This window comes from Gordonia sp. IEGM753 (assembly GCF_050321825.1).
In the GTDB taxonomy this organism is placed as follows: Bacteria; Pseudomonadota; Gammaproteobacteria; order Pseudomonadales; family Pseudomonadaceae; genus Aquipseudomonas.
Genome location: NZ_JBNQGB010000001.1, coordinates 686,621 through 800,073 on the forward strand (window position 1 = coordinate 686,621; position 113,453 = coordinate 800,073).

Below are 113,453 nucleotides of genomic sequence, written 5' to 3' on the forward strand. Positions count from 1 at the left end.
TCGGTTTGACCGCGAACAGCTTTTCCTCCGTGTCACTCGACCCACCGATGGTGCTCTGGAGCCTGGCGCGGAGCTCCTTGAATATGGACGCTTTTCGCAACAGCGGGCATTTCGCGGTGCATATCCTGTCTGCCGATCAGGAGGCGCTGTCGTCGCGCTTTGCGAGCAAGGGCATTGACCGGTTCGAGGGGCTTGCGCTGGATCGCGGTCCGGACGGCGTGCCGTTGTTGCCAGACTGCATGGCCCGTTTCGCCTGCAAACTGGCTTATCAATACGAAGGCGGAGATCACGTCATCTTCGTCGGCGAGATTGTCGATTTCAGCCATTCTGCGCGCAAGCCACTGGTGTTCCACGGTGGGCGATATGGCATGTTGCTGCCCAGGCAAACCGTTAGCTCGGATGATGAATTCAGTAATTTGTCATCCGATGATTTGCTGTACCAGGTCTCGAATGCCTACTTCCAGACCCGGCAATCGGTGATTGAAAAGCTTGAATCCAATCGCTGGACCGCAGAAGAATATGCGGTGTTGAGCATCATTGGCCGTGAGGACGGGTTGTGTGTGCCCGAGATCGTTGCCCGCAGCGAAAAAGTTCGCGGCAAGGGGATTTCCGCTGCCATCGTTCAGAAACTCATCGTGCGTGGGCTGCTGCACGAGGTCGATTCAGGCGATGGACAAGTGACTGTCAGGTTGACGCCCGAAGGTCGTCTTGCAGTTCTTGAGCTTATCGCGATACGCAAGTCGAGCGAGGCTGATGTTCAAGGCAGTCTGGACCCGAGCGAAGTGCAATTGTTGAAACACCTGCTGGCCAGGCTCGACGCATGAAAATCGCACGCTACCAATCTGCTACAGGGCACGAGCGGCTCGGCATTGTCACTTCCGTGTCGGGCGTGGAACGACTGGTTGATGTCGCCAAGGCTGCCGTTGACCGGAGTGGCTCGGGCACGCCGACCTCGGTGATGGAGCTGATCGAGGGCGGCTTGTCGGCGATGGACGCTACTCGCGAATTGCTCATGTGGGCAGCGGATCGCCAGGATCCCGCCTGGATGGATGATCCGAACTGCGTGAAGTGGCTGACGCCTGTGCCAGAGAAATCCATGTTCTGTGCTGGCCGTAACTTTGGGCGGCACAAGATGGAGTCGATGAAGGGCGATGCAACCAACGCCAGCAAACTGCACAGCGACTTTCCAACCGGTTTCGTCAAGCTCGGGCGCACGCTGGTGCCGCACAAAAGTCAGGTGAAGCGGCCGGACGACGTGCTCGATTTCGACTACGAGGTCGAGATCGCACTGGTGCTGGGCAAGCCTATCGATGCGCGCAGCGACATCGATCCCGCCAGCGCCATTTTCGGTTACACCATCTTCAATGACCTGTCAGCGCGTGAATGGCAGCTTCGCGAAATGCACAACGGCATGATCATGCTGGGGAAGAACTTCCCTGGCTTTGGACCGATCGGCCCTTACATCCTTACCGCAGACGAGGTGCCGGATCCCAATGGCCTGGTGCTCTGGCTCAAGGTCAATGGCCAATTACGCCAGCATTCCGATTGCCGCGACCTGATCTTTGGCTTTGCAGAGATGGTTGCGTTCTGGTCGCGGTTCGGCCTGGTGCCCGGCGACCTGATCAGTACGGGGACGCCCGAAGGCGTGGCGTTGCACCACAAGCCAGATCCACGCGAATGGTACCTCAAGCCCGGCGACCGGGTAGAGGCGGGCGTGGACGGTATTGGCGTCCTGGAAACGTTCATCGTGTAGCACTCGCTGTCGCCGTTCCCCTCATCACTCACGGAGTGTTTTATGAAATTGTATTTTTTACCCGGTGCCTGCCAGATCGGAATACATGCCTTGCTCGCTGAAATTGGCAAGCCGTTCGAGATCGAGAAAGCGGCGCGTCCCGGCACGCCAGAATTCGAGGCTTACACGCACATCAATCCCAAAGGTAAAGTCCCGGCACTGATCCGCGATGACGGATCGCTCCTTACTGAATTTCCGGTCATTGCGCTGTATCTGGCCCGCACGAATCCCGAACGCGAGTTGATCCCGACGGATATCGAGGGTGAGATTCGTGTGTTGGAAATGCTCGAATATTTGGTGTCTACCGTGCACATGCAAGGCTACACTCGCGCTCGCCGACCCGAGAAATTCGCGCCGAGCGAATCAGACCACGCGGCTGTAAAAGCGCAAGGCCTGAAGATATTCCAGGCCGGGCTCGACCGGGCAGAACGACAGATCAACGGCAAAGACTGGCTATTCGAGAAAATGACCATCGCTGATTTTGCGCTTTTTTATCTTGAGCACTGGTGTGTGCTCAACGGTATCGGATCGTTAGGTCAAAGTTGTCAGGCGCACCATGATCGCCTGTGGTCGAAAATCGATATTCGTCGCGCCGTCGAGTCTGAACTCATTTCCTAAGACTGAGCGCTCCAAAATGGACATGCTGTTGAAGCTGAAGGCTTTCGTCGTCACCGCCGACAGCGGTAATTTCTCAGCTGCCGCGCGCACTTTGTATACCTCGCCTTCAGTCATCATGAAGCGGGTTGACGAGCTCGAATGGGATTTCAAAATAACCTTGTTCGACCGCTCAACCCGGCGCTTGACGCTGACAGACACAGGCCATAGCTACCTTACGCATGCACGCCAACTGCTGCGCGCATACAGCGACATGGCCAGCGGTGCGATTTTGAGCCCCGGCAGCATCGAAGGCCCAATCAGGATCAAGGCCCCAGCCGTTCTTATTCGGCAAGGCCTTGGTGATCTGTTCACTCATTACCGCGCTCAGAATCCGCGGGTGCAGCTGGAAGTCATCGCGTCCGACCGGGGCGGTAATCCAGCGGAGGAGGGCTTTGATATCTCGGTCGGTATGGATCAAATGGCCTATTCCGATGTTGTGGAACAGGTCATTCGGCCCTTTCCCCGGCTGCTGTGCGCGGCCCCGGCGTATCTTTCCCGGTGTGACGTGCCGCTGCACCCGCGTGATCTGATCCAGCACCCCTGTCTCACGTTCTCCATAGCCGGTTCGATCTGGGGGTTCAACTCGCCAGAGGGGCGCATAGAAGTGGACGTGCGCCCTGTGCTTATCACCAATGATGAAGGCTATTTGTGCGCCGCCGCCCGCGATGGCCATGGGATTGTTCAGCTGGCACTGCCGGTTGTTGCCGATGCCCTGCAGGCCGGGCAACTTGTGCCTGTGCTTGAGCAATTCTCGTTGGTAGAACGCTGGGTAAAAATCATGGTGCCGACTGCACGCCTGGAGCTGACGCGGGTAAAGCTGCTATTCGACAAAATGGCCATGCACCTGGCGTCCGACCACACCCGATAACGTGAAATAGATCTATGACGAGGGCGCTCGCTCCCGTTCGGCTGCGAAGCAGTCGTAAAGTCAGCTAACGCGGTTTTTCTGGAATATCGCGCCTGCAGGTTTAGGGTCTGCTGCGCAGACCGGCGGGAGCGAGTACCTCGCCACGTTGCATTTTCCCATCAGTTTCCCAGTGCCTTTTCCCCTGATCTGCGCGCCTTTGCGGTGTTCGCGGCCGTGGGCGTTTGCGCGTTCCCCTGAAGAACCTGCGCCCTGACTGAACCATCAGATTTCTGGCTGCGGTGCAGCGGGTTTTATCATTGTTCATGCCGAAAAGGGGCTGCATATACTCGGGCCAACACTGATGCGCAGCAGCAATCGGAGTTAATACCTAACACCATCTCTTTAGGTAATAGTGATGCAAATAATAAAAATAAGATTTGCAGATTCGCCAAACGTTTTATACCGCCAAAGCCTTCGATCCGTAGTAGTAGCCACCAGTCTGATGACTGCGGGTTACTCGTTGGCCGCGCCGATCGATGTCGGAAATCCAGACATCAAACTGCGCTGGGATAATACGTTCAAGTACTCAGCCGGCATGCGTGTCAAAGGCCAGGACGACACGCTCACCAAGAACGTGCCTGCCACTGCGGGTAGCGGATCCGGCCCCTCGGCGCTTAACGGCGATGACGGCGACCGTAACTTCAAGAGCGGCAGACTCATCTCCAATCGTCTCGATTTACTGTCCGAAATGGACCTGGTTTTTCGTGACGATTTCGGCCTGCGTGTGAGCGGCGCAGCCTGGTATGACGATGTCTACAACCAGAAAAATGAAAACGACTCTCGTGCGACCAACAACTCGTTGTCGGTGCCGTACAACGAATTCACCCATGACACTCGCGATCTGCACGGTCGTCAGGCCGAGATTCTCGACGCCTTCGTTTTTGGTGGCGCGGACGTCGGCACCGCCCGCGTAAGCGGTCGTCTCGGTCGGCACACGGTGCTCTGGGGCGAGAGTCTGTTCTTCGGCGCCAACGCCATTGCTGGGACTCAGTCTCCGGTGGACGCGGTCAAGGCGTCTTCGGTACCAGGATCGACCACCAAGGAAATCATCAGGCCGGTGGGCCAGTTCTCGGGCCAAATCCAGTTTTCACCAGCGCTGACCCTGATGGGTTACTACCAATACGATTGGGAGTCGACCCGCCTGCCCGCAGCCGGGAGCTACTTCTCGGTCAACGACTTCATCGGCGACGGTGGCGAGCGCATCCGCTTCGCGCCCGGTGTGCCAGGTGTTGGTTTGTCGCGCAAGCAGGATCTTAAAGCCAGCGATCAAGGGCAGTTTGGTCTTGGCTTGCGCACTCAACTGGGCGACTGGGAGTTTGGCGTCTACGGGATCCGTTACCACGCCAAGACACCTGTGCTTTATTCGCGAGCACAGCTTACCGGCATCACTGGTGCGGGGTTCGGAACGTACCAATGGGTTTATCCAGAGGACATCAAGGCGTTTGGCGTCAGCGCCACCACGACCGTGGACACGGTCAACTTCGCCGGCGAACTCTCTGTGCGTCGCGACACGCCGCTGACCAGCCTGCCGCAAGCGGTTGGAACTGCCGAGGCGGACAACAACAATCATGCGTTCTATGCCATCGGCAACTCGGCCCACGCCAACGTGTCGATGATCTGGAGCATGCCGCGTAACTTCCTGTCCGACGAGCCTGCGCTCAGCATGGAAGTGGCCTACAACCAGCTGACCAGTTGCACCAGTAACTGCGGTGCGATGGACCCAGGACTGGATCGACGTGCCACAGCGGTGCGCGCCTTGTATGCCCTACCGCAGCGCAACGTGATGGACGGTTTGGACCTTACGCCATCCTTCACCGTGGGCTACAACCACGGCAAGTCGCCTGTGGTGATCATGGGGCCGAACAATGGCGGGGACATGACCTTCACCCTGGCAGGCAACTACCTGACCGTGTGGGATTTCTCGATGGCTTATACCCACTACTACGGCGGCGAAAACACGGCCACGTATGCGTCCCTCGATCCCAGCGTCAACGGCACGTACACCTTCGCTCAGACCTTGAAAGATCGTGATTTCGTCTCAGTGTCGCTGCGTCGCACCTTCTAAGGGAAAATGACATGACCATATTCAATCGCATGACCTTGCTGGCCTTGGCGTGCGCCGCCTTCGCGGCGCCGATGGTGCAGGCCGCTGTTACGGCTGATGAAGCGGCCAAACTCAAGACCACACTGACCCCGATGGGTGCAGAGCGTGCCGGCAACAAGGACGGCTCCATTCCGCCCTGGGAGGGCGGCTACCCGGTCGATGCCTCGAAAACTTCGGCGGCGATTCCCGACCTGTTTGGCAAGGACAAGCCTCTGCTGACCATCACGGGACAGAATGCAGAACAGTACAAAGATCAACTGACTGAAGGCACGATGGGCCTGTTGAAGCGGTTCCCGAGCTTTAACGTTCAGGTATTCCAGACCCGACGCACTGCCGCGGCGCCGCAATGGGTGTATGACAACACCTTCGCCAATGCCACCCGTGCGACGTTGGACCCAAGTGGCAAGCTCGGCCCTTTTCCCAAGGACGCCTTTGGCGGCGCCCCGTTCCCCATCCCGAAGAGCGGCGAGGAGGCGATCTGGAACCACCTGTTGAGATGGACAACCCCTAGCTACCAAACGACGCCCAGCCTGGCGCGCGTGACCCCTGAGGGCAAGGTAATCCCGGTGTCGCAGAACGTGGCCAAGAGCTCGTTCCCGTACTACGACCCGAACAGCAACCTTGCAAAATGGCAAGCCGCCGGTTCCAACATAAAGCTCGTGCGGGTTGACACATCCGGCCCACCCATCCGTGCCGGTGAGATTCTCCTGCAGCGAGTCAACATTAATGACATCGAATCCAAAACCTGGACGTACCTGACCGGCCAGCGACGTGTTCGCCGTCTGCCGCTGACCTGCTGCGATGTTCCCAGCCCGGTGTCTGGCGGCATTCTGAACTTCGACGAGGTCGAGGTTTACGCGTCCTCCATCGGCCGTTACGACTGGAAGGTGGTGGGCAAGCGTGAAATGTACGTGCCGTACAACACCAACAGCTATCACCAGGCGACGTCGATCGACCAGCTCATGTCGCCACAGACCGTGAACCCTGACTTCATGCGGTTTGAGAAACACCGGGTATGGGTGGTGGAAGCCACGCTGAAACCGGGCCAGCGCCACGTCATTCCACGTCTGCGTGTGTACCTTGATGAAGACACGTGGATCGCTGTCGCCGGTGAGCGTTGGGACGCTCAAGGGCAACTCTGGAAGGTGACCTATAACCTGCCGACAGTGTTCCCCGCAGCGCCGGGGACCATCGTGGAAGGCTATATGTCCTACGACCTGATTGGCGGTGGCTACTTCGCGTCTGCTTACTTCCCTCGTGAAACTCAAGTCGACCTCAAGGCCGTGTTGCCTGACCGGATCTTCACCCCTGAATCGCTTTCTGGAGAAGGCGTACGTTAAACACTGTATCTCGCTTGAACACTGAATCTGATGAGATAACCGGTATGAATAACAATAACAATGAAGGCTTCGACGGTTCGCGTCGGCGGCTGATGCTGGTGGGGGTTGGCCTGGGTTTGCAGGTGTTGTTGGCCCCCACTTTGGCATCCACCACCGTGGCGTTCGCTTCGGCCGCCATGACCGGGCCGCTGCACCAGCCTGCCACCCTGACTGATCGGGCAGCGCACGCAACGCTGACGCGAGTGGTTGTGGCTGGCGATCGGCTGGTGGCGGTGGGCGAGCGTGGTTTGGTCGTGCTGTCCGACGACGGTGGACGGCATTGGCGTCAGGCCAGCGTGCCGGTCAGCGTGACCCTGACATCGGCGAGCTTCGCCGATGCCCGTCAGGGTTGGATAGCTGGCCACAGCGGTGTGGTACTGCACACCTCTGACGGTGGCGAGAATTGGTCGGTACAGATGGATGGGGTGGCGCTCGCCAAGGCTACGCTGGCCCAGGCGCTGGGCTTGCCCAACACCGACGCCGACCGCGAACGTCGTCTCCAAGATGCCCGGCGTCTGGTGGACGATGGCGCCGACAAACCCTTGCTATCGATTTGTTTTGCCGATGCCCGGCACGGGATGGTGGTGGGCGCATTCGGCCTGGCCGCCACCACTGACGACGGCGGCAAGACATGGACGCCTTGCCGTAATCGCCTGCCCAACTCCATGAGCATGCACCTCTACGCGGTTGCCCACCATGACAAGACCTGGGTGATCGCTGGGGAGCAGGGCGTATTGATGCGCAGCCAAGACAATGGCGAAAGCTTCGAAGCATTGTCTTCGCCTTCCGGACGCACCTTGTTCACCGCCACGGCCACGCGCAATGGCAGTTTTGTGCTCGCCGGCCTGTTGGGGGCTGCTTGCCGCATTGATCCTGGCAGCACAGCCGTTACCTCGATCGAGTTGTCGGCGCCATTGACGATCCTGTCCAGCGTCGAACTTCGCGATGGCCAGGTGATGCTGCTGGCGCAGGGCGGACGACTTCTTTCAAGCCGCGACGGTGGTGCTCACTTTGCCGAGCAGCAGCTGCCGCGTCGCGATCCGCTGACCTCACTGGTCGAAGCCGCAGACGGTGGTCTTGTGGCCACCAGCCTGGGCGGAGTGGCCAGGCTTGGTTGACGACATGCAATTGATTGATTCCGCGACACGCCATAACAAGAGTCCAACGACATGACCACTATGACACCCACCTCGACCGCGGCTTGCCGGCTCGAAGACTTTGATCCGCGCTCGGGCTCGCGCCTCGAACGCGCCGTTTTCAACCACCGCATCCTGGTGCTGTTGTTGTGCGTGCTGGTCACGATCATGCTTGGCGTCAGTGCATTGAGCCTGAAGCTCAATGCCAGCTTCGAAAAGACCATTCCGACCAACCACCCGTACATCACCAACTACCTGGAGCACAAGAAAGAGCTCACCGGCCTGGGTAACTCGCTACGGATCGCGGTGGAAGCACGCAAGGGCGATATCTACAACGCGAGCTATATCGAGACGCTGCGCCAGATCAACGACGCCGTGTTCATGTTGCCGGGGGTGGACCGTGCGTTCATGAAGTCGTTGTGGACGCCCAATGTGCGCTGGACGGCGGTAACCGAAGATGGCCTGGACGGTGGCCAGGTGATCCCTGATTACTACGACGGCTCAGCCGCCAAGCTCGAAGAGCTGCGCATGAATGTGCAACGCTCCGGTGAGATTGGGCAATTGGTAGCGGTCAACGGCGGCTCCACCGTCATTCAGGTACCGCTGCTGGAGCACGATGCTTCCGGCAAGCCGCTGGACTATGCGGCCCTGTCCGATCAGTTGGAGCAGCTGCGCGCCAAGTACAGCGGTGACGTGGTAGCCCTTCATATCACCGGTTTTGCCAAGCTGTCCGGCGACCTAATGGATGGCATGCAAGAGGTGATCGGGTTCTTTTTCATCGCGCTGGTCATCTGTGCCGCGATGGTGTTCCTGTACAACCGCGACGTGATCAGCACCGCGCTGGTGGTGATGACGTCGTTGACCGGCGTGCTGTGGCAACTGGGCCTGCTGCCGCTACTGGGGTACTCGCTGAACCCCTACACCATGCTGGTTCCCTTTCTGATTTTCGCCATCGGTATCAGCCATGGCGCACAGAAAATGAACGGCATCCTGCAGGACATCGGGCGCGGCACGCACCGCTATGTGGCCGCGCGCTACACCTTCAGGCGTCTGTTTTTGGCCGGCCTGACTGCACTGTTGGCTGACGCCGTAGGCTTCGCGGTGCTGCTGATGATCGACATCCCGGTCATCCGCGAGCTGGCCATCGCCGCCAGCCTGGGCGTACTGGTACTGGTGATTTCCAATCTGATTCTGCTGCCCGTGCTCTTGAGCTACGTCGGCGTGAGCCGTAAAGCCGCCGAGCGGGCAGTTCGCCGGGAATCGGCCACCGCAGCGGGGGATAACAGTGCCTTCTTTATCTGGCTGGTACGCTTTACCGAAGGGCGCCGCGCCACGTTGGCGATCGCCACGGCGGTAGTTTTGGCGGTGGTGGGCATTGCCGTCGGCACTCAGTTGAAGGTCGGTGATCTCGACCCTGGGGCGCCGGAACTGCAGGCCGATTCGCGTTACAACCGCGACGTTACCTACCTGACAAAAAACTACGGTGCCAGCAACGACCTGTTCGCCATCATGGTCAAGACCTCCGAAGGCAACTGCAGCCAATACGATGTGTTGCGCCGGGTCGATCAACTCGAATGGGAGCTGATGGACCTGCCCGGCGTGGAGTCCACTCAGTCGATTGCGCGGTTACAACGGCGCCTGATGGTGGGAATGAACGAGGGCAGCCCTTTGTGGTACGACTTGTCGAGCAACCAGAGCATGCTCAACACCATCACCGCTCGGGCGCCGCGTGAACTGTACAACGAAGAATGCAACCTGCTGACGGTGTACGCCTACTTACGTGACCACCGCGCCGAGACCCTGCAGCAAGTAGTCGACCTGGTCGAGCGCTTCGCCGCGAAAAACAATGACAAGGATGCGACCTTCCTGCTGGCGGCCGGCTCGGCGGGGATCGACGCTACCACCAATATCGTGGTGCACAAGGCCTGGTACCAGATGTTGTTCATGGTCTACGGAGCTGTGGCGTTGCTGTGCTTCATCACCTTCCGCTCGTGGCGGGCAGTGCTGGTGGCGATGCTGCCGCTGATGCTCACGTCGATTTTGGCCGAAGCCTTGATGGTGGCCTTGGGAATGGGGGTGAAGGTGGCAACGCTGCCGGTGATTGCGCTGGGCGTGGGGATCGGGGTGGATTACGCGCTGTACGTGCTGAGCGTGACCCTTGGGCGTATGCGTGCAGGCGCCACGTTGAAACAGGCCTACGCCACCGCTTTGCAGTTCACCGGCCGCGTGGTGTTGCTGACGGGCGTGACCCTGGCGGCAGCGGTCGCGACCTGGCATTTCTCCAGCATCAAGTTCCAGGCTGACATGGGCCTGCTGCTGGCGTTCATGTTCTTGTGGAATATGCTCGGTGCGTTGGTATTGATACCGGCACTGGCGCATTTTCTGCTGCCCGGTGCACGCGAAGGATCAATTGCCGAAACGACCGAAACCACCGTCATTGCCACAGCCAAGGCTGAAGAATCAGCGCCTATCACCCCTGTTCATACTGAGAAATCGGTGTACGAGAGATGCATGCCATGACTGATTTAACCAGCGTTTCAGCAGCGGGCAGGCGTGAAGTCAACGTCACGCAAGTGATTGAAAGTGGCCAATTCAGTTCGTTCAGTGTGCAAGTGGCGGTGATCTGCTTTCTTGCGATTGTGTTCGACGGCATCGACAGCGCGCTCTTCGGCACGCTACTTCCAGCCATCATGGCCGATATGAAAATGGGTCCTGCCGAGGCCGGGATCCTTGCCAGCGTTGGGCACATCGGGGCTGTGGGCGGGGCCATTATCTTTGGCGTGGCCGCTGATGCCATTGGCCGCAAGCGGATGATGCTCATCGGCATGACGGTCTTCATCCTGTTCACGGCAGCTTGTGGCCTGGCTCAGGGACTCGTCGATTTCGCGGTCTACCGTTTCATCGCGGGTTTTGGCCTGGCCGGCATCGTGCCGATTGCCGTGGCACTGGTCTTCGAATACACGCCGGGCAAGTGGAAAGCGATGGTCTCCAGTGTGTCCTATACCGGCATCTCGGTGGGCGTTCTGTTATCTGCGGTGCTATCGATCGCACTGCTGTCCACGTTGGGGTGGAGGGCGATATTACTTGGCACCATTGTTTGCATCGTACTGGTGCCTATCGCTCAGGTGTGGTTGCCTGAGTCGATGTCGATTTTGGTGAAAAAGGGCAAAAGTGAAAGCATTCGCAAGGTACTGGTCAAGGCCGATCCGCAGTTTGTTCCCGCCGTCAACGATGCCTACAGCCTGAATGAGCCGCCGGCTGCAAAGGTGCCTCTGAAGCGCCTGTTTCAGGGCGGGTATGCGCGTAACACGCTGTTCCTGGGCACAGGCATGCTCTGCATCATGATGGTTTCCGTCACCCTGACCACGTGGATCGCGCAGTTGATGGTTCAACGGGGGTATTCGCTAACAACCGGTGTCACGTTCATCCTTGTATTTACTTGCAGCAACTTTATATCCACACCGTTGGCCGGATGGATGTCCGGCCGGATGGGCTACAAGAAAGTGTTCGCCATCTACATGCCCATTCTGTTCATTTCGATTTCACTGATTGGTGTTATTCAGGACCCGGTCGCTGCGTTGATCTGCATGTTCTTTGCCGGGTTCACGGCAATGGGCGCCACCTGCATTTTATTACCCTATGTCGGGTCGCTCTATCCCATGAGCTTTCGTTCATCCGCGATGGGCGTGATTTACGCCATCGGCCGGGTCGGACCCATCATCGGCCCTGCTATTGCCGGTTTCATGCTTGCGGCAGGCGTAACCGTGCCAATCATCCTGGCGTGCATGGCCGCGCCGAGCCTGGTAGCGATGCTCGCTTTTCTAATGGTGAAAGAGCGCCCCTTGCAGAGTCACTAACAGCAACTAGTTCCGTAGATTAAATACTGATTTGCCTGCCTGTTTTTAGTGGGCATCCATTTGATTTGTCACCCAACCTGAAATAAAGGAAAAACCATGGATCGCTACATCAACCGTTTGTTTCACGTGTGCATTACTGTCGCCGATATCGAGGCAGCACTTGAGTTTTACTGTGGTGTTCTCGGGCTTGAATCTATCGGCAAACTGAGGGGCGAAAGGGCGCCCGGCGAAATACTTGGTTTTCCTAATCAAATTATTGAAATTCATGCCGACCACCTCGTTGGCAAAGACAAGGAAAACGCGACCGTTATCGATCTGATCGAGTTCGTCTCGCCAAAAACCGTTGTCAGCAAAAACCCATCCGCGCCGCTGAACCATGCCGGCATCAACCGTATGGCTTTCGGTGTCGACAACACGGATGCCATTTATGAGAAGCTCAAGGCACGTGGTGATATCGTTTTTCTGTGTGAGCCACAAACGGTGATCGCTCCAACCGGCGGGAAATTCAAAATCCTGACGTTCAAAGACCCCTTTGACAACGTGCTCGAAGTCATTGAAAGCTGCAAGTAACGGGTCACTTGTTTCAAAAAGCCAGTTGGATGTGATTTTTCTTACTCTGGCAAATTGGAGAGTTTTAAATGAGCGTGACACAAGACAGATCTGAAATTATCGAAGTCATCAATCTCTATGGCGTGGCGCTGGACGGTCACGCCTGGGACTTGCTGGATGACGTGTTTACCGAAGATGCCCACGCTGATTTCGGGCCTGCCGGCGCTGTCTGGAAGTCGGTGGGGGCGCTCAAATTCGCCTTCAAGGACTTCCACGAAACCCTGACCAATCACATGCACACGATGACGGGTTCATGTGTTCACGTCGACGGCGACACGGCGTATGCACTGACTTACGGCGATTGGCTGCTCTCTCGCGACTCGGCAGTGGGCGGTCCTGACTGGGTGGGCCGTGGCTGGTACGACGATGTACTGGTGCGTACTGACAAGGGCTGGCGTATCAGTAGCCGCGTTTGCAGGCTGATTTCGTGGACTGGCAACCCGAATGTTCCGGAGCCGGCTTATGAACAGCACCCGGTGATGACTACCCACACGCTGCGTAGCCATCGCGAGCAAGGGAAAATCAAATACTTCGAAGCCATCGCCAAAAAGTAAAGAATCAAAAGTAACGCTGCGACCACTTCCAGTTTTCGGACGGCAGTGGTCTGCGGGTTCTTTTGCCTGAAATTCCAGTGTTCTCGTAATTAACAAGAACAACATTACATATCGGAAACTGAATAATGAGCGATCAGGCGGTTATCTGGATTGTTGGCATTAATTGCCCGGCTGAAGATGAGGTTAAATTCAATACATGGTACGACGATGTTCACGTGCCCATGTTGCTGAAGGGAGACTTTGTCAAGAAAGTCACTCGCTTCAAATTAGCTGAAGAAACCTATCACGTCGGTACGGCGACTCAACCTTGCCCAACGTATCTGACGATTTATGAGTTTGAGAATAAGACCCAGTTTGAAGGGTGGATGAATAGCCCTGTACGCATTGAAGCGGGCGATGACAAAACCAAGACCTGGGGCGAAAAGGTCTATGACGTTCAATGGGCTACTCGTTACAACCTCACCAACGCCTGGAATGTTTAATTAACCAAGGTACACCGCTATGAGCGCATTAGTTAAGAAACTCCTGCATGTTTGCATCACCGTGCCAAACGTAGATCAGGCCCTCACGTTTTACCGTGATGTGCTTGGCTTTGTTTCTACATTTGAAACAAGGACTGACGAAGCCGACGGTCCGCTGTTGGGCTTTGATCAAGAAGAAATCAGTATTTATGCGCACCACATTTTGACGGCAGGCGCAGACCCCAAGCACGCCACTGAAATCAACCTGATTGAGTACACCCATCCTTCCACCATTGTCGGTGATGGTCCTTATGAATTGATGAACCAGGTGGGGATTACCCGCTTGGCCTTGCTGGTTGAAAGCACCCAAGAGGCCTTTGAAAAGATTCGCGTGTTTGAAGGTGTAGAAGTCGTTTGTGAGCCCAAGGACATCATTATCCGCAAGCTTGGTGGAAACCTGACGATGACCTGGTTCAGCTTCAAAGATCCCTACGGCGTTTTTATCACCATTGCCGAACCGCCAAAAGCCTGAGCAACGTTTTTTCGAGACTGCGGTTCAGCGTCGGATCGCCCACATCCAGTTCAATGGAATCCAGGAGATAACATGCAGATCGATGTTCTGGTTGATGTAAAGACGACCCTCGGTGAGGGTCCTCTATGGGACGTGCAAGAGCAGCGCTTGTACTGGATCGACGTTGTCGGCTGTCGCGTCTTTCGCTGCACCGCTGACGGTCGTGAGGTTCGCTCGTGGGACATGCCCGACACGATCGGCTCCATGGCGTTGCGTCGCGATGGAGGTGCAATCGTTGCGTTGGGGTCGGGGTTTCACTTCCTCGACCTCAACACGGGCGATACGCAACTGATCGTTAACCCGGAGCCGGACAAACCTCACAACCGGCTGAACGATGGCAAGGTGGATGCGCGCGGGCGGTTTATCGTTGGCAGCATGGACACCCGAGAGGGCTTTGCCGACGGCACGCTGTTTCGCGTCGATCCCGACCTGTCGGTGCACACGCTTGATGCAGGGTTCGCGATCTCCAACGGGCCGTGCTGGAGTCCGGACGGGTCGACGTTCTACTTCTCGGACACCTTCTCCGGTGAAATCTGGGCCTACGATTACGACCTCGAAACCGGAACCATCGCCAACCGTCGCACCTTCACCAAGGCTGGTTTCACGCCAACGACAGCGACCGACGGCTCCACCGTCGATGCCGAAGGATTTCTTTGGAACGCCCAAGTCTATGCGGGCAAGCTGTGCCGCTTCGCGCCTGACGGCAGCCTGGATCGAGTCATCGACATGCCGGTGAAGAAGGTCACGAGCGTCAACTTTGGCGGGCCAGACATGGACACCCTTTTTGTCACGTCCATGACCAGGCCTCCGTTGCCTCGCTATCCCGGCGACAACGTGATGCGCGGCAGTCTTTTCGCCATTCGTGGCCTTGGCGTGAAAGGTCTGCCCGAACCTCGCTTTGGTGGCTGACCCTGGCCTCGCCGCACTTCGGTATGTCGGAGCGTGCGGTGGGGCAATCACAACCTTGAACTCGATGGGTGCAAGCCGTGCAAACACATGAAAACCGCGTCGCAGTTGTTTCAGGTGCTGCCAAAGGCATCGGGCAGGAACTGGCGATTCAGCTCGCACAGCGTGGCGCGTCGCTGGCGTTGCTGGACATCGCAGACCTGTCGCAAACGTGCAGCCTGGTTGAGAACGCTGGCGGCAAGGCGATCGCAATCCACTGTGATGTCAGTAAAGAAGAAGACTGGAATACGGCCGGTGAGGTCGTGAGGAAGGCATATGGCCGCTGCGATATTCTGGTCAATAACGCTGGAATCTATCCCAATGTGCACATCGACGATATGGACTTCAAAACCTGGCGGCGGACGTTTGAAATCAACCTGGATAGCTTGTTTTTAAGCGCAAAAGTGTTCGTGCCGATGATGCGTGAACATCACTGGGGGCGCATCGTGAATGTCTCGTCGACATCAATCGTCACCAACGCCGTGGGCGTCAGCCATTACATGGCAACCAAGATGGGCATCATCGGATTTACCCGTGGGCTGGCCAACGACCTGGGCAAGGATTTCATTACTGTTAATGCCATCGCTCCCGCACTGACCGCTACACCTGGCACAAGCCATATACCCGATGCGGTACGCGATGGAATCGTGAACCTGCAAGCTTTCAAAAGAATGGCCGTGCCGCGCGATATCGTCGGGCCGGTTTTATTCCTGACGAGCGACGATGCGCAGTTCGTTACGGGTCAATTACTGGCCGTCGACGGCGGCATGATGAAAGTCAGTTGAATACAAGAACACCATCCCCCTGTAGGCGAGAGCTTGCTCACGAGGGATTCCAGAGCACCGTGTTCACCAGAATGAACGCGTCATGTTTGACGTCCATCACCGGCATTCCGGTCTCTTACAGGAAGCAATGCGAACTCAGTAAATAATCTCCCCCGGTCTGCTGGACGCATTCAGCATGTCGCGCCATCTCGGCCCTGTTATCAGGGCATACTTCTGCGCCTTGTCAGCGGAACGCTGGTGAGCGCTGCACTGGCAAGCCTTTCACGATATGGATACAGTACGGGCTTCCTGCGGTGTTCTGATTCCGTTTATCAAAAAAGAATAAGAGACGATCCAGCGCATGATCACCTGTGAAACCTGTCGGCCGGAGCAATAATTAACTCATGCTCCCGAAGTTGATGCACATCCGCATGTTCGTTGCCGTGTACGAGGAAGGCTCTTTCACCGTCGCGGCCAGCCGCGAAGGGCTAGGGCAGTCCGGCGTTTCCGCGCACGTGCGGCAGTTGGAAACCCAATTGGGCGTGCGGCTTTTCTCCCGAGACCACGCGATTGTTCCCACGCCAGCCGGCCATGCCTATTACCAGCAGTGCGTGCAACTGCTGCGCATGCACGAGAACGCATGCAATGCGGTCGGTCCCCGCGCGGAGCCCTCCGGCGGTGCGCTGCGTATCGGCATGATCCCAACCATGACCCGTTCGGTATTCAGCCGGGCGCTCCGGGCTTTCGAAGCGGCCTATCCCAATGTCTCGGTGCATCTGACGGAAGGTGCCGGCAGCGTGATAGCGACGGCGGTACGACGCGGAATGCTGGATTTCGCCATCACACAGCGTATGTCCTACGACTCCGGCGGCGGCTGCGGGCTGACCACCTCTTTGTTCACCAGAACGCCGGCATTCCTGGTTTCTTCACCCGATTCAGGCTTGCCACATTGCGAGCCGGTGCGCCTGAGCGGCATCAAGGACCTGCACCTGGTACTGCCTGTGCGACGACGGCCACTGCTGGAACAATACCTGATCGACCACAAGGTTCAGGTCGTGCAGCGGCTCAACTGGTTCGAGTCCATGCTCGGCGCCATGGACCTGGTGCGCTCCAGCCACTGGGCGGCCATTATCTCGGGACTGTTCATCGCCGACGATTTGCGGCGCCGGCGCTTCACGCTCAATCCGCTGGCCGATCCTATTCTCTGGGACGATATGCTGCTGGTGGAGCCTGCGCGTAAACCCTTGTCGACGGTTGCCCAGAACTTCATCGAGTTGTTGAAACAGGCCACCGAAGATATCAACGCGATCCCGATCCGCATCGCTCATGGCGAGCAGTTTTCAAGCGTTAGCCAGCCTTCAACTTTCAATGAGCGAATCACCCATGAATGACGCGCTACCCGGTCTGCGGGAAATGCAAATGTTTGTGGCGGTGTATGAGACCCGGTCTTTCACTGCCGCGGCGGCCCGCGAATTCGCGACTCAGTCGGGCATATCCCAGCATATAAAGCAGATCGAAGAGATGTTGGGCGTGCAATTGTTCGACCGACAAAAAAGCGTGGAGCCTACGGCGGCGGGCACCTTGTTTTACCAGCATTGCCTGGAAGTGCTGGCTGTCAATTCGAAGGGTTTGCTGGCGCTGGACACTTTTGAGCCCGGCCTGTCCGGCGAAGTTCGATTCGGGGTGACGCCGACACTGGCGAGCCATCAGCTTGCGCCGGCCTATCTGCAACTGATGGCGCAGAACCCCAACGCCTCGATTGCTGTGATCGACGCCCCCAGCAACATGTTGATCGACATGGTGCGGGCCAATGAACTCGACTTCGCAATCATTCCTTCGATTTCGCAGCTCCCTCCGGATCTGGTCACGACGTTGTTTGCCGCCACGCCGGCGTTCCTGGTCTCCTCAATTACCCATGACAGTGGTTTCGAGCATGGGCAGGTCATTGATCTCGACACGCTGGCAGGTCTCAAGCTCTTGGCACCTGATAGTCGCGAGCACGCGCAGTGGATGGGTTCACAGTTGGATGCGCCTTCGGGGGCGGGCCCTTGTTACCAGCTCGATGCGGTGTTGGCGACGCTCGACCTGATTCGGCAAAGCGAGTGGATGGCGATTCTTCCCGGCCTGCTGTTCGTTCACGACTTCAGCGCAGATCCTTCGGAACGGGACTTCAGGCTCAACCCTTTTTCCGGCTCCGGCCTGATGCTGGAACTGCTGCTGGTGCAACCGTCCCGGGCAACGACATCACCGCTGATGCTGGAAGCCATCAGTGCTGTCCAACGGGTCACCCAGGAACACATTGAGCTTTTGAGTACTTTCCAGTCGGGCAATTAGCCGGGTGCGCGCCAGATGTCTAGCGCGACAGCGCTGATTGCCCTTGTGGCGATTGAAGGTCAGGCGTCTGTCAGTGATTTTTCAGCAATCGGTGTGCCGGAAAAACCTGCCACTTTTCGCAATACGCGATCAGTTCCGTCACGCGGACTTCCCGAAGCGTCTGGATGATCGTCGAACCAGTTTCCCTGAGGATAGCGATACATCATGTCGACCATGAGCCGGCGTTCTGCGATCAGCCAGACTCCGTTGCGGCGTTCAAATCTGTCGAAATAGCGCGCCCATAACTTGACCGTGTCGCCTTTCCAGTGATGGCGCTCCGACGCTGCGTGATCGGCCTGCAGATAAGTTTCGACATAAGCAATCTCGGGGCCGTCAAACTCGATCAGGCTATTACCGAGGAAATGCTGAGTGCGATTGAATCGCGGCATTTCGTCAGTCAGGAACTGGAAAAAACCCTCAGCACCGCCGACATGAAGACTCTCGGGAAAATGGATGTAGGCATCTTTGTGAAAGGCGCCACGGACCAGTGACATATCGATGCGGTCCAGGCCACGGCAATAACGCAGCAGGACATCGTGAATTTCGGTGCGCGCGGCAAGTTCTTCGAGTGTCATAGCTATCTCCAGTACTTGTTGTTATTGAATCTTCGGTGTGACAACCCTGTTTACAAACCCTTGGCCGGAACGATGGGCAGTTGAATGAAGCCTGGGCGATCCGGCCCGGTGTAGATCGTGTTCCGTGCGCCGTCGTGGTAAGCCGCGTCGTAGCCGTGACGCGGGCCGTGATCGACACCGTCGAAAGGCTGAATGTCCACGCGCAGGCGGTAGCCTTTGCGAATCAGCGCCGTATTGGGAATGATCTCGATTTCGACCGGTACCACTTCGTTATTTTCAAGCGGTGCGTAATCGGCTTTACGGTGCGTGTGCTTGACCGTGTAGTGGGTCGAACGCGCTGCATCAATCTTGCGGTGAGACACCTTTAACCAGCCCTTGGCGAGAGGGTAATTGGGCACGTTCATGCCCATGGTGGTCGGGCCGGCGTAGTCGACCTCCACGCCATTCTCGTCAAGCACGCGCAGGCTTACGTAGATGTCCATGTCCACGCTGGTGGACGACACCCACAGCTTGGCCTTGCCGTAACCGGCGAACACCATGTCCTCTTTCACCGGCTCACTGATGAACGAAATGCCTGTCCTCCAGATTTCCAGTACCGATGGCGGTTTGACCGGTAGAAAGCAGGGCGGTATTCCGGTACGCAGCTCCAGCGCGATTTGTGCGCAATAATCGGCTTGAGCATCGATGGCCGGCGGTGTCAGCGACAGGCGCAGGAAGTCATCGCGATACTCGTCGCCATGCCAATCCGATGGCGTTGCGTCGAAGAACCATTGGGGATAGGTCGTCCTCGCGATTGGCCATTCATTTTCTTCCTGGATATAGGAAGCGCCATTGCCGCTGCGAATTTCCAGGCGCACGGGCGGCTTGTCCATGACGCCGTTATCGATGCCTTTCAACCAATGGTCGAAAAACGCTCTGTGGTCGGCGATAGCGGTCCGCGAATAGGCTTTGGTGAACCAGTCTTCCCAGAAGTCGATTTTTCTCGACGCCGTGTTCGTGGCGAGATACGCCTCGCTGCTGCCGAGTTGATGGAAGTGCGCCATGTGCGTTGTGCAAGCGATGGCCCAAAGCGGTACCTGCACCTTGCTCATGTCTGGGCTCATCAAAATCGTGGACCTGGGGCCGAACGCCTTGGTGATGTCGGAATCCCGGAAGGTGGCTTCTTTGAGCATGCCGGTAAAATCGACTGCATTGGGTTCGCCGCACACGGCAGCCAGCACGCCAGCCTTGTACCAGTGAGAGAAAAACTCTTGATTGAGGATGCCGCCGGTATAGGCCACCTCATCGTACAGATCAACATCGGTGCCGATTGCAATCATGGCTTTCAGGTGCCGCGGTTCAAGGCTCGCGGCTGCGTGTTGGCTCATTGCGTAATACGACATGCCCCAGAGCCCGACGTTGCCGTTGCACCAGCGCTGCTCGCCGGCCCAATCAATCGCATCGCGAAATGCCTCGGCCGTCTCGATGCCAAATGGCGCGAGTGTGCCTGGGTTTTTGCCCGAACCGGGGCCATCGACCCGCACCAGCACATAGTCGTGCGGAACCCAATCCACGGTGTTGGCTGTTTCGTGATTCTCAAACACCTGGCCTTCAGGATTGCCGTGGAAATAGCGTTCTTCCATCTCTTCGTGGGCTACAAAATCAGCATCGTCTGCGATCGAGTGGTGATAGAACGCCCGTCCATAGGGACCGCAGTTCATGATGACCGGAAACGTGCCTTCCTTCGCCGGGCGGAAGACATCGGCGTACACGTACAGACCGTTTTGCAGCGGGATCTTCACGTCTTTAAAACGCAGAATGCCCAAGATGTTGCGGCGCACTTCATTGCGGGCAGTCGCCGCGTTACATAGCTGGCGCGGCGTGCGATCGGTAAAGACGCCTGCGTCTGAAAGCTCCGCGAGCAGCGTTGCGATCAAGGGGTCTTGCTCAAACTCAAGCGCGGGGTTCAGGGCAAGTCCGGCGAAGGAAATGTCGTGACGAAAATTGATGCGGTATTTGCCGATAATTTCATGTGCTTCGGGGTCGATGGTGATGCCACCGTCCAGGTTTCCATCGCGGTCTAACGAGCACAAAAACCGTGCAATGTTTGTCAGGCCCGCATCGAGCAACTTGCTGATATTGCCGTCTACGCGGCTGATTATTTCAGCCAGATTGATCTGTGGTTTGCCGATGGCGGATCCCAGCGGGGTGTTTCCAACCAGAAACGCGATCCGTTCGCCCTCACGGTACTGGAACTCACCCTTTTCGTTGGTCATCCCGCTGAGGGTAGGGGTCTGATATTTGAGGCCGGCAACCGGCCCGGAAAAAACGCCTGTGTGCAGCACGCTGAGATCCTTCTCTGCCGACAGCGGGTGGGCGGGAGTAATAGTCTGCGGGGTATCGCTCATGAAGAGGTCCTCTTGTTATGCAGATCCTGGTCGTACTTGGGCCAGCCAGCCGAGTGTAGGTCTTTTGATTTTTTAACTCAACACGCGTTGAGAAAAAGGCTTAACCTCTTCGTCACAACACGCTAAAATCAACGGGTTGCATAAGACGGCGGGGTGCTGGAGTGTTATGTTTTGCGATTGCCAACCTGTGTCCCCATTGTTAATCCTTCCTTTTTCGCGATGCTGCGAAGAACCTGAAATATCGGCGCCATGACCCATAAAAAAGAACCAACGTTAGCTGGAAATAAAGAGCGCAAGCCTGGGCGACGCCCGGGCTCGGGTAGTAGCCGGCAGACAGTGCTTGATGCCGCACGCGCCCGTTTTGCCAGTGATGGATTTGCAGCGACGACCATGCGGCGCGTGGCAGCCGATGCCTCGGTAGACGTGTCCATGGTGATGCAGTTTTTTCGCTCGAAAGACGAGCTTTTTGCCGCGGTCATGAATATTCCAGAGTCGGCTCTGGAAAAGTTGAGCAAGGTTTTCGAGGGCGCGGACGACCAACTCGGGGAGCGCGTGGTTCGCGCTTTTCTCGAGGCGTGGGAAGGGGCGCCCGAGGAGTCGGAACCCCTGATGGCGATGCTCAGGAATGCAATGGTGAATGAGCAGGCGCGTCTTCATCTGCGGGACTACATCGAGTCCAGGTTGATGACCGGGGGTGGCGAATCTGCAGGGCCGGATGCCCGGCTCCGTGCGGGTGTAGCGTTATCGATGCTGGTGGGGGTGGTCACCGGACGGCAGATAATCGGTGTGCCGATACTGGTCGCGGCCGATCGGGAAGCACTGGTGGCAATGATCGCCCCGGCCATTCAGCTGACGCTGTTGCCGGCCAACACACGTACGATTGCGGCTGGCTGATCTCGAATCGCGGTGCCCACCTGATTGCCAGGTGGACACCGCACTCAACGCCTGCGCCCGCTTAGGGGACGATAGGCAGTTGCAGGTAGCTAGGGTAATCCGGGCCGGTGTAGATCCGGTTCAACGCATCAAGGTGATAGCTCTTGTCATACGCACGAACCGGCACCCCTGCCGGCGCGTAGGGCTGAATATCAACCAGCAGGCGGCAACCTTTGCGGATTAGCGCTGTACTGGGGTTGAGCCCGACTTCGATGGGCACAATTTCGCCACGCTGCAGTGGCGCGCAGTCCTTCTCCAAATGGGTATGCACGGGCCAGTATTCGGTCGAGCGCTCGACATCGAGTTGGCGTCGAGACACTTTCAACAAGCCATGTCCAACGGGGTGAATGTGAACCGGGTCCACCGGCAGGACCACCGATTCGTAGCGAATCTCCCTGTCTTGTTCATCGAGAACGCGCAGGGACACAAACACGTCCATGTCTGCGCTGCTCGATTCCACCCACAGCCCGACCTTCATGTACCCGGCGAGCACTATGTCTTCGCTCATGGGTTCGCTGACAAAAGAGATGCCCGTGGACCAGCGCGCAGTGCCATCATTGGAGCCTGCCGGCGCAAGGGTGGGAGTGCCCAGATCGAGGTGCGCGTCATACTCGGCGCTACTGTGTTCGGGCGGCAGGGTGTCGTTGATGCGCAGCACATTGGGGCGTCGACCATCGTTTTGCCAGGCAGATGGCCGGGCATCGAAGTACCAGCGACGGTATTGGGTTCGTGCTATCGGCCATTCGTTTTCGTGCAGGACTACGTGGGCGCCATTGCCGGTTCGAACCTGCACCCGTACCGGCGCTTCGTCCATCACACCGTTATCGACACCTTTGAGCCAGTAGTCGAAGTACCGCATGTGTTCGGCAATCGATTTGTTGCTGTAAGAACCCGGAAACCAGGCATCGGTGAAATCAAACTTCCTCGCCTTGGCTGCGGTGGAGCGGATGTAGGTTTCGCTGCTGCCCAGCTGATGAATGATGGCGCCGACTTGCGGGCCAACGATCCAGACCGGTGCGGTCGCCTTGCTCATGTCAGGGCGCATGAAGATGCTGCCGCGTGGGCCATAAGCGTCGATGTCGTTGAACGGCGTGGCCAGTACGCGAGCCATCCAGTCGGTTTCGGGACGCTCACCGCAGTGGTTGTTGCCGGACCAGATCTTCCACCACCAGTTCCAGAAACCGGAGCCGAAGATGCCACCGCCATACAGGGCCTCGTTGTAGATGTCGGCATCAGTGCCTTGCGCAATCATCGCCTTGAGGTGCGACGGCTGCAGGCTGGCGACGCTGTGTTGAGCCATGGCCAGGTAAGACATGCCCCACAAACCGACATTCCCGTTTGACCACGGCTGAGCGCCTGCCCATTCGATGGCGTCGTAATAGTCTTCGGCTTCCTGGACACTGAATGGGGCCTGCAGGCCAGGGCTCTTGCAAACGCCACGCGCGTCTACCCGGATGCACACGTAGCCCTCTGGCACCCATACCGAAGTGTCGACGGTCTCGTGGTTTTCATACTGGGCGCCGTCCGGGTTGCCGGAGAAATAGCGGTCCTCCATCTCTTCCTTGCGAATGACGTCGGCTTCGTTGCAAATGCAGTCGTGATAAAAGCTTTTGCCGTAGAAGCCCTTGCTCATGACGATGGGGTGACGTCCCTCAGCGGCCGGGCGGAAGACGTCGGCACACACGTAAGAGCCGTCGCGCAGCGGAATGCGCACGTCCGTCATCTTGATGATGCCGCGAATATTGCGCCGCAATTCGTTACGGCTGGTGGCGGCATCGCACAGCGTGCGTGGCGTTTTGGCGGTGAAAACACCAGGTGTGGCGTTGAGCGTTTCAAGGATCAGGAGCAAGGTGGGATCATCGGCAAAGCCGACCACGCCGCCCTGGCCCATGGGCATTATTGGCGGGCTGAAGTTGATCGGTGTAGCGCCAATCAGCTCATGCACGATGGGTGCAATTTTGACGCCCGACTCGATGTTGCCTTCCTGATCCAGTGTATGAACGAATCGGGCCAGGTTGGTCACCGACGGGTCGAGCAACTTGTCGATCTTGCCGTCCACACGGTTGGCGAGCTGCGCCAGGTTCAAGCGTGGCGCCGCCTCTATAGCGCCCAAAACGATCCCTCCGACCAAAAAGGTAATGGCCTCTTCGGCGCGGTACTGGAATTCACCTTTGTCCGTGGTAACCCCCGACAGTGTGGGCGTCTGGTATTTCAAACCGGCGATGGGGCCGGCAAAGACACCGGTAAGAACCGGGCTCAAAGCGGGGGTAGAAGAATGACTCATCGTTCACACCCCCATGATCGGAAGTTGCAGGTATGAGGCGTACTGCCCGCCGGTGTGAATCACGTGCTGACCTTTGTTGGCGCCGGTGTATTGGGCGATGCCAGGCATGATCGTACCCAGCAGATTTCGCGAGCTGATGATCAAGCGCAGCTGTTCACCTGGCTGGAACGCCCAGCCGATTGGCAAGAGGTCGATTTCGATCTCAACGATTTCGCCTGGCGAGAGTTTTTCGATGCGGTCGAAGCTGTGGGCCGGGACGTCGTCGGTTGAAAGCGTGTCATCAAGATGGCGAGTCGAAACCCGCAAGCGGCCATCCGATCCTTTGTAGCGCAAAACGGTGGCGCCGTGGTCGGTGACGTCATGCACCCTGGCGCTCTGGTTGGGCGCGGTGAATTGCTGTAGTGGGGTGCCGTATTTATCGAGCTTCTGGATCAGCACGAACAGGTCCATGTCGTCGGCCCCGCGTGTTTCCACCCACAGATGCGCCTTGGGGTAGCCGACCATCACGGTCTCTTTGTCGAAGCGCGTGATGAAGGAAACCGCATCGGGGTTGACCCCAACGTCGTAAGCCGCAGGCACCTCGTTGGTGGGTGCAGTTGCGCTCAAAATGCGCGCGCCACCGTCGAGGTACAGTTGGGTCGATACCGCTTGCGCAGGCGGGAATGCGTCGGCGGGCAGATTGACCTGGTCGCCGCCCTGGAAGTCATGCACCGCATAGCGCACGCGTGGTGTGGTTTCCCAGCCGTTGTCCAGGTCCTTCAGGTAGCGGTCGAAGAAGCGGCGCAGATCTTCCACGTTCGCTTCGTCGTAGTAGTCCGGCCATTCCTGGCTATTGTGGATGCGCAGCCATTTGTCTGCTGATGCCATGCGTCGCCAGGCGCGAAAGGTGCCTGCGGTGTGCAGCGTGTTGGAGTAGCTGGCCACCACGAAGGCAGGCACGGTGATGCGTTCAAAATCGGGGATCTTGTTGGCCCACAGTTCATTCATGAGCGGGTAGCGCTGCGCCTCGGACAGAACGTCTTCTTTCTGGTTCTTGCCGAAAAAGCTGCCGTGCTGCAGCAGGCCGGCGAAACCGGTGTCAGGCATGCCGCCGCGCATTACCAGATCGCGATAGACGTCGCTTACACCTTCCCAAGGATTGATCGCCGCCAGGTGTTTGGGCTGTTCAGCTGCGGTGAACCACTGCGAAACCGCGAGGTACGACGTCCCGCTCATGCCGACCTTGCCGGTGCACCAAGCCTGTTCGGCCAGCCACTCGATCAGGTCGTGGCAGTCACGACCTTCCTGGCGATCCCACAGTACGCTGTCGCCTTCGGAGTCCACTATTCCGCGAATATCGGGGTTGCAAATGGCATAGCCGTGGGCACACCAGTAAGCCGGGTCCGGCGCCTCGAACTTGGCCAGGCCCGAAACGACGGAATTGCTCAGCCCCACTAAACCGAAAACACCCATCACGCTTGCGGACGTGCCTTGGCCTTTGCCGTAAGGGCTCCACGCGACGATCACGGGTACTTTCTCGGTGCCTGCCGGGCGGAAGACGTCGACGTAAATGGTCACGCCGTCGCGAAGTTGGACGGCTACATCCTTCTCGAACACGATATCAACGGGCAGTGGCCGGAAGGGCGGCGCTACTTGAAAGCCTGCCTTCAGCGTTCGGGTACCGGGCTCAAATGCGGTGAAAACTCCGGTTCTAGCCGCCGGTAGCGGGTGAGACGGCACGAAAATCTTCTGGCAGTCGTTCATGCTAACTCCTTATTGTTTTTGATTATGGGACCGATTGCAGTAAGGTACGGCGGCCGACAAAATAATTCAACACGTGTTGATATGTGTGATGTGTCGAAATAATTAAGGTGTAAACATGATTAAAGAATCCACTCCCACCGCGCGCCGTGGGCGCCGACCAGGACCCAATAGCACGCGCCAAGTAGTGCTGGATGTTGCGCGAGCGCGTTTTGCCAGCGACGGGTTTGCCGGCACCACGATCCGGCTTGTGGCGGCTGACGCTGGAGTCGATGTGGCGCAAGTGATGCAGTTTTTCCGTTCCAAGGACGAACTCTTTGCGGCGGTAATGGCTATCCCGGGTTCCGCGTTGCAGCGGTTCGATGCACTGTATGAAGGGCCGGACGAGCACCTCGGCGAGCGGGTAGTGCGCGCCTTTCTCGACGCGTGGGAGGGCATAGCCGAGGAGTCTGAACCGTTGATGGCCACGCTTCGCGGTGCGTTCGTCAATGACCAGGCTCGCGATCAATTGCGTGCCTTCATTCAATCGCGGTTGCTGGCAGGCACCAGCGAACGGGGCGATTCTGATGCAACGCTGCGGTCTGGCCTGGCGGCATCCTTGCTCATCGGCCTGGTGGTCGGCCGGCGCATCATCGGAGTACCCGTTTTGGTCGGCGCGGATCCGGAAGAATTGGTCCGGGTTATCGGTCCGGCCATTCAACGTATTCTGGTGCCATAGGCCTATGGCCAACTTCTCTGCCGCCAGCTTCAAATTAGTGCACCTGGGAATACTGCTCGGGCGAACGGCGGCACTGAAGGATCGGCTGCTGGATCGGCATTTGATGCCTCTCGGCATCACCGCCGGCCAACTCAAAGTGCTGAGGATTATTGGTCGCGGTGATGACACGGCGGTCGCGCTGTGCCGACATTTATCCATCCACAGCGCCTGCATGACGCGAATGCTGGATCGCCTTGAGCGCAAAGGCTTGATCGTTCGTGCGCGGGACGATCAGGACCGGCGCCAAATTCGTCTGGTACTCACAGAAGAAGGGCAAGCGTTAAGCTCGCAGCGGCCGACGACAGAGGTCGATGCGATGAACGAGTTCACCGAGTGCCTCACCGCAGAGGAGCTGTCGCTGCTGGAGAGTCTGCTCGAAAAGATACTGAGCATTGAATCGCCGCGGGTTCTCTAGATCCGTTGCAGGCCCCGGGATTGCAATCTCATGACGGTGTTGCCTGAAAGGTATACATCGGCGTGATTCAGCCGGTGAGCAAGCACTGAAACATCTCGTATTAGTCGAATTCCGCTCGTTCGGCCACGTTGTTGAAACAGTCCCACGCCGGGCCCTTCCTCAAGCCCCCTCAAACACCGTTAACCTCGGTTTGGCCCTGGCCTGTAAGGCTACGGTAGCGCGCGCGACGTTCCCGTCACGCGTCCCTCATTGCGTTTTGCAACTGATGTATTTCCATCAATGTTCGTTCGTAACGCCCTCAAGCCAGTGCGCAAAGGTATATGCCTTTTAGGTAACACCCTGGGGTTTTTGCCATCTTTCAACAAATTTCAGGGGATCCTAAAGTCGCGACCGTAGTGCCACCCCATTCAGCGCAACAGTTGCCTGGTTGGCAGGACCAAAAAATTTTTTTGTCTGATTAATAGTATGAAAAACAAGAGAATATTTTAAAAATGGCATGTGTATCGCGAGCGCTGATCGTAGGAGGCGGCATTGCCGGATTGTCCGCGGCATTGACCTTGTCGCGTGCAGGGGTCCGCTGTGAAGTTGTGGAACTCTTCGACAAAACCGATGGCGCCTCCATGGCGCTGTCCGGTCGAGCGGCCGAGGCTCTTTTTGAGTTGGGCGTGTATGAGCAAAGCTGTGAGACCGGCAGAATGTTCAAGATCGATTCGTCCGCTGCTTCCTTATACGACGCCGACGGTCGTTTGCTCATGGCGCCGCCGCGTCGGCCGCAATGGCCAGGCTACAAGGATGCGGTCGCCGTGTTTCGACCTGCCTTTGCACAAATCCTCGAGCGCGAAGCGAAAGGGCTATGCACGTTGCGCAAAGGATTGACCATCACCTCTATCGTCGATGGCGAAGACGATACCCTGGTGACTTTTTCCACTGGCGAGACGCAAACCTATGACCTCGTCGTGGGGGCGGATGGCATTAACTCGACAACGCGCAAACTGGTATTTCCAGAAATGGGCGAGCCTAACTATTCAGGCCAGATCAGCATTCGCTGGATGGCGCCAGGCCCTGCTATCGAAGGTGAGGGCTGGTATGGCAGCGATGTCGGGAAACTCGGGTTCTACTACTTGCCCAGCCAGAACCTGGTCTATATCCCGGCCGTAATCTCTATCCCTGAGCGTCAATGGTTGAGCGATGACGATGTTCGTGGGTTGTTCACACGCCTGCTGGATTCGTTCTCTGCTCCGGCGATCAAGGAATTGCGCAGTCGGCTGCAGCCTGATGCCGCGTTGATCGGTCGTCCCTTCGAGTGGATTCTGGTGCCTGAGCAATGGCACCGCGGTCGAACACTTCTGATCGGCGATGCTGCTCATGCGACCACCGCGCACTTGGGCATGGGCGCAGGCATGGCGATTGAAGATGCGGTGGTACTTGGGCAATGCATTGCCGATGCCGCGTCATTGCCTCAAGCACTGGAGAACTTTCGCGAGCGTCGCTACGAGCGCGTTAAAACTGTCGTCGAGACCAGTGTCCAGTTATCCAGGCTTGAGCAGAACAATGCGTCGCCAGCTGAAAGCGGTGCATTGTTTGAAAAAGCATTTTCGGCACTGGGTGCGCCCTATTAATAAAACGCTGCATTAGTTGTTTAACCTGATTACTTAAAAGCGCAATTGTTTAGACGTAAAACAAAAACAAAAAAAGCCTGGGCTTGGGCTGTCCAAAAGATAGTTTCCTCCAGGCGCGTACATTCGGGAAGCACTTATGAGCACTGTAATAAATGGCAATGCCGGTTTGATTCGTTCGCTTGACGAATTACCCATGAGTCGACAACAAATACTGGTGGTGTGCATCACTATTCTTCTGGCTGCGCTAGATGGTTATGACGTACTTGCCACCGCGTTTGTCGCGCCGGCATTGAGTGTGGAGTGGGGCATCGATAAATCAACCTTGGGCATATTGCTGGCCAGCGGGATGATCGGCATGGCGACCGGCTCGGTGGTGTTGTCGCCACTGGGCGATATGATCGGTCGTCGGCCCACGGTTTTTGCCGGGCTTGGACTCATGATCCTCGGTTCACTGCTGTCGGCCTTTTGCCAAAGCGTTCCTTCACTGGCTGCTTGCCGGGTGATTACCGGGATGGGCATCGGCGTGATGGTGCCGCTCACCATGTCGATCGCCGCGGAGTTTTCCAATGCCCGTCAACGACCCTTTGCCGTTGCCATTACGGCCACTGGTTTTACGCTGGGCTCCGTTGCCGGAGGCTTGATCGCATCCGTGCTGCTAACGCACCTGGGCTGGCAGTCGGTCTTCATATCCGGTGCAATTGCCGGGGCCATTCTGCTGCCGCTGATTGCGATCATTCTCCCCGAGTCTCCGGCCTTTCTGCTGGGTCGGCGCCCAGCGAATACGTTGTCGAAAGTCAACCGGGTGCTGACTGACCTGAAACATCCGCCACTCACCGAACTGCCGAGTGTGGACGCGTCTGCCCGGGTGTCTTTTCGGGCTCTGTTTGCACCGCAGATGATCAGGATAACGGTGTGTTACGCGATCATCTGCATGCTGCTGACAACCACCGCGTATTTCTTGTTGAACTGGTTGCCACAGCTGATTGCAGATGCGGGTTTTCCTGCGTCTACCGGGAGCCTGGTATCGGCTATTTCAAGTCTGGTAGGCATGGTGTCTGCGCTGCTCATGGGCGTGCTGGCCAACCGGTTCGGGCCGTCATTGGTGGCGGCGTTGGCCATGATCGGCTTCGGGGTTTTTCTGGCCCTGTTCGGTTTCACCCCCGCGGCCTTGCCGCTGCTGATTCTGTCTGCTTCGGCCTGTGGTTTTTGCCTGTCGGGCGCCACTGCGGTGTTCTCCGCAACCATGGCAACGACTTTTCCCGCCCAAACTCGCGTTACAGGTATCGGCTTCGTGGTCGGCGTCGGCCGAATCGCCAGCGTGCTGGGGCCCTCGGTCGCGGGGTGGTTGTTTGCCGCAGGGTTGTCACGTGGCCAGGTGTCACTGTTCTTCGCCGTAGCGCCCGTACTGGCCGGGGTGTTGCTGCTGGCACTGTCTACTCGCCCGATAGCCACTGCCCGGGAGGTTGCAGCTCACAACAATCGCGCGTGATTTCTCAGGCAAAAGGTCGTTTAGCGGCTATCTCGGTTGGTCCAGCACCATGGCGCCTGTGATCATGGGTGCGCCCGGTCAACCGGCGCTGGGCGCCGAACTGACCAATAGTTTCTGCCGTACCGAACCCGAGATTGCCAAGCAGTTTGCGCGGGTGACGTTCATGTCGGACAACCGAAAGGATGTCGCAGGTTTGACTACACCTACCTTGATCCTGCAATCAACCGACGATCTCATCGCGCCTGTCACCGTGGGCGAATACCTGCACGCAGCGCTCCCCAACAGCACGCTCTGCTTGGTAACCAACGTCGGACATTGCCCGCACATGAGCGTACCGAGCGCCTGTTCTGAAGCGATGGACACCTTCTTGTCGCCGTGGGTGGGCGTTCATGTCGGCTGATGAACCACAAGTGCCCGACTCGCAGGCGTTATTTGAAGGCGCACCTTGCGGCCTGGTGGTGACGAAAGAGGACGGCACGATCCTGCGTGTCAACCTCACTTTCAGTCACTGGATCGGCCACGATTCTAAAACACTGCTTGGTCGGCGCTTCCAGGATCTGCTGACGATGGGCGGGCGCATTTTTCATCAAACCCATTGGGCGCCTCTGATGCGCATGCAAGGCTCTGTGGCCGAGGTGAAACTCGATCTGGTTCACCAAGACAAACGCTCCGTCACCATTTTACTCAACGGAGTGAGACGCGAGCACGCCAGCGGTGCGTTTTATGAACTGGCGTTGTTTGGCACCACTGACCGCGACAAGTACGAGCGTGAGCTGCTCGGTGCCCGAAAAATTGCCGAAAATCTTTTGCAGGAGAAAATATTCGCCGAAACGGCGCTCCAGCAAGCCCAAAGTGCACTGAGCAAGGCGTATGAAGAAGCCAAACGTCGTGCCTCGTTCGCCGAACAAATGGTTGCCATCGTCAGCCATGATCTGAAAAACCCGTTGACTGCGATCAAAATGGCCTCCGACATCCTCGCACGAGGCGAAAACACCGCCAGGGAAGTCAAGTTGCTAGGCCACATCAGCCAATCGGCGGACCGCGCCGAACGCATGATTGCCGACCTGCTGGACTTTGCCATGGCCAGAGTAGGGCGTGGAATTGCGATCAGCCCTGCTTCGGTGGACCTGCATGCATTGGTCAGTCTTAGCGTCGATGAACTGCGCATCGCCTTTCCTCATGTCACTTTGCTGCATCAGTACAGTGGGGCGGGCAGTGCTTATCTTGATACCGATCGGACGCAGCAGCTTATCGGCAATCTGGTCGCTAACAGCGTGGCTTATGGCGATTTGAGAAAGCCGATCATAGTGACTTCGCGACTCGAAGAGGGTCAAGCCACCGTGGCGGTGCATAACGAGGGTACGGTTATTCCGGAGTCGACGATGGCAACTTTGTTCGAGCCTATGACCCGAGGTACGCAGACTGACAGTGACGCTCGCAGCGTAGGTCTTGGGTTGTTTATCGTGAGGGAAATCGCCAGGTCACATGGCGGGGATGTTTCGGTAAGCTCAAGCCACGAGCAAGGCACAACGTTCGATGTCCGTTTTCCGCGAGCCAGTAGTTTGGAGGTTTAGCAGACCTGTGTCTGGATGGGATTTGGGTCGGCGGTCCCGCTGCCGGACTTCAAGCTGGCGTGATTAGTGCTTCGAGCTTCAGAATAAAAAAAACAGGGAAGAGGCGACGTTTTATGGCTACAACGCTGAGCCGCGTGGAAGTCGATTGCATTGCAGAGATTGTCTGGCGACTGAGTGAATGTCGCGGTAAGCCAGAGGCCAGGGCGGCGGTACTGCCGCTAGTCACGCAGTTAGTTGGCGCCGAGCACGGGGCTTCCTTCGTCTGGGACGAAGGCGCAAATCGCTCAACGCTCCGTTGTTCGGTCAATATCGACGATCAGTGGCTGGATGCATACGACGGCTACTTCCATGAAGTCGACTTGATAACGCCCGTATTGCGCTCTATAGCGCTGGCGACCAATGTCGACCGCGTCGTGCAGCGCAATCATCTTGTGCAAAGCGAGTTCTATATCGATTTCTTGCAGCCTATGGGGATGCACCATGGGATCAACGTCTACTTCTTCGATCAGGGTCGAGACGTGGGTGATTTTCGGATATGGCGCGGGCCCGGCGATGCAGCTTTCGCCGAGCGGGAAGAATTCATTCTCAATGAATTGACCCCGTACTTCGTGAAATCATTCGCGGGTTGTTCCGCGTGCCACCCGAAGCTTTCCAAACGCGAGTCCGACGTCGCCAGACTGGTCGCCAAGGGGGCGAGCGACAAAGAGGTCGCACGCCAGTTGGGTATCGCCTTCACCACCGTTCGTACCCACCTTAATAGTGCCATGGATAAACTCGATTGCGCTAACCGTACGCAACTGTCCCGTCATTTTTGATTGATCGCAGCACCTCCTCATTTTTGAGGAGAGTCACTGCTCCACGAGCTCGTTAAGTTAGTTCACCCGGCACTTTCGCCGCTGAACTCATGAGACAGGCCATGCAAGACTCAAAATCGATCAAAGGTGCCTTGGCTTCGGCGAATACCGCCGCGAGTTTTGTTGCGCCATCACACGATGCTTTGCCTGAACTGACGGTTACCGCCGCCGCTGCGCTGTTACGTTCTAAAACGTTAACAAGCCGCCAACTGGTCGAGGCCTGTCTAAGACAGATCGACACCCACGCGCACCTGAACGCGTTCATTTCTTTCGACGCCGAAAGCGCACTTGCCAAAGCTGACGCCTATGACCGGCGAATCGCCGCAGGTGAAGCCGACCTGCCGTTAGGCGGCGTACCCATTGCTATCAAGGACAATATCCAGGTCAAGGGCTTCGCGACTACCGCCGGCACGCCCGCACTCAAGGATTTTCACCCGGCCCGCACTGCAGCAATCGTCGATCGGCTCGAAGCTGCTGGCGCAATTATCATTGGCAAGACCAACATGCATGAGTTGGCGTACGGGGTGTCTGGTTACAACACGGCCTGCCATGTGCCCGGCGTCGTGGGCGTGCGCAACGCGTACCACCCCGATTACATCGCGGGCGGTTCATCCTCCGGAAGCGCCAGCGCAGTAGGGGCAAGGCTGGTGCCGGCAGCACTGGGCACGGACACGGGCGGCTCGATGCGTCTACCCTGTGCACATAACGGCTGCGTTGGATTTCGGCCCTCCGTAGGCCGTTACAGCACAGACGGCGTAGTCCCGATATCAACCACGCGCGATACGCCGGGGCCGATGGCACGCTCCGTGGAGGACGTGATTCTGCTCGATCAGATCATCACCGGCCTCGCACCAGCAGCAGTACCCGCGCTTCAGGACATTCGCCTGGGCGTGGTCAAAGAGTTTTGGGAAGAACTGTCTCCAGAGGTGGCGTCCCAGGCCAAAGCGGCGCTGTCTCGTCTGGAGAGGGCCGGCGTGGTGATGGTCTCTGTATCACTTCCTGACATACGTGCGCTTAATGCGAAAATCAGCATGCCTATTGTTCTCTATGAGGCATTTGATGCGCTGGAAGAATACCTGGAGCGCAGTGACGCAGGCATAACGCTTTGCGCCTTGGTAGCAGAGATCTCCAGCCCAGACGTCAAACAGATTTTCGATCACTTCATCATGCCAAGGAAATTTCCGGTCGCGGACGGGGGCTTGGAAGACCTGGCCGAGGCTTACCGCTGGGCGATCGAGACAGGGCGGCCGACAATGATTAACGACTACCGCGCCCTGATGGAGAAGCACAATCTGCACGCGCTGATTTTTCCCACCATTCCAGATCTCGCCGTCCCTAGTTCACCAGAAGCGTCCAGCCTGACCGCGTTCGCACGCATGACTCGTAATACAGATCCTGGCAGCAATGCCGGACTCCCCGGAATCAGCCTGCCCATAGGGCTCGCCGGCAGCCCGCTCTTGCCTGTCGGCCTGGAAATCGACGGACTGCCCAACAGTGATGATCGGCTATTGGCCATCGCGCTGGCGCTGCAAAACGTGTTCGGTCGTGAAGCGCCGCCTGATTGTGTATTGGGTTAGCGGCGCAGAAGTCCACACCGCGATTGCGCTCCTGTAACATGCAGCGCCTTACCTTCGCGAGAATGAGAAATGGAACTCCACTCGGTTTTGACTTACACCCTGGTCGGCGCTATTGCCATCGCCAGCCCAGGACCTGCGACCTTGATGGCGATCAACAACAGCCTGGCTTACGGACAGCGCAGCGCCGTGTGGTCATCTCTCGGTAATGCGAGTGGCTTGTTCTGCTTGTCGGCCGCCGCCATGCTCGGGTTGGGAGCGTTGCTTGCCAGCTCCGAATGGCTGTTCAATGCGGTGAAAATCCTCGGTGCCGGTTATCTGTTTTACCTGGGATTCAAGCAGCTGTTCAAGAAAGGACCGATGCTGGCGGACGGTATTCAGGGTGACTTGCAGAACAGCAGGCCCACTCGTTTCAAACTGTACAAATCAGCCTTTCTGACCGCGGTGACCAATCCGAAGGCGACGATGTTTTTCACAGCGTTGTTCCCGCAGTTCATTGATCAGAACGAGACATTGCTGCCGCAGTTTCTGATCCTGACGTCGATCTTCATGGCGTTGTCCGTGGTGTCCCTCAGTCTCTATGCTGCGATTGCCTGCCGGGCCAAAGGCGTGTTGGCCCGTCCCGAGTTGTCGCGGTGGGTCAGCCGTGTGGTGGGGTCGACATTCATCTGCTTTGGCGCGGCCATCCTGACTATGCGTCGACAGGCGGCATAGGCCACCGGCAGCAAATGTTTGTGAAGTGTGCGCTTTGCTTATGAGGAAATGACTCAGCCGAAGGTGTTGACGCTCAACACCTCCAGCTGATCGTTTGATGACCACAGACTGCAGCCGCCGTCTAAATTTAGACGGCGGCCATGTCTTACGGTTTGGCCTGGGCTCTGCTCTTCTCTTCGATTTTCGCGTCTACCGCCGCACGGATCTGATCAATGCTGAAGCTGGCTGGTTTTTGGCTGGGTGGGTAGTCGATGAAGGTTTGCAGGAACCTTGCGGCCTTGCCCACGCCCATTGCCAGCAGGTATGAGTTTTTGGTGAGCCAGTCGTAATACTGGTCGGAAACGACGTCTGCTCGTTCATACGGGTCCATCCGCAAGTTGAACAGTTTAGGCACGCGTAACGGCACGAACGGGCTGCTCCAGACCGTGAAGCCACCGGGTTCGCGTTGCTCGGCGAAGACCACTTTCCAATTGTCGAATCGCATCGACACCAGCACACCGTCGTCGTTGAAGTAGTAAAACTCCCGACGCTCACCTTTAGGCTGTTGACCCGTCAGATAGGGTAATTGGTTATAGCCATCCAGATGCACTTTGAAGTTGGTGCCGCCGGACGTCGGTGCCCAGCCTTTCAGCAGCTTGTCCTTTACCCCGGCATCACCCGCAGCGGCGAGCAGCGTGGGGAACCAGTCCATACCCGAGAACATCTCGTTGGAAACTTCGCCAGCCTTGATCTTGCCCGGCCAGCGAATGATCGCCGGTACGCGGTAGGCGCCTTCCCAGTTGGAGTTTTTCTCGTTGCGGAACGGCGTGGTGGCGGCGTCGGGCCAGGAGAACTGATTCGGGCCGTTATCGGTGGTGTACACGACGATGGTGTTGTCGGCGATTTTCAGCTGATCAAGTGTGTTCAACAGTTTGCCGACGTCGCCGTCGTGCTCGAGCATGCCGTCTGCATACTCGTTGCCGGGCATGCCGCTCTGGCCCTTTATCGAATCGCGCACGTGGGTGAACAGGTGCATGCGGGCGTTGACGCTCGACTACCTGAAAACGCGTCAGCAATTTGGCCAGCCGATTGGCAAGTTCCAGGTGTTGCAACACCGTATGGTGGACATGCGCATCGAACTGGATCAGGCCACCTCCATGACGTTGCTGGCGGCGTGTGTGTGCGATCAGGTCGACAGTGATGAGCGCAGCCGGGTGTTGGCGGCAGCCAAGTTTATCGTCAGTCGCGCCAGTCGCTTCGTTGCTGACCAGGGCATTCAACTGCACGGCGGAATTGGCCTGACGTGGGAATACATCCTGTCCCATCACGCCAAGCATCTGCTGATGGTGTCGCGCCAGTTTGGTGATGATGACCACCACTTGCAGGCGTATGCACAGCTGTTGCAGGTGGCGTGAATAGTGCGGGCCAGCTAGAGGGGCTGGAGCAGTGTTGGTGTTTTGCGGTGGAGGCCCGGCTCTATATACTCTCTCGGTCTCCCCTCAATACAGAACTACGCCCCTCAAATGACCACGCCCGCAGCTTCATCCAACGGTAACTGGCAACCGGTCATAGCATTGGCGTTGGCCGCGTTTGTGTTTAATACCACCGAGTTTGTGCCCGTCGGTTTGTTGAGTTCCATCGGCAGCAGCTTCGACATGTCGACGGCTCAGGTCGGCCTGATGCTGACCATCTATGCCTGGATCGTGTCGTTGACCTCGCTGCCCATCATGTTGCTGACGCGTAACGTGGAGCGGCGCAAGTTGCTGATCGTGCTGTTCGGCATGTTCATCATCAGTCATGTCCTGACGAGCCTGGCCACCAGTTTTGGTGTGTTGCTGTTCAGCCGCATCGGCGTGGCGCTGTCGCATGCGCTGTTCTGGTCGATCACCGCCTCGCTGGCAGTGCGGCTGGCGCCGCCGGGCAAGCAGGTTCAGGCCTTGGGCTTGCTGGCGACCGGTACTTCGCTGGCGATGGTGCTGGGTATTCCGCTTGGCCGGTTGTTGGGCGAGGCGATGGGTTGGCGCACCACATTTGCCATGATCGCGGTGATGGCCGCTGCGCTAGTGCTCTGGCTGGCCAAGAGCTTGCCGTTGTTGCCGAGCCAGAACTCCGGTTCGCTGAGAAGCCTTCCCGTGTTGTTCAAACGGCCTGCGTTGGTGGCGATCTATGTGCTGACGGCCATGGTGGTGACGGCTCAATTCACGGCTTACAGCTACATCGAGCCCTTCGTTCAGGTAGTGGCAGGCATGAGTGGCGATGCGGTAACCCTTATCTTGCTGTTGTTCGGCGGCGCTGGAATATTCGGTTCGTTGCTCTTCAGCTGGCTGCATCGGTACAGCCCGCAACGCTTTTTGATCGTGGCCGTGGTAGTACTCACGTTGTGCCTGCTATTGCTGTTGCCGTTGAGTGGCGCGGTCTCGTATCTGGGGGCGCTGAGCCTGTTCTGGGGCATGGCAATCATGGGTTTCGGCTTGGCGTTGCAGTCAAAAGTCCTCGTGTTGGCTCCGGACGCTACCGATGTCGCCATGGCGCTGTTTTCGGGCATCTACAACATTGGTATCGGCGGCGGGGCGCTCTTGGGGAGTTGGGTCGGCAGTCAGTTCGGGTTCGCCTATATCGGGCTGGTCGGTGGCTTGCTGTCGGCAACGGCGTTGGCGTTTTATTGCGCGTCTGTTTATCGACTTCGTGCATAACCAATCGGGAGTTTGCCTTCAAAAACAGCCCTCTTTTGGCGCGCTCTGGCAGGGGCGCGCTGAATTGATGCATGGCATTTAGCCATCGCTCGCTCCTTCCTTCTAGGTAACAGAAAAGCCTGCGTGTTCTGCTAAATATCCCTTGGAAATCGGCACTACTTAGCCTGCTTACGAATTGGCCTGGTATTTGCTATTCACTTCTCATCTGAATGTCGCGGTTGGAGAAGTGAATGTCGCTTTCAAGCAAATCCATGCGGTTGTCATCCAGCGAAAAACACTGGTTACCCTGGTTTGGCAAAACCGGGAAAATGGCGATGGGTTGGTCCTGCCGGCTCAATCAGTCGGCTTACCCGGTGATCGAGAAAACCTTCGAAGCCATTGCGCAAACCCGGGTGCAATTGCTGCATAACTGGACGCGCGAGCAGTGGGAACATTTAGCTGAACTGGCGGAACACCTGGCGGGCGATCTTGCCGCTCTCGACACAACTTCACTGATGGCCAAGCTCAAGCAGGCTGAAGATTTTTCGGAACTGTTTGTGGTTGATGCGGGCGGCAGCGTCATCGCCTCGACCTGGAAGGGCAGCGGTAAAACCCGGCTCGAAAACATCAGCGCATTGGCGCAAGGATTGAAGGCGCCGTTTCTGCACGGTCCTTACAGCGACCCGCTGACGTTGCAAATTGGACCGTCGTCCTCGCGTTTTCACGATGCCGTCACGTTGATGTTCTACCAACCGATGAAAGCCAATGGCAAAGTCATCGGTTGCCTTTGCGGCCGCGTGCCGAATGATGTGCTGGGCGATCTCATTCAACGTGAGGCCGGGCACATTTTTGCCGAGTCGGGCGATAACTACCTGTTTATGGCGCAATCACGTTTTGATCCGGCGATTGCGCCGGGAACCGCGTTGTCACGTTCCCGCTTCGAGGACGGCACCTTCACCCACGGTGAAAACCTGAGAAGTGGCGTGCACACGCCTTGGAGCACAGTGCAGATCAAGCAACATACCGAACTGGAACTGCGGTTTACCGACCCGGCGACCCAACAACTGCACCCGGGCGTGCGCGAAACCATCCGCACCGGCTCCAACCTGTTCGTGACGTACCCTGGCTACTCGGACTACCGGCACATTCCCGTGGTCGGCAAAGGCGTGACGTTCCAGTTGCCAGGCTCGCCGGATCGCTGGGGCATGATGTGCGAGGCCGATCTGGAAGAGGTCTATCGTCGGCGCTCGCTGAGCTATGGCTTGATGAAGCCTTATCTCGCGACCATGACCGGGCTTTTTGCCTGCAACTTCCTGGTTCAGCATTACAGCGGCCTGTCACAGAGCCTGATCGATAGCGTCGAAGTTTTGAGCATGGTCTGCGCCGCCGTCCTGTTTAGCCTGCTGGGGCCCAAGCGTCTTGCGACCAGACTGAACGAGATGACCGGTGTGATCATGACCATTGCCGAGGGCGAGGGTAATCTGCGTCAGCGTCTGGATACCACGCGCATGGCCAATGACGAGACGGGTGACATGGGGCGCTGGATCAACAGTTTTATCGACCGTCTGGACTCGGTGGTCGGGCAAGTGGTGAAGGCCAGTCACAACGTCGGCACCACCAATCAGATGATGTTGGGCCGCAGCCAGGAAGCCGGCGTCACGTGCGTCGAAGTTGCCGAAGCCGTGCACCGGATGATGATTATCGTGGAAGATCAATTGGGTGAAATCCAGCAAGCCTCGGCCAGCGCCGAACAAATGAAGCAAGCGATGGATGAGGTCGTCACCCGTGCCCGCGAGCAATTTCTGGCGGTGCAGCAAGGCACGCAATCCATTCGGGACGTGGTTGAGCGGTCTTCTTCCAGTGTGCAATTGCTCGACAGCCGGATGACCGAGATCGGCAAAATCACCGGCCTGATCAGCGACATCACCAATCAAACCAACCTGCTGGCGCTCAATGCCGCAATTGAAGCGGCGCGTGCGGGTGAACACGGGCGAGGCTTTGCGGTGGTGGCCGACGAGGTACGCAGCCTCGCCACCCGTACATCACGCGCGGCAGATGACATTCGGCTGATGGTCGAAGGCCTGCAGAACGAAACGCAAAAAGCCGTGAACTTCATGGAGGAGGGCGTCGAGAACGTCGATAACAGCTTGCGCCTGGCTGAAGATGCGTCCTCGGAGAACGTGCAGTTGCATCAAGCGGTTGAAAGTATGTTTGCGATCATTCAGCAACTCAATAATCGCAGCCTCGACTATGGCAAGACAATCAAGCAGGTCGACCAATCCTCAACAGAAATGCGCCAAACGGTGGTGGTGTTGCAGAGCAGCGCCGAAACCGTACGGCTCAATGCCAACAAGCTGCAAAAACTGGTCGGTCAGTTTGAGGTAAGCAGCAGCACCGAACGCGTCGCCGCTGCTTGAACCGGTGTCATCGGTGACCGAAACCTTTGCTATAGGTCATGGCATTCAACCGTTCGCTGATCTCCGCTGCCGCGGCCTGGATCTCTTTGAGCATGGCCATCGGCGGCGGTGACGGGATGGCTGAACTGGGGCCGACAATGCCGATGGTCCCGACGACGATGTCGTTCTCTCGAAACAGCGGGCAGCAGAGGGCGTTGATGCCCGGTGTCAGTTCGCCGTCGGCGTCGTCGTACAGGCGCTGGCGAATCAATTCGAGACGCACAGCCAATTCTTCCGGGGTGCACACCGTGGTGTCGGTAATACGCGGCATTTTGCGGCGCATCACTCGCTGTTGGCTGGCTTGATCACTGAAGGCTAGAACTGTTCGCCCCTGCGCGGAACCGTACGGCAACACGCGGTTGCCAGGTTTCACCGAGATGCACACGTTGGCTTTTGATTCCACGCACGAAACCACCAGTGCCGAATCATGAGTGGCAACGGCCAATAATGAGGTTTGGCCCGTGGCATCACGAATGCGTGTGAGGTACGGGTCGACCAGCGCCCGCAAATCGAACTGTTCGCTGGCCGCATCGCCATAGGAAACCAGCTTGGCGCCGAGGCGGTATTTCTCGGTATTAGGGTCTTGCTCGACGATACCGAGTTGACGCATGGAAGCCAGGTGCCGATAGGTTCGAGGCTTGGCGGCGCTCAGCAGCAAGGCCAGTTCTGTCACCCCGAGAGGTCGTCGGGCCGCGGTCAGTTCGTCCAGCAAACGGAAGGCCATCTCCACTGACTCAAGCAATGCAGGTCCGGTTGCGCCGGTGGCCGGCTCGTCGATGTTTTTGTCTTTCATTCGTTGTCCCTGATGAATGTCGGGTTTCGACGATTCTACATTTTGTATCGCTCAATGAAACATAATTTCTTATTTTGTGATCGGGAAGTAGCTTGAAAAAGGGCTGTCTCGAGGATCGTCCGTGTCCGGCCCTAGGGTTTTACGCAAGGCCGGGTGCGGGGTGGCGGTCCTGTTTGAAGCCTTTTCCACCTCCTGACAACAATAATAACTTAAGGGCTTCCCATTCATGAATGTACGACCATCACGCCGTGCTCCATTGGCATTGGCCATCGCGTTGGCGTTGCCTGCGCAAGCAGCGCATGCGGACTTTTTGGATGACGCCAAGGGCAGCATCCTGGCACGTAACCTCTATTTCAATCGAGACTTTCGGGAGCAGGGCGCAACCCAATCCAAGCGTGAAGAGTGGGGCCAGGGTTTTATTCTCAACATGCAGTCGGGCTACACGGATGGCACGATCGGGTTCGGCGCGGATGTCTACGGGGCGTTGGGTTTGCGCCTTGATTCCTCCGACGCAAACGCCGGGAGCTGGATGTTCCCCAACCGCTATGGCGATGTCGGCCCCACGAGTTTCGCGAAGGCCGGTGTGGCGCTGAAGGCGAAAATAGCCAAGACCGAAATCAAGGCCGGCAATGGCCTGACGCCGAAGATTCCGGTGTTGTTAGCCAGCGATATACGCCTGCTGCCGCAGACCTTCAGTGGCGCCATGCTCAGCTCACAGGACATTGAGGGTTTGACCCTGCAAGGTGGACGCTTTGGTTCGGTGACCAACTTCGGCTCGACCGATCACGAAGATTTCCAGGTGTTCGGCTACTCGGGTACATCGAGCCGCTTTGATTACCTGGGTGCGCAGTATCAAGTCATGCCAACGGCCGTGGCCTCGGTATGGCAGGGCACACTCGAAAACATCTACCGGCAGAACGCTGTGAACTGGGTTCAAAGCATTCAACTGGATGACATCAAACTCAGCGCCAACGCAGTTTATTTTGATTCAAAGGACGAAGGGCAAGCGAACGCTGGCAGGCTGCACAACCGCATGACTTCGCTGCTGGTGGGTGCAGCAAAGCAAGGGCATAGCATCAAATTCGGTTACCAGAACAGTGCTGGCGATGCCTTTCCCTACCTCTACCAATCTGACGCTTACATTGCCAACACCATTCAGATCCTCGACTTCGCCCGAGCCGATGAACGCTCGTGGCAGGCACGTTACGACCTGGACTTCGCAGCTTATGGCGTGCCGGGCCTGGTGTTTTTTACCCGGTATGTGGCTGGCGACAATTTTAAAGTCGCGGGTGATTCCGCAGGTCGTGAATGGGAGCGAGACATTGATATCAATTACACCATCCAGTCGGGTCCGCTGAAAAATCTCAACCTGCGCTGGCGCAACGCGATGGTTCGCACCAATGCGTCCATCGGCGACCTTGATGAAAATCGACTGGTGTTCGCTTACACGATTCCGCTGTAAGTGTGGAAGTGAGCGCCCAAGCAAATAGTTGAGATCATTGACGTGTATCTGCGCTGGGTGGGCGTGGGTTTGATGCGAGGGTCGGCAGTTGGCTGATTTCTGCCTGTCGGGAAGGGCTGCAATCGACCCGTTGCTGCCTGTCGCAGTAGCCAGAAATTGACCACCCAAACCATTCCCCTGCCCAGACCATTTCTTAATTGCCAGTATCCTCCTGGGGGGGATAGTATTCGCGTAATTAAGTAATCGCGAAGACTCAAATTATGAGTGAGCACGAACACACCCACCCACACGTCCACCAAAGCCATGAGGCGATCATCAAACGCCTCAAGCGGGCAGACGGTCATTTACGTGGAATCATCACCATGATCGAAGAGGGGCGTGAGTGCGTGGACATCGCCCAGCAGCTGCATGCGGTTGAAAAAGCGGTGTGCCAAGCGAAGCGCACACTCATCCAGGACCACATCGATCACTGCCTGGAGGACACCGTTTCGGCGTTGAACAATGGCGAGCGCGCCCCGCTCGAAGCGTTCAAGCAAATCACCAAATACCTCTAGGTCCGACATGCCCAACTTCGCTGAACTGCTGCAACAAGGCGGGGCTCACGCCTGGCTGTATTTTCCGAGTGCTATTGTGCTCGGTGCTTTGCATGGCCTGGAACCGGGCCATTCAAAAACCATGATGGCGGCGTTCATCGTGGCCGTCCGTGGCTCGGTCAAACAGGCTGTTTTGTTGGGACTGGCCGCGACGCTGTCGCACACTGCGGTGGTGTGGTTGGTCGCCATCGGCGGAATGTACCTGGGCAAAGGTCTGGACGCTCAAACCACCGAGCCATACTTCCAGCTTGCGTCCTCTGCACTGATCATCGTGATTGCGCTTTGGATGCTTTGGCGTACCTGGCGCGGTGAGCAGATGTTCAAATTCGAGCAAGGTGATGACCACCACCATGGCGGGCATGACCATGGCCATCATGATGAAACCCACCGAATTGATACCGGCCACGGACGCGTCGAGCTGTCGATCTTTGAAGAAGGCATGCCGCCACATTGGCGCCTGAAGACATTAACTGGACACGCCTGGGCAGCCTCAGATGTTCGCCTGATGACGATTCGCCCAGACGGCAGCACTCAATCGTTCTCTTTCGTTGAGCGCGAAGGATTCTTGGCGTCGACAGTCGATATCCCGGAACCTCATGAGTTCAGTGCTCGCTTGAGTCTCGGGCATGCGGGCCACTCTCATGATTACGATCTGGAGTACCAGGAACATGGCCACGGGCATGCGCATTCAGAAATGGAAGGTCTGGAGTTGTCGATTGACGGTTATCAGGATGCGCACGAGCGAGCCCATGCCAACGATATCCGTAAACGCTTCACCAACCGCGAGGTCACCACGGGCCAAATCGTTATCTTCGGCCTGACTGGCGGTCTGATTCCGTGCCCGGCCGCCATTACCGTCCTACTGCTATGCCTTCAGGTTAAAGAAGTGGCGCTGGGGGGCATGCTCGTTCTGTGCTTCAGCATCGGCTTGGCGCTCACCTTGGTGGCGGTGGGGGTTGCGGCGGCCATTGGTGCAAAACAGGCTTCTAATCGCTGGCCGTGGCTGGGCACCGTGGCTCGTCGCGCGCCATACCTGTCCAGCGTGTTGATTATCGGTGTCGGCCTTTATGTGGGATTCCACGGTTGGATCGGTTTGAACTCGTAAGGCTTTTGCAGCGAAAGGCAGCTGTTGGCCGATAGCTGCCTGCCGCAAAGGGTTGCAGCCGACTCATCGCAGTCGGTGACAGATTGCGAGAGTCGGCTGTAAAGGGCGCAATCAAAGTCCGGCTGATGGTCGAGCGTGTTGGAAAAATCGTGCGGGTCGGCATGCGCCAAGGTCTGGAGATGTCTTATCGTCGATGATCTCTTCGCTGGCCAGCCGACCGACTATCGCCGCCAGCGTGACACCCGGATGCATCGCGCAAACGTACACACCGCCGATATGGGGTAGATAGCCGATAATGGGGATGCCATCGGCAGGTATTGGCCTTAGTCCGACACACGCCCATTCAGGCTCGATGGAATTGACCCCGTAGAGTTCCCTCTGGATGGCCCCGGCGGTTCGAAGCGCGATTGCTTGCGGCTGGTTTTCAAGGGCGTCTCCCAAATAGTCTTCCGCCGCCAGCAACGAACCATCCGAGCTTTGCCTCACTTCCATTTCCGGGCTGGAGATGATGGTGTTCACCAGGTCAGGTTGTGTCTTGTAGCGAATAAATATGGCTGGAGAGGCTTCTATTGGAAGGGATGCATTGAGTGTCTCTGTCAGCAGCTTGATGCCAGTCCCTGCTGCCAGCACGACAATGTCGGCCTCTATGTTGCCGATGACGGTTTCAACTCCGGTCACCTTTGCATTGCGGGTCATGAAGCTGGATACGCTGGTCTGTGTGAAAACCCTCGCCCCGTGAGCCCGGGCCCCTGCGACTAGGGCGTGGGTTGCTTGAACGGCGTCAAGCGCACCTTCCTGGGCTTCATACAAGGCATGCTGAGGGGGATTCTTGAGGTTCGGTTCCAGGCCGAGAATCCGCGTGCGCGATACCAGATTAGCCGCAGGCTGTTGGTCTGTGGCTTGCGACATCTCTCCTGAGCTCGCACTGTAAGACAGGGAGCCCGTCCAACGTACATCCAAACCGGGCAGTTCAGTCTGGAGCCGGCGGTACTCTTCGATGGCTGCACCTCGCAACTGTGCGATGGCGTCGGGCCCGTTGTGGGAGCTGTTGATCCATGCGAAAGAGCGTCCTGTCACGCCGGACGCGATATCTCCAGCTTCGACCAGGGTGACATCGGCACCTTTGCGAGCCAGGTGATACGCCAAGGATGCGCCGACGATGCCTGCGCCAATGACAACGACTCGCTTGCCTGTTCCATTTTTCATATCAACCTCCATTTTGTTGACTTGGCGATGGCACGATAAACCTCAAGCAGCCGCTGGCCATCGACTTCCCTGCGCACTCACCTGGCGTCGGTGAGACTAGGTATGCGGAGTCTTGGCTCTAACCGCCGACCACTGATCATATGCTGCTTTCATTGTTTGCCAGGTATGAGCATCCGCGGGGACAAGATGTTCGATACGCAATGACGCGACGGTGATATCGAGCGGCATTCCGAAGGTTGTAAAGGTCGATAGAAAGCGAAGCTCCCCGTTGTCGGTGCGCACTTGAGTCAGTATCAGGGGGGACGGAGGTACGTCCAACGGTATTTCTTTCGGCCCTGCAAGGTCACGCAGGAGGTGGGCCAAATCGGGATTGCTGGTCGCTTCCCTTGCGGCGCGTTGCCAAGCAATAGCCCGTATCTCTTGCGCATTTACCAGGCAATCACCCAAACCGCCCGGACGTAACAGAGTATCCAGCAGGTTGAGACCTGACTCGCCAGACACTGAAACGCCGGCCATTTCGAATAACAACCCAGCGCTGGCGTTGGCTGCGGTGATGTCCCATTTGCTATTGATGACAATGGCTGGCGCAGGATTGTTGGCTTGCAATATGTGTTCGATTGCGACGTGGACAGCTTCCAACGCCGGTGCGTCCAGCGCAGATGCGACGTAGCGCGGTGCATAGCCAGCCGCAGTGAATACTGCGTTGCAATGCTCGAGAGGCACGTCGAGGCTAATTAATAGCGCATGCAGTGTGCCAGGGCTGGCCTTGGCGCGACCTGTCTCGACGCAGCTCAGGTGACGTTGAGATATGCCTGTCAACAGGGAAAGATCCAGCTGGCTGAGTCCCGCTTGCTGACGGAGTCGTCGTAGATGCTCGCCTGCGGCAGTACTGGCTACTGAATACGTAGGATGAAAGAAGTGGTGGCCCATGTTTCAACTCTGACTGTCCATGTGAAGAGTGTCTATGACCTGTCAGGTCATTGTGAGGCGAGCAACATTATCACTATTGTGCTGACGCTACCCATCCAGGAGAAGGACATGAAAGGCGCCTACGTTGCACTGCCCGTGCTATTGATTTTTTCACTCTATACCGGCTGGACGTTGCTGATGGCAGAGCAGTCGCTTTTTGCCTTTGGATTGGAGTTGATGTCCCGGCCTGACACCGCGCAAGTCGTCATCGATCTCTATGTGATGGCAGCGCTCGCTTGCCTATGGATGATTAACGACACCAAGTCGAGAGGCGATTCGTTGCCAGGTGTATTGCCGTACCTGTTGCTTACGCTCATTTTCGTTTCCATAGGCCCACTCCTGTATATCGTGGTCAAGGGAATTACCGAGTCGCGTACGCATAAACTTTCCTTATAGAAAGTGGCGACTGTTCATCCGTTCATTAAGGCATTTCATACCTACCTAAGACGCACGAGTTTCAGGACTGAAATGACCGCTATTGGCCGGTTGCCGCCCTTCGTGACAGGCAGAAATCGGCAAATTGCTGCTAATCGTGAGCGGCGGCAATCGACCCATAGCCGTCATTCGTACAGACGACGGCAATTGCCTGTGAAGGCAATTACCTGGTACCAAGAGCGATAAGATCAGTCGAGGCGTTCTATGTCCTGCAAACGCCAGGTCTTTTCAAACCAGGGTTTGAGCGGTCCGTACAGCCGGTAAATCGGAAACCAGCCCTTCTCTGGAACGGTCTGAACCCAGTTGCTCTCTTTGCCTGACGGCGGTTTGGGGCCGAAGTAAAGATCGATCGAGCCATCGTCATTTTTCTGCAAAATCTTGCTTTGGCTGCTGAGGCTTGGAAAGCGCTGATCGGTTTGCAGCAATGAGCGCGTTTGTGGGTCGTAAACGACGACCGACCAGAAGTCTTTTGCCGGCGGATTGGCCGGGACTGTCATGCGGTAGTTCTTGCCTCCATCGAGCCAACGACCTTGGCTGTCGCGCATCGTGGCAGCGTATTGCGAACCCACGCCAGGCATTGCAATCACCATGGCCGGAGTGTTGACCGTTGCTGCGTAGAAAAAGCCAGTTCGCGCGTCGAGATTCCGGTGGCCGTTATTGAGCCATTGATAGCTGCCGCCCAAAAACGGGGTTTTCCACTGGCTGCCCGGGTAGAGCGGTGCCTGCTTGTCGCGTGGCGCGAACGCGATTGCCCTGGCCGTGGCATTGCCTATTGCCGCCGCCTCGCGCAACAGCCGTTGCATCCGCTCATCGGGATTGAAGGGCTTGCCCTTTTCCAGGCCGATGGAAGCGGCCATTCCTAATATCTCAGGGTCGAATGATTCAGGCGGTTCGTCCTGAATGATCTCGTTCAGCTCGTTGAAGAAGCTTGCGTCATTGGCGTGGATCGTATTGAACTCCCGTCCCGAGAGGTCAACAAATTTAGCGGAGTGCGCGCTCCCTGCCTCCGACAGCGGGTAGATGCGGGCATGTTGTTTAATGTTCGCTACAGCGGGCTTAGGGTCGCCATCAACTGGAAAACCGCGCCATACCAGCCAGTTGTTGAAGGTCGTGGATTTCGCCACAAAGTAGCCCTCTGGCACTTCACCTGTGTACCCCGGCGGGAGAATCAGAAAACGGCCCCCTTTGCCTTTGTCAGGTCCCGCGTTACCCAGGTCGGCGACATAACGAAACCAGAAGTCATCGAGAACGCCTAAAACATTCGGCGGGCTCTCGACCACGACTGGGCCCTTGCTCAAATCGATCCAGCTGAATGCATAAACACTTTCAGTGTTGCCGGTCAGCAGCAAGGATTTTGAGTCGAGAAGCTCTTCCCATATTCCAACCGTTCCCTGGACAGCTCCGACTTCACGCAAGCCTTTACGCATGGCCACCAACGAGGCTGCCGGTATGGTGTCCAGAAAAATTTCGATTGCACGCTGCCGATCCAGATTGTCGTAAACCAGTTTGATCGTCGCGTCGCTGGGGTAACCATCGAAGAACTCCAGGGTTCCGATACCGGTATCTACCCGATCGGGAGTTGTGATCTCGGCCGGAATGTGGGAATTCATTTTCATTGTCGGGGGGGTGGACCAGGCATATCCCGAAGTAACGCTGAGCGCCAACACAAGTAACATCCGATTTTTTTTCATTGCGAAGTCCTTTTTCTCAATCGAGAACATATTCTTCCACGTTCGAATGCGAGGATTCGACCGAAGAGGGAGAGGCCCCTGTCGTTGGCCCGATCCGTTTTTGAGTGGATGACGACTCGCCACGCCATGTCTCTCGTTACTGTTTCTGCAAATCGCCAGGTTTCCACCCCTTGTCAAAGAACGCTTTAGTCGGGCCGTACAAGCGCAGAATTACGAAAAAACCTTTGCCGGGCAGAGTTCGAATCCAGTTCTTGCCCGCACCCGGTGAGTCCGGACCAAAGTGAACGTCGATCGAGCCATCGGCATTGACCAGTGGTTTGTCCATGGTGTTCAGCGACGGGAACGGTTGGCCGTTGTCCAGACCCGATGCGGTGATCGAGTCATAGGCAGTGACCGACCAGAACAAAGCTGCTGGAATGTCTTTCGGCAGGTTAAGGGTGTAGGCGCCGCCGCCCGAGAGGAACTCGCCCTTGGCGTCGACGAAGGTGGCCGGGTACTTGGCCCCGACATTCTCCATATTCACCGCCATGCCCGGGCTGGCCGAGTAGGCATTGGTGAAGAAGCCGGTCCGTGGATCGATGAAGTTGAAGGTGTCAGCCGTGAATGTGGCATTGCCGGGGAAAACGTTCAGCCACTTGCGGTCCGGGTACCAGGTGCCATCCGGCACTATTGTTTGTGGGGTGTAGGCAATCGCGTGGCCGATCTTGCTGGCGGTTTTCGCTGCCTTGTCGAGCAAGTCGCGGGTTGCCGCATCCGGCTTGAACGGCTGCCCCTTGATGATCCCCAGCGCCGCGAGCATGCCGCGCATTTCCATGTCTTGCGGGTCGACGTACTCATGATCGATAAACCGCGAGAGCATGTCGAAGGCACTGCCGTCGGTGGGGTACAGCATGTTGGCCGGGGTCTTCGAGGCGTTGGGGAATTCCATCGCTTTGGCCGAGGCTTGTTTGCCCAGCGGGTAGATGCGTGTCTGCTCCATGACGTTGACCGGTACGTCGAGTTGTTTCGGGTCTTTGAAGAAACCGCGCCAGAACACAAATACCCCATAGGTACGCGAACGGTAGGTCAGGTAACCAGGCGGTACGTCGCCCTTGTAGTCCGGCGGAAGCACCAGATACTTGCCGCCCTTACCTTTGTCCGGCCCCGGGAGGCCGACGTCGCCACACCACTGGCGACCTTCAATCTGTCCTTCGGAGCAGATGGGGCGCTGGAAGAAGTCATCGAGAATGCCCTGCAAGCCCGGTGGCACCTCGATCACCATCGGCCCGTCCTGTTTCAGGTCCAGATAACCCATGGCATAGATCACATCGGAGTTGGGCGTGGTGACCTGAGTCCTGGCATTGAGTCGGTCTTTCCAGATTGGCAGTACGTTGTAGCCTGCACCGAAGGTCTTCTCCGAACCTTCCTTCATTCCGTACATGTTTAGCGCGGGCAGTGCCCAGATGTAAGACTGCACAGCGCGCTGGAACAGCAATTCATTCTTCAGTTGAGCCACGCCTTCCAGCGTTGGATACCCCCCCGCGAAGGGCAAATCGGCAAGTTGTTCGTAGTGCGTGGCGGCGTGGGCACTGGCGCTGATCGCAATACCCAAAGTCAACGCGGTCAGGGCTTTACATGTTGTGTTCATGATTGACGTCCTGTTCAAATCAATTAGTTGGCTTTCACGACTGGAGGCGGGGTCCACTGGCCATTGAGCGCGGCCAGTTCTGGCCAGTAGGCACGGATATAAAGCGAGAAGTCGGCGCCTTTTGGAGCAGGTAACCAATTGCTTTCTTTGTCTTTGCCGGGTGATTCGCTTTGCACATAAATCGTCAGCGAGCCGTCAGCGTTCGCTTGCAGGGATTTGTTCTTGGTGCCGATGGAGTAACGCTTCAGATCGTTCGGGGCGAAGAAGTGTTGTTCGTTGTAGAGCGTCAGCGACCAGAAGCCTTTGACCGGTGGCAGTTCACCCTTGGCGAAGGTGACGCTGTAACCCTGCTTGCCATTGAGGCGCGTGCCGGACTGGTCCAGGTCCTGGTAGAAGTACTTGGTCTCTTTCTGCTGGTTGACGAAGATGTTCGAGCGCGCCACTGCGGTACGACTGAAATAATCGGTACCGAACGCCGCCCCGTTGCTTACAGTGCTCCAGTGATGGGGTAATTGAAGACCGTAGTTGCGGAACTGCAACAGCGGGTCGATGACGTCGCTGTCGGCTTTTTTCGCCTCGTCGATCATCGCCGCCTTGAGTTGTGGATCAGCCCTGGCGATGGCGCTCAGGGCAGCCATCTGCGCGTAACGGGCCTCTTCACCCGGCAACGGTTTGGCGTCCTTGAGCAGGGCAGGCAACTCGTCGAAGAACTTCTCCGGCACCACCCATTTGGTTTCGGCACTGCCTTGTTCCTGAGACGGGAATTTTGGCTGTTTTGCCCAGTCGCGCTGTTTGACCTTGCCGTCGTACTTGGACAGCGGATACATATCGATCCCGGCCAATGCCGGTTGCACCGCTTTGCGATCTTCGGCGGTGTCGTCCTGGAACACCCGGGGAATGACAAAACCGGTGTTGGTGCGTGCACGGAATACCTGGGTGATGCCGGCCGGTACTTTGCCATTCCAGTCCGGGCCGACCAGCAAGTAGAAGCCGGGCTTGGTGCCATACATCTTGCCGAGTTCGGCAAAACTGTCGGAGCGCAGGTCGACCACCTGATAGACCCAGAAGCGGCTGCCAAAATCCGGCACTTGCAGCACCACCGGCTCAAGGTCCAGTGCAATGCTGCCGGCGCCGTACACCACGTCCTGGTTCGGGCAGGCCACCAGACGCTCGGCCGGGTCGATGTAATCACTCAACATCGACAGCTGATTCAGTGGTGCGACCGGCACGATGCCGCCCATCAAACCGGGTTCAGGGAGGTCCTTGAAGGCCTGGCGGCGGTTGAATATATTGGCCATCGGCCAACCCCAGAAATACGCCTCGCGCGCCATCATCCGCACGTAAGGCTCAGTTACCTTGGTGCCCGCGACAGGCCCGGCGATGGTAACTTCGGCGGCGTAGCTCTGAGTGGCCAGCAAGGATGCAGCGGTGAGTGTGGTGATGAACGTCAGTGCAAAAAGGGTGTGGCGACGGGGCAGTCGTTTCATAAAGCATCCTTACTTGATGGCGGTCACCTGATAAAGGTGAGTCGCTGAAAGATAGCTCATCTTCGCCGAGTAAATGATTGGGCTCTCTTTGAGTGACCGCTATTGGCCGATTACTGCCTCTCACAAAGGGCAATAATCGAATCAAAAAATCCATTTCACTCGCGAACAACCATTTATCCGCGCTCAGGTTTCCCTTCATTTTTGATCCAGCTATCAAGCTCCATAACCATCTTGTTGACCTCGCTGTCTTCCCGTTCCGAGGGGCGAATGATGGCGTTCCAGGCGATATCCAGACCGTCATTCAGGGCCGCCCACGCAAGCTCCCCGCGCTCGAGGCTGGGGGCCACCAAGTCGCGTTGCAAGATGCTGATTCCGTAGCCTGAGCGCACCAGCTCGACGATGGCTTCGATCAGCTCCACCGTGATCATGCGGCGCGGCAAAATGCTGGCGGGGGCAAAGAAACGGTCATATTCCCAGCCACTGGCGCGGTCGGTCGAATACGTCACCAGGTTGTAAGTCTTGAAATCTTGCGCGTAGATGTTTTTCCTTCCGGCAAGGGGGTGATCGGTTGCCATGATCGCAATCAAGTCGTCCCGAAAGAGCGGCATTTTGGCAACGCCGCTAGGCACCATGCCGTCATCGATGATGGACACGTCGAGTCGTCCTTGCATCAGGCTCGCGTACACGTCGTTGCGGGGCACGGTCACCAGAGTGATTTCGATGTCTGGCCGCAGGCTTGAGTAGTGCTTGATGAATTTTGGAATCCAGCGAAACGGTCCGTAGGAGGTGACGCCCATGCGGACAAACGCGGTGACGCCACCGGCCATGGACCTGGCCTCGGACTCGGCTTCATTGAGTATCGAAATGATGTCTATGGCGGCTCGTTCCAGGCGCGCGCCAGCAGGGCTGAGCCTTAGCTTTCCTCCTGATCTTTCCGTCAGGCTGACACCCAGCCGCCGCTCTGCTTCGCGGAGCCGGTGACTGACTGCCGAGGGCGTCAGCCATAGACGCTCGGCAACGGCTGTTACCGAGTCCACCTCCGACAGGGTTTTCAACATCACAAGGTGATCCAGCGTAAGTCTCATGGCGGGCGACCTGAAAATAATTCACAAAATTGCGTAAAATTATGAGCGTGACTTGTTTTTTGTGCCGATGCAATCTGAATCCAGCAGAGCCACTGGAGACTAACAAAAATGACTACCCTGCCTTTCACACCTGCAAAAAACCTGGGCGATATCATCGACCTAGAGCGTTACCCCATTACTGACCGCGCCGATCCCGCTTACCTGAAACTGGTCGCTCAAAGCCAATCGCTGCTAGGTGAAGAGGGCGTCGCGATCTTCCCGGGTTTTGTTCGTGATCCCTCGGTGATCGACATGGCCGATCAGACGCTCGCCCTGCATCCGCGCATGTTTCATTTTCGGGAAAGCCACACGGTTTACTTCAAACCTCAAGATGAAACGGTTGATCTGGAGCATCCGCTGCGACGGTTGATGAACACCGCAAAAGACACCGTCGCCTATGCCGATATTCCGGCCGAGCATGTGATCCGGCAGATCTATGGGTCGGATGAGGTCCTGGCTTTCATCAAGGATGTTCTGGATCTGGACACGCTGTATCGCCATGCCGATCCGTTGGCCGCCCTTAATTTGCAGGGCTTTACCGCAGGGCAGGAATTGGGCTGGCATTTTGACCGTTCCGATTTCAGCGTCACGCTGTCCCTCCAGGCCGCGAGCGCCGGTGGGGATTTTGAGTACGTGCGTATGCTGCGCAAGGAAAACGACGATTGTTATGACGCGGTCAGGCAGTTCCTCGATGACCCGACAACACAGAAGATTGAGGTGTTGCCTCAAGTGCCCGGGACCCTGACATTGTTCCGCGGTCGCTATTCATTGCACCGGGTGACACCGGTGGAAGGGGACCGGCTGAGGCTCAACGCGGTGTTCGCCTACGTGGACCAGCCCAACGTCGAATTCAGTGCCTATGCCCGCCAATTGTTCTACGGGCGTACCTCTGTAGATCCGGTTTAAGTTTCGCCAAACAACAATAAATGTAATGGATTCACTTCTTCGCTTCACGTGTGTGCACAGGTGTTCCAGCCAACGCTGAAGGACTGGGTTTTCTGTGTTGCGCACAACAGTTCGCTGCCCCCAATAATAATGATTCGGAGCGTCTGATCATGAAAAACAGGAAGAGATTGCTGGCCTCGTTGCTCACACTTGGCTTGCTGGCTGCAAGTGCTTCAAGCCAGGCATCAGGGTGGTGTGAGTCGGGAAAATCGGTGAAATTTGCCGGCCTGAACTGGGAGAGCGGGATGCTCCTGACCGACATCATGATGATCGTGCTCAAGGACGGTTATGGCTGCGTAACCGATCAATTGGTGGGCAATACCATCATTCTTGAGACCGCTCTGGCCAGCAACGACATTCAGGTGTTTGGCGAAGAATGGATGGAGCGTAGTGAGGTCTGGAAAAAGGCTGCGGCAGCCGGAAAGGTTGTCGGGGTGGGTGCGCCGATCGTCGGTGCGACGCAGGGCTGGTATGTGCCGCGCTATGTCGTTGAGGGTGACGCTAAACGTAACCGGCCAGCGCTGGCGCCCGACCTCAGGACCGTCGCTGACTTGAGCAGGTATGCGAGCGTTTTTCACGATGCGGAGGAACCTTCCAAGGGCCGCTTCTACAACTGTCCTGCGGGTTGGATTTGTGAACAGGACAATACCGAGATGTTGAAAGAGTACGGTCTTGAAAACACCTTCACAAATTTCCGCCCAGGCACCGGTGCCGCCCTGGATGCAGCGGTCCTGTCCAGCTATAAACGCGGTGAGCCGGTGTTGTTCTACTACTGGTCGCCGACGCCGCTGATGGGCCAGATTGACGCAATCAGACTGGAAGAAAAGGCGGGTTCCAACAAAGACGTTGTCACCATGGTCGGGCTGTCGAAGGCGTTTCATGAACAGGCGCCTGAACTGGTCGCGGTTCTGAACAAGGTCAACATCCCCATTGATCTGTTGAATCAGAACCTGGCGAGGATGACCCGCGAACGCATCGACTCTCCGAAGCTGGCCAGAATATTCCTGAAGGAGCACCCGGAAATCTGGCATGCCTGGGTAGATGAGGCCGCGGCAAAAAAGATCGAGGCATCGCTCTGACCTGTCTTGAGGGCAAGGATGCCCGCTCTTTATAACGCCTTGGTGAACCCAATCTCACGACTTATTTTTTACAGCTTCTACACAGAGGCGGCTCTTCTTCGCGTCCGGGAAATTACGAACATGATCAAATCACGAGCGGCCGTCGCCTTCGCGGCGAACCAGCCACTGCAAATTGTGGAAATCGATGTAGCACCGCCGCAAGCCGGTGAAGTGCTGGTGCGCATCATCGCGACCGGTGTCTGTCACACCGATGCGTACACGTTGTCCGGTGCAGACCCCGAAGGCATCTTCCCTGTTGTTCTCGGCCACGAAGGCGGTGGCATTGTCGAGGCGGTCGGCGAAGGGGTGACGTCTCTGGAAGTGGGCGATCATGTGATCCCGCTCTATACCCCGGAATGCGGCGACTGCAAATTCTGCACATCCGGGAAGACCAACCTCTGCCAGAAAATTCGTGCGACTCAGGGCAAGGGCCTGATGCCGGATGGCACCAGCCGCTTCTCCTACAACGGCCAACCCCTGTTTCACTACATGGGCACCTCGACCTTTTCCGAGTACACGGTGCTGCCGGAAATCTCGCTGGCGAAAATTCCGAAGGAGGCGCCGTTGGAGCAGGTGTGCCTGCTGGGTTGCGGTGTGACCACCGGCATTGGTGCGGTGCTCAATACGGCAAACGTGGAGGAGGGTGCCAGCGTGGCGATCTTCGGCCTGGGCGGTATCGGCCTGGCCGCAGTCATCGGCGCCACCATGGCCAAGGCTGGCCGAATAATTGCGATTGATATCAACCCGGCCAAGTTCGAGATCGCCCGGCAATTGGGCGCCACCGACGTCATCAACCCCAAGGACTACGACATGCCGATTCAGGACGTCATCGTCGATATGACGCAGGGGGGCGTCGACTATTCCTTCGAATGCATTGGCAACGTCCAGCTCATGCGCGCCGCGCTGGAGTGCTGTCACAAGGGCTGGGGCGAGTCGGTGATTATCGGGGTCGCCGGTGCCGGCCAGGAAATCAGCACTCGACCGTTCCAGCTCGTGACCGGTCGCGTCTGGCGCGGCTCCGCTTTCGGCGGTGTGAAAGGCCGCAGTGAATTGCCTGGTTATGTCGAGAAGGCCCAGACCGGCGAGATTCCGCTCGACACCTTCATCACCCACACGATGGGGCTCGAGGACATTAACAAGGCCTTCGAGTTGATGCATGAAGGCAAGAGCATCCGCACCGTTATCCATTTCGATCGTTGATTGAACTGTCCTGGCATCGAGCGTCAGACGTCTCGCGCACAGGCCAACCGAAACGCCCATCCATCCTGTATCTAAAAAGAGAGCATCAAAATGAGCATCTTCACTCACGTCACTGTTGGTACCAATGATCTGCAAAAGGCTCGCCGTTTTTACGACAACGTGCTCGGCGCACTGGGCCAGAAACGCATCGCTGATCTCGAAGACAATGGCTCGATCTGGGGTGAGAACGCCCCGTCTTTCTTCGTGCTGAAACCGGCAAACGGTGCTCCGGCCAGCGTCGGCAACGGGGTCACGGTCAGCTTTGAGGCACCGAATCGCGCCGCTATCGATGCCTTCCACGCGGCAGCTCTCGCCGGTGGTGGCACCGACGAAGGCGCCCCCGGACCACGCGGCTGGGCACCTGATGCGTATGCCGCCTATGCCCGGGACCTGGATGGTAACAAGCTGGCCGCGTACTGCTTCAAGCCGGCCTAAGCGTTATCCAGGTTACGCATCCACTGCCACGAGCGGGTCAATCCTCATGAGGTTTTGGTCCGCTCCGGACGCTTTTCAGGCCTTTGTCGCCTCCCGGATTCTCCCCGCATCCCTGGCGGGGGGAAGTCCGAAAACCCGCGCATAGTCCCGGCTGAATTGTGTCGCACTCTCATAGCCCACCTCGAACGCTGCCGCCGTGACACTTTTGGCACTGGCGAGCATGAGCATCCGCGCTTGAAGCAGGCGCACCCGCTTCTGATACTGCAAGGGGCTCAGGGTCGTGACCGCCTTGAAGTGGCGATGGAAGGCCGAGACGCTCATGGCAGCTCGTTGTGCCAGGCTCTCTACCCGGATGGGCTCGGCGAAGTCCCGGCGAATCCACTGAATGGCCTGGTTTACCCTGGCCATGGCCGTGTCGGGCGCCGCGATTTCCCGCAACATCCAGCCATGCGGCCCCTGCAAAACGCGGAAGAGAATTTCGCGTTCGTAAGCGGGCGCCAAGGCGGCGATATCGTCAGGTTTGCCCATCAATCGCAACATCCGCACCCAGGCGTCCAGCAACTCGGGCGTGGTAGCCGCTACCGAGAAACCAGGATCGTTATCGTGACGACCAGCAGGTTTGGGCAGGTCCGCGAGCAGCGTGGATAACACCAACGGATCAAGCGTCAGGCTGACGGCCAGGTAGGGCTCGCCGGTGGTGGCAGGGTGCACCGAGCCCACGGCGGGCAGCTCGATGGACATGACGAAATAGGTCGACGGGTCGTACCGCAGCGTACGGTCGCCCACGGTCATGGTTTTGCTGCCTTGCAGAATCAGGTTGATCATCGGTTCGTAGACCGCCGCGAGCATATGCTCGGGAATCTTGCCCTGGACCATGGCGACGCGCGGGATACCCGTCTCTGTACGACGGTTTTCGGCGTGGGCGGCCAAGGCGCGGAGTTCATTCAGTGGGCTGTTCATGGTGGGCATGCTGACGTGACGATGATCTCCAGCGCAAGCAAAAAGCAGAAACAGGCAGGATTCGAGCAGGAACCGCCATGCCCCCAGGGCGGCTGTCCGATACCTTGGAGGCTCATTCGTGCAACAGTGGAGCGGGCACATGGGCGTTATCGTGATTACCGGTGGCAGTCGTGGCATAGACGCCAGTGCGGCGGAGCATGCTGCTCGGCGTGGCATGCTGGATCACATTTTTCTGTCCGTCAGCGACCTTTCACGCGCCATCCGTTTCTACGAGGCAACCCTTGCACCATTGGGCATTACCGCGCGCCTTGACTACGACGGCAAGGATGGCCCGCCCGGGCATCCTGATCTGAAAGGCTTTGGCGCTGATGGCCGGATGTTCTTCTGGTTGCGCGAGGGCGTAGTGGAAAGGCAAGCCGTACAGGTTGGATTCGTGGCGCGCAGCAAGGCCGACGTGGAGGCCGCCTATGCCGCCGCGATGGCCCACGGCGCTGTCGACAATGGCGCCCCCGGAGCGCGTTTGCACTACGACCCCCATTACTACGCCGCCAACGTGCTGGACCCGGACGGGTACAGCCTGGAATTCGTCTTCAAGAACTGGCAGCACGCCCAATGAGCACACCCCTGATCTATGGCGCGACGGGCTATACCGGTCGCATGGCTGCACAACGGGCCAAGGCACTCGGCTTGCCGTTCGAAATAGCCGGTCGCAATCGCCAGACATTGGTCGACCTCGCTGCACAATTGGACGTTCCCTGGCGCGTGTTCGAGGCGGGCCCCGACGCCGCGCACTCGCTGTCGGGCATCGGTGTATTGCTGAACTTCGCGGGTCCTTTCGCACACACGGCGCCTGCCTTGATGGCGGCGTGTATTGAAGCCAGGGCCGATTACCTGGACATCACGGCCGAGATCAATATCTATCGGTTGGCCGAGCGATTGGGTGCAGACGCGGCAGCGTCAGGCGTGATGCTGTTGCCGGGTGTTGGCTGGGATGTCGTCCCCACCGACAGCCTGGCTACGCACGTCGCCCAGCGCGTCGCGAATCCTTTGGCCTTGAGTATTGCGCTTCAGGTGCCAGGCTCGATGTCCCGTGGTTCGGCGAAGAGTGTCAGCGAGATCATCGGCGCGGGCGTGCTGACGCGAATCGATGGAGCGCTGGTCTCGACGCCGGACGCACAGCCACGCCAGTTTGATTTCGGCGACGGCCCGGTTCTGTGTGCGCCATTGTCATTCGGTGATCTGGTGACCGCTTGGCATTCCACACGCATACCCAATATCGCAATGTTCGTGCACATCGCCGGGGATGCATTTCCTGAAGGTGATTTGTCACGGTTGCCCGATGGCCCCAGTGCGCAGGAGCGTGACGCCCATCGTGCTCGCGCAGTGGCGCAAGTGACCGGTGCTGACGGTAGCGTGCAGCGTTCAATGATCGAGACTGTCAACGGCTACACCTTCACTCCGCTGGCGGCGGTGGAGGCGGCACGAAGGGTGTTGGGCGGTGATCGCAAGGCCGGATTTGCGACCCCCGTCAGCGTATTCGGCGTTGAATTCGCCAGCACCATTGCCGGGACGTTGATTACGGATTTGTAGCACGCGACTTCACCTTCCTGAAACGGGGGGCTGCCGAGCGAATAGAGGCGTATGGCTGACGCTCTGCGCTCCCCCTTGCAAGACCAACGCACTGGAGACTCTTGGCGCATTGAGCCGATCAAGTAAATGCACCGCGCAAGTCCCTGATTACCTCGTCAACAGAGGGGCCTTGAGTCTCTGGTGGGATGGGGTTTTCACCGAATTCTCGCCAGATAAACAAGGTCAGCTCAGCGCCATCCGTTGATGAGAGCGCACCTTCAGCGTATGCAAAGATTTGGAGTTGCCGATAGCGAGGATCCTTCCAGAACAGGTCTTCGACCCATTGATAGACCGGTATGAAATGGAAGTGGATGGGCCAACCCGGCTCATGACCAAAGCGACCGATGTAGAGGTGCTTGGGCGATAACTGCCGCTCGATGACCTGCTGCGTCTGGGCCAGCAGAACGCCCAACTCTGCCAGCGCTTCAGGCGATAGCTGAGTCAATGATGTGGTTTGCACCTTTGCGCTCAACATCAGATAGCCGGGAAGAGCGCTTGCCAGATGATGGTTGATTATCCAATGGTCGGTTTCATGAATGATGAAATGCGGGGCAATTTCCATATGCCGTATGTCCTCAGCAGTCGACGCGACAGATTAGCAACATCACGTCAGCCTGTCCGCGGGTGGGATGGCTTGAACGCCGCCACCCCTCCATGAAGTTGCTGGTCGGCATGATACGAGGACCGCACCAATGGCCCGGATGCGACGTTCTTGAAGCCCAACCGCGCGCCTTCCTCGGCAAACCACGCAAACATATCCGGATGCACGAAACGCTGCACCGGCAGGTGGCTGCGCGAGGGTTGGAGGTACTGGCCAAGGGTGAGCATGTCGATGTCGTGCTCGCGCATCCGCTGCATGACTTCTATGACTTCCTCGTCGGTTTCCCCGAGACCCAGCATCAAACCGGATTTGGTCGGGACCTGCGGCACCTGGTGCTTGAAGTTCTGCAGCAGGTCCAGCGACCACTCGAAATCCGAGCCCGGCCGCGCCGCTTTATACAGACGCGGCACTGTTTCCAGGTTGTGGTTGAACACGTCTGGAGGCTCGCAAGCGGTGATGGCCAGGGCGACGTCCATTCGCCCGCGATAGTCCGGCACCAGGGTTTCCAGCTGGATGCCCGGCGACAGCTTGCGAATCTCGCGCAGGCAATCGACGAAATGCTGGGCACCGCCGTCGCGTAGGTCATCGCGGTCCACCGAGGTGATCACCACGTATTTGAGGCGCAGTTCGGCGATGGCCACGGCGAGGTTGGTTGGCTCGTTGACGTCCAGCGGTTTCGGCCGCCCGTGGCCGACATCGCAGAATGGGCAGCGCCGGGTGCAGATGTCACCCATGATCATGAAGGTCGCAGTACCCGCAGAAAAACACTCGCCCAGATTCGGGCACGAGGCTTCCTCGCAGACACTGTGCAACTTGTGTTTGCGCAGCAGCTGTTTGATCCGGTCGACCTCGGGAGAGGTCGGCATGCGTACCCGGATCCATTCGGGTTTGCGCGGGAATTCATCGGTGGGAATGATTTTCACTGGAATCCGCGCGACCTTTTCCGCGCCGCGTAGCTTGGTGCCGACCTCCACTTTGGCTGGGTTTTTTCCGGGCGAATCCACAAGCGTGTTCATAGGTTTTCCTGGTTCTTTCAGGCAAATTGCGGTCCTGTGGGAGTGAGCCTGCTCGCGATAGCGGTGAGACAGGCAACAAAGATATTGACTGACAGAGCGCCATCGCGAGCAGGCTCGCTCCCACAGGGGTTCACATGGGTTTTGTGATGTGCGATCAGTCGCGGTACACCGGGAAATCGCTGCACAACGCGGCGGACTGGCGGGCGACCTGAGCCTCGACGTCGGCATCGCCAAGGTGGTCGAGGATGTCGCATATCCAGCCGGCCAGCTCAATGCTCTGGGCTTCCTTGAAACCGCGGCTGGTGATCGCCGGAGTGCCGATGCGCAGGCCCGAGGTCACGAACGGCGACTGCGGATCGTTGGGCACGGCGTTCTTGTTCACGGTGATGCCGGCACGACCCAGGGCTGCGTCGGCGTCCTTGCCGGTCAGGCCCTGGCGGATCAGGCTGACCAGGAACAGGTGGTTGTCGGTGCCACCGGACACCACGTTGTAACCACGTTCGATAAAGACTTGAGCCATCGCCTGGGCATTGCGGATTACCTGCGTCTGATAGGTCTGGAACGCCGGCTCCAGCGCTTCTTTGAAGCACACGGCCTTGGCCGCGATCACATGCATCAGCGGGCCGCCCTGGCCACCGGGGAACACGGCCGCGTTGAGCTTTTTCTCAAGCTCTGGATTGGCCTTGGCCAGGATCAAGCCGCCCCGCGGACCGCGCAGGGTCTTGTGGGTCGTGGAGGTGACCACGTCGGCGTACGGCAGCGGGTTCGGGTACAGCCCGGTGGCGACCAGCCCGGCGACGTGAGCCATGTCGACGAACAGGTAGGCGCCCACCTCGTCGGCAATCTGACGGAAGCGTGGGAAGTCGAGGGTCTTCGAGTAAGCGGAGAAACCGGCGATGATCATTTTCGGCTGGTGCTCGATAGCCAGGCGTTCGACTTCGTCGTAGTCGATCATCCCGGTCGCGGTGTCGATGCCGTATTGCACAGCGTTGTAGAGCTTGCCGGAAAAACTCACCTTGGCGCCGTGGGTCAGGTGGCCACCGTGGGCCAGGCTCATGCCCAGCACGGTGTCGCCGGCCTGTAGCAACGCCAGGTACACCGCAGCGTTGGCCTGGCTGCCGGAGTGCGGCTGGACATTGGCGTAGTCGGCGCCGAACAGCTGTTTGGCGCGGTCGATGGCCAATTGTTCGACCACATCCACGTGCTCGCAGCCGCCGTAGTAACGCTTGCCCGGATAACCTTCGGCGTACTTATTGGTCAGGCCGCTGCCTTGGGCTTCCATGACCCGTCGGCTGGTGTAGTTTTCCGAAGCGATCAGCTCGATGTGGTGCTCTTGCCGCGCGTCTTCGGCGTTCATCGCCGCCAGCAATTGATCGTCGTAGCCTTTGATCTGGTCGTGCTTGCTGAACATGGTGAAAGTCCTCTGTTTTTCTCGAATGGGGTTCACCTGTAGGCGCTGTCGAGTGCAACGAGGCTGCGATCTTTTGCTTCTAAAAGATCAAGATCAGAAGATCGCAGCCTGTGACAGCGCCTACAGAGGGTTATGCGTAGTCGGCCATGGAAGAGCACGCGCAGATCAGGTTGCGATCGCCAAACACGTTGTCGACACGACCGACCGGCGGCCAGTACTTGCCTTCGATCAACGACGCTACCGGGTAAACCGCTTGCTCGCGGCTATACGGGTGAGTCCACTCGCCAACGATTTCCTGAGCCGTGTGCGGGGCGTTTTTGAGCGGGTTGTCATCTTTGTCCAGCGTGCCGTTTTCCACTGCACGAATCTCTTCGCGGATGCGGATCATGGCGTCGCAGAAGCGGTCCAGTTCTTCTTTGGACTCACTTTCTGTCGGCTCGATCATCAACGTGCCGGCCACCGGGAACGACATGGTCGGCGCATGGAAGCCAAAATCGATCAGACGCTTGGCCACGTCATCGACGCTGATACCGCTGCTGTCTTTCAATGGGCGCAGATCAAGAATGCATTCGTGCGCAACCAAACCGTTGCTGCCGGTGTACAGCACCGGATAGTGCTCTTCGAGGCGACGGGAAATGTAGTTGGCGTTCAAGATTGCCAGTTGCGACGCGCGCTTGAGGCCCGCGCCGCCCATCATCCGAATGTACATCCAGGTGATCGGCAAAATGCTTGCGCTGCCGAACGGTGCCGCGCAGACCGCGCCTTCCTTGCGTTCCATCTGAGCGTGCCCCGGCAGGAATGGCGTGAGGTGCGACTTCACGCCAATCGGGCCGACGCCCGGGCCGCCACCGCCGTGGGGGATGCAGAAGGTTTTGTGCAAGTTAAGGTGAGACACGTCGCCGCCGAACTTGCCGGGTGCACAGAGGCCGACCATCGCGTTCATGTTGGCGCCATCGATGTACACCTGGCCGCCGTGGTCATGAATGATCCCGCAGATTTCGCGGATGCCTTCTTCGAACACGCCGTGGGTCGACGGGTAAGTGATCATCAGCGCGGCGAGGTGTTCGCGGTGCTCGATGGCTTTGGCGCGCAGGTCTTCGATGTCGACGTTGCCACGGGCATCGCACGCGGTGACGACAACGCGCATGCCAGCCATGTTGGCGGTGGCCGGGTTCGTGCCATGGGCGGACGACGGGATCAGGCAGATGTCGCGACGGTCATCGCCACGGCTCTGGTGGTAGGCGCGAATGGCCAGCAAACCGGCATATTCACCTTGGGAACCGGCGTTCGGTTGCAGCGAAATCGCGTCGTAACCGGTAGCGGCGCAGAGCATCGCTTCCAGTTCGTCGGTCAACTGCTGGTAGCCGGCGCTTTGCTCGGCCGGGGCGAACGGATGCAGGGCTCCGAATTCGGCCCAGGTGACCGGGATCATTTCGCTGGCAGCGTTGAGTTTCATGGTGCACGAACCCAGCGGGATCATGGTGCGATCCAGGGCCAGGTCCTTGTCGGCCAGCTTGCGCAGGTAGCGCATCAGCTCGGTTTCGGAGTGATAACGGTTGAACACCGGGTGGCTGAGGATTGGCGACTGGCGAACCAGTGAGGCCGGGATCGTGCTGACGATCGAAGCCGCGAGGGCGGCGAAGTCTGGCAGCGATTTGCCGTCGGCCAGCAGGCTCCAGAGGCTTTCAACGTCGGCTTGCGACGTGGTTTCGTCGAGGGACAGGCCCAGACGCTCGCCATCGACGACGCGCAGGTTGATTTTTTGCGCGTGCGCTTTGTCATGCACGGCTGTCGTTTGCGCACCGGTTTTGATTGTCAGCGTATCGAAGAAGCTTTCCTGCTCAACGCTCAGACCCAAAGCGTTCAAGCCTTTGGCCAGAATCGCGGTCAGGTGATGAATGCGGTTGGCAATCTGCGTCAGTCCTTTAGGGCCGTGGTACACGGCGTACATGCTGGCGATGTTGGCCAACAATACCTGTGCGGTGCAGATGTTGCTGGTGGCTTTCTCGCGGCGGATATGTTGCTCGCGGGTCTGCATCGCCAGGCGCAGGGCAGGCTTGCCGAAACGGTCCACGGAGACACCGACCAGACGGCCCGGCATGTCGCGCTTGAACGCATCTTTAGTGGAGAAGTACGCCGCGTGCGGGCCACCGAAGCCCAGCGGCACGCCGAAGCGCTGCGCGCTGCCGATGGCCACGTCGGCACCGAATTCGCCCGGTGGGGTGAGCAGGGTCAAGGCCAGCAGGTCAGCGGCCACGGCCACCAGCGCGTTAGCTGCGTGGAAGCGTTCGGTCAGTTCGCGGTAATCGAACACGTCACCGTTGCTGGCCGGGTATTGCAGCAACGCGCCGAAGAACGGCGTCACATCGGTCAGTTCGAGTTCGTCGCCGACGATAACGTCGATGCCCAATGGCTCGGCGCGGGTGCGCAGCACGTCGAGGGTTTGCGGGTGGCAATGCACGGAAGCAAAGAACGCGTGGCTGCCTTTGTTCTTGCTCAGGCGTTTGCAGAAGGTCATGGCTTCGGCGGCAGCGGTGGCTTCATCCAGCAGCGAAGCGTTGGCAATTGGCAGGCCGGTCAGGTCGCTGATCAGGGTCTGGAAGTTCAACAGCGCTTCCAGACGACCTTGGGAAATTTCCGGCTGGTACGGGGTGTAAGCGGTGTACCAGGCCGGGTTTTCCAACAGGTTGCGCAGAATCGGCGACGGCGTGTGCGTGCCGTAGTAACCCTGGCCGATATAGGTTTTGAACAGCTGATTTTTGGATGCAATGCCTTTGATCAACGCCAACGCATCGGCTTCGCTCAAGCCATCTTCGAGGCCGAGGACGCTGGTGCCTTTGATGCTGTCCGGGATAACGCTGGCGCTCAAGGCTTCCAGGGAGTCAAAACCGAGGCTGTTGAGCATGGCTTGCTCATCGCCGGAACGCGGGCCGATGTGGCGCGCGATGAATTCGTCATGGGTGTCGAGAAGAATGGTCATGGGCAGTCCTCACGCGTCGGTCTGGTCTTGGATCAGACGGTCGTAGGCGGTCTGATCCAGCAGTTGGCCAACAGCGGCAGCGTCAGCGGGTTTGAAACGGAAGAACCAGCCTTCGCCCAGCGGATCTTCGTTGACCAGGTCCGGGCTGTTGTCCAAAACCGAGTTCACTTCCAGCACCTCGCCGTCCAGCGGCATGCCGATGCTGCTGGCGGCTTTCACCGACTCCACCACCGACACTTCCGCACCGGCGCTGAAGGTTCCCAGCTCAGGCACTTGAACGAACACCACATCCCCCAGCGCCTGTTGCGCAAACACGGTGATGCCAACGGTGACGCTGCCGTCAGCTTCGGTGCGCAGCCATTCGTGTTCGACGGTAAAACGCAATTCGCTCATATCAACTCCTCATTGTTCTGACTCAACCGCTGCAGGTGGCGGATGACGATGGCAGGCTCGTATTGGGCAACGAGCTCGTCTGAAGGAGAGATAGCAAAGGCGGTGCCAAGGTTAATAAGTTGTTTTAAATCAGCGGCTTAGTGGTTATAGAGGCGATTTTAGGGACGTCTGGAGTATTGAAATCAATACAGCCAGGCGCGGGGAAGGGGTTGAAGCCCGGTCCAGACAGCGGGAGAGCGATTTGTCTTGATTTCGATACGATGTATTGATTTGCATACGGTTCGTGAAGACACACCGTCCTCTGTGGGAGCCAGCCTGCTGGCGAGGCGGTGTGTCAGGCACCAAAGATATTGACTGACATGGCCCCATCGCCAGCAGGCTGGCTCCCACAGTGTGTTGGTGTTGATGGTGGGGATGTGTTTCGGACATGAAATTATGGTTTGTTGGGTATGCCGTACTTGCGCAACCGAATGGCAATCGCGCTATGGGAGGTGTGCAACCGTGCCGCGAGCAGTCGGCTGGACGGATAACTTTGGTAAAGCTGTTCCAGCAAATTCCTTTCAAACCCTTCGATAGCTTCTTCCAGGCTGGCAACCTCACCATCATTCCTGCGCTCTACCGCCGTGCGTGCAATGTCGAGATCGTCGATGTCCACCAGCGGGTTTTCGCAAATCGCCGCCGCGCGAAAGATCACGTTCTGCAATTGCCGTACGTTACCCGGCCAGCGGTTGCCGAGCAGGGCGGGAAAGGTGCTGGGTGCCAGGCGACAGACCGGGCGCTGGATCTGCGCGCAAGCCTGCTGCATGAAGTGCTGGGCCATCAACAGGATGTCGTGGCCACGTTCGCGCAGCGGCGGTACTTGCAGGTTGAGCACATTGAGGCGGTAAAACAGGTCTTCGCGAAAGTGCCCTTCGCTGACCATTTTTTCCAGGTCGCGGTGGGTCGCACTGAGGATCCTCACGTTGACCTTGACCTCACGATCGCCACCGACTCGACGAAAGCAGCCATCGCTGAGGAAACGCAGCAGTTTCGCTTGCAGATACGGCGACATTTCTCCGACTTCGTCTAGAAACACCGTGCCCTGGTCGGCCAGTTCCAGCAGCCCGAGCTTGCCGCCCCGTTGCGCCCCGGTGAACGCGCCGGGGGCGTAGCCGAACAGCTCGCTTTCGGCCAGGCTCTCGGGCAGCGCCGCGCAGTTCAGGGCCAGAAATGGCTTTTCACGCCGCCCGCTGATCGCGTGGCAGGCGCGGGCCACCAATTCCTTGCCGGTGCCGGTTTCGCCCTGGATCAACAGCGGCGCATCGAGGGCCGCCACTCGTTGCGCGCGGGCCTTGAGCGAGCGGATCGGCAGTGAGTCACCGAGCAGCGCATCGAAACCCTCGGCGTGATCATGGTGCAGCGCCGAGAGGCGTTCGCCGATGCGGTTGGGTTGATACAGGGTGAGCAGGGCGCCGGCGTCGGTGATCGGCATGGCATCGAGCAGCAAGGTGTGGCCGCCGAGGCTGACCTCATGCATGGGCAGGCGGAAATGGTGGGCGATCAAGGTGCGTTGCAACTCGGCATCGTCGAACAGCGTGCTCAGCGATTCACCGGCCGGTTCGCGACCGCACAAAGCGATCAACGCTGGATTGGCCAGCAGTACGTGACCGCGATCATCCACCGCCAGCACCGGGTCGGAGCTGGCGGCCAGCAAGGCATCCAGTTGAAGGCGCCGACGTTGCCCCGGCAGGATGTCGACCATGGTTACCGCCTGCACGCCGCGCACGCCGAACAGTGCCTCGCGCAACTCTTCCAGGACTTCGGTGCCGAGGGTCGGGGCATCGATGTAGACGTTCGGCGGCACCATCTCCACGGCGTCAAGGTTGAAGCTGCGCCCGCCGAGCAGGGCCAGCACTTCCTGGGTGATGCCGACGCGGTCGATGAAGGTGACGTGGATGCGCATGACAGGCCTGCAAAATTGGCGAACGGAAATCAGTATGCCGGGGCGAATTTGAATTTGGCGAGCATCACGTCATCCTTCAGCCGTTTTGCGCGTACTGGCCGCCAGGTCCTCGAGGAACGCCTGGAGGATCGGCGGTGGTACCACGCCGCGCCGGGTGATCACGTCGAAGGGTGATCGCAAGCGCAGACTCTGCGGGGCCAACTGGTGCATCTCGCCACTCTTGATCCATTGGGCGGCGAAGTGCTCCGGCAGGAAACCCAGGTAGGCGCCGGAAATGATCAGGATCGCCGTGGCTTCGATGTTGTCCACGGTGGCGGCCGCCTTGCTCACGCCCAGGTGTTCGAGGTCGTATTGCTGCATGTAGCCGCGCACGACGATGCGCCCGGCCGCGACTTCTTCGAGCAGCTCCTCACCCTCAGCCTTGCTCCCGTATAGCGGATGCCGGCGCCCGCAATACAGCCCCAGCGCTTCCTGATACAGCGGCGATTGCAGCAGGCCCGGCACATGAATCGGAAAGTGCCCGATGGCCAGGTGCAAGCGGCCGTCGAGCACCCGTTCCTCCAGTTCGGCGGGCGTGCCGACGTACACGTTCAGGTGCACATCATGCCCGCGCGACACGAAGCGCTGGGTGGTGCGCGGAATAGGCGATTCCGGATCAGTGATGGTGGTGTCGATGATTCCCAGGTTGAGCTTGCCGCTGATGTGCTGCTTGAGCACGTCGGCGTCCATGCAGAAGTTTTCCACCGCCGAAAGCAGGCGTTGGGTGGCTTCGTGAATCGCCACCCCTTGCTCGGTCAAGCGGAAACCGCTACGCCCGCGCTGACAGAGCTTGACCCCAAGGCGCGTTTCCAGATGGGTCATCTGTTCGCTGATCGTCGACTGCCCGGCATTCAACGCCGCCTGGGCGGAGGAGAAACCGCCGCAGCGGACAATCGTGGCAAACACCCTGAGTAACTTCAGATCGACATCGTGCAGTTGAATCACCTTGACCTCCGGCGTGTGGATGCATCGGAATTGCCGATATGAGTATCTGATGTTTAGCATTTTTTCCACGAAAACCTGCGCCCATAGTCCCTCCAACGGCGGTCGCCTTGCAGTTCCGCCAAGCCGATAACAAGAAGTGGAGAGGCTAGAAATGTCGAACAACGGTTATGAGTCCGGTCGCCTGAACCTGCCATTCGTGGGTCATTGCACCTTTGGCAAATCCCCGGTATGCACCGATTGGGATGCCCTGGATGCCGACGTCGCGGTGCTTGGCGTGCCCAACGACATGGGGACCCAGTGGCGCTCCGGTGCACGCTTCGGACCCCGCGGGATTCGCGAAGCATCGACGCTGTTTTCCTTCGGCCACGCCGGCGCCTACGATCACGAAGATGACGTGATGTACCTCACCGCCTCGGACGTGCGCATGGTTGACGTCGGTGATGCCGACATCGTCCACACCGACATGGTCACCAGTAACAAGAACACCGAATACGCCGTGCGCAAGATCCTCGATGCCGGTGTGATGCCGGTGGTGCTCGGTGGCGATCACTCGGTGCACGCGCCGGTGATCAAGGCCTTCGAAGGCCGTGGCCCGATTCACATCATTCACTTCGATGCGCACCTGGATTTCGTCGACGAGCGCCACGGCGTGCGTTACGGCCACGGCAACCCGCTGCGTCGCGCCTCTGAAATGAACCACATCGTCGGCATGACCCAGATGGGCATCCGCAATGTCTCGTCGTCCAACCGCGACGACTACGAAGCGGCCCACGAAGCCGGTTCGAAGATCCTCTCGGTGCGCGATGTGCGTCGCCTCGGCGTCGAAGGTGTCCTGGCGCTGATCCCGCAGAACATCAACTACTACATCACCATCGACATCGACGGCTTCGACCCGTCCATCGCTCCGGGTACCGGCACCCCGAGCCACGGCGGCTTCCTCTACTACGAAGTGCTGGAAATCATCCAGGCCCTGGCCAAGCGCAGCAAGGGCAACATCGTCGGTATGGACCTGGTGGAGGTTGCACCGGTGTACGACCCGACTGGCATGACCTCGATCCTCGCCGCACAACTGCTGCTCAACAGCATCGGTTTCATCTTCCACGAGCGGGGCAAGGTGCGGGCGGCCGCCGCCAGCGAAACCACGCCAGCCTGATCATCGAAATCACACGTCCCGACAGGACCTGACTGCCGGGCAGAGAGAATAAAAATGGACATGATCGTCAAGAGTTACCTGCAGAAATTCGGCGTCAGTGAAGCCACCCAGACCTTCCTCAGCAAGGTGCAGAAGATGTTCATCGGTGGTGCTTGGGTCGAAGCCAGTGATGGCCAGACTTCCGACGTCATCGAGCCTTCGACCGAAGGCTTGATCACCCGCATTCCGATGGGCACTACCGTTGACCTGGACCGCGCCGTGCAAGCCGCCCGTGCGCAGTTCGACGGTGGCGCATGGAGCCAGGTCAAACCGGCTCAACGCGAACGCCTGATCCAGCGCCTGGCGGATTTGATCGAACAGAACGCCGCCGAACTGGCGGAAATCGAATCGATCGACATGGGCAAGTCGGTCGCCTTCGCCAAAGACGTCGACATCCAGGGCACCGTCGATACCCTGCGCTATTTCGCCGGTTGGGCGACCAAGCTTCACGGGCGTACGGTCGAGCCGTCGCTGCCGGGCAATTACCTGGCCTATACCCGCAAGGAAGCGGTGGGTGTGGTCGGTGCCATCGTGCCGTGGAACTTCCCGCTGCAAACCATGGCCTGGAAACTCGGCGCGGCGCTGGCCACCGGTTGCACCGTGGTGGTCAAACCTGCCGAACTGACCTCGCTGTCGGCCCTGCGTTTCGCTGAACTGGTGCAAGAAGCGGGCATTCCGGACGGGGTGATCAACATCGTCACCGGACGCGGCAGTGTGGTTGGCGCGGCCATGGCTAGCCACCCCGGCATCGACAAACTGACCTTCACCGGCTCGACCCCTGTGGGTATTACCGTTGGCCGCGCCGCGCTGGACGAGATGAAGCGCCTGACCCTCGAACTCGGCGGCAAATCACCGGTCATCGTGTTTGCCGATGCCGATATTCCGGCGGCGGCACAAGCGGTTGCCAACGGGGTGTTTTTCAACTCCGGTCAGGTATGCGACGCCGGCACGCGGGCCTATATTCATAGCAGCGTCTACGAGCAATTCCTGAGTGAGCTGATCGCCTATACACGCACCCTGAAAATGGCCCCGGGGCTGGACCCGGACTGCTTCATCAGCCCACTGGTGTCAGCCCTGCAAAAGCAGCGCGTGACCGAGTACATCGAGACCGGCAAGGCCGAAGGCGCCGAACTGGTCTACGGCGGCCAACCGGTCGATGGTCCTGGTTTCTTCGTCGAACCGACCATCTTCGCCAACTGCCGTAATGACATGCGCATCGTCCAGGAAGAGATCTTCGGGCCGGTGCTGGTGACTACGCCGTTCGACGATGAGGAAGAGGCGCTGGCCCTGGCCAATGATTCGCTCTATGGCCTGGCAGCCGCCCTGTATTCCAACGACCTGGGCAAGGTGCACAGCCTGATTCCACGGCTCAAGGCCGGCTCTGTCTACGTCAATGCCCACGGCACCCTCGACCCTTCGATGCCGTTCGGTGGCTACAAACAGTCCGGGTTCGGCAAGGACCTGGGCGCCGAGCAGCTCGATTACCTGCTCGAAACCAAGGCGGTATGGATCACGCTGCCAAGCTGACACCACCCCTGTGGGAGCGGGCTTGCTCGCGAAGAGGCCGGCACATTCGACATCTATGTTGCCTGACCCACCGCTTTCGCGAGCAAGCACGCTCCCACAGGTTTCAATTCAACCGTTGAAAACAAGGAACGGCATGGAGGCCCCCCGGGTGTCGTTCGCCCGAAAGAATGCGGTTATCTCGTCATGATCTTCCAACAATAAGAGTCCATCATGAACACAAACGCCAAGTCCGCCACGAGTGTGTCCTCCCTCGATGACAAGTCCGTCGTCGAGGGGCATTCGATTGACTTCATCCCCGAGGACGAACGAACCGACAAACTGTCGAGCCAGGGCCCGTTCTGGTTTCTCGGCAACTTTACCTTCTTCACCATGACCATCGGCTTCGTCGGCCCGAGCGTCGGCCTGACCGCGCTCTGGACCACACTCGCCGGCACGCTGGGCATCATGTTCGGTACGCTGTTCATGGCGTTTCACGGTTCGCAGGGCCCGCACCTTGGCTTGCCGCAGATGATCCAGTCCCGTGCGCAGTTCGGTTACCGCGGAGTGATCCTGGTGCTGCTGGCGACGCTGTTTGTGTTCGCCGGCTTCAACATCGTCAACCTGGTCCTGATGATGCAGGGCCTGCACACGCTGTTTGGTTTCAACCCCGCGGTGATCGCGGTGGCGGTGACCGTCCCGGCGGCGGTGTTGGCCATACTCGGCCATGACTGGATGCATCGCAGTTTCAAATGGGCGTTGTACCTGTCGCTGCCGTTGTACGGCCTGGTGACCTTGGCGGTGGTGATGGGCTGGGTGCCGGATGCGGCGCTGCCGGCACTGGCGGCAGGCGAAGTCCCCCGGGCGCCGCTGGGCTTCAACTGGACCGGTTTTATCGCGCAGTTCGCGGCAGCGGCGAGCTACAACATCGCCTATGCCCCGTACGTGTCGGACTACTCGCGTTACCTGCCGAAAAACACCTCCAGTGGCAAGCTGATTGCCGTGGTGTTTCTCGGCGCCTCGCTGTCCGGTGCATGGATGATTTCCGTCGGCGGCTGGCTGGCCGATCACCTGCATTCAACCGATGTACTGGTGGCCCTGGGTCAAGTCGGCAACACCGTGTCGCCGCTGATCGGCACCGCGGTCGTGGTGGTGACCATCCTGGCGTTTCTGCCCGTGATCGCGATGAACATCTACAGTGCCAAGCTGACCACCCTGACCTGTGTCGATTCGATCGTGCACATAGAGCCGACCCGCAAGGCGCGGATCCTCGCCATCGCGTTCGTGATCCTGCTGCAACTGGGCGTGGCCCTGAGCATCCAGAGTTCCGGCAAAGGCCTGTCGGTGCTCGGCATCTACCTGGTGGTGATGCTGTACTTCCTGGTGCCCTGGACCTCGGTCAACCTCACCGACTACTTCTTCGTGCGCAAAGGCCGCTACGCCATCCCGCACTTCTTCATGCCCCATGGCAACATCTACGGCAGCTGGGGCCTGCGCGGTATCGCCGCCTATGCCATCGGCTTCATATCGATGATCCCGTTCTTCTACATCTACGACGGCGTCGAACAGCGCGAAGTGTATGTCGGCCCACTGGCCAAGGCGCTGGGCAGCATCGACATCGCCTGGCTGGTGGGGCTGATCGTCTCGGGCCTGGCGTACTACTGGCTGAGCCGCTCGATCGACCTCGAGCGCGAAGAGACGGTGATCCAGCAGATCGAGAAAAACTCCCCGCAATACACCACCGGCGACACCCTGACGCACAAGCAATCGCAGCCGGTATTCACTGAATCGACGGTCGGGAGATAGCTATGACCACGCAAAGAATGACCACGCAAAAATACGACTACATCATCATTGGCGCAGGCTCGGCAGGTTGTGTGTTGGCCAACCGCTTGAGCGAAGACCCGGACACCTCGGTGCTGGTCCTGGAATTCGGCGGCAGCGACAAGAGCGTGGTGATCCAGATGCCCAGTGCATTCTCGATCCCGATGAACACCAAAAAGTACAACTGGCGCTACGAAACCGAGCCGGAAACCTACCTCAATGGTCGGCGCATTCACTGCCCACGGGGCAAGGTGCTGGGTGGTTCGTCGTCGATCAATGGCCTGGTGTACATCCGCGGCCACGCGCTGGATTTCGACGAGTGGGAGTCCCTCGGCGCCCAGGGCTGGGGTTACAAGAATTGCCTGCCGTACTTCAAGCGTGCCGAAAGCTACGAGTCCGGTGGCGACAGCTATCGCGGGCAGACCGGGCCGCTGCATACCACCAACGGCAACCACATGAAAAACCCGTTGTACGGGGCCTGGGTCGAAGCCGGTGCCGAAGCGGGCTACATCAAGACCGAAGACTGCAACGGCTACATGCAGGAAGGTTTCGGGGCGATGCACATGACGGTGAAAAACGGTGTGCGCTGCTCCACGGCCAATGCTTACCTGCGTCCGGCCATGGGCCGTCCAAACCTAACGGTGATCACCCACGCAATGACCCGTCAGATCATCCTCGAAGGCAAGCGTGCCGTGGGCATCATCTATGACCACGGTGGCCAGACCCAGCAGGTCTATTGCAACAAGGAAGTGCTCATCTCGTCCGGGCCGATCGGTTCGCCGCACCTGCTGCAACGCTCCGGCATCGGCCCGGCCGAAGTCCTGCGCAAGGCCGGAATCGGCGTGCGCCATGACCTGCCGGGGGTAGGGGAGAACCTGCAGGATCACGCCGAGGTGTACATCCAGTTCGGCTGCAAGGAACCGGTGACCCTCAACAGCAAGATGGACCCGTTGAGCAAACTGATGATCGGCTTGCGTTGGCTGCTGTTCAAAGATGGCCTGGGCGCCACCAACCACTTCGAGGCCGGTGGTTTCATCCGCTCCGAAAAGGGCCTGCGCTGGCCCGACATCCAGTTCCACTTCCTGCCGGCAGCGATGCGCTACGACGGCAACAAGCCGATCAAGGGCCACGGTTTCATGGTGCTCACGGGCCCGAACAAACCGAAAAGCCGTGGTTATGTGCGGGTGCGTTCGGCCGACCCCTACCAGCACCCGGAAATCCGCTTCAACTACCTGCAACGCGAAGAGGACCGCGAAGGCTTCCGCCGCTGCATCCGTTTGACCCGGGAGATCATCGGCCAGCAAGCCATGGACCGCTTCCGCGACGGCGAAATCGCCCCCGGAGCGCTGGTGACCAGTGATGAAGACCTCGATGCCTTTGTCCGTGACAACCTCGAAAGCACCTACCATCCGTGTGGCTCCTGCCGCATGGGCGAGGACGACATGGCGGTGGTGGATTCCGAGTTGCGGGTGCATGGCATCCAGGGGTTGCGAGTGATCGACTCGTCGGTGTTCCCGACCGAACCGAATGGCAATCTCAATGCGCCGACCATCATGCTCGCCGAGCGGGCTTCGGATCTGGTTCGCGGGGTGAAGATGTTGCCGGCGGCAGAGGTGCAGGTTGGGCTGGTGGAGAACTGGGAAAACAGTCAGCGCACGACCTTGCCGGGGCGTAACGTGCGGGTTTGAATGAGTGATCGTTCCCATGCGCAGCGTGGGAACGATCTGTGGACGCCGCTGTAAATCCCTCACATACCAGCAAGCAGCTGTGCACCCAATGGATCATATGGTCCTCGAGTTAGAGGGCTAGTGCCCACTAATTTTCGTAAGCCAATGGCATTGCCGCTGACCAGGCATCTGCATGTGTTGTGACACCGTTTGTATCCGGTTGATCATTGCACGCACAAGAGGCGGCAGGCAGAGAACGGCCAACAGCAGCCATTCCTAATGTGGGCGTACAGTCCAGCAGAGCGACTGAACCAATCAGGAACTGGGGCGCCTCCCGGTCTGAATTAGCGGGCGCTCACTTAATTCCGACCCCATCCTGCAATGCGCTCACGCCACTACCCATTCGTGGTTAACCCTGGGGGGTTATTACGTGTCGCTCTACCGCGCTCCATACTCTGGCCAACCCTGGCGGGTTGGGCCCTTACTTAACAGTGCAAGGAACAGAGATGAAGATTGAATTGGTGCAACTGGCTGGCCGTGACGGCGATGTCGTTCACAACCTCGGGCGTACCCTGGAGGCCATCGCTACCTGCGCGGCTGACACGGATCTGTTGATCTTCCCGGAATCCCACCTGACGGGATTTGTCGATGCCGAGCAACTGGCGAGTGTTGCCGAACCCTTGGATGGCCCCACCTTGCAGGCCATCGAGCAGCTGGTGCGCAAACGAAATGTCTCCGTGGTCGTCGGCATTGCGGAGAATGATGGAGGCATCTTTTACAACACCTCGGTGCTGGTGACGCCCGAAGGTATCGCCTTGCGCTACCGCAAGACCCACCTGTGGCCATCGGAGCGTGGTCTTTTCCAGCCGGGTGACCGCTATGTCACGGCACTGTGGAAGGGCCTGCGTGTAGGCATCCTGATTTGCTACGACATCGAGCTCCCGGAAAGCGCCCGCGCCCTCGGGCAGCTCGGTGCCGAGCTGATACTGGTCACTAACGGCAACATGGATCCCTACGGCCCAGTCCATCGCACGGCAATCATGGCACGCGCCCAGGAGAATCAGTCGTTTGCCGTCATGGTGAATCGGGTGGGAGAAGGGGGTGACGGCCTGGTGTTCGCGGGTGGCAGTGCGGTGGTCAATCCGTTCGGGAAAATGGTGCTCGAGGCCGGACGCGAGGAGTGCCGGCAGGTAGTCACGCTGGACCTTGACCAGCTTAAGGAATCCCGCCGCGATTATGACTACCTCGCCGACCGTCGCTTCCGCCTTCCCGGTGAACAATTCGAGCATCCAGACGGTCGCCGCGAGCTGCTGATTCCCTGAGTCGCATGAGCCCTGTCACCCAGTAACATTTCGTTGATCTTGCCGATGTCGGCCCTGCCATAACAATCTAACAATCAGCAGGCGCAGCACTTTTTTTCGAAAGTGGTGCTACCGCTCTGGAGTCTCCAGATGAACACCAAAGTCGGTTTGCAACTCGTCCTGGCCTCACTGTTGGGTGCCAGCCTCATCTGTGCCGAGGCCTCCGAGCCCCAGATGAATATCTATAGCTGGTACGACTTTATCGCACCGGATGCGACGAAAAATTTTCACGACGAAACCGGCATCAGAGCGACGTATGACTCGTTCGACAACAGTGATGTCATGCAAAGCAAACTCATGGCCGGTCGCAGCGGCTACGACGTGGTGGTTGCCACCGATGGCCTGTTGCCGAACCTGATCAAGGCCGGCGTCCTCAAGGAAATAGACCGGACCCAATTATCCAACTATCACCACCTCAATCCAGACATCCTCGCCAAGGTACAAAGCAACGATCCCGGGAATCGTTACGCCATTCCGTACATGTGGGCCACCACCGGGATTGGCTATGATGCGGACAAGGTCAAATCGATCCTTGGCCCGGACGCTCCGGTCAACTCCTGGGACCTGATTTTAAAGGAAGAGAACCTCGCCAAGTTGAGCAAATGCGGCGTGGCCATGCTGGACGCACCGGGCGAGATCTTTCCGATAGTGATGCACTACCTTGGGCTGCCCTCTAACAGCCAGAATCCTGAGGACTTCCGCAAAGCCGACGCGCTGCTGCTCAAGCTGCGCCCGTACATCCGCTACTTCGACTCCTCTAAATACGGCTCCGACTTGGCCAACGGCGAAGTCTGTGTGGTGCTCGGCTGGGCTGGCGGCGTCTTCGGGTCGCAAGAGAGTGCCAAACTTGCTGGCAACGGACGCAAGATCATCTATAGCATTCCTCGCGAAGGTGCTCCGGTTTGGGTGGAAAACCTGGTGCTGCTTAAGGATGCCCCGAACCCAGTGGAAGGAATGGCCTTCATCAATTACATGCTACGCCCCGAGGTCATTGCCAAGACATCCAACTACCTGAGCTATCCGAACGGCAACAAAGACGCCACAGCGCTTGTCGAGGAGAGTATTCGCGACAATCCTGTCGCTTATCCGTCCAAACAGGTTTTGGACACTCTGTTCCCGCTGGAGCCGATATCCCTGAAAATGGAACGTATGCGTACCCGTCTCTGGACCGATATAAAGACTGGCAGTTGATCGTATCTGCGGAAGGACGATTAGGGGCCGTTGCTCGCACTGCACTGGGGATCCACAGTGACTGCTCCTAGCCGATTTTGACTATCGCCACCGGCAGCTATGGGTCTTATTCTGCCCCTCGTCACAGGCAGGAAAAGCGGCCAGGAGCTGACGGTGGCGACTGCCGAAGCAAACTCAGCAGATGAGAGTCAGCTTCGACAATCTGTTTCTTTTTGCGGTAGAAACTTCTCAATGAATAATCTGTTGCAGAAAGCTCTGGGTTCTTGGGTTTTTTGGTGAGCTGAAGAAAGCACCGGGTTCGTTTTCTTCGATGATTTCACCCGCATCCATAAAGATCACCCGATCTGCCACTTTACGAGCGAATCCCATCTCGTGGGTAACACATACCATCGTCATTCCATCGTCAGCCAGCGCAATTATCGTCTCCAGTACTTCGTTAACCATTTCGGGGTCCAGCGCTGAGGTTGGCTCGTCGAACAACATTATTTTTGGCTCCATGCATAACGCTCGTGCGATCGCGACTCGTTGTTGCTGCCCACCTGATAGCTGAGCCGGGTATTTACTGGCGTGAGTATGAATATTCACCTTTGACAGATACTGCATGGCGAGCTCTTTAGCTTGAGCCTTAGATAAGAGTCCCGCTGTTACTGGAGCAAGCGTGCAATTTTCCAGCACCGTCATGTGCGGAAATAAATTGAAGTGTTGAAAAACCATCCCGACTTCCCTGAGATTTTTCGCCCGCAAACTTAAATCAACACCGTCAATGAAGATGCTGCCTTGTTGAATGTGCTCGAGGCGATTCATGCACCTGATCGTTGTGGACTTTCCGGACCCTGAGGGTCCGCAAATCACGACCCGCTCTTTCTTTTTGATCGCCAGGTTGATGTTTTTCAGTACCTGATGATTACCGTACCATTTTCCTATGTTTTTCAGCTCGATGGCGAACCCATTCGAAATGGACGTGCTGCTTTGCTTTTCTAGAATGTTCATATTCGCTCCAAGATGGAAAAAATTAAGAAAGTATTTTCTTGGCCAGACCCAGCTTGCTTCTGAGTTCACTCTTGGAGCCTGAATTTTTTCCTGTGAGCGCCTTGGACATATGCTTTTCCAGCATTGATTGGAGGACTGTGAGAACAGTGATCAATACAAGATAGTAGACTAACGCCGCCAAATACCATTCCGTAAATTTAAAACTCGCTGAAATGGATAGCGATGTGACAGTCATCAACTCTTTCAGCGAGATCGTGTAGGCAAGTGATGTGGATTTCAGGAGCGTAATAAACTCATTCATGAGCGAGGGAATCGAGACCCGCATTGCCTGAGGCAATATCACATGGGTAAAAGCATTGTATTTACTAATTCCGAGTGCAACAGCGGCCTCATGCTGTCCCTTTCCGACCGAAGAAAGCCCCGCCCTTATTATTTCAGCGTTGTAAGCGATACCCACCATAGACATAGCTATAAATGCCGCGAAAAACGGGCTGAACCAATCGGACCTCAAGGCCGGAAAAAGTTGCGGCAAACCATTCCAGAAGAAAAGCAGCACCAGTAGGGTCGGAGCACCCCTGAAAAGCCATACATAGGATTTTAGAGCAACTCTTAAACCACGACTCTTTGATAATAAGCCCACTGCAAATGGAAGCGACAGGAGCGTGGCGGTGATCTGGACGGCGACTGAAAGCGCTATCGTAATCAAGGCGCCTGTTAATAGATCCCTGCTAAACAGGGCCTGAATAAAGTAATCTAAATCAAAGAGCATAGTGAACCTCGTTGTACGCGCGCGGAACGTTAAGCAAACTCAATATCTTTGCTTGGAAGTGCGATATGTTTATTTACGCAACGTCCCGAAAATACGGTATTTAAGTTCTTTGCTATAGCGAGCAGGGTCAGTGCGTGATGTCGAAGTCTGACTCGGCAATATTGTATTTTTTTGCGATCTTGCTGAGGGTGCCATCTGCTTTAATTTTATTCAGCCCATCCTGAACGGCTTGTTTGTCTTCAGGATTTTTTTGTATGTATATTCCATAATAGGCTTCAGAAGGGAATGCGAAAGCAATTTTTAGATTACCTTGCGACTGCTTAATTCGTACGCCTGCTTCAGCAGTTTCGGTGATAGTTGCGTCAACACGACCTCCCAGAACCTGTTGCGTGGAGGCTACCTGAGTAGGGTAAGAACTAATTGACATCGGAGGGAGATTCGAATCTATGAATTGTTCATTTAGCTTGTTTAGGAGCTTCAAATTTGAAGATCCTGCTTCTACCGATACGGATTTACCGCTCAGGTCTACAGACTTTTGGATAGTGGTATCAGTCCTGGTGGTTACAATGGCTGGCGACGTGATCAGGTACGGCACGGCACTGTAAACTTTCTGACGTTCGTCGTTAATGTATATGCCACTGATGGCAAGTGAACATTTTCCTGACTGCAACGAAGGAAGTATGCCATCAAAGCTGCTCGTCAAAAATTTAACTTGTGCACCCCATTGTTTTGCTACCGCTTCGATAATATCGATATCGATACCCTTAGGACGATCATTAGATGCATTTTCTATAAAGGTGAGCGGAGGAAAATCGCCCGTTGTGCAGACATTTAGATGGCCGTTCTGTACAAAAGAAGGTATCCCAGGCTCGGCCATTGCGAAGCCTGAAAGTAACATCGCACCGCAAAACACTCTTGTTTTATTTGTAAGCGCTTTCATGTGCTATCTCCGATTTTATTATCTCTCAGGAATACTATCGACTATGGCGCCCCATTCTGTCGTGTCGAACGCTCTTAAAATCAAAGGTTCTACATGACCGTCTTGGCGAGCAGTCAGCAAATATTCCATCATCAAGGACTCACTGGGCATTTCAAATATTTGAACAAAATCATAGACCCCCATAGTGGCGAGCAAACCATGACTTCGGCCACCCAGACGCTCTACACGCTCTTTACTGATTCGCCCTCGCTCAGGTGATTCTTTTAATTCAGAAAGCCCCTTCTGTGTCATGCGCATCAAGGATACAAACAAGGGCATAATTAACTCACCCCCTGATGAGAGTTTGATTTAAACGACGACAAGAAATTTATTACCTCAGGACTTTTTGCTACTACTCCAAAAATTCCGTTTTCAACGGTCACCATGTAAATGGCCGCTTCGTGCGCATACTGATCGCCGCTGGCGCAGGCGTCTTCAATTAGTAGATTCTGATAATTACGGTCTTGTGCTTCGCGCATTGTGGTGCTCACACAGACATCTGTCGTGCAGCCACTGAATAGTAAATGCGTTATTCCCTTCGAGCGAAGTACATGATCAAGCTCGGTATAGGTAAATGCGCCATTCGCAGTTTTATCAATGATCACGTCTGTTGGGCTGACATTGATTTCCGGATCGATTTCAAATCCTGGTGATGAGCGCAGAAGAACATTGGTATTATCTAAACCCGACTGCTTACGACGCCACTTTTCATAGTCCGTCATGTCGGCCATATCTGCACGATAGCCCTGACGTGTGTGCACGATTAAACAGCCAGCATTGCGTGCCGCTTCAATTACTGCATTGACAACCGGAACGATTTTACGAATGGATGCAGGGTCATAGCCCATCTTAGCGAAGTATCCATCATAAGAAATAAAGTCGATTTGCAGGTCTATGACCAGAAGAGCGGTTTTTTTGGGGTCGAAATTTCCATCGTATGGATAGTTGAAGGGGCGAGCGCTGATTGCCATGATGGTTTCTCTTTTGCTTGTTGTTTTTCCTAATTCTAGGGTCGACCTATTGACATTTATAGCGATAATTCTTAACGTATTTTCGTTTAGTTTAACTTAACGATTATTATGAATATTGTTCCGAATCTCACCTATTTCAAGGTTTTTGAATCGGTCGCCAGATTGGGATTGGTCAGAGCTGCGGCCTCAGAGCTCTACATCACTCCTGGAGCGGTTAGCCAGCAACTGCGTAGTCTGCAGGAGTCATTAGGGCTTGTTTTGTTTGTTAAAGACGGCAGGCGGCTTAAGCTCACGGATGCAGGGAAGCAACTGCACCGATCGGTCGCCTCCGCGTTATTCGAGATAAATGGTTGCCTGGATCAAATTTCCGGCAGCAAGGCGAAAGAACCGCTCGGAGACATGCTCCGAGTTTCAATGCCAATGGCTTTGGCCGTTTCATGGCTGGCACCTAACCTGCTTGAGTTTGCTGACAGCGTAGGATTGTCTAGCCTCGATATTCAGTCGTGTAACGACCCTAGCCAGATAGATTGGCGCATTACCGACGTGGCAATTGTGTATGGAAATGCACCATGGCCCGGGTTTACCTGGCATCTTTTGGAGAATATCGATATAGCGCCGGTGTGCAGCCCCCGTTTATTAAACGGGGCAGTTCCGCTTCGCACTGTTGAAGGATTGGCTGATGCCTGGATTTTTCATGAAGATGACGGCAGCGAATGGCGGCGCTGGCTAGCTAAAGCAAAGGTGAAAAATTCACCTGTCAAAACGGCTCGATTCGGCTCAATGGCCATGGCGCTCTCTGCCGCACTCGAGGGAAAGGGCGTAGCACTCGCCAGCCGCTGGCTGGTCAGGGACTATCTTCGTGACGGTCTCCTGGTGTTTCCTTTCGAGATGACTATCGAGGCTTCAAAAAACTACTATTGCTTGTGCCCCGAAGCGCGGGTGGACGAGCCGTTGGTTAGTAAGTTTATTGAATGGATACGTAGGCTCTGAACTGTAGATGATTGGCCCAATAGCTATTCGAACAGTTGAACTTGATGGGGTGACGATTCGAGTTAGCAGATAACCGCTCCAAGCCGTTTTTTGCAGGTCGTCACCGTCAGCTATGGGTCGAAAGACGTCTTTCGGTAAAGACATCGGAACGTCGCTATGCCCCGCGCGGACCGGGTAGCAGCGTGGAGATGGAAATCGCGTGAGTCGTTGCGCGTTTGATAGGTCAACGTCATTCTGGAAGCAACGATTTTTGAGTAGATTGAAGTGGACATTGACCGTCTGTTAAAAAAGCGGCAACTGAACGTGCAAGAGCAAAATGCTCTTGTGGCCCACAGACTCATGGTAACCGCTAAAACTTGGTTAGCCAGAGGGATTCCCCTAGCCTTAAAAAACTATGGCGAGTCGAAAGGCATTAGATGGTCAGAAACCGTCGTCCTAGATCTTGAAGTCGACTTTCCCGGTATGCCCAGCCTTTATGGTCTTTTGCTCACTCACGCAGAGCGGTTCATAGAGTTTGAAATTGATACAGATGACACTCATAGGTACGTGGAATCGGTGAGTCAATGGGAGGATGTTTCTGCTAATCAGGACTACGCGCCCCACAAGCGCGGTACTGGAAAGGGCTTCGCAGCAATTGCTCTTTCGGTGAGGCGCGAACTCCTATGCGGCATGTCGGTGTGAATCACAGAAGCTGAGATTCCATTGTTGATCGGAAGCCGCTTTTCGCCGATTTCTTCCGGCAACTGGTGTCCCCATTGGGTCGATATCTGCCAGCCACGACTAGCCGATTTGGGCTAAGAGCGACCGTTCGAGATGCCTACGAATCTAGGGCTGATTCACTTTTCCCATGCCGGCCCGATTGTTTCTTCCAAGCGTAGTGGATCCTCTGTTGAGGCAGCTATCGTCCATACGTTCATTCGCTACAACGCCTATAATCGATGCTCGACGCAACAACCTATCGCGCTAAAGCTATTTGAGAAGATTCCCTACGCAGAAAAGGGCGATCGGAAAAAGAGGCCGCTCAAGACACAAGGCTTCCTTCATTTTTATGTCGTCAAAACCCATCACGACTACACCGCCAAGACCAGCTGCGGTGACCGCCAAATACATATTTTGAGCGGATGCTCCAGCTTCAAAATCGACGTAGCGTGCGCCCCTTAGACCGTCTGCTTGTTGAGCCGAGAAATGATCTATCGCGATCCCTCGTTCAGCGACGATAGCGATGACGGCAGGTGCGTCTTCCAGCCACTTCTCATCGCCTAAAGCCGCTGAGTTCAGCATTCCAGTTTTGATCGGATCTCCGATTCGGTAGAGCTTTGCTACCTGGGAATCATATGTGTAAACCCCAGGGTCGAGCCCTTCTACTTGACGCACAACCACCCTCAATACAAGTGGATGCAGAGCGTGTGCCGATGGTGCGGTTCGCCTTCCGTCCGTAGAAGTGCAGCCCTGTCCGGCATAAAGAAATGTCTCCAGAACAGCCAGGCTTAGCGGCTTTTCACTGAAGGATCTGACACTTCGCCTAGTGGACAGAAGGTCTTTGAGCAGCACAGTGTTTTGGGTATCCATCAACGTTCATCCATGCGAGTTTTCGCTGACAGTAGCAGAGGCACGAACTTCAATCAGGGAAAAATTTCCCTGGTTGAATCCTCTCAGCTAGTCAGCATGGAGTCTTCATGGTTACTCCGCGCGCCCTCTCGTCATAGCGAAGTGTGCAACCCAAAGCGGACATTGGCTGTAGGGAGCTATCGGCCAACAGCTGCCTTTCAGGAAGGGCAGCTAACGATCTAAAACCGCACAGCCAGCCGTTACTCGGAAAATAATCCGTCCCCTTTCCTACGGCGATGGCTCCATCATTACCCGTCACATTGGATCTTTCTTTATCTAACTCCCGCTCTAAACTGGCTCCAACAGCATTGCCATCGGTTTTACATTTCTGGTACGTGCGAAGTGGGGTGGCAATTCCAACCGCGAGCTTAAGCAGTTGATGCTGGAGCATGTATTCATGGCTTACGACATCGTTTATTTCCACATAGCGACTACGAATATTCGTTCGCAAAGGGCCACGATGAAGTTGGGTGCGGTGCACTTGTATGACGCCGAACTGAAAATATCCGCCGCGCCTGCCTTGGCGAAGTGTTACGGACTTACTCACGCTCAATGGAAGACGTCGCGGGGGTGAAAGGGGCGGTCACTCATCTATGGATGTTCTAACCCAAAACCTGCGTTGAGCAAACCCGGCTAGGCATGTTCCCGTCGCTATAGTCGACTCTATTGCCGACCGTACTTCCAGGAGCTTGTCTCAGTGTCTGACACGCCGATCAACGTCGCCTACACAAAGCGCTTCAACACCGTACTCGCCTACATTGATGAGAATCTCGAAGGTGATCTGTCGGTGAAGACGTTGAGTCATGTGGCGAATTTTTCGACGTTTCACTTTCATCGCCAATTCACCGCGTTCGTCGGCGTGCCGGTTTCACGTTATGTGCAACTCATGCGGCTACGACGCGCCGCCCATCGCTTGGCCGCCGTTGCGGATCACTCGGTACTGGAGGCGGCACTCGGTGCCGGTTTCGACAGTCCCGAAGCATTTTGCAGGGCGTTCAAGCGAGCGGTCGGTATGACGCCGAGTGCGTTCAAGAAGGCGCCGAACTGGCAGGTCTGGCATGCGGTGTTCGCCATCCCTCATTTTTCCAGGAGTATCATCATGCAAGTACGAATCGTGGAATTCCCCGAAGTCCGGGTCGCAGCGCTTGAACATTGCGGTTCCCCCATGCTCGTCAATGAGAGCGTGAGCAAGTTTATCGAGTGGCGCATGCAGAGCGGGCAGTCGCCGGTGGCATCGAGTCGCAGCTTTGGCATTCCCTACGGCAACCCCGACACCACGCCAGCAGAAGCATTTCGCTTCGCCATTTGCGGCGAGATTCACGAAGCGGTGGAACCGAATGCATTCGGCGTGCGCGAACTGGTCATTGCTGGCGGTCGCTGCGTCGTAGTGCGGCACGTGGGGTCGCCGGACCACATCGGCGAATCGATCTATCCGGTCTACCGCGATTGGCTGCCTGCCAGTGGCGAAGAACTGCGTGATCAGCCACTGTTCTTCCACTACCTGAGCGTGTATCCACAAACGCCGCAGGATCAATGGCAAACGGATGTGTATGTTCCGTTGCAGTAACGGGGCAAGTTCGCCTGAACCTTGCGGTTTTCATCAGGCGATGTGCAGTAACAGCATTCTGTTTCTGCACATTCAGTTGCCGCTTCTTCCACAGGCGATCAATTTGCATTGATCCTCTCTGACGTTAGCCGCTATCAATCCCCGTACAGGCAGCACATTAACGCTCCAAGAGCCACGGATTGGCTTCGTCAAAGCGAGTCGGCTCCGGCATTTTCCCAGCGAAGAAGCCTTCAAAAACCATCTTGAATCTTTCACGAAAATCGTAAATTTGGTTTCTTTTGAGGTTGCGGATCTTGAAGCCATCCTTGCGATCGAAGTGGCATCCAAACAGCAAAAAGCTATAGCTGAATATTTCAAACACCCGCTGAAAAAGCGTTAGGCTGAAGTTTGTTTCTGTTGCAAGTTGGTACAACGCCCACTCCAGTAACCAGTATTCGTCGTAATCCCAAATTTCTGCTTCGTGCAATCGTCCAATGAACGACGCGTCTTCGAACGCTTCGCACCCAACGAAATTTCTGGCGATGACAGAATGTGCATCCATGTACGAGATTCCCGAGGCAAACAGGTGGATAGCCTATCGAGTGGCTCACTCTCAAACAATAGATTGCATAATCCCGCTACCCTTGAAAGGTTACTGGATCGACCGGTTGCTTCTGGCCGTTACCTACCGTTGATAACCGGCTGAAAACATCCAACGCCGACAGAGCTTCTGTCGGCCACCCCGGGCTCATCTGAACCGCATTGCATTGCGATGACCTTTGCCGGACCCCTTTCAAAGCGCTACATCCCGCATTGACATATCGATAAATCTCGATATTATCCGGTTATGGATCTGATCGAAATATTCAAAGCCCTCTCAAACCCTACACGCCTTCAAATCTTGAAAGGCTTGAAGGACCCCGCCAAGAACTTCCCTGCGCAGGATGAAGGTGACGTTCTCACGGTCGGCGTTTGCGTCAGTAGTATTCAGGAAGGTATCGGGCTGTCGCAGTCAACGGTGTCTGGCTACCTTGCAACTCTGCAACGAGTGGGCTTGGTTGAAGTCAGGCGCATCGGTCAGTGGACCTACTACAAGCGCAATGAAGCAACCATCAGTGCGCTTGCCAAGATTCTGGCGAAGGAGTTGTAATTTTTTACTGTAAAATATCGAGATATCTCGATATTCCTTTTTGTAGATTCTAGGATTAATAATGAAAGCGATGATACTTAAATCATTTGGCGGGCCGGAATCGTTCGAGCTCTGCGAAGTGCCCAAGCCTGTGCCGCTTACGGGACAAGTTCTGGTTCGGGTACATGCAACCTCCATCAACCCGTTGGATTACCAGGTCCGACGCGGCGACTATCCCGACCTGGTGCAACTGCCAGCCATCACCGGACACGATGTATCGGGCGTTGTAGAAGAGGTTGGGCCGGGTGTGACGAGCTTCGCTCCAGGAGACGAAGTCTGGTACACCCCACAAATATTTGAAGGGCAAGGAAGCTATGCCGAGTACCACGTTGCTGCCGAAAGCATCATCGGCAAGAAGCCTCCTTCGCTAAGCCATCTTGAGGCGGCAAGCCTGAGTTTGGTGGGCGGCACGGTCTGGGAGGCTTTGATTGTGCGTGCGGCGCTCAGAGGGGGGGAGAGCATCCTGATACACGGCGGCGCGGGAGGCGTCGGTCACGTGGCGATCCAGTTGGCAAAAGCCATGGGTGCAAGGGTGTTCACGACCGTGCGCGAGGCAAACGCCGAGTTCGTACGACGTTTGGGGGCCGATGTGATCATCAACTATGAAAAAGAGGATTACGTCGACGCCATCCTGCGGGAAACGGGTGGCCGCGGAGTTGATGTCGTGTTCGACGCCATCGGCGGCAATACATTGTCGCGCAGCCCGGACACGCTCGCGCAGCTTGGCCGCGTGGTCACGATCGTGGACATTGCACAGCCACAAAACGTTGTTCAGGCGTGGGGCAAGAACGCGAGTTACCACTTCGTTTTCACAAGACAGAACCGCGGCAAGCTTGATGAGTTGAGTGCATTGGTAGCTCGCGGTCAGCTGCGCCCGCACGTTGGCGCCGTCTATTCGCTGACCGATATTGCACTTGCCCATGCCCTGCTGGAGAGTCCCAACAACGGTGTCCAAGGCAAAATCGCGATTGCAGTCGAGCCATCGCTCATCTCGTAAGTGCGTACTTCAACTGCTTAAGTCATTTTCGAGGAACGCCATGATTTATGAAATCGCTTTGCTTCCCGTGCACAAACAATGCATTGAAATGTTCAGACAGGCATTTGGCGAGGTCGCTCCTTTGCTCACTCGCGCGAAGGGTTACGGCGGTCACTTGCTGGCGCAAGGGATTGAAACCCCGCAGCAATTCAACCTGATAGTGCGATGGCAATCGCTCGAAGATCACACACCGGGCTTCGAAGAGAGTGAAGACCATCGGATGTTCATGAGGGGCCTGGAGGAATATTTTTCGGAAGAACCGAGGGTCTACCATATTCAGGGCGGCGCTTTTCCTACTGCCGAATTTGATGATTCGAACAGCACCGTTAGCTCGGAAAATACGAGTGCTTTAAAAGGTGTGTGGCCACCCATCTAACTGATCAGCTCTGACTTCGAGGTGTGGCTGTTGACCCATTTCCGATAGACAGCCCTCAGTGCCTATCGGTACTTCATCGAAAGCCTGTCCCGACATCACAAAAAAATTGAACCGCTTTGGGGGGCGCTCGCCTAATGATCAGCTTGTGGAGAATTGCGCAGGCAAAGTGCCAATATCGGCATACTTCGAGAGGTGGTCAACGTGGCTAAAGACGAGAAGAAAAGCAAAGGTGAAGCTTCGAATGCCAGTAAGGAATTGAAAGACAAAAAGTCCTCACCGGCAAAGAAATCAGCGGCGGCCTCGGCCCTTTCGAAATCTTCCGAAAAGAAAGATAAGAAAAAAGAGGCTGAACCCAAAAAATCTGCCAAAAAAGCTGATAGCAAGCCGGAAAAGGCCAAGAAATCAGACAAGGCAGAGAAGCAGCCTAAAAAGAAAAAGTGACCTCCGCTATCTGCTAGGGCTTTACGCCCTAGCTTCCTCAGGCTGTGTTGCGCAACTGCGATACTGCAAGCAGAAGGACGCTTCGGTTCGGTGATCAACGGGTGAAGAGGTCAGGCATTAACCAAAAAAGGTGCTCACAACGAGCACCTTTTCTCACTTCGGTTTTCTAGCGATCAGAGATGATTGGTAGACGGCACCAGATACGCCTTATTGCCTTTACGCAACTGCGGTACCGCAAGCATCGACACGGCACCGAGCAAGGTCATCAGCGCCAGAACGTACAGGCCGTATTCGAGATGGCCAGTGGTTTCCTTGACCCAGCCGATCATGAATGGGCTCGCATAGCCGCCAAGGTTGCCGATGGTCGCGATCAATGCGATCCCGGCCGCAGCTGCAGTGCCCGTCAGCAGCACCCCGGGCAGCGCCCACAACACGCAGAAACCAGCCAGCCCGCCAGACATCGCAATGCTCAGGCCAATCAACGACAGATAAACATTGTCGTGAAAGTAGGCGCTGAAAATCAGTCCGCCGGCGGACGCAATGGTGCAGAGCGTGCCGTGCCAACGGCGCTCCTTGGTTTTGTCGGAGTGCTTGCTTACCAGCACCATCACCACGGAGGCGACCGCAAACGGTATCGCTGCAATCAGCCCGGTGTGAAACAAGCTTTGCACGCCCAGATTTTTCACAATCTGCGGCATCCAGAACGACACACCATAGGTGCCGCATAGCAACGCGAAGTTCGTCACGATCAGGCACCAGATGCCCTTGTTGACGAACGCCGCCCGGAACTTGTGGCTTGCGCCGTTCTGTTCGCTGCGGCGACGTTGTTCCTCCAGTTGCCGAACCACCAACTGGTTTTCATCGACGGTCAGCCATTTAGCCTTGCCGGGACCGTTGTCCAGGTAGCAGTACACCACGATGCCCAATAGTGCGGCTGGCAAGCCTTCAATCAGGAACAACCACTGCCAGCCCGCCATGCCCCAGGTGCCCGAAAATGTTTGCATGATCCAGCCCGACAACGGACTGCCGATCACGCCCGCCATGGCTATGCCCAGGTTGAAATACGCCATGCCTTGGGAGCGTGCGCTTTCCGGCAGCCAATAGGTCATGTAAAGGACCATGCCTGGATAAAAACCGGCTTCGGCAACCCCCAACAGGAACCGCATGACGTAGAACTGGGTCGGTGTAGAAACGAACATCATGCCGGCAGAGAGCAGGCCCCAGACAAACATGATCCTGGCGATCCAGAACCGCGCACCGACCTTTTGCAGCATCACGTTGCTGGGGATTTCGCAAATGCAGTAGCCAATGAAAAACACCCCGGCGCCGAAGCCGAACGCCACATCGCTGAGTCCGATGTCGGCGGCCATCTGCAGTTTGGCGAAACCGACGTTCACCCTGTCCAGGAACGCGACAACGTAAAGCACGAACAGGAACGGGAGAATCCGTAAGGCGATCTTGTTGTAAACGTGCCAATCCCGATCATTTTCAAATGACCCGCGAGACAATAATTTCATGGGTGCTCTCTTGTATTTATAGTGGTCATGAAAAACATCCGGCGTCTTGCGACACCCTGTGTACAGCCAATCAGGCGGTTCTTGCTTGCAGGATAAAGTCTGCGCAGCGCTCGCCGATCATGATGCTGGGCGCGTTGGTATTGCCGCTGACGATGGTCGGCATGATCGACGCATCGGCTACGCGCAACCCCTTGATGCCGCGAACCCTGAGGTCAGGCGAGACCACCGCGAGTTCGTCGGTGCCCATTTTGCAAGTGCCGGCCGGGTGGTAAACAGTCTTGGCGACCTTGCGCACATAGGCTTCGTATTCGTTGTCTGAAATGTCGTCGCTGTCCGGCAGCAGGATCATCCCGGACACCAGTTTCGCCAACGCGGGCGAGCGCAGGATTTTTCTCGCCAGTTTGACCCCGGCAACCAGGGTGCGCATGTCGTCGGGATCGCTCAGGTAATTGGCGTTCAACACAGTGTCGGCGAACGGGTCGGCGCTGCGCAGTTTAAGGGTGCCACGGGATTTAGGGCGCAGCGCGCACGGATTGATGGAAATCCCGTGGCCACTGGGTGGCAGCCGATCGACGTCGCCCACCAGGCTGGGAACTACGTGGTACTGGACGTCCGGGCGTCCTGCGCCACGGGTATCGACGAAGGCGCCACTTTCCACCACGTTCGAGGTCAGCAGGCCTTGGCGTTGTGCGATGTAGCGCAGGCCATGACCCAAGGCACGCAAGCCTTTGTCGTGGCCCAACAGGCTCATCGGTTCGTGGGTCTGCGCATACACCGAAGCGCTCAAGTGGTCCTGAAAATTCTGGCCCACACCCTCCAGCCCGTGCACTGGGCGAATGCCCACCTGCTTGAGGTGATCCACCGGACCAATCCCCGACAACATCAGGATTTTCGGCGAGGAAATGGCACCTGCACTGAGGATGACTTCGCCAGCGCAATGGAACGTCTGCAGGCTGCCATTGGCGAGGCGCGCCTGAACGCCGACCACCTCGAGCTCATCGAATAGCAGGCGTGTCACATGCACCCCAGTCATGACCTTCAGTAACGGGTTGTGGCGCACCGAGCGCAGATACGTCGCGGCTGAGCTGGCGCGTCGACCCTGATGGGTGGTGGTTTGGTAAAAACCCGCACCCTCCTGGAGCGCACCGTTGAAGTCATCGCTCAGCGGCACGCCCGCTTCGACAGCGGCTTCGACAAACGCTTGGCTTAACGGATGATGATGCCGTGCGTCGCTGACCTTCAGCGGGCCGTCCTGACCGTGCAGTGTCCCGCTCAAACGAGCATTGCCCTCAGACCTGCGGAACACGGGCAGCACATCGTTCCAACCCCAGCCTTTGCAACCCAGCGCTTGCCATTCTTCGTAATCCTGCGCCTGGCCGCGAATATAGATCATCGCGTTGACCGAGCTGCCACCGCCGAGTGTGCGGCCTTGCGGGATATAGACCTCGCGACCATTCAAGCGTGGTTCGGCTTCGGTTTTGTACATCCAGGTCCGACGGCTGCCATGCACCCGTATGAAGGTGGCCGGGATATGGATGTAGGGATGATTGTCCGCCGGGCCTGCTTCCAGCAGCAGCACGCTCTTGCCGGCGTCGACCAGTCGTGCGACCAGCGCACAACCGGCCGAGCCGCCACCGACGACAATGTAATCGTATTTTTGCATCGTATACCGCCGTTGTTTTCAGAGTGGGCGCAGGTCTGGATCAGCCCACCTGACTGACGAACTTGGTAGTGAAATAGGCGTCGAGGCCTTCGCTGCCACCCTCGCTGCCGTAGCCGCTGTCCTTGACCCCGCCGAACGGGGTTTCCGGGGCTGCGAGACCAAAGTGGTTGATCGACACCATGCCGCTTTCCAGTTCGTCGGCGAGCAGCGTGGCGTTGGCAATGGAGCGAGTGAAGGCGAACGCAGCGAGGCCGAAGGGCAGGGCGTTGGCCTTGGCGATGACCTCTTCCAGGGTGTCGAACGCGACAATCGAAGCAATCGGTCCGAAGGGCTCTTCGTGCATGATTCGCGCACTGTCCGGAACGTGGGTGAGCACCGTTGGCGGGAAGAAAAATCCGCTGTGGTTGTCCGGTTGGCCGCCCAGCGCCGAGCGCGCCCCGACCGCCAGTGCGTCATCGACGTATTCGTGCATGGCCGCCACCCGACGACTATTGGCCAGCGGGCCCATTTGCGTGGTCGCATCGTCGCCATGGCCGACTTTCAAGGACGTACTGGCCGCCACGAATGCGGCGACGAATTGATCGTGAACAGCGCGCTGTACATAGAAGCGTGTCGGCGATGCGCAGATCTGCCCGGCATTGCGAAACTTCAAACCCGCACCGAGCGTTGCCACGCTTTGCACATCCACGTCGTCGCACACGATAAAAGGCGCATGCCCGCCGAGTTCCAGGGTGCAGCGTTTCAGGTGTTGGCCTGCCAATGCGCCGAGCTGGCGACCCACAGGTACCGAACCGGTGAAGGAAACCTTGCGGATCACCGGCGAAGCGATGAGGTATTCAGAGATGTCAGCGGGGACGCCAAATACCAGGCCGAGCACCCCTTTTGGCAGGCCTGCGTCTTCAAAGGCGCGGCAGAGTTCGATGCACGATGAAGGGGTTTCTTCCGGACCTTTGGCGATGATCGAGCAACCCGCTGCCAGTGCTCCAGCGATTTTGCGCACCAGTTGGCTGACAGGGAAGTTCCAGGGGCTGAACGCTGCGACCGGACCAATTGGCTCGCGCAACACAATCTGCCGGGCGCCGCGCTGGCGTGGCGGAATAACCCGGCCGTAAGCCCTGCGTCCTTCTTCGGCGTACCACTCGATGTGATCGCCAACGCCGAACGCTTCCATTTTTGCTTCGGCCAACGGCTTGCCTTGTTCAAGGGTGATCAGCGCGGCGATTTCGTTGGCGCGCTCACGGAGCAATGCGGCGGCTTTGCGCAGGATTTGCGAGCGCTCGTAGGCGCTGGTCTTGCGCCACACCTCAAAACCCCTCGCGGCGGCGGCCAGCGCTCGATCCAGGTCAGACCTGTCGGCGAAGCCGAGCGTCCCGATTTGCTCTCCGGTCGCCGGATTGAACACTGCTCCGGTTTTGCTGTTGGAGCCGGTCGACCATTGGCCGTCAATCAGGATCGATTCAATCACGCGCATTGCCTATACCTCGTTGCAGGATTTTGTTTTTCTCAAAGAAACGGTATTCCCTTGATAGATACAATGCTAAGAGCCTGCTTTTGCCCCTGTCAAGGAATTGTTTTTTTTAAAAACGATGGCTTTCCGACGTTGACGCTGCTTTATGAGTTGCGTTAGGTTTGTGCTGTCGAAAGAAATACCGTTCTTTTGAGAGAAAAACAAAACTGATGAGGGATAGACAATGCTGACTCAGGCGCTGTTGCATAACTGGAATGATCTGCCCCGTGAAACCGTGCGTCGTGGCGTCGAACGCGTGGGCTTTCGCGGCGATGACACGATCTGCGTCATGAACTGGCTGACGCCGGGCATGGACGTGTTCCCGCACAGCCATTCGTTCGAACAGTTGGTGATCATTGTTCAGGGCCGGGTACGTTTTCACCTGGGAGACGAAGTGGTTGAAGGCGGCCCGGGCAGCATGCTGCGGATCCCGCCGTTCGTGGTGCATTACGCCGAGCCGATCGGCGACGAAGTGGTGATGAACCTCGACGTGTTTTCGCCACTGCGCGAGGACTACAAGCACCTGGTCGAATACCAGGCGCACGAGTTCGACGAGGTGGTGGTGAAAGGGGCCGCCTCGTGAGCGGCAGGACCTTTCGGGAAAAGCTGCTGGCCGGTGAGCCGTTGTTCAGCAGTTTTATCAAGACCCCGGCCTTTCAAGTGATGGAAATTGCCGGTGCAGCAGGGCTCGATGCGGTGGTGCTGGACGCCGAGCACGCGCCGTTCGATGCAGGCGCACTGGATGTCAGCCTGCTGGCTTGTCGCGCCGCAGGTGTGGCCGGTCTGGTGCGGGTGGGCGACAGCCAACCCTCGACCATCCTGCAAGCCTTGGACCTGGGCGCCAACGGGTTGGTGCTGCCCCATATCTGCAGCGCTGCCCAGGCGACCGAACGGGTGGCCGCGACGCGCTATCGGCAAGGCACGCGGGGCTTCTCCAATTCACCGCGCGCGGGAGATTACGGCGGATTGTCGCTGGTCGATCACATCGATTGGCATGACCGTCAGACCGCAGTCATTTGCCAGATAGAAGACGCCTCGGCCATCGAACAGCTGGAAGAAATTGTCGCCGTCGAGGGCGTTGATTGCCTGTTTGTCGGCCGTGCGGATTTATGCGTCTCGATGGGCACGTTTGATGTGCAGCACCAGGCCGTCGAGCGTGCCGTGGTCCGCACCCTGAATGTCGCCCGGGCGGCGGGCAAAGCGGCCGGGTTGTTTATCAGCGATGTCGCCAGTGCTCGCCATTACGCGGCAGAAGGGGCGACGTTTTTTATCGTCGGTTCCGATCAGGCGGCGCTCCGGGCCACCTGGAGCCAGCAAGTAAAGCTGTTTCGCGCCGGCTGAACAGTCGCCGCCAATCACCTGTACTCACAACAACAAGGAATACCTCATGAACATAAAAGCAGCCGTCCAGCAAACACCCGACCGCGACGAACGTATCGACGCACTGATCAAAGGTGCCATCGACTTGCATTGCCACAGCGGTCCATCGGTCATGCCGCGTTATTGCGATCACGTCGAAGCCATGCAAGAAGCCTCGGCGGCGGGACTCAAAGCGGTGTTGTTGAAGGATCACTACTATTCCTGCACGCCGGTCACCCATTTGCTCAACAAGCATTTTTCCGAACTCGGTGTGCACATGCTCTCCGGTGTACCGCTGAACAATTCAGTCGGCGGGTTGAACGTGCACGCGGTCGAGCATGGTCTGAAACTGGGGGCGAAACTGGTGTGGATGCCGACGTTCTCCTCCGCCAACCACATCGCTCATCACCATCAGGACGTGAAATTTGTCGATAAATTTCCGCAGACAACTCAGCGCATGTTGCAGCCGATTCCGCTGACTGTCCTTGACGATGACGGCAAGCTGAAGGAGGAGGTCAAGGCGATTCTCGATTTGATCGCCGCAGAGGACATCGTGCTGTCGGCGGGGCACCTGAACATCCGCGAAATCTGGCCGTTGTTTGAAGAGGCACGGTTGCGCGGCGTCAAGCGCCTGTTGGTCAATCACCCGACTTACGTCGTCGATGCCACGCTCGACGACATGCGCCAACTGGCAAAAGAAGGCGTGTATATGGAGCACTCGATGTGCATGTGGGTGCCCGGTTCCAAGTTCAAATTCTACGATCCGGAGTTTCTCCAGCAGGTCATCGAAGCGGGCACCGTCGACCTGACTATTTTGGGTTCAGATCTGGGCCAGCAAGGTAATCCCTCGATCATTGATGGTTTTCGCAGCGTGATTGCCACTGTGCTGGACCTTGGCTACAGCGACGACGATGTGCGCAAGATGACGTCGCATAACGCCGCTCGATTGATGGGCATTTGAGCCGAGGGCTACAGGCCATGAAAATGCTCACGCTCGATGCACCAGCGTCAGACCAAGGCCCTGCGTTGCTGGAGTCGGTGAATATTGTTTTCAGATTGCTCGATGAGTTGTCCGCGGTACGACGGCCCATGGGCGTGACCGAGTTGGCCAGTCGACTCGCCGCGCCCAAGGCCCGGACGTATCGCCACCTGGCCTCGTTGCGGCGCTTGGGGATCGTCGAACAGGACCCTTTGGGTGACAAATACCGGCTCGGCCCAAGGTTGGTTTCGTATGGCGAAGCCGCGTGCGAGCAGTTCGATCTGCGCACGCTGGCAACGCCCTACCTGACCCGTATTCGCGACCTCACCGGACAGACCGCGATGTTGTCGGTGGCCAGCCACGGTACGGCGTTGGTGGTGGCGACGGTCGAGTCGCTGGCCAATGTTTGCGTGTCGGTCAAACCGGGAAACCGGGTGATGCCGCACTGTTCGGCGCAGGGCCGGACGGTGTTGGCGTTTTCCGACGATAGCTGTCGGCGACTTGTGCTCGAACGAAAAATGACCCGCTTCACCGGACAGACCTTATGCAGCCCTGAGCAACTGGTTGAGCGTTTGGCACTGATCCGAGAGCGCTTGTGGGACATCGCTGAAGGCGAAGTGACCGAAGCGATTGTTGCCGTGTGCTGCCCGGTCTTTCGTGACGGCGCGCGGATCATCGGGACGATTGGCATTGTCGGTCCCACCGCGAGCATCAACGCCCAAGCGCCGGATTTTATTAAAGAGCTGCGCGCCGCAGCGGCAGACATCAGCGAGCGTCTGCACGGAACGGTCTATCGGGACGCGCCCAACCTCTTTTGACAATGAGAACAATAATGACTGACCTGACTACCCAGATAGGCAGCTTGACCTTGAAGAATCCGGTGATTTGCGGCGCCGGTGAACACACCATGACGGCTGAAGCGATCAGTCGCGCCCTGGCCACGGGCGTCGGTGCCGTGGTGGCCAAGTCGACCAATGAATCGCTGGCGGCCAAGCAACAATTGGACAAGACCGATTACGCTTTGCTCGACGCTCAATGGCAGCGCCTGCCATGGGATTTCAATCCGCCGGCGGACGCCAGTTTGATGGGGCGTTCGGGTTTGCTGCAACGCGACTTCGAACCGTGGCTGGATGAACTGGTGGGGCTGGATGCCCAGGCCAGGCAACAAGGCGCCTATGTCATTCCAAGCCTGATCCTCAGTGATCTGGAGCAGTGTGCGCAGTTCGCCCGGCAGATCGAGCAAGCGGGAATGCGCGTGTTGGAGGTCAACATTGGTGCACCCCATGGCGAAGAGGCCGCGAAGGGGGCGATTCGTCTTGAGCGCGGTGCCGAGCGCATCGAGCAGATCAGCCGCCGTTTGCGTGAGGCCACCGACCTGCCGTTGTGGATCAAGTTGACCGGCCAAAGCGAAGACGTGGTGGCCCTGGCCGAAGCCGCACGGCGCGGCGGGGCGGACAGTGTGGTGATGATGGGCCGCTTCATGGGCTTTTTGCCCGACCTCGACACGGGGCTGCCAATGCTCGGCACCTCTGCCGCCATTGGCGGCGGGTGGGCGCTGCCGCTGACCGCGCGCTGGGTAATGATGACCCGCAAACGCATGGGCGCTGACTATCCATTGATCGCGACCAATGGCGCACGAACCGGGTTGGACGTGGCGCGCTTTCTACTGTCCGGGGCATGTGCAACCGAAATGACCTCGGCGGTGTTCACCGGTGGTTATCAAGTATTGACGCGTGCCATTGAGCAGTTGACCGAGTATTGCGCTCGTCGGGGAATGAGCGCGGCGCAGCTGTTGGGGGAGGCTGCGGATCAGGTTCAAACCTACCAACAGCAAGTGAGCCAGGCCGAATACTGGCGCCAATTTGCGCCATCGATCAACGACTGATCAATCATGATCAAGGCAGCCACCATCATGCGTCGATATTGCATTCACGCCCGGGTACTCACGCCCATTTCCGCCGAGCAGGCACGGCGCGTTTACGGCAACGTAACGGTCAATCGGTCAGTGCGCGGCATGGTTGTCCCGCTGCCGTTCGACTGGGATTGGCGCAACATCCCCAGGCAGATTGCCCGCTCGTGGATCCTGCTGAACCCTTGATTCGCCTTACCCCAACTGAGCAATCGCTAGATCTTGTTGCGTAAAACGCAACAAGTTGCTCAGCCCCGGTGATTGTTGCCGAAACATCCCGTCGCTAATTTCCTGTCATCGCTTTGCAGCAATGACAGGCGCTTCTTATGTCCTCTCCCGTTTCCGATATCACCGTGTTGTTGGAGCGCGTTCGCGTGCTTGAGGCTGAGTCGGCCGTGCGTCTGCTGCTGAACCGGTACATGGCGCTGTGCGATGTTCCAGGCCCGGCGGAGCGCGCCGATGCACTCGGCCGGTTGTTCTGCGACGACGCGCTATGGCAAGGCATCGGCTCACGCTATGCGCTGAAGTTCGGACGCATTGAAGGGCGCGAGGCCATTGTCGCGATGCTCATGGGGTACCTGCCGCCCAATCCGCACTTTCGGTTCAACGCGCATTTTCTGTCCGGCGAACACATCACTGTTGACGGTGATCAGGCCCGGGGCCGCTGGTTGATGCAGCAGCTAAGCCGGTACGACTCCGGCCAATCCGAAGCCATTGTCGCCGCCCTGAGCCTGGAGTTTCGTCAGGTTGCAGGCGCTTGGCGTATCGCCTCGTTCACTACCGAACGCCTGGATATGTGCCCGCTGGCGGACGCAGTGGAGGTGCAATCATGAGCCCGCTGGTGATCGAAGGGCGCCTTGGCGGTTCGGGGCTTACCGTTGCGATCAAGGACACTATCGACGTGGCCGGTTGGCCAACCCGTTGTGGCAGTCGCGCCCTGCAACACGCGTTGCCGGCGCCCAACAACGCAACCGTGGTGCAGGCGTTGCTCGATGGCGGCTGGCAGGTTATCGGCAAGACTGTGCTCCACGAGTTGGCTTTTGGCGTCACCGGCATCAACGAGTGGGCCGGTACGCCGGTCAACCCGCAAGCACCCGAGCGCATACCGGGTGGCTCGTCCAGCGGTTCGGCGGTGATCGTGGCGCAGGGCATTGCCGATGTGGCACTGGGCACCGACACCGGCGGCTCTGTGCGCATGCCCGCAGCCTGCTGTGGCGTGTTCGGTCTTAAGCCGACCTTTGGCCGTTTGAGCCGTGAAGGCGTGCACCCTGTGTCCAGTTCTCTGGACTGCGTTGGGCCGATGGCACGCGATCTCGACACACTCGTCGCTGCCATGTCGGCGATGGACAGCACATTCGTGGCGCAAACACCTGGCGCGCAGTTGCACGTCGGCCTGGTCGATGTGACGTGTGACCCCGCCATCGAATCCGCCATACGTGAAGCGATCACGCACCGTGGCTGGACCTGGGAACGGGTGACGTTACCGTTGCTGGATCAAGCATTCGAAGCCGCACTGACCGTCATAAACGCCGAAACCTGGGCTGCCTTCGGCCATTTCACCGGCCAGGGTTTGCTCGGTGCAGACATTGAAGCGCGGTTGTTGAGGGCTGCGGCAACAGACGCCACCGCGCTGAACGCTGCCGAGTCTGTTCGTGTGGCATTCAGTGCGCAGGTCGACCAGTTGCTGAGCCGTTTCGACACCTTGGTCCTGCCCGGTTTGCCGCGTCTGCCGCCGTTGTTGGCGGACGTGCAGCGAGGCGAGCCAGTGCTCGATCTGACGCGTTTTCTACGGCCGTTCAACTTGAGCGGGCACCCGGCACTCAGCGTGCCTGTCGCCTACCCGGATTCCACCCTCAGCACCAGCCTGCAACTGATCGGGCGCAAGGGCGACGACGCGCAGCTCTGCGCCATGGCGGGCGTCTCCCTGAATAAGCCAGTCGACGCTCGACATCAATAATAGGACTTAACCGTGACTCAACTGATCGAAGCCGTGAACCTGGACGCCAACCCTGCGGGGTTGGTCAAGTCCGACCGCGTTCACACCTCGCTGTACACCGACGCCAAGCTGTTCGATGCAGAGCTTGAAAAAATCTTCTACAGCACCTGGATCTGGGTCGCGCACGTCAGCGAGATTCCGGAGTCGGGCAGCTACAAGAGCACCTACATCGGCAAGCAACCGGTGATTGTGGTGCGTGACCGCAAAAAGCAGGTTCACGTGCACCTCAACCGTTGCCGTCATCGCGGCGCGACGGTGTGCGAACACAAGAAGGGCAAGACCAACAGCTTCGTTTGCCCCTATCACGGCTGGAGCTACGCCCTCGATGGCTCGCTGCGTGGCGTGCCGCATCCAGAAAGCTACGGTGACTGCCTGGACAAGGCTGAACTGCCGTTGGTCAGCCTGCGCGTCGAGGAATACGCCGGCATGCTGTTTGCCACGTTCAAGGCCGATATCGAGCCGCTGGTGGACTTTCTCGGCCCGGCGAAAAAGTGGATGGACCTGTTCATGAAACAGGGCGCCGGTTACCCGATCAAGGTGCCGGGCGAACACCGCTTTCGTTTCCCCGGCAACTGGAAAATCCAGTTGGAAAACACCACAGATGCGTACCACTTTCCGCTGGTGCACAAGTCATTCCTGTCTTCGGTGGATGAAGAAACTCTCAAGCTGTTCGACTTTGTCGAAGGCCCAGGCTACGTCGAAGACCTCGGCAACGGCCACAGCGTGATGGTGATGATCCCTGACCTTGTGGACCTTGAAGCCGATCTGGACAAACCGATCCCGGAACGCTTCGAAGGTCTGGCTGCCGAGTTGCGTGACGAGGGGATCGAGGAGCAACAGGTGCGTCGCATCGTGCGCGCAGTCGGCGGCTCGGGTTTCAACCTTAACCTGTTTCCCAACGTTGCCTGCTCCATGGCGTTTTTCCGGGTGCTGCAACCGATCTCCGTGACCGAGACCGAAATTCACCACTCGGTGATCACCATGGACGGCGGCCCGGCAGTCGCCAACCGCTACCGCTTGCGCCTGCACGAACATTTCCAGGGCCCGATGGGTTTCGGCACGCCTGACGATTCCGAGGCTTGGGAACGGGTGCAAAAGGGCGCCAGCGCCGGAGAAGACCTGTGGATCATGCTCAACCGTGGTCTGCCGGGCGAGCAGCCGACTGCAGACGGTTTACGCAGTGACGTGAGTGCCGAGACCGGCATGCGCGCGGCCTATCAACAGTGGAAAAAAATGATGTCGGCGTAACCGGCGGAGGACTCTGATGAACCTGAAAACCCTGAATGAAGTCACCGCTTTCATCTGGCAGGAAGGCGACATGCTCGACCACGGCGAGTTCGACAACTGGCTCAGCCTGTGGGCTGACAAGGGGACGTACATCATCCCCATCGACCCTATGGAGGAGGACTTCGAGAACAGCCTGAATTACGCCTATGACGATCACCACATGCGCCAGCTGCGGGTGCAGCGCCTGACCGGCGGCGAGTCGATTTCCACCAGCCCCCAGCCACGCACCGTGCGCACGTTGTCACGTTTTCGGGTGTTGTTTGAGGACCAGCACAAGGTGACGGTGCGCTGCGCACAAAACCTGCGCGAGTTCCGCAAGGATTCGCTCAAGCACTACAGCGCCGACATTGTTTACCAACTCGAACGTACTGATGACAGCTTCAAGATCCAGCGCAAGCTGATTCGCTTGATCAACTCCGACGACACCCTCGCGGGTATCGGTTACATCCTCTGAACATGGGCGTTAATCGATGAAAGATGTCTTGCTGAATGTCGTCGTGCGCAAGGCCCAGCAACAGGGCGCCGGTGTGCTGGTGCTCGACCTGTGCTCATCCGCTGGCGAGCCGTTGCCAGCGTTCGAGGCCGGGGCGCATGTCGACGTGCACTTGCCCGGTGGCTTGGTTCGCCAGTATTCGCTGTGTGGGGATCCGGCGGATCAGCACCGGTATCGCTTGGGCGTGCTCAAGGACCCGGCTTCACGCGGCGGGTCCGACGCGGTGCATGCCACGCTGCGTGAAGGCTCTGCCGTGACCATCAGTGCGCCGCGCAATTTGTTCCCGCTGGCGAGCAGCGCGCAACGTTCGCTGTTGATTGGCGGCGGGATCGGTATCACGCCGATGATCGCCATGGCCTATGCGTTGCATGCGCGCAACGCTGATTTCGAATTGCATTATTGCGGTCGTTCCCGAAGCAACGCCGCCTTTCTCGATGAGCTGGCCGCAGCGCCTTTTGCGCATCGGGTTACCCCGCATTTCGACGATGAGCCGGCGAGCAAACTCGACCTGGCCGTTGTCCTCGGTACGGCCGCCAACGACGGCCACGTCTACACCTGCGGGCCCTCGGGTTTCATGGAGTGGGTGATCGGCGGTGCTCGCGCGGCGGGTTACCCGGAGCACCAGGTACACCGTGAGTATTTTCAGGTCGAGGTCGACAACTCGGGCGAGGCGTTTGAGGTGCACGCCGCCCGCAGTGGCAAAACAGTCCAGGTCAACGCCGGGCAGAGCATCGTGCAAGCCCTGGCCAATGTCGGGATCGAGGTCGACGTGTCCTGCGAGCAGGGCGTCTGCGGAACGTGCCTGTGCGACGTGCTCGAAGGTCAGCCTGATCATCGCGACGTCTACCTGACGGACGATGAACGTGAGGCCAATGACCAAATGTTGTTGTGTTGTTCCAGGTCGAGCTCGAAGCGCCTGGTTCTGGATATCTGAAAAATAACAAATACAAAAAAACTGACAGCAGCGGGCGCCAGATCCGCGCTGTTCATTCACTGCCATGTCTTTGGAATTCTGCTCCTAACCGTGGCTATTCAGAACGGATGTAACCATGTCAAAGCTAGCTTTGCCTGTGCATGCAATTCGCTACATAGGGCTTTTGGGGATCGCGCTGCCGTGGACGGCACACGCCGACCTGGTGGACGACAGTCACATGTCCCTGAACTTGCGCAACCTGTACCTGAACCGTAATTTTACTAACAGCGATGCGCCCGTTTCCAAGGTGGGGAACTGGTCTCAGGGTTTCGATCTGCAGTTCCAGTCCGGGTACACCGACAGCCCGCTGGCGATCGGTGTCGACGCCAATGCGCAGTATGCGCTGCGGCTGGATTCGACTGGCAACGACGGCTCGCTGCCCTACAGCCTTCACGATCAGCAAGCGGCCGATGACTACAGTCGGGCCGGTGCCACGCTGAAGATACGCTATTCGAAAACCGAACTGAAGATTGGCGATCAGAAACCCAATCTGCCGATTGCTTCCAACGACCCGAGTCGCCAGCTCGATACGATTTATCAGGGTGCGGTCGTCAACTCGCGTGAAATCGACAACCTGGAATTGACCGGTGGGCGCTTCTGGTCCAGCGTCACCCGGCAATCTTCCAACCATGAAAACCTCTACAAATACGGCTCCACCGATGACCTCGACAGTAAGGGGCTGGACTTTGGTGGCGGCACCTATTCGCTCACGCCAACGCTGCAAGCCACTTACTTCTACGGCGTGCTGCACGATATCTATCAGCAGCATTACGCCGGGTTGAAGCACTCACTGGACCTGGGCGACGGCTACACGCTGAAGACCGATCTGGGGTATTTCAACAACAGCGAGGATGGCAACGCGCTGGCGGGCAACGTCGACAACCGCTCCTACAGTGGCTTGGTCACGGTGCAAAAGAGCGGCCATTTGGTGGGCGTCAGCTACCAGCGCATGTTGGGTGAAACGGTGTTTCCGACCCTCAATGGCTATGTTCCGCAACCCTATTTGCCGAACTGGGCAGGGTTGCCGTTCATTCGTCCGGATGAGCGTTCATGGTCGGTGCGTTATGGCTACGACTTTTCTGCCATGGGCGTGCCCGGTCTGAAACTGTTTACCCGTTACATCAAAGGCACCGGTATCGACCGTGGCGAAGGCTTGAGCCATGACCAGGAAAGCGAGCGCAATATTTTCCTTTCCTACGTGGTGCAGAGCGGTGCGTTGAAAGACCTGAGCTTTGAGCTGAAGAACTTCAATACGAAGCAGAAGTACGGCAACAACTATGACGAATATCGCTTCGTCACTTCATACACCTGGAAGATCTGGTGAGCCTCTGGCTCGGTTTGGAGTAATCGATGAGCAACTTGAAAACAGGCGTTACCAAAGCACCCAGTTCTTCAACCATGCGCCGGATCGTGATTGCGTCAGTGTTTGGCAACGCGTTGGAGTGGTATGACTTTTTTCTTTACGGTACGGCAGCGGCGCTGATTTTCGGCCCGTTGTTCTTTCCCGCAGGCACTGACCCCATCGTCGGCACCATGGGCGCTTTTGCAGGGTTCGCGGTGGGCTTTTTTGCCCGGCCGCTGGGCGGAATTATCTTCGGCCATATCGGTGACAGGGATGGGCGCAAGAAAGCCCTGGTCATGACCCTGAGCATCATGGGCGTCTCGACGTTCCTGATGGGCTTGTTGCCGACCTTTGAGCAAGTGGGGTACCTGGCGCCGGCCAGCCTGGTGATATTGCGCATCGCGCAGGGCGTGGCGTCGGGTGGCGAGTGGGGCGGCGGCGTGCTGATGCTCAGCGAGAACGCGCCGGCCAATCGCGTCGGTTTCTATGCAGCCTGGAGCCAGCTCGGCGTGTCGGGCGGGTTCGTGCTGTCGGCGGCCGCTTTTTACCTGGTGCAAATGCTGCCCCAGGAAGACTTCATGAGTTGGGGCTGGCGGCTGCCGTTCCTGGCAAGCGTGCTGATCTTTGGCGTTGGTATCTACATTCGCCGCAGCCTGCCTGAAAGCCGCGAGTTCGAGGAAGCCGCCGAGCAACGCAAGCAGGTCAAGCATCCACCTGCGATGGAAGTGCTGCGCAAACATCCCAAGGAAGTCTTTCAGGCGATGGGTATTCGCCTGGCAGAAAACGGTTGCGCCTACATCTTCCTGGCCTTCGTGATGGCCTACGCCAAACTCACCGGTTTGAGCACGCAAATGGTCTTGGGCGGGGTCATGGTGGCGATGATCGTCGAAGCCTTCACCATTCTGTTCTGGGGTTGGCTGTCCGATATCATTGGTCGACGCACGGTGTATGCCATCGGTTCGATCAGCCTGGTGTTGTTCGCGTTTCCGTTTTTCTGGCTGATCGATACGCACGCCACCGGTTTCGTTTACCTGGCACTGCTGGTGGGCCTGGCGTTCAGTCATGGCGCGATGATCGGCACTCAGCCAGCGCTGATGGGTGAACTGTTTCCGGCGCACCTGCGGTATTCCGGCATGGCGTTGGGGCATGAAATCGCGTCGATTTTCTCCGGAGGCCTGGCACCGTTGGCGGCTACCGCGTTGTTCGGCATGTTCAAGTCTTCGTGGCCGGTGTCGGTGATGCTGATCACGTTCGGCGTCATCACCACCGCAACCCTGTTCAGCATTCGACCCAAGCCTGAACTGCCTTGATTGCGGGGTCTCACTGCAGGGCAGTGTGTCTTGCTTGAGTGAGTAGCAACGCAAGTGTTCAGGCCCTCACCAAAGCGCTTACCTGAACAGCCTTACAGAAGGGGTCAGACCCTTCCTTGTGGCGAGGCCCAAGGGCGCTCTTCAGTGCGCTCGGGCCGACCGGGGAGAACGGGTCGCCGTTGTTATTGTCGCCCGGCCAGCAGGCCACGCCGTCAATGTCGCTGCGTTGCAGGCCTGCGTCGGCAATCGCCTCCAGGCAGGCATCCAGGGTCAGGCGCATCGCGGACTTGTTCGAGGGCCGCCCGACCTCTGATTGGCCGATGCCGGTGATGGCGACGTCTTTTTCATAACGATGATCGAACATCACAGATCCTTTTCGAACAGAGGCAACCAGACATCCTCGACATTGAGGAAACTGACCCGTACCGGCATGTCGATATGCACATCCGTCACCGGAGTGCCCACCACGTTGCTCACAAACTGCAACCCGGCCTGTTCGACAAGCTCGATGATCGCCACCACGTAAGGCTCCGCGAGCTCGGGGTTCCAGGCTTGATAGTTGATGGTGTAACTGAGCACTTTGCCCTTGCCGGACACCGCCTCTGGCGCCACTTCGAAGCTTGCGCAATGCGGGCACAGCGGGGCGGGCGGGTGGAAATACCGGCTGCAGGCCGCGCAGCGATGAACGCGTAATTCGCCCTGTTCGCCGCCTTGCCAGAAGGCGCGGTTGTCGGCGTTGAGTGCAGGAAGTTTTCTAGGCATCAGCGGTCCGCAGGTGAGTGTTTGACTTGAAGTCATACGGTATCATTTGTACATATTTTCTAAAAGTGTCATATATTCGTTCCAAAGAAGGCGTGAATCGACCGTTCACGCCTAAAAACAACAACAAGAGGATTTCGCGATGTACCAGTCGTTACTGGAGAAGAGGGTAGTCGTCACCGGCGGCTTTGGCGTTCTTGGCAGCTCCTTGGGTAAATTCCTGTTGGCGCGTGGTGCCCGCGTCGCTCTGCTGGACCGTAGCGAGGCGCCTGCGGCCTTGCTCGACACGGAAAATCTACTGTGCCTGGGCGGTGTCGACCTGACCTCGACCGAATCCGCCAGCGCCGCGTTTGCGAAGATCGCAACGCAGTGGGGCGGCATTGACGGTTTGGTCAACGTCGCGGGCGGCTTCGCCTGGGAAACCGTCGAAGGCGGCAGCCTGGAGACCTGGGACCGTCTCTATCAGATGAACGTCCGTACCGCCGTGGTCAGTTCGCAATCGGCGCTGACGCACCTGCTGGCCTCTAACGCGGCACGCATCGTCAACATCGGCGCACTGGCCTCGGTCAAGGCAGGCATGGGCATGGGCGCTTATGCCGCCTCCAAGGCCGGTGTTGCGCGCTTGACCGAAGCCTTGGCCGAAGAGCTCAAGGATCGTGGCGTGACGGTGAATGCCGTATTGCCAAGCATCATCGACACCCCAACAAACCGCGCCGACATGCCGGATGCCGACAGCAGCCGCTGGGTAACCCCGGACGCGCTCGCAGCGGTGGTTGCATTCCTGCTATCCGACGAAGCGGCGGCGGTCACCGGCGCGCTGCTGCCCGTGAGTGGCCGCGTATGAGGCTGGTCACGTATACCGACGCCGATGGCATTGATCGTGCGGGCGCGTTGCTCAACAAGGACCAACAGGTACTGGACCTGCAAATCGCTTATCGCCTGCTCGAGAGCCGTGACAGCGCGGCATTGAGCAGTATCCTGGCGCTGGTGGAGGCCGGTGAGCCGGCGCTGGAGCTGGCCCGTTCGCTGGTGGCCAAGGCGCCCGCGGCGGCAGTACTCGAGCGCGCTGATGTGAAGCTGCGCGCGCCGATCCAGCCACCGCCACAAATGCGTGACTGTTCGTGCTTCGAGTTGCACCTGCGCCAAGCCTTTTCGGCGGCCCGGCGCGCCCGTGCGCTACGCACCGAAGACCCGGAAGCAACGTTGAAAGCGATGAATACCCGCGCCGACGACCGGGTGATCGAGACCTTTAACAAGCAGCCCATCTACTACAAGGGCAACCGTTTCGCGGTCATTGGTAACGACGATGAGTTTCTGTGGCCAAGCTTTAGCCGGGCGATGGATTTCGAACTGGAGTTTGGTTGCTACATCGGCAAGCGCGGCAAGGACATCAGCCGTGAGGCCGCCCGTGAGCATATCGTCGGTTACACCATTTTCAACGACATGAGTGCGCGTGACGCGCAGGCCCTGGAAATGCCCGGCATGCTCGGCCCGGCCAAGAGTAAGGATTTCGACACGGCCAACATCATGGGGCCGTGCCTGGTGACCGCCGATGAACTGGGCGATCCCTATGACCTGAATATGGTCGCCCGGGTCAATGGCGAGGAATGGGGTCGCGGCAATACCCGTGACATGCGCTGGACCTTTGAAGACGTGATTGCCCATGTATCCCGCTCGGAAACCCTGTACCCCGGCGAGTTTCTGGGTTCTGGCACGGTCGGCAACGGCTGCGGCCTGGAGCAACTGCGGTATTTGAAACCCGGCGACGTGGTTGAGTTGGAGATCGACGGCATTGGTGTACTGCGCACCCAGGCGGGCAAGGCACCGGCCGGCAACTGACACGTTTGTGTTCGCTGCCGATAAATTCACTTACGTTTAGCAAGTGAATTTAATGTACATAAATAGAGAAAGTGTCTTATATTTCGTTGCGGCTTACCGCCGTGACACCCTGAGCAGGAGGCAATCATGCTAACAAGAACAAGCCCCGTATTGTCTGATGGAACCAAGGTTTCGGACCTCATCTATCCATCTAGCCGCGAAGTGCAGATGCGCGTGTTGTCTGACCGCGAAATTTACGAACTGGAAATGGAAAAAATCTTCGGCAAGATCTGGGTGCTCCTGGGTCACGAGTCGGAAATCCCCAACTCCGGCGACTTCATGGTCCGCGACCTTGGGTCTGATTCGGTCATCGTTGCCCGTGGCAAAGAAGGCGAGGTGTTCGTCACCCTCAACGTGTGCCCACACCGTGGCATGCGCATCGCTACTGCCGACTGCGGCAACACGCAAATTCACAAGTGCATCTATCACGGCTGGGCCTTTCGCACCAATGGTGACTTCGTCGGTTCGCCCGTCGAGCGCGAGTGCATGCACGGCAAGATGCTGCCCAAGGAAGAGCTGGGCCTGAAGAAGGCACGGGTCACGCTGTATGGCGGCCTGGTATTCGCTACCTGGAACATTGAAGGGCCCTCGTTTGACGAGTTCCTGGGTGATGCCAAATGGTATTACGACATGCTGTTCTGTCGCTCCGACAAGGGCATGGAAGTGCTTGGCCCGCCACAGCGTTTTATCGTTAATGCCAACTGGAAAACCGCTGGCGAGCAATCGGCCGCCGACGGCTTCCACACGCTCACCTTGCACCGCTGGTTGGGTGAAGTGGGTAACTACGCGAAGAAAGGCGAGGGCGAAGCAGCCGACCTCAGCCCGGAAATGATCGGCGTCGAAATCAGCTCGCCGCACGGCCATGCGCTACGTTGCATCGACCTGGCGCGCAAGATTCGGCGCTTGACCGGCCTTGACCCGGCAGAGCTCAGCGTGCAGCAAAAACTGGAAGCCCTGCCTCCTGCCGGCATGACCGCCGACATGGTCGAGCAACTGGCGCGCAACCTCACCGAAGATCAATTGAAAGTGCTGACCACCATGCCGCCGCAAGTCGGTGGGATGTTCCCCAACATTCTGTTTGGTTTCGTCTACATTCCACAGCCGGATGGCAGCGTCGTCGGCTCGATGACCCTGCACGCCTACGTGCCGCGCGGTCCGGATAAACTTGAGTTCGTTAACTGGGTATTTGCCGAGAAAGACGCGTCCCCTGAGCTGCGCGACAAGATGCTCAAGCAAACCATTCAACTGTTCGGCACCTCTGGCATGGTCGAGCAGGATGACTCCGATACATGGCCGCACATGACGCTGTCTGCCAAAGGTGCAATGGGCCGCAAGAGCACCCTGAAATATCAGGCCTGCTTTGAGACCGGCGCGCCAGAAGGCTGGCCGGGCCCGGGCATCGTCAACGAAGGTTTTACCAAGGACGATACCCAGTGGCACTGGTGGCTGTACTGGCACGAGCTGATGACCGCCTCGGACGAGCAATAAACGCACGCCACGCCTGGTTCGGCGGCGGTCCTTGCGGGCCGCTGTCGACAGCATTGACACGTACAAGAATAAAAGTGAGGAGTGACTCATGGCTCAGGTTCAACAACGCGGTGTGGAGGATATCCAGCCGGGTTCGCCAGTCGGTACCAAACGGGTGCCGGTGGGTTCGCCGATTTACAACGATGTAGTGACCTTTCTCTATGAGGAAGCCACGCTGCTCGACCAGATTCGCTTGCAGGAATGGGCGGAACGCCTGGACACCGACCTGGTGTACACCGTACCGCTGCGCCAGACGCGTCTGGCCGCTGAACTTAAAACCTCCATCGTGCGCAGTGTTCAGCATTACCACGATGACTACCGCTCGATCATGGGCCGCATCCTGCGCCTGTCTGGCAAAAGTGCCTGGGCGGAAGATCCTCCCTCGCGCACACGGCGCCTGGTGACCAACGTGTTTGTCGAAGAAACCGACAAGAGCGATGAGTTTGTGGTGACCAGTTACCTGCTGCTGACGCGTAGCCGGTTCAAGGACCACCACGTCGACATTGTCAGTGGCGAACGGCGTGATGTGCTGCGCTTGAGCGAGACCGGTTTCAAACTGGCGCGACGCGAAGTGATCATCGATCAGGCCGTGCTGGGGACGCCTAACCTGGCGATTTTCCTCTAAGCGACTGGCGCCGCTGCTCTTTATGCAAGAGCAGCGGTTACGGGTGCTGCCTGAGCCATTGTTGGTCTTGGGCGCACAATTTCAGCTGTTCATGGCTAAAGTCCAGGGTCGAGCCTTTCATTCGAAGCGCCAGCTCGGCGCGTCCGGGTTGCTGGGTGTAGCAGAGCCCGGTATTAGCTGCGTGTATCTGTTCGTCGAGGTTGTAGGCGCGTCCCAACGAAATCAACGTGCAGCGGCGCAGTAGCAGCGCAGCTTCGGCGGCTTCTTCGCTGAGTGCATTCAGCGCCCAGCGCGCCATGCCTTCACGCAGGTTGATGCCGCAATAAGGAGGCGGCCCTTCCAGCAGTGAGCCGTTCACTTCCCAGGTCAGGTCTTCATTGCCATCACGTATCAACGTGGCGCGGGTGCGGTTGTTGATCCGCTGTGGGATGTTGATGTCATAGCGGCGTTGGTCGGTACCGCGTGCGGCAGCCGCTATCGCCAGACCGGCCAGGTCGAACAGGTGAGTGCATTGATGGCTGGCGTCTGTTTGCCGAGTGACGGAATGAGCGACGCGATCCAGTTTCATGCCCAGCAACTGCTGTAATTGACCGCACGCCTGTGGGCAGAGGGAATAGGGGAAGCGCAGGGCTTCTCCGCCAATCGCGGTGATTTCACCTGCACGGTGGCGAACCCATACACGAAAGTGGTGGAAGTCGTCTTCCAGCGCTGCGCGGACCTCGCCCGTGTCATTGGCAGGATGAGCAATGATGTCTATGCGACGACGAAATACGGCCATCCTCAATATCCTTGTTCCAGTGCTGTTCAGTCTGAATAAATCAGTTATATTTGAACACTATATCCAATAATGTTCACTAAAAAACAAGAAGTGGAGTGACTATGGCACTGCTAAACGAACAGGTGGCGCTGATTACCGGCGCCGGTGGCGGAATTGGCCGCGGCATTGCGTTGAACTTCGCCAAAGAGGGCGCTGCCGTGGTGGTCGCTGAACTGGATGTCGCCAGTGGCGAAGCCGTCGTCGCTGAACTGCAAGCACTCGGCGCGAAGGCGTTGTTTATCAAAACCGACGTGTGCAAAAAGGCTGATATCGAAGCCGCCGTGCAGTTGGCGGTTGATCAATTTGGCGGGCTGGACATCCTGGTCAACAACGCATTTGCGCCAACACCGAATGTTCTTCTCGAAGAGAAAACCGATGCAATGCTCGAGCAGACCTTGGGCTCGACCGTCTGGGCTGCCTGGTGGGCGATGAAAGCAGCATTGCCGCACATGAAGGCGCGGGGCGGCTGCAATATCATCAACTTCTATTCCATCGATATCGAAATCGGTGCCTGGCTGCATGGCGACTACAACACCGCGAAAGCAGCCATTGTCGGGCTGACTCGTAGCGCGGCCTCTGAATGGGGGCGGTTCAACATTCGGACCAACGCCATTGCCCCCACGGCAATGGGCGCGACCTTCCACAAACTGGCCGAAGAAAACCCGGGTTTTGCCGAAATGTCCGCGTCGATGCGCCCGTTGGGGCGTTGCGGCGAACCCGAAGCGGATATCGGCCCGGTGGTGGTATTCCTGGCCTCGGAGATGTCGCGTTTCATCACCGGTGAAACCATCCACGTCGACGGCGGCCTGCACCTCCCAGGCTACAACTCGCGCCCGAAAGGCATCCCTGTTCGCGAATATTGACCGAGCATCTGGCGGCGATGGCGTCTTTGGAATCGCCATCACCGGCAAGCCGGTTTCCTACGGGATTTGCGTTAGCGCCAACAATTTCGGCGTGCATCACCGAATCGCGTTAACGCCATCAATTTCGGCGTGCATCACGGGATTTGCGGTAATGCCAACAATTTCGGCGTGCACCACCGAATCGCGTTAATGCCATCAATGTCGGCGTGCATCACAGATCCGTAGGAGACTGGCTTGCCAGCGATGGCGCCTTTGGAATCGCCATCACCGGCAAGCCGGTTTCCTACGGGATTTGCGTTAATGCCAACAATTTCGGCATGCATCACCGAATCGCGTTAACGCGTTCAATGTCGGCGTGCATCACCGAATCGCGTTAACGCCATCAATGTCGGCGTGCACCACCGAATCGCGTTAACGCCATCAATGTCGGCCTGCACCACCGATCCGTAGGAGACTGGCTTGCCAGCGATGGCGCCCTCGCAATCGCTGACGATCTCGGCATTGAGCACGCCGGGACGCAAACGCGAAAGCCCGCGTTAAAGCGGGCTTTTACGTTGGGGCGTTTACTTCTTCGAGACCACGATCGACGTTGTTTCCAGATCCCACGTGGTGTTGGTTTTGCCTTCGTCGCGCAGCAAATACTTCAACACCCGACCCTGCGGATTCTTCGGTAGGCTGCTGCGAAATTCGATGTAGCGCGGCAGCGCGTAATACGGCACCGAATCGGCAGCCCAATGGAACAATTGTTCCGGGTCCAGGGTCACGCCTTCATGCAATACAGCCGTCACTTTCACATCGTCTTCGCCCTTGTCGGACGGCACGGCGTGTACTGCCACTTCGGCGAGCGCCGGGTGAATAGCAAAGGCTGCTTCCATCTCGAAGCTGGAAATGTTTTCACCACGACGGCGCAGGTAGTCTTTTTTGCGGTCGACGAAGTAGAAGAAACCATCGTCATCGAACTTGCCAATGTCGCCCGTGTGGAACCACATGTTGCGCATCAACTTCTGGGTGTCGGCCGGGCGGCGCCAGTAGCCTTGGAACATGATGTCCGGGCGCAGCGGGCGGACCACGATTTCGCCAGCGCAGTTGGGCAGTACTTCCTGATCCAGATCGTCGACGATTCTGACGTCAAAGTCCGCGATGCGTTTGCCGGAAGAACCCGGAGCTGCGTATTCGCCTGCGGCCAAAGACGTGATCACACACGCTTCCGTGAGGCCATAGCCATTGCCGCCGACCAGTTTCGTGCCAAAACGCTCACGCCAGATTTTTTTGGTTTCTTCGGTGTATGGGTTGCCGCGCGCAGTGTGAATCTGCCCAACGCAACGCAACATCGCTTCATTGTCGGGCGCCTGGGCGAGGAGGCCGCCCATGCCGCCCAGGATCGAGGCGATGGTCGCGCCCGAGCGTTCCACTTCCTGCCAGAAATTGGACACCGAGAACCGCGGGAGAATGGCGGCACGTGCGCCCACCAGGATACTGGCGATAATTGATACACACAGTGCATTCATATGGAACAGAGGCAGCGGTGTGATGGTCACATCATCAGCATTGGCCGGACCGGCGCGCAGTTGCAGGCGCGCCAGGTTGCACATGAAGTTGTAGCTGATCATGCAGCCCTTGGAGGGGCCGGTGGTGCCAGAGGTGTAAATCAGGCAGGCCAGGTCTGAAGGCTGGGGTTTGACGGCGAGTGGGGTGCTGTCATGCCCGCGCCATTCATCCAAAGGTGCGATGCGAATTCTGCAATCGGGTGTCGTTTCCAGGGTGCCGCGGTGCAGCACGTGGTGTACGTCTTGCAGTTGTTCAGCGATCGGCGTGATGCGGGCCAGATAGGCTGCTTCGCAGATCACCACCGAGGTCCCGGTGTCGGCGATCTGATGCCTCAGGAACTCACCTTTGAGCGCGGTGTTGATCGGCACACTCACGGCGCAGAGTTTGTTGATGGCCAGCCAGGTGGTGACCGCATCGATATTGTTATCGAGCATAGTCAGCACGGTGTCGCCGGCCTTTACGCCGAGGGTGGCAAGCGCATTGGCCATATTGGTGGAAAGTGAGTCAACCTGAGCATAAGTGTATAACTCACCACTGAAATCCAGCAGTATCTTGTCTGGATGCCTTGCTACTGCACGATCTAATGCGTCGATGACAGTGTCTCGTTCTCCCACTGCCCACGTCTCTGGATTTGCGCTGCTGCCCATCAATTTTCTCCTTTTAGGCGCCCATAACCAAACGGCTTGCCTGATTTTATTTTGAAGAGAGAATTGGATTCTAAATAGAAACTTTGCAAATGTCTTTAGCTAAGAGTTGAACATATAGTGTTATTTATGCACAGATCCTGTGCTAATGTTGCACAATCTTTACTCTCAATGAGCCTGCAAATCCATGCCAAAAGCCGCAACCCAAAAAACTGAAGCGCCAACAGCGACCGCTAGAGCCAAAAAAAACGCGGTGCCTGATGCTGTTGCAGGTGCGGTCAAGCCGGCAGAGCGACGTGCGGCCACAAAGGCAGTGACAGGCGCCAAGGTCAAGCCTAACCGGCGTTCGGAAGAAACCATTGCCAACATCCTCAAGGCCACTGAAGAAGTGGTACTGATGTCGGGCGCAGATCGTATTTCGATTCTCGACGTGTGCCAGGTAGCGGGTGTGTCGCGCGGTACGTTCTATCGCTATTTCGCCTCACAAGAAGACCTGTTGGATACATTTTCCCGGCATAAGCGCGAAAGTTTCCACAGTTCGTTGTCTC

The 113,453-nt window shown here is 57.6% G+C and carries 107 protein-coding genes (2 of these 107 running past the window's edge); 72 read left to right on the forward strand and 35 right to left on the reverse strand.

Annotated elements, in window-relative coordinates; all coding sequences use genetic code 11:
- From ACQR3R_RS03150 to ACQR3R_RS03230, 17 genes are all read left to right on the forward strand, one after another.
- A protein-coding gene (locus ACQR3R_RS03150) for a flavin reductase (protein WP_428270544.1) crosses the window boundary here: on the forward strand, positions 1-824 show its 3' portion. The gene continues 139 nt to the left of window position 1, outside the view; only the last 824 of its 963 coding nucleotides appear in the window; the start codon falls outside the window, past its left edge; the stop codon is at positions 822-824.
- Complete coding sequence (locus ACQR3R_RS03155) at positions 821-1,753, forward strand: fumarylacetoacetate hydrolase family protein (RefSeq protein WP_428270545.1); 933 nt, start codon at positions 821-823, stop codon at positions 1,751-1,753. Before ACQR3R_RS03150 ends, ACQR3R_RS03155 begins: the two co-directional genes overlap by 4 nt.
- Before the next feature lie 42 nt (positions 1,754-1,795).
- A complete protein-coding gene (locus ACQR3R_RS03160; RefSeq protein WP_428270546.1) occupies positions 1,796-2,410 on the forward strand; it encodes a glutathione S-transferase N-terminal domain-containing protein in 615 nt (204 codons plus the stop codon).
- A gap of 16 nt (positions 2,411-2,426) precedes the next feature.
- A complete protein-coding gene (locus ACQR3R_RS03165; RefSeq protein ID WP_428270547.1) occupies positions 2,427-3,317 on the forward strand; it encodes a LysR substrate-binding domain-containing protein in 891 nt (296 codons plus the stop codon).
- 394 nt (positions 3,318-3,711) lie between these two features.
- Positions 3,712-5,421 (forward strand): DUF1302 family protein, encoded by a 1,710-nt coding sequence (locus tag ACQR3R_RS03170; protein WP_428270548.1) that lies wholly within the window; start codon positions 3,712-3,714, stop codon positions 5,419-5,421.
- A gap of 11 nt (positions 5,422-5,432) precedes the next feature.
- Positions 5,433-6,800, forward strand: coding sequence for a DUF1329 domain-containing protein (locus ACQR3R_RS03175; protein ID WP_428270549.1), 1,368 nt, complete (start codon positions 5,433-5,435; stop codon positions 6,798-6,800).
- A gap of 44 nt (positions 6,801-6,844) precedes the next feature.
- Positions 6,845-7,957: a YCF48-related protein gene (locus tag ACQR3R_RS03180; RefSeq protein WP_428270550.1), complete on the forward strand. Its 1,113-nt coding sequence runs from the start codon at positions 6,845-6,847 to the stop codon at positions 7,955-7,957.
- 51 nt (positions 7,958-8,008) lie between these two features.
- Positions 8,009-10,495: an MMPL family transporter gene (locus ACQR3R_RS03185; protein ID WP_428270551.1), complete on the forward strand. Its 2,487-nt coding sequence runs from the start codon at positions 8,009-8,011 to the stop codon at positions 10,493-10,495.
- A complete protein-coding gene (locus ACQR3R_RS03190; RefSeq protein ID WP_428270552.1) occupies positions 10,492-11,832 on the forward strand; it encodes an MFS transporter in 1,341 nt (446 codons plus the stop codon). The genes ACQR3R_RS03185 and ACQR3R_RS03190 overlap by 4 nt, the downstream gene beginning before the upstream one ends.
- A gap of 96 nt (positions 11,833-11,928) precedes the next feature.
- A complete protein-coding gene (locus tag ACQR3R_RS03195; protein WP_428270553.1) occupies positions 11,929-12,402 on the forward strand; it encodes a VOC family protein in 474 nt (157 codons plus the stop codon).
- Positions 12,403-12,470: 68 nt separating this feature from the next.
- Complete coding sequence (locus ACQR3R_RS03200) at positions 12,471-12,995, forward strand: nuclear transport factor 2 family protein (protein ID WP_428270554.1); 525 nt, start codon at positions 12,471-12,473, stop codon at positions 12,993-12,995.
- 125 nt (positions 12,996-13,120) lie between these two features.
- Positions 13,121-13,477 (forward strand): DUF4286 family protein, encoded by a 357-nt coding sequence (locus tag ACQR3R_RS03205; RefSeq protein WP_428270555.1) that lies wholly within the window; start codon positions 13,121-13,123, stop codon positions 13,475-13,477.
- A 19-nt stretch (positions 13,478-13,496) separates the two neighbouring features.
- Positions 13,497-13,988, forward strand: coding sequence for a VOC family protein (locus tag ACQR3R_RS03210; protein WP_428270556.1), 492 nt, complete (start codon positions 13,497-13,499; stop codon positions 13,986-13,988).
- 72 nt (positions 13,989-14,060) lie between these two features.
- Positions 14,061-14,936 (forward strand): SMP-30/gluconolactonase/LRE family protein, encoded by an 876-nt coding sequence (locus ACQR3R_RS03215; RefSeq protein WP_428270557.1) that lies wholly within the window; start codon positions 14,061-14,063, stop codon positions 14,934-14,936.
- A gap of 77 nt (positions 14,937-15,013) precedes the next feature.
- A complete protein-coding gene (locus tag ACQR3R_RS03220) occupies positions 15,014-15,757 on the forward strand; it encodes an SDR family oxidoreductase (RefSeq protein ID WP_428270558.1) in 744 nt (247 codons plus the stop codon).
- Positions 15,758-16,167: 410 nt separating this feature from the next.
- Complete coding sequence (locus ACQR3R_RS03225) at positions 16,168-17,127, forward strand: LysR substrate-binding domain-containing protein (RefSeq protein WP_428270559.1); 960 nt, start codon at positions 16,168-16,170, stop codon at positions 17,125-17,127.
- Positions 17,120-18,070 carry a LysR family transcriptional regulator gene (locus ACQR3R_RS03230; protein WP_428270560.1) on the forward strand — a complete coding sequence of 317 codons (951 nt, stop codon included), beginning with the start codon at positions 17,120-17,122 and terminating at the stop codon, positions 18,068-18,070. The genes ACQR3R_RS03225 and ACQR3R_RS03230 overlap by 8 nt, the downstream gene beginning before the upstream one ends.
- Before the next feature lie 59 nt (positions 18,071-18,129).
- On the opposite strand, the gene ACQR3R_RS03235 is transcribed toward ACQR3R_RS03230, so the two are convergent.
- Both ACQR3R_RS03235 and ACQR3R_RS03240 read right to left on the reverse strand, forming a co-directional pair.
- The gene (locus tag ACQR3R_RS03235; RefSeq protein WP_428270561.1) at positions 18,130-18,684 is read right to left on the reverse strand and encodes a nuclear transport factor 2 family protein; all 555 of its coding nucleotides are present in this window, start codon (positions 18,682-18,684) and stop codon (positions 18,130-18,132) included.
- Between the two features lie 50 nt (positions 18,685-18,734).
- The gene (locus ACQR3R_RS03240) at positions 18,735-21,071 is read right to left on the reverse strand and encodes a CocE/NonD family hydrolase (RefSeq protein WP_428270562.1); all 2,337 of its coding nucleotides are present in this window, start codon (positions 21,069-21,071) and stop codon (positions 18,735-18,737) included.
- A gap of 249 nt (positions 21,072-21,320) precedes the next feature.
- Here ACQR3R_RS03240 and ACQR3R_RS03245 point away from each other — a divergent pair, with 249 nt between their 5' ends.
- The gene (locus ACQR3R_RS03245) at positions 21,321-21,965 is read left to right on the forward strand and encodes a TetR/AcrR family transcriptional regulator (protein WP_428270563.1); all 645 of its coding nucleotides are present in this window, start codon (positions 21,321-21,323) and stop codon (positions 21,963-21,965) included.
- Positions 21,966-22,026: 61 nt separating this feature from the next.
- On the opposite strand, the gene ACQR3R_RS03250 is transcribed toward ACQR3R_RS03245, so the two are convergent.
- Together ACQR3R_RS03250 and ACQR3R_RS03255 are read right to left on the reverse strand one after the other, a co-directional pair.
- On the reverse strand, positions 22,027-24,288 hold the full coding sequence (locus tag ACQR3R_RS03250; protein WP_428270564.1) for a CocE/NonD family hydrolase: 2,262 nt from the start codon (positions 24,286-24,288) through the stop codon (positions 22,027-22,029).
- Positions 24,289-24,291: 3 nt separating this feature from the next.
- The gene (locus ACQR3R_RS03255) at positions 24,292-26,031 is read right to left on the reverse strand and encodes a CocE/NonD family hydrolase (protein ID WP_428270565.1); all 1,740 of its coding nucleotides are present in this window, start codon (positions 26,029-26,031) and stop codon (positions 24,292-24,294) included.
- 115 nt (positions 26,032-26,146) lie between these two features.
- Between ACQR3R_RS03255 and ACQR3R_RS03260 the strand changes: the two genes are divergently transcribed.
- The 9 genes from ACQR3R_RS03260 to ACQR3R_RS03300 all read left to right on the forward strand — a co-directional run bounded on the left by ACQR3R_RS03260 (position 26,147) and on the right by ACQR3R_RS03300 (position 35,024).
- Positions 26,147-26,746, forward strand: a complete 600-nt coding sequence (locus ACQR3R_RS03260; protein WP_428270566.1) for a TetR/AcrR family transcriptional regulator — start codon at positions 26,147-26,149, stop codon at positions 26,744-26,746.
- A gap of 4 nt (positions 26,747-26,750) precedes the next feature.
- Complete coding sequence (locus ACQR3R_RS03265) at positions 26,751-27,200, forward strand: MarR family transcriptional regulator (protein WP_428270567.1); 450 nt, start codon at positions 26,751-26,753, stop codon at positions 27,198-27,200.
- A 491-nt stretch (positions 27,201-27,691) separates the two neighbouring features.
- On the forward strand, positions 27,692-28,819 hold the full coding sequence (locus ACQR3R_RS03270; protein ID WP_428270568.1) for an FAD-dependent monooxygenase: 1,128 nt from the start codon (positions 27,692-27,694) through the stop codon (positions 28,817-28,819).
- Positions 28,820-28,955: 136 nt separating this feature from the next.
- The gene (locus ACQR3R_RS03275) at positions 28,956-30,308 is read left to right on the forward strand and encodes an MFS transporter (RefSeq protein WP_428270569.1); all 1,353 of its coding nucleotides are present in this window, start codon (positions 28,956-28,958) and stop codon (positions 30,306-30,308) included.
- A 64-nt stretch (positions 30,309-30,372) separates the two neighbouring features.
- A complete protein-coding gene (locus tag ACQR3R_RS03280) occupies positions 30,373-30,708 on the forward strand; it encodes an alpha/beta hydrolase (RefSeq protein WP_428270570.1) in 336 nt (111 codons plus the stop codon).
- Entirely contained in the window at positions 30,698-31,882 is a 1,185-nt protein-coding gene (locus ACQR3R_RS03285; RefSeq protein ID WP_428270571.1) for an ATP-binding protein, read from the forward strand. Before ACQR3R_RS03280 ends, ACQR3R_RS03285 begins: the two co-directional genes overlap by 11 nt.
- Before the next feature lie 113 nt (positions 31,883-31,995).
- Complete coding sequence (locus ACQR3R_RS03290) at positions 31,996-32,697, forward strand: LuxR C-terminal-related transcriptional regulator (RefSeq protein ID WP_428270572.1); 702 nt, start codon at positions 31,996-31,998, stop codon at positions 32,695-32,697.
- 101 nt (positions 32,698-32,798) lie between these two features.
- Complete coding sequence (gene iaaH / locus ACQR3R_RS03295; protein ID WP_428270573.1) at positions 32,799-34,313, forward strand: indoleacetamide hydrolase; 1,515 nt, start codon at positions 32,799-32,801, stop codon at positions 34,311-34,313.
- A gap of 69 nt (positions 34,314-34,382) precedes the next feature.
- Entirely contained in the window at positions 34,383-35,024 is a 642-nt protein-coding gene (locus ACQR3R_RS03300; RefSeq protein WP_428270574.1) for a LysE family transporter, read from the forward strand.
- Between the two features lie 145 nt (positions 35,025-35,169).
- On the opposite strand, the gene ACQR3R_RS03305 is transcribed toward ACQR3R_RS03300, so the two are convergent.
- On the reverse strand, positions 35,170-36,039 hold the full coding sequence (locus ACQR3R_RS03305; protein WP_428270575.1) for a sulfatase-like hydrolase/transferase: 870 nt from the start codon (positions 36,037-36,039) through the stop codon (positions 35,170-35,172).
- On the opposite strand from ACQR3R_RS03305, the gene ACQR3R_RS03310 reads away from it, so the two are divergent.
- The 3 genes from ACQR3R_RS03310 to ACQR3R_RS03320 all read left to right on the forward strand — a co-directional run bounded on the left by ACQR3R_RS03310 (position 36,038) and on the right by ACQR3R_RS03320 (position 40,092).
- On the forward strand, positions 36,038-36,418 hold the full coding sequence (locus ACQR3R_RS03310; protein ID WP_428270576.1) for an acyl-CoA dehydrogenase family protein: 381 nt from the start codon (positions 36,038-36,040) through the stop codon (positions 36,416-36,418). The two genes, ACQR3R_RS03305 and ACQR3R_RS03310, sit on opposite strands and share 2 nt — an antisense overlap.
- 108 nt (positions 36,419-36,526) lie before the next feature.
- Positions 36,527-37,696, forward strand: coding sequence for a sugar transporter (locus ACQR3R_RS03315; protein WP_428270577.1), 1,170 nt, complete (start codon positions 36,527-36,529; stop codon positions 37,694-37,696).
- 230 nt (positions 37,697-37,926) lie between these two features.
- A complete protein-coding gene (locus ACQR3R_RS03320; RefSeq protein ID WP_428270578.1) occupies positions 37,927-40,092 on the forward strand; it encodes a methyl-accepting chemotaxis protein in 2,166 nt (721 codons plus the stop codon).
- 7 nt (positions 40,093-40,099) lie between these two features.
- Here the strand turns inward: ACQR3R_RS03320 and ACQR3R_RS03325 are convergent, their stop codons facing one another.
- Entirely contained in the window at positions 40,100-40,924 is an 825-nt protein-coding gene (locus ACQR3R_RS03325; RefSeq protein WP_428270579.1) for an IclR family transcriptional regulator domain-containing protein, read from the reverse strand.
- Positions 40,925-41,150: 226 nt separating this feature from the next.
- On the opposite strand from ACQR3R_RS03325, the gene ACQR3R_RS03330 reads away from it, so the two are divergent.
- The 3 genes from ACQR3R_RS03330 to ACQR3R_RS03340 all read left to right on the forward strand — a co-directional run bounded on the left by ACQR3R_RS03330 (position 41,151) and on the right by ACQR3R_RS03340 (position 44,084).
- Positions 41,151-42,386, forward strand: coding sequence for an OprD family outer membrane porin (locus tag ACQR3R_RS03330; RefSeq protein ID WP_428270580.1), 1,236 nt, complete (start codon positions 41,151-41,153; stop codon positions 42,384-42,386).
- Between the two features lie 260 nt (positions 42,387-42,646).
- Positions 42,647-42,940, forward strand: a complete 294-nt coding sequence (locus ACQR3R_RS03335; protein ID WP_428270581.1) for a metal-sensing transcriptional repressor — start codon at positions 42,647-42,649, stop codon at positions 42,938-42,940.
- 7 nt (positions 42,941-42,947) lie between these two features.
- Positions 42,948-44,084, forward strand: coding sequence for a nickel/cobalt efflux transporter (locus ACQR3R_RS03340; RefSeq protein WP_428270582.1), 1,137 nt, complete (start codon positions 42,948-42,950; stop codon positions 44,082-44,084).
- A gap of 111 nt (positions 44,085-44,195) precedes the next feature.
- Here ACQR3R_RS03340 and ACQR3R_RS03345 read toward each other — a convergent pair whose 3' ends face one another.
- Together ACQR3R_RS03345 and ACQR3R_RS03350 are read right to left on the reverse strand one after the other, a co-directional pair.
- The gene (locus tag ACQR3R_RS03345; protein WP_428270583.1) at positions 44,196-45,302 is read right to left on the reverse strand and encodes an FAD-dependent oxidoreductase; all 1,107 of its coding nucleotides are present in this window, start codon (positions 45,300-45,302) and stop codon (positions 44,196-44,198) included.
- 84 nt (positions 45,303-45,386) lie between these two features.
- Complete coding sequence (locus ACQR3R_RS03350) at positions 45,387-46,220, reverse strand: MmyB family transcriptional regulator (protein ID WP_428270584.1); 834 nt, start codon at positions 46,218-46,220, stop codon at positions 45,387-45,389.
- 108 nt (positions 46,221-46,328) lie between these two features.
- Between ACQR3R_RS03350 and ACQR3R_RS03355 the strand changes: the two genes are divergently transcribed.
- Positions 46,329-46,655, forward strand: coding sequence for a hypothetical protein (locus ACQR3R_RS03355; protein ID WP_428270585.1), 327 nt, complete (start codon positions 46,329-46,331; stop codon positions 46,653-46,655).
- 227 nt (positions 46,656-46,882) lie between these two features.
- On the opposite strand, the gene ACQR3R_RS03360 is transcribed toward ACQR3R_RS03355, so the two are convergent.
- The 4 genes from ACQR3R_RS03360 to ACQR3R_RS03375 all read right to left on the reverse strand — a co-directional run bounded on the left by ACQR3R_RS03360 (position 46,883) and on the right by ACQR3R_RS03375 (position 52,584).
- The gene (locus ACQR3R_RS03360; RefSeq protein WP_428270586.1) at positions 46,883-48,415 is read right to left on the reverse strand and encodes a DUF1214 domain-containing protein; all 1,533 of its coding nucleotides are present in this window, start codon (positions 48,413-48,415) and stop codon (positions 46,883-46,885) included.
- A 106-nt stretch (positions 48,416-48,521) separates the two neighbouring features.
- Positions 48,522-50,012, reverse strand: coding sequence for a DUF1214 domain-containing protein (locus ACQR3R_RS03365; protein ID WP_428270587.1), 1,491 nt, complete (start codon positions 50,010-50,012; stop codon positions 48,522-48,524).
- Positions 50,013-50,035: 23 nt separating this feature from the next.
- Positions 50,036-51,499, reverse strand: a complete 1,464-nt coding sequence (locus tag ACQR3R_RS03370) for a DUF1214 domain-containing protein (RefSeq protein WP_428270588.1) — start codon at positions 51,497-51,499, stop codon at positions 50,036-50,038.
- 173 nt (positions 51,500-51,672) lie between these two features.
- Complete coding sequence (locus tag ACQR3R_RS03375) at positions 51,673-52,584, reverse strand: LysR substrate-binding domain-containing protein (RefSeq protein WP_428270589.1); 912 nt, start codon at positions 52,582-52,584, stop codon at positions 51,673-51,675.
- 108 nt (positions 52,585-52,692) lie between these two features.
- Here ACQR3R_RS03375 and ACQR3R_RS03380 point away from each other — a divergent pair, with 108 nt between their 5' ends.
- The 4 genes from ACQR3R_RS03380 to ACQR3R_RS03395 all read left to right on the forward strand — a co-directional run bounded on the left by ACQR3R_RS03380 (position 52,693) and on the right by ACQR3R_RS03395 (position 56,360).
- Positions 52,693-53,529, forward strand: a complete 837-nt coding sequence (locus ACQR3R_RS03380) for a HalD/BesD family halogenase (protein WP_428270590.1) — start codon at positions 52,693-52,695, stop codon at positions 53,527-53,529.
- 149 nt (positions 53,530-53,678) lie between these two features.
- Complete coding sequence (locus tag ACQR3R_RS03385) at positions 53,679-54,647, forward strand: glycine betaine ABC transporter substrate-binding protein (protein ID WP_428270591.1); 969 nt, start codon at positions 53,679-53,681, stop codon at positions 54,645-54,647.
- A 120-nt stretch (positions 54,648-54,767) separates the two neighbouring features.
- Complete coding sequence (locus ACQR3R_RS03390; protein WP_428270592.1) at positions 54,768-55,886, forward strand: S-(hydroxymethyl)glutathione dehydrogenase/class III alcohol dehydrogenase; 1,119 nt, start codon at positions 54,768-54,770, stop codon at positions 55,884-55,886.
- Positions 55,887-55,976: 90 nt separating this feature from the next.
- A complete protein-coding gene (locus ACQR3R_RS03395; RefSeq protein WP_428270593.1) occupies positions 55,977-56,360 on the forward strand; it encodes a VOC family protein in 384 nt (127 codons plus the stop codon).
- A gap of 75 nt (positions 56,361-56,435) precedes the next feature.
- Here ACQR3R_RS03395 and ACQR3R_RS03400 read toward each other — a convergent pair whose 3' ends face one another.
- Positions 56,436-57,320 (reverse strand): AraC family transcriptional regulator N-terminal domain-containing protein, encoded by an 885-nt coding sequence (locus ACQR3R_RS03400; RefSeq protein WP_428270594.1) that lies wholly within the window; start codon positions 57,318-57,320, stop codon positions 56,436-56,438.
- A 139-nt stretch (positions 57,321-57,459) separates the two neighbouring features.
- Between ACQR3R_RS03400 and ACQR3R_RS03405 the strand changes: the two genes are divergently transcribed.
- The gene (locus ACQR3R_RS03405) at positions 57,460-57,936 is read left to right on the forward strand and encodes a VOC family protein (RefSeq protein ID WP_428270595.1); all 477 of its coding nucleotides are present in this window, start codon (positions 57,460-57,462) and stop codon (positions 57,934-57,936) included.
- Positions 57,933-58,910 carry a saccharopine dehydrogenase family protein gene (locus ACQR3R_RS03410; RefSeq protein ID WP_428270596.1) on the forward strand — a complete coding sequence of 326 codons (978 nt, stop codon included), beginning with the start codon at positions 57,933-57,935 and terminating at the stop codon, positions 58,908-58,910. The genes ACQR3R_RS03405 and ACQR3R_RS03410 overlap by 4 nt, the downstream gene beginning before the upstream one ends.
- A gap of 118 nt (positions 58,911-59,028) precedes the next feature.
- On the opposite strand, the gene ACQR3R_RS03415 is transcribed toward ACQR3R_RS03410, so the two are convergent.
- The 7 genes from ACQR3R_RS03415 to ACQR3R_RS03445 form a co-directional block, all read right to left on the reverse strand.
- Positions 59,029-59,511 carry an HIT family protein gene (locus tag ACQR3R_RS03415; RefSeq protein ID WP_428270597.1) on the reverse strand — a complete coding sequence of 161 codons (483 nt, stop codon included), beginning with the start codon at positions 59,509-59,511 and terminating at the stop codon, positions 59,029-59,031.
- A 47-nt stretch (positions 59,512-59,558) separates the two neighbouring features.
- A complete protein-coding gene (gene lipA, locus ACQR3R_RS03420) occupies positions 59,559-60,566 on the reverse strand; it encodes a lipoyl synthase (RefSeq protein WP_428270598.1) in 1,008 nt (335 codons plus the stop codon).
- Positions 60,567-60,720: 154 nt separating this feature from the next.
- Positions 60,721-61,977, reverse strand: a complete 1,257-nt coding sequence (gene glyA, locus ACQR3R_RS03425; RefSeq protein WP_428270599.1) for a serine hydroxymethyltransferase — start codon at positions 61,975-61,977, stop codon at positions 60,721-60,723.
- 130 nt (positions 61,978-62,107) lie between these two features.
- Entirely contained in the window at positions 62,108-64,957 is a 2,850-nt protein-coding gene (gene gcvP, locus ACQR3R_RS03430; protein WP_428270600.1) for an aminomethyl-transferring glycine dehydrogenase, read from the reverse strand.
- Positions 64,958-64,966: 9 nt separating this feature from the next.
- The gene (gene gcvH, locus ACQR3R_RS03435; protein ID WP_428270601.1) at positions 64,967-65,350 is read right to left on the reverse strand and encodes a glycine cleavage system protein GcvH; all 384 of its coding nucleotides are present in this window, start codon (positions 65,348-65,350) and stop codon (positions 64,967-64,969) included.
- Between the two features lie 433 nt (positions 65,351-65,783).
- Positions 65,784-67,292 carry a sigma 54-interacting transcriptional regulator gene (locus tag ACQR3R_RS03440; RefSeq protein ID WP_428270602.1) on the reverse strand — a complete coding sequence of 503 codons (1,509 nt, stop codon included), beginning with the start codon at positions 67,290-67,292 and terminating at the stop codon, positions 65,784-65,786.
- Positions 67,293-67,361: 69 nt separating this feature from the next.
- A complete protein-coding gene (locus ACQR3R_RS03445; protein ID WP_428270603.1) occupies positions 67,362-68,276 on the reverse strand; it encodes a LysR substrate-binding domain-containing protein in 915 nt (304 codons plus the stop codon).
- A 151-nt stretch (positions 68,277-68,427) separates the two neighbouring features.
- Between ACQR3R_RS03445 and speB the strand changes: the two genes are divergently transcribed.
- The 6 genes from speB (at position 68,428) to ACQR3R_RS03475 (ending at position 77,014) form a co-directional block, all read left to right on the forward strand.
- Positions 68,428-69,429: an agmatinase gene (speB, locus tag ACQR3R_RS03450; protein ID WP_428270604.1), complete on the forward strand. Its 1,002-nt coding sequence runs from the start codon at positions 68,428-68,430 to the stop codon at positions 69,427-69,429.
- Between the two features lie 54 nt (positions 69,430-69,483).
- Positions 69,484-70,995, forward strand: coding sequence for an aldehyde dehydrogenase family protein (locus ACQR3R_RS03455; protein WP_428270605.1), 1,512 nt, complete (start codon positions 69,484-69,486; stop codon positions 70,993-70,995).
- A gap of 210 nt (positions 70,996-71,205) precedes the next feature.
- Positions 71,206-72,777, forward strand: a complete 1,572-nt coding sequence (locus ACQR3R_RS03460; RefSeq protein ID WP_428270606.1) for a cytosine permease — start codon at positions 71,206-71,208, stop codon at positions 72,775-72,777.
- Between the two features lie 2 nt (positions 72,778-72,779).
- Positions 72,780-74,483 (forward strand): choline dehydrogenase, encoded by a 1,704-nt coding sequence (gene betA / locus ACQR3R_RS03465; RefSeq protein ID WP_428270607.1) that lies wholly within the window; start codon positions 72,780-72,782, stop codon positions 74,481-74,483.
- Positions 74,484-74,968: 485 nt separating this feature from the next.
- Positions 74,969-75,784 (forward strand): nitrilase-related carbon-nitrogen hydrolase, encoded by an 816-nt coding sequence (locus tag ACQR3R_RS03470; RefSeq protein ID WP_428270608.1) that lies wholly within the window; start codon positions 74,969-74,971, stop codon positions 75,782-75,784.
- Between the two features lie 129 nt (positions 75,785-75,913).
- The gene (locus ACQR3R_RS03475; RefSeq protein ID WP_428270609.1) at positions 75,914-77,014 is read left to right on the forward strand and encodes an extracellular solute-binding protein; all 1,101 of its coding nucleotides are present in this window, start codon (positions 75,914-75,916) and stop codon (positions 77,012-77,014) included.
- A 228-nt stretch (positions 77,015-77,242) separates the two neighbouring features.
- Here the strand turns inward: ACQR3R_RS03475 and ACQR3R_RS03480 are convergent, their stop codons facing one another.
- From ACQR3R_RS03480 to ACQR3R_RS03500, 5 genes are all read right to left on the reverse strand, one after another.
- Positions 77,243-78,004, reverse strand: coding sequence for an ATP-binding cassette domain-containing protein (locus ACQR3R_RS03480; RefSeq protein WP_428270610.1), 762 nt, complete (start codon positions 78,002-78,004; stop codon positions 77,243-77,245).
- 22 nt (positions 78,005-78,026) lie between these two features.
- Positions 78,027-78,773, reverse strand: a complete 747-nt coding sequence (locus tag ACQR3R_RS03485) for an ABC transporter permease subunit (protein WP_428270611.1) — start codon at positions 78,771-78,773, stop codon at positions 78,027-78,029.
- Between the two features lie 127 nt (positions 78,774-78,900).
- A complete protein-coding gene (locus ACQR3R_RS03490; RefSeq protein WP_428270612.1) occupies positions 78,901-79,713 on the reverse strand; it encodes a transporter substrate-binding domain-containing protein in 813 nt (270 codons plus the stop codon).
- A gap of 18 nt (positions 79,714-79,731) precedes the next feature.
- Positions 79,732-80,031, reverse strand: coding sequence for a GYD domain-containing protein (locus ACQR3R_RS03495; RefSeq protein WP_428270613.1), 300 nt, complete (start codon positions 80,029-80,031; stop codon positions 79,732-79,734).
- A 2-nt stretch (positions 80,032-80,033) separates the two neighbouring features.
- A complete protein-coding gene (locus ACQR3R_RS03500; protein ID WP_428270614.1) occupies positions 80,034-80,723 on the reverse strand; it encodes an isochorismatase family protein in 690 nt (229 codons plus the stop codon).
- A gap of 108 nt (positions 80,724-80,831) precedes the next feature.
- Here ACQR3R_RS03500 and ACQR3R_RS03505 point away from each other — a divergent pair, with 108 nt between their 5' ends.
- On the forward strand, positions 80,832-81,713 hold the full coding sequence (locus ACQR3R_RS03505) for a LysR substrate-binding domain-containing protein (protein ID WP_428270615.1): 882 nt from the start codon (positions 80,832-80,834) through the stop codon (positions 81,711-81,713).
- 264 nt (positions 81,714-81,977) lie between these two features.
- A complete protein-coding gene (locus ACQR3R_RS03510) occupies positions 81,978-82,394 on the forward strand; it encodes a hypothetical protein (protein WP_428270616.1) in 417 nt (138 codons plus the stop codon).
- Between the two features lie 288 nt (positions 82,395-82,682).
- Here the strand turns inward: ACQR3R_RS03510 and ACQR3R_RS03515 are convergent, their stop codons facing one another.
- A complete protein-coding gene (locus tag ACQR3R_RS03515) occupies positions 82,683-83,282 on the reverse strand; it encodes a nitroreductase family protein (protein ID WP_428270617.1) in 600 nt (199 codons plus the stop codon).
- Between the two features lie 736 nt (positions 83,283-84,018).
- Here ACQR3R_RS03515 and ACQR3R_RS03520 point away from each other — a divergent pair.
- Positions 84,019-84,888, forward strand: coding sequence for a GyrI-like domain-containing protein (locus ACQR3R_RS03520; RefSeq protein WP_428270618.1), 870 nt, complete (start codon positions 84,019-84,021; stop codon positions 84,886-84,888).
- A gap of 157 nt (positions 84,889-85,045) precedes the next feature.
- Here ACQR3R_RS03520 and ACQR3R_RS03525 read toward each other — a convergent pair whose 3' ends face one another.
- Complete coding sequence (locus ACQR3R_RS03525; RefSeq protein ID WP_428270619.1) at positions 85,046-85,429, reverse strand: hypothetical protein; 384 nt, start codon at positions 85,427-85,429, stop codon at positions 85,046-85,048.
- Between the two features lie 285 nt (positions 85,430-85,714).
- On the opposite strand from ACQR3R_RS03525, the gene ACQR3R_RS03530 reads away from it, so the two are divergent.
- The 4 genes from ACQR3R_RS03530 to ACQR3R_RS03545 all read left to right on the forward strand — a co-directional run bounded on the left by ACQR3R_RS03530 (position 85,715) and on the right by ACQR3R_RS03545 (position 87,909).
- On the forward strand, positions 85,715-86,017 hold the full coding sequence (locus ACQR3R_RS03530) for an ArsR family transcriptional regulator (RefSeq protein ID WP_428270620.1): 303 nt from the start codon (positions 85,715-85,717) through the stop codon (positions 86,015-86,017).
- A 61-nt stretch (positions 86,018-86,078) separates the two neighbouring features.
- Positions 86,079-87,053, forward strand: coding sequence for a zinc-binding dehydrogenase (locus ACQR3R_RS03535; RefSeq protein WP_428270621.1), 975 nt, complete (start codon positions 86,079-86,081; stop codon positions 87,051-87,053).
- 40 nt (positions 87,054-87,093) lie between these two features.
- Positions 87,094-87,468 carry an antibiotic biosynthesis monooxygenase gene (locus tag ACQR3R_RS03540; protein ID WP_428270622.1) on the forward strand — a complete coding sequence of 125 codons (375 nt, stop codon included), beginning with the start codon at positions 87,094-87,096 and terminating at the stop codon, positions 87,466-87,468.
- Between the two features lie 201 nt (positions 87,469-87,669).
- Entirely contained in the window at positions 87,670-87,909 is a 240-nt protein-coding gene (locus ACQR3R_RS03545) for a hypothetical protein (protein ID WP_428270623.1), read from the forward strand.
- A gap of 173 nt (positions 87,910-88,082) precedes the next feature.
- On the opposite strand, the gene ACQR3R_RS03550 is transcribed toward ACQR3R_RS03545, so the two are convergent.
- The 3 genes from ACQR3R_RS03550 to ACQR3R_RS03560 form a co-directional block, all read right to left on the reverse strand.
- Entirely contained in the window at positions 88,083-89,426 is a 1,344-nt protein-coding gene (locus tag ACQR3R_RS03550; protein ID WP_428270624.1) for an MFS transporter, read from the reverse strand.
- Positions 89,427-89,496: 70 nt separating this feature from the next.
- Positions 89,497-91,089, reverse strand: coding sequence for a GMC family oxidoreductase N-terminal domain-containing protein (locus tag ACQR3R_RS03555; protein WP_428270625.1), 1,593 nt, complete (start codon positions 91,087-91,089; stop codon positions 89,497-89,499).
- 40 nt (positions 91,090-91,129) lie between these two features.
- A complete protein-coding gene (locus ACQR3R_RS03560) occupies positions 91,130-92,560 on the reverse strand; it encodes an aldehyde dehydrogenase family protein (RefSeq protein WP_428270626.1) in 1,431 nt (476 codons plus the stop codon).
- Positions 92,561-92,780: 220 nt separating this feature from the next.
- On the opposite strand from ACQR3R_RS03560, the gene ACQR3R_RS03565 reads away from it, so the two are divergent.
- The 13 genes from ACQR3R_RS03565 (at position 92,781) to ACQR3R_RS03625 (ending at position 104,244) form a co-directional block, all read left to right on the forward strand.
- Positions 92,781-93,179, forward strand: coding sequence for a cupin domain-containing protein (locus tag ACQR3R_RS03565; RefSeq protein WP_428270627.1), 399 nt, complete (start codon positions 92,781-92,783; stop codon positions 93,177-93,179).
- On the forward strand, positions 93,176-93,937 hold the full coding sequence (locus ACQR3R_RS03570; protein WP_428270628.1) for an aldolase/citrate lyase family protein: 762 nt from the start codon (positions 93,176-93,178) through the stop codon (positions 93,935-93,937). The genes ACQR3R_RS03565 and ACQR3R_RS03570 overlap by 4 nt, the downstream gene beginning before the upstream one ends.
- Before the next feature lie 46 nt (positions 93,938-93,983).
- Positions 93,984-94,916, forward strand: coding sequence for a DUF6282 family protein (locus ACQR3R_RS03575; RefSeq protein ID WP_428270629.1), 933 nt, complete (start codon positions 93,984-93,986; stop codon positions 94,914-94,916).
- 17 nt (positions 94,917-94,933) lie between these two features.
- The gene (locus ACQR3R_RS03580) at positions 94,934-95,752 is read left to right on the forward strand and encodes an IclR family transcriptional regulator domain-containing protein (RefSeq protein WP_428270630.1); all 819 of its coding nucleotides are present in this window, start codon (positions 94,934-94,936) and stop codon (positions 95,750-95,752) included.
- A gap of 14 nt (positions 95,753-95,766) precedes the next feature.
- Complete coding sequence (locus ACQR3R_RS03585; protein ID WP_428270631.1) at positions 95,767-96,819, forward strand: hypothetical protein; 1,053 nt, start codon at positions 95,767-95,769, stop codon at positions 96,817-96,819.
- Positions 96,820-96,825: 6 nt separating this feature from the next.
- Positions 96,826-97,032, forward strand: coding sequence for a hypothetical protein (locus ACQR3R_RS03590; protein WP_428270632.1), 207 nt, complete (start codon positions 96,826-96,828; stop codon positions 97,030-97,032).
- 137 nt (positions 97,033-97,169) lie between these two features.
- Entirely contained in the window at positions 97,170-97,676 is a 507-nt protein-coding gene (locus ACQR3R_RS03595) for a nuclear transport factor 2 family protein (RefSeq protein ID WP_428270633.1), read from the forward strand.
- Positions 97,673-98,800 carry an amidase family protein gene (locus ACQR3R_RS03600; RefSeq protein WP_428270634.1) on the forward strand — a complete coding sequence of 376 codons (1,128 nt, stop codon included), beginning with the start codon at positions 97,673-97,675 and terminating at the stop codon, positions 98,798-98,800. The genes ACQR3R_RS03595 and ACQR3R_RS03600 overlap by 4 nt, the downstream gene beginning before the upstream one ends.
- 12 nt (positions 98,801-98,812) lie before the next feature.
- Positions 98,813-100,087 carry a Rieske 2Fe-2S domain-containing protein gene (locus ACQR3R_RS03605; RefSeq protein WP_428270635.1) on the forward strand — a complete coding sequence of 425 codons (1,275 nt, stop codon included), beginning with the start codon at positions 98,813-98,815 and terminating at the stop codon, positions 100,085-100,087.
- A 16-nt stretch (positions 100,088-100,103) separates the two neighbouring features.
- A complete protein-coding gene (locus ACQR3R_RS03610; protein WP_428270636.1) occupies positions 100,104-100,580 on the forward strand; it encodes an aromatic-ring-hydroxylating dioxygenase subunit beta in 477 nt (158 codons plus the stop codon).
- Positions 100,581-100,596: 16 nt separating this feature from the next.
- On the forward strand, positions 100,597-101,553 hold the full coding sequence (locus tag ACQR3R_RS03615; protein ID WP_428270637.1) for a 2Fe-2S iron-sulfur cluster-binding protein: 957 nt from the start codon (positions 100,597-100,599) through the stop codon (positions 101,551-101,553).
- A 115-nt stretch (positions 101,554-101,668) separates the two neighbouring features.
- On the forward strand, positions 101,669-102,916 hold the full coding sequence (locus ACQR3R_RS03620) for an OprD family outer membrane porin (protein WP_428270638.1): 1,248 nt from the start codon (positions 101,669-101,671) through the stop codon (positions 102,914-102,916).
- 26 nt (positions 102,917-102,942) lie between these two features.
- Positions 102,943-104,244, forward strand: a complete 1,302-nt coding sequence (locus tag ACQR3R_RS03625; protein ID WP_428270639.1) for an MFS transporter — start codon at positions 102,943-102,945, stop codon at positions 104,242-104,244.
- A 58-nt stretch (positions 104,245-104,302) separates the two neighbouring features.
- On the opposite strand, the gene ACQR3R_RS03630 is transcribed toward ACQR3R_RS03625, so the two are convergent.
- Positions 104,303-104,608, reverse strand: coding sequence for a hypothetical protein (locus ACQR3R_RS03630; RefSeq protein ID WP_428270640.1), 306 nt, complete (start codon positions 104,606-104,608; stop codon positions 104,303-104,305).
- Complete coding sequence (locus ACQR3R_RS03635; RefSeq protein WP_428270641.1) at positions 104,608-105,006, reverse strand: OB-fold domain-containing protein; 399 nt, start codon at positions 105,004-105,006, stop codon at positions 104,608-104,610. Before ACQR3R_RS03635 ends, ACQR3R_RS03630 begins: the two co-directional genes overlap by 1 nt.
- 139 nt (positions 105,007-105,145) lie before the next feature.
- Between ACQR3R_RS03635 and ACQR3R_RS03640 the strand changes: the two genes are divergently transcribed.
- From ACQR3R_RS03640 to ACQR3R_RS03655, 4 genes are all read left to right on the forward strand, one after another.
- Positions 105,146-105,847, forward strand: coding sequence for an SDR family NAD(P)-dependent oxidoreductase (locus tag ACQR3R_RS03640; RefSeq protein WP_428270642.1), 702 nt, complete (start codon positions 105,146-105,148; stop codon positions 105,845-105,847).
- Entirely contained in the window at positions 105,844-106,842 is a 999-nt protein-coding gene (locus ACQR3R_RS03645) for a fumarylacetoacetate hydrolase family protein (protein WP_428270643.1), read from the forward strand. The genes ACQR3R_RS03640 and ACQR3R_RS03645 overlap by 4 nt, the downstream gene beginning before the upstream one ends.
- Before the next feature lie 126 nt (positions 106,843-106,968).
- Entirely contained in the window at positions 106,969-108,369 is a 1,401-nt protein-coding gene (locus tag ACQR3R_RS03650) for a Rieske 2Fe-2S domain-containing protein (protein ID WP_428270644.1), read from the forward strand.
- 88 nt (positions 108,370-108,457) lie between these two features.
- Entirely contained in the window at positions 108,458-109,033 is a 576-nt protein-coding gene (locus ACQR3R_RS03655) for a 3-phenylpropionate/cinnamic acid dioxygenase subunit beta (RefSeq protein WP_428270645.1), read from the forward strand.
- A 37-nt stretch (positions 109,034-109,070) separates the two neighbouring features.
- On the opposite strand, the gene ACQR3R_RS03660 is transcribed toward ACQR3R_RS03655, so the two are convergent.
- Positions 109,071-109,811 carry a DUF2889 domain-containing protein gene (locus ACQR3R_RS03660; protein WP_428270646.1) on the reverse strand — a complete coding sequence of 247 codons (741 nt, stop codon included), beginning with the start codon at positions 109,809-109,811 and terminating at the stop codon, positions 109,071-109,073.
- 101 nt (positions 109,812-109,912) lie between these two features.
- Between ACQR3R_RS03660 and ACQR3R_RS03665 the strand changes: the two genes are divergently transcribed.
- Positions 109,913-110,713: an SDR family oxidoreductase gene (locus ACQR3R_RS03665; RefSeq protein WP_428270647.1), complete on the forward strand. Its 801-nt coding sequence runs from the start codon at positions 109,913-109,915 to the stop codon at positions 110,711-110,713.
- A gap of 344 nt (positions 110,714-111,057) precedes the next feature.
- Here the strand turns inward: ACQR3R_RS03665 and ACQR3R_RS03670 are convergent, their stop codons facing one another.
- A complete protein-coding gene (locus ACQR3R_RS03670; protein ID WP_428270648.1) occupies positions 111,058-111,234 on the reverse strand; it encodes a hypothetical protein in 177 nt (58 codons plus the stop codon).
- Between the two features lie 42 nt (positions 111,235-111,276).
- Entirely contained in the window at positions 111,277-112,908 is a 1,632-nt protein-coding gene (locus ACQR3R_RS03675; RefSeq protein ID WP_428270649.1) for an AMP-binding protein, read from the reverse strand.
- Between the two features lie 250 nt (positions 112,909-113,158).
- Between ACQR3R_RS03675 and ACQR3R_RS03680 the strand changes: the two genes are divergently transcribed.
- Positions 113,159-113,453: the beginning of a TetR family transcriptional regulator gene (locus ACQR3R_RS03680; protein ID WP_428270650.1), read on the forward strand. Its footprint extends 371 nt past the window's final position; the window shows 295 of its 666 coding nt (coding positions 1-295); it begins with the start codon at positions 113,159-113,161; its stop codon lies beyond the right edge, outside the window.

What these genes read in the sequence shown, in the direction of transcription:
- ACQR3R_RS03675 (WP_428270649.1), bottom strand. Translation starts at nt 112,908, where the DNA reads ATGGGCAGCAGCGCAAATCCAGAGACGTGGGCAGTGGGAGAACGAGAC.
- ACQR3R_RS03550 (WP_428270624.1), bottom strand. Translation starts at nt 89,426, where the DNA reads ATGAAATTATTGTCTCGCGGGTCATTTGAAAATGATCGGGATTGGCAC.
- ACQR3R_RS03575 (WP_428270629.1), top strand. Translation starts at nt 93,984, where the DNA reads ATGAACATAAAAGCAGCCGTCCAGCAAACACCCGACCGCGACGAACGT.
- ACQR3R_RS03375 (WP_428270589.1), bottom strand. Translation starts at nt 52,584, where the DNA reads ATGAGACTTACGCTGGATCACCTTGTGATGTTGAAAACCCTGTCGGAG.
- ACQR3R_RS03635 (WP_428270641.1), bottom strand. Translation starts at nt 105,006, where the DNA reads ATGCCTAGAAAACTTCCTGCACTCAACGCCGACAACCGCGCCTTCTGG.
- ACQR3R_RS03595 (WP_428270633.1), top strand. Translation starts at nt 97,170, where the DNA reads ATGTCCTCTCCCGTTTCCGATATCACCGTGTTGTTGGAGCGCGTTCGC.
- ACQR3R_RS03280 (WP_428270570.1), top strand. Translation starts at nt 30,373, where the DNA reads ATGGGTGCGCCCGGTCAACCGGCGCTGGGCGCCGAACTGACCAATAGT.
- ACQR3R_RS03225 (WP_428270559.1), top strand. Translation starts at nt 16,168, where the DNA reads ATGTTCGTTGCCGTGTACGAGGAAGGCTCTTTCACCGTCGCGGCCAGC.
- iaaH (WP_428270573.1), top strand. Translation starts at nt 32,799, where the DNA reads ATGCAAGACTCAAAATCGATCAAAGGTGCCTTGGCTTCGGCGAATACC.
- ACQR3R_RS03565 (WP_428270627.1), top strand. Translation starts at nt 92,781, where the DNA reads ATGCTGACTCAGGCGCTGTTGCATAACTGGAATGATCTGCCCCGTGAA.
- ACQR3R_RS03350 (WP_428270584.1), bottom strand. Translation starts at nt 46,220, where the DNA reads ATGGGCCACCACTTCTTTCATCCTACGTATTCAGTAGCCAGTACTGCC.
- ACQR3R_RS03345 (WP_428270583.1), bottom strand. Translation starts at nt 45,302, where the DNA reads ATGGAGGTTGATATGAAAAATGGAACAGGCAAGCGAGTCGTTGTCATT.
- ACQR3R_RS03455 (WP_428270605.1), top strand. Translation starts at nt 69,484, where the DNA reads ATGGACATGATCGTCAAGAGTTACCTGCAGAAATTCGGCGTCAGTGAA.
- ACQR3R_RS03645 (WP_428270643.1), top strand. Translation starts at nt 105,844, where the DNA reads ATGAGGCTGGTCACGTATACCGACGCCGATGGCATTGATCGTGCGGGC.
- ACQR3R_RS03170 (WP_428270548.1), top strand. Translation starts at nt 3,712, where the DNA reads ATGCAAATAATAAAAATAAGATTTGCAGATTCGCCAAACGTTTTATAC.
- ACQR3R_RS03300 (WP_428270574.1), top strand. Translation starts at nt 34,383, where the DNA reads ATGGAACTCCACTCGGTTTTGACTTACACCCTGGTCGGCGCTATTGCC.
- ACQR3R_RS03625 (WP_428270639.1), top strand. Translation starts at nt 102,943, where the DNA reads ATGAGCAACTTGAAAACAGGCGTTACCAAAGCACCCAGTTCTTCAACC.
- ACQR3R_RS03530 (WP_428270620.1), top strand. Translation starts at nt 85,715, where the DNA reads ATGGATCTGATCGAAATATTCAAAGCCCTCTCAAACCCTACACGCCTT.
- ACQR3R_RS03370 (WP_428270588.1), bottom strand. Translation starts at nt 51,499, where the DNA reads ATGAAACGACTGCCCCGTCGCCACACCCTTTTTGCACTGACGTTCATC.
- speB (WP_428270604.1), top strand. Translation starts at nt 68,428, where the DNA reads ATGTCGAACAACGGTTATGAGTCCGGTCGCCTGAACCTGCCATTCGTG.
- ACQR3R_RS03390 (WP_428270592.1), top strand. Translation starts at nt 54,768, where the DNA reads ATGATCAAATCACGAGCGGCCGTCGCCTTCGCGGCGAACCAGCCACTG.
- ACQR3R_RS03265 (WP_428270567.1), top strand. Translation starts at nt 26,751, where the DNA reads ATGGCCAACTTCTCTGCCGCCAGCTTCAAATTAGTGCACCTGGGAATA.
- gcvP (WP_428270600.1), bottom strand. Translation starts at nt 64,957, where the DNA reads ATGACCATTCTTCTCGACACCCATGACGAATTCATCGCGCGCCACATC.
- ACQR3R_RS03330 (WP_428270580.1), top strand. Translation starts at nt 41,151, where the DNA reads ATGAATGTACGACCATCACGCCGTGCTCCATTGGCATTGGCCATCGCG.
- ACQR3R_RS03440 (WP_428270602.1), bottom strand. Translation starts at nt 67,292, where the DNA reads ATGCGCATCCACGTCACCTTCATCGACCGCGTCGGCATCACCCAGGAA.
- ACQR3R_RS03515 (WP_428270617.1), bottom strand. Translation starts at nt 83,282, where the DNA reads ATGGATACCCAAAACACTGTGCTGCTCAAAGACCTTCTGTCCACTAGG.
- ACQR3R_RS03495 (WP_428270613.1), bottom strand. Translation starts at nt 80,031, where the DNA reads ATGCCCTTGTTTGTATCCTTGATGCGCATGACACAGAAGGGGCTTTCT.
- ACQR3R_RS03360 (WP_428270586.1), bottom strand. Translation starts at nt 48,415, where the DNA reads ATGTTCTCGATTGAGAAAAAGGACTTCGCAATGAAAAAAAATCGGATG.
- ACQR3R_RS03500 (WP_428270614.1), bottom strand. Translation starts at nt 80,723, where the DNA reads ATGGCAATCAGCGCTCGCCCCTTCAACTATCCATACGATGGAAATTTC.
- ACQR3R_RS03255 (WP_428270565.1), bottom strand. Translation starts at nt 26,031, where the DNA reads ATGAACGACTGCCAGAAGATTTTCGTGCCGTCTCACCCGCTACCGGCG.
- ACQR3R_RS03160 (WP_428270546.1), top strand. Translation starts at nt 1,796, where the DNA reads ATGAAATTGTATTTTTTACCCGGTGCCTGCCAGATCGGAATACATGCC.
- ACQR3R_RS03240 (WP_428270562.1), bottom strand. Translation starts at nt 21,071, where the DNA reads ATGAGCGATACCCCGCAGACTATTACTCCCGCCCACCCGCTGTCGGCA.
- ACQR3R_RS03475 (WP_428270609.1), top strand. Translation starts at nt 75,914, where the DNA reads ATGAACACCAAAGTCGGTTTGCAACTCGTCCTGGCCTCACTGTTGGGT.
- gcvH (WP_428270601.1), bottom strand. Translation starts at nt 65,350, where the DNA reads ATGAGCGAATTGCGTTTTACCGTCGAACACGAATGGCTGCGCACCGAA.
- ACQR3R_RS03415 (WP_428270597.1), bottom strand. Translation starts at nt 59,511, where the DNA reads ATGGAAATTGCCCCGCATTTCATCATTCATGAAACCGACCATTGGATA.
- ACQR3R_RS03590 (WP_428270632.1), top strand. Translation starts at nt 96,826, where the DNA reads ATGATCAAGGCAGCCACCATCATGCGTCGATATTGCATTCACGCCCGG.
- ACQR3R_RS03395 (WP_428270593.1), top strand. Translation starts at nt 55,977, where the DNA reads ATGAGCATCTTCACTCACGTCACTGTTGGTACCAATGATCTGCAAAAG.
- glyA (WP_428270599.1), bottom strand. Translation starts at nt 61,977, where the DNA reads ATGTTCAGCAAGCACGACCAGATCAAAGGCTACGACGATCAATTGCTG.
- ACQR3R_RS03365 (WP_428270587.1), bottom strand. Translation starts at nt 50,012, where the DNA reads ATGAACACAACATGTAAAGCCCTGACCGCGTTGACTTTGGGTATTGCG.
- ACQR3R_RS03245 (WP_428270563.1), top strand. Translation starts at nt 21,321, where the DNA reads ATGACCCATAAAAAAGAACCAACGTTAGCTGGAAATAAAGAGCGCAAG.
- ACQR3R_RS03215 (WP_428270557.1), top strand. Translation starts at nt 14,061, where the DNA reads ATGCAGATCGATGTTCTGGTTGATGTAAAGACGACCCTCGGTGAGGGT.
- ACQR3R_RS03205 (WP_428270555.1), top strand. Translation starts at nt 13,121, where the DNA reads ATGAGCGATCAGGCGGTTATCTGGATTGTTGGCATTAATTGCCCGGCT.
- ACQR3R_RS03620 (WP_428270638.1), top strand. Translation starts at nt 101,669, where the DNA reads ATGTCAAAGCTAGCTTTGCCTGTGCATGCAATTCGCTACATAGGGCTT.
- ACQR3R_RS03660 (WP_428270646.1), bottom strand. Translation starts at nt 109,811, where the DNA reads ATGGCCGTATTTCGTCGTCGCATAGACATCATTGCTCATCCTGCCAAT.
- ACQR3R_RS03665 (WP_428270647.1), top strand. Translation starts at nt 109,913, where the DNA reads ATGGCACTGCTAAACGAACAGGTGGCGCTGATTACCGGCGCCGGTGGC.
- ACQR3R_RS03540 (WP_428270622.1), top strand. Translation starts at nt 87,094, where the DNA reads ATGATTTATGAAATCGCTTTGCTTCCCGTGCACAAACAATGCATTGAA.
- ACQR3R_RS03485 (WP_428270611.1), bottom strand. Translation starts at nt 78,773, where the DNA reads ATGCTCTTTGATTTAGATTACTTTATTCAGGCCCTGTTTAGCAGGGAT.
- lipA (WP_428270598.1), bottom strand. Translation starts at nt 60,566, where the DNA reads ATGAACACGCTTGTGGATTCGCCCGGAAAAAACCCAGCCAAAGTGGAG.
- ACQR3R_RS03470 (WP_428270608.1), top strand. Translation starts at nt 74,969, where the DNA reads ATGAAGATTGAATTGGTGCAACTGGCTGGCCGTGACGGCGATGTCGTT.
- ACQR3R_RS03535 (WP_428270621.1), top strand. Translation starts at nt 86,079, where the DNA reads ATGAAAGCGATGATACTTAAATCATTTGGCGGGCCGGAATCGTTCGAG.
- betA (WP_428270607.1), top strand. Translation starts at nt 72,780, where the DNA reads ATGACCACGCAAAGAATGACCACGCAAAAATACGACTACATCATCATT.
- ACQR3R_RS03195 (WP_428270553.1), top strand. Translation starts at nt 11,929, where the DNA reads ATGGATCGCTACATCAACCGTTTGTTTCACGTGTGCATTACTGTCGCC.
- ACQR3R_RS03200 (WP_428270554.1), top strand. Translation starts at nt 12,471, where the DNA reads ATGAGCGTGACACAAGACAGATCTGAAATTATCGAAGTCATCAATCTC.
- ACQR3R_RS03305 (WP_428270575.1), bottom strand. Translation starts at nt 36,039, where the DNA reads ATGCACCTGTTCACCCACGTGCGCGATTCGATAAAGGGCCAGAGCGGC.
- ACQR3R_RS03610 (WP_428270636.1), top strand. Translation starts at nt 100,104, where the DNA reads ATGAACCTGAAAACCCTGAATGAAGTCACCGCTTTCATCTGGCAGGAA.
- ACQR3R_RS03355 (WP_428270585.1), top strand. Translation starts at nt 46,329, where the DNA reads ATGAAAGGCGCCTACGTTGCACTGCCCGTGCTATTGATTTTTTCACTC.
- ACQR3R_RS03155 (WP_428270545.1), top strand. Translation starts at nt 821, where the DNA reads ATGAAAATCGCACGCTACCAATCTGCTACAGGGCACGAGCGGCTCGGC.
- ACQR3R_RS03175 (WP_428270549.1), top strand. Translation starts at nt 5,433, where the DNA reads ATGACCATATTCAATCGCATGACCTTGCTGGCCTTGGCGTGCGCCGCC.
- ACQR3R_RS03640 (WP_428270642.1), top strand. Translation starts at nt 105,146, where the DNA reads ATGTACCAGTCGTTACTGGAGAAGAGGGTAGTCGTCACCGGCGGCTTT.
- ACQR3R_RS03290 (WP_428270572.1), top strand. Translation starts at nt 31,996, where the DNA reads ATGGCTACAACGCTGAGCCGCGTGGAAGTCGATTGCATTGCAGAGATT.
- ACQR3R_RS03555 (WP_428270625.1), bottom strand. Translation starts at nt 91,089, where the DNA reads ATGCAAAAATACGATTACATTGTCGTCGGTGGCGGCTCGGCCGGTTGT.
- ACQR3R_RS03210 (WP_428270556.1), top strand. Translation starts at nt 13,497, where the DNA reads ATGAGCGCATTAGTTAAGAAACTCCTGCATGTTTGCATCACCGTGCCA.
- ACQR3R_RS03460 (WP_428270606.1), top strand. Translation starts at nt 71,206, where the DNA reads ATGAACACAAACGCCAAGTCCGCCACGAGTGTGTCCTCCCTCGATGAC.
- ACQR3R_RS03235 (WP_428270561.1), bottom strand. Translation starts at nt 18,684, where the DNA reads ATGACACTCGAAGAACTTGCCGCGCGCACCGAAATTCACGATGTCCTG.
- ACQR3R_RS03315 (WP_428270577.1), top strand. Translation starts at nt 36,527, where the DNA reads ATGACCACGCCCGCAGCTTCATCCAACGGTAACTGGCAACCGGTCATA.
- ACQR3R_RS03580 (WP_428270630.1), top strand. Translation starts at nt 94,934, where the DNA reads ATGAAAATGCTCACGCTCGATGCACCAGCGTCAGACCAAGGCCCTGCG.
- ACQR3R_RS03630 (WP_428270640.1), bottom strand. Translation starts at nt 104,608, where the DNA reads ATGTTCGATCATCGTTATGAAAAAGACGTCGCCATCACCGGCATCGGC.
- ACQR3R_RS03335 (WP_428270581.1), top strand. Translation starts at nt 42,647, where the DNA reads ATGAGTGAGCACGAACACACCCACCCACACGTCCACCAAAGCCATGAG.
- ACQR3R_RS03260 (WP_428270566.1), top strand. Translation starts at nt 26,147, where the DNA reads ATGATTAAAGAATCCACTCCCACCGCGCGCCGTGGGCGCCGACCAGGA.
- ACQR3R_RS03400 (WP_428270594.1), bottom strand. Translation starts at nt 57,320, where the DNA reads ATGAACAGCCCACTGAATGAACTCCGCGCCTTGGCCGCCCACGCCGAA.
- ACQR3R_RS03600 (WP_428270634.1), top strand. Translation starts at nt 97,673, where the DNA reads ATGAGCCCGCTGGTGATCGAAGGGCGCCTTGGCGGTTCGGGGCTTACC.
- ACQR3R_RS03490 (WP_428270612.1), bottom strand. Translation starts at nt 79,713, where the DNA reads ATGAAAGCGCTTACAAATAAAACAAGAGTGTTTTGCGGTGCGATGTTA.
- ACQR3R_RS03405 (WP_428270595.1), top strand. Translation starts at nt 57,460, where the DNA reads ATGGGCGTTATCGTGATTACCGGTGGCAGTCGTGGCATAGACGCCAGT.
- ACQR3R_RS03650 (WP_428270644.1), top strand. Translation starts at nt 106,969, where the DNA reads ATGCTAACAAGAACAAGCCCCGTATTGTCTGATGGAACCAAGGTTTCG.
- ACQR3R_RS03525 (WP_428270619.1), bottom strand. Translation starts at nt 85,429, where the DNA reads ATGGATGCACATTCTGTCATCGCCAGAAATTTCGTTGGGTGCGAAGCG.
- ACQR3R_RS03325 (WP_428270579.1), bottom strand. Translation starts at nt 40,924, where the DNA reads ATGAAAGACAAAAACATCGACGAGCCGGCCACCGGCGCAACCGGACCT.
- ACQR3R_RS03165 (WP_428270547.1), top strand. Translation starts at nt 2,427, where the DNA reads ATGGACATGCTGTTGAAGCTGAAGGCTTTCGTCGTCACCGCCGACAGC.
- ACQR3R_RS03310 (WP_428270576.1), top strand. Translation starts at nt 36,038, where the DNA reads ATGCGGGCGTTGACGCTCGACTACCTGAAAACGCGTCAGCAATTTGGC.
- ACQR3R_RS03270 (WP_428270568.1), top strand. Translation starts at nt 27,692, where the DNA reads ATGGCATGTGTATCGCGAGCGCTGATCGTAGGAGGCGGCATTGCCGGA.
- ACQR3R_RS03560 (WP_428270626.1), bottom strand. Translation starts at nt 92,560, where the DNA reads ATGCGCGTGATTGAATCGATCCTGATTGACGGCCAATGGTCGACCGGC.
- ACQR3R_RS03585 (WP_428270631.1), top strand. Translation starts at nt 95,767, where the DNA reads ATGACTGACCTGACTACCCAGATAGGCAGCTTGACCTTGAAGAATCCG.
- ACQR3R_RS03275 (WP_428270569.1), top strand. Translation starts at nt 28,956, where the DNA reads ATGAGCACTGTAATAAATGGCAATGCCGGTTTGATTCGTTCGCTTGAC.
- ACQR3R_RS03250 (WP_428270564.1), bottom strand. Translation starts at nt 24,288, where the DNA reads ATGAGTCATTCTTCTACCCCCGCTTTGAGCCCGGTTCTTACCGGTGTC.
- ACQR3R_RS03190 (WP_428270552.1), top strand. Translation starts at nt 10,492, where the DNA reads ATGACTGATTTAACCAGCGTTTCAGCAGCGGGCAGGCGTGAAGTCAAC.
- ACQR3R_RS03410 (WP_428270596.1), top strand. Translation starts at nt 57,933, where the DNA reads ATGAGCACACCCCTGATCTATGGCGCGACGGGCTATACCGGTCGCATG.
- ACQR3R_RS03230 (WP_428270560.1), top strand. Translation starts at nt 17,120, where the DNA reads ATGAATGACGCGCTACCCGGTCTGCGGGAAATGCAAATGTTTGTGGCG.
- ACQR3R_RS03380 (WP_428270590.1), top strand. Translation starts at nt 52,693, where the DNA reads ATGACTACCCTGCCTTTCACACCTGCAAAAAACCTGGGCGATATCATC.
- ACQR3R_RS03180 (WP_428270550.1), top strand. Translation starts at nt 6,845, where the DNA reads ATGAATAACAATAACAATGAAGGCTTCGACGGTTCGCGTCGGCGGCTG.
- ACQR3R_RS03185 (WP_428270551.1), top strand. Translation starts at nt 8,009, where the DNA reads ATGACCACTATGACACCCACCTCGACCGCGGCTTGCCGGCTCGAAGAC.
- ACQR3R_RS03320 (WP_428270578.1), top strand. Translation starts at nt 37,927, where the DNA reads ATGTCGCTTTCAAGCAAATCCATGCGGTTGTCATCCAGCGAAAAACAC.
- ACQR3R_RS03340 (WP_428270582.1), top strand. Translation starts at nt 42,948, where the DNA reads ATGCCCAACTTCGCTGAACTGCTGCAACAAGGCGGGGCTCACGCCTGG.
- ACQR3R_RS03385 (WP_428270591.1), top strand. Translation starts at nt 53,679, where the DNA reads ATGAAAAACAGGAAGAGATTGCTGGCCTCGTTGCTCACACTTGGCTTG.
- ACQR3R_RS03655 (WP_428270645.1), top strand. Translation starts at nt 108,458, where the DNA reads ATGGCTCAGGTTCAACAACGCGGTGTGGAGGATATCCAGCCGGGTTCG.
- ACQR3R_RS03480 (WP_428270610.1), bottom strand. Translation starts at nt 78,004, where the DNA reads ATGAACATTCTAGAAAAGCAAAGCAGCACGTCCATTTCGAATGGGTTC.
- ACQR3R_RS03285 (WP_428270571.1), top strand. Translation starts at nt 30,698, where the DNA reads ATGTCGGCTGATGAACCACAAGTGCCCGACTCGCAGGCGTTATTTGAA.
- ACQR3R_RS03615 (WP_428270637.1), top strand. Translation starts at nt 100,597, where the DNA reads ATGAAAGATGTCTTGCTGAATGTCGTCGTGCGCAAGGCCCAGCAACAG.
- ACQR3R_RS03505 (WP_428270615.1), top strand. Translation starts at nt 80,832, where the DNA reads ATGAATATTGTTCCGAATCTCACCTATTTCAAGGTTTTTGAATCGGTC.